This window comes from Wolbachia endosymbiont of Nilaparvata lugens, from assembly GCF_007115045.1.
Classification (GTDB): Bacteria; Pseudomonadota; Alphaproteobacteria; order Rickettsiales; family Anaplasmataceae; genus Wolbachia.
This window is the reverse complement of the sequence record NZ_MUIY01000001.1, coordinates 981,394-1,093,207: the sequence shown is the minus strand read 5'-3', so window position 1 is coordinate 1,093,207 and position 111,814 is coordinate 981,394. Positions and strand designations below refer to the sequence as shown.

Genomic DNA, 111,814 nt, shown 5'->3' with positions numbered 1-111,814 from the left:
GGAGAGTAGACCAGGAGAACTTCCCTCCTGGCCCCTTCCAGAACCCTACGTGAAACTCGCGCTTCATAAGGCTCCCACTAGTCATTGCCCTAACCCTATACTCAATTTCCAGTGCACAAACAGACTTGGTCTGCTCTTTGCAGTTCTTTCTAGTACCTTAGCTGCTTTGGTTTTGTGTCCTCTCAGCTTTTTGTACTTTGTCTGGAACCACTTTCTGAGTTTCCTATTAAACATTCTTATTATGCTATCTAGTGCAGTTATATGATGCTTCCCGTAATAGTTAAACCATCCTCTCAGGATTGGATTACATATTCGTGATATATCTTCTATTTCCAAGTTTGTTCTTCTAGCAAATTTCCAGCTTCTAATTTCTTTCTTCATCTTGTTCAGACTTTCTTTACTTACAGTTGGAGTAAAGCTTACAAACAGACTACTATCTTTTCTATTTCGTACAAGTCTTTTTCGAAATTCATATCCAAGAAATGTAAATGATACATTCTCATGATTATCCCTTCGTTTTCCATCTTGACAATAGATAATTTTGGTCTTCGTATGTTTTATTTCCAATTTGCAAATCTTCAGTCTCTGTTCAAGTTGACCAAGAATTAGTTGTGCTTGACTCTTGCTTACACAATGTATAACACCATCATCAGCATATCTTGCACACTTTACACTTGGATATTCTCTTCTCATCCACATATCAAAGCTGTAGTGCATAAATAGGTTGCTTAAGATAGGACTTACTACACCCCCTTGCGGCACCCCACTGAGACGCTTTATTTTTGTCCCATCTTTTTGCTGTATCTCTGCACTTAGCCATCTTTGTATATATAAGAGAACCCACTTATTTGTGGTATGCTTTCTGACTGCTTTCATCAGTAGATTGTGGTCTATGTTGTCAAACATTCCCTTGATGTCGAACTCTATTAACCAATCTTGGTCGAAGCATCGCCTTCTCGTTTTTCCTATGGCATCTAATGCTGACTTATTTGGCCTATAACCATATGAATCCTCATCAAATACCTTCTCAAGTTCTGGTTCTAAAACACTTCTCACCACTTCCTGTGCTATACGATCGGCAACAGTTGGTATCCCAAGTGTCCTTGTTCCTCCTTCTGTCTTAATTATATCACAAGCCTTGACTGCTGGTGGAAAATAACTACCAGAAGATAGCCTATTCCATAGCTTGTAAAGGTTCTTGCTTAAGTCTTGATCAAACTTTTCAATTGTTAGATCATCAATACCTGCTCCTCCTCTGTTTTCTTTAACTTTTTTATAAGCCGAAAACACTAGAGATTTCGGTATATCAAAAGGCTTTGTTCGTTCAATCATTTTCATCCTCCTTCAAGTTGAATGATTTACTAAAGTCGACTAGCTCAACCCCTTCGCTCCATAGTCATTACAACCACTTCTTCACTACTACAAGTTGATCCGCCCCAGTGATTTGCATTGCTACTCTAAAGCTTGAGGATTAGCCTCTTGCTTATCTCGCTTTTCATCAAATCGACTGGTTCCTGCAGTTCCTTATTAAAGCCCAGATCAGACTCGCGCCACCTTTATGCCGAACACCACCTACACAGTAATCAGGTTTCTTGTAAGCTCATTAAGAGGAGAACGACTCACTCCTCCTTTCGATGTTCACTTCCCTTTTCGACACGTTCATCAGTGGTTCACTTACGTTCGCCTTTCTGATCCACACCTTCCAGCTCTTACGCTGATTTTTCCTTAACGCTTATGACCCTATCTCTTAAATAGAGCCACTTAAGGTGGTTTGAAACCTGCTCCTGAAAACCGACTTCGAAGGACCTTCCTTCATCTTCAATAAAGCTTCTCACAAACATTACTTTGTTTGTTACTGCAGCACACAGCCGCTCTCGGGATATGGTAAGAAAAAATCCATATGCAGCAAATATAATTGATACGATAGTAAGTAACTCTATTGGAACAGGAATAAAACCACAATCAAAAGCAAGAGATGGAGAATTTCGAAAGAAGGTGCAAGAATTATGGCTAAAATGGACAGATGAAGCAGATAGCTGTGGAATAAGTGATTTTTATGGATTACAAGCTCTAGTATGCAGAAGTATGATAGAGGGAGGAGAATGTTTTGTACGTTTAAGAACGAGAAAGCTGGAAGATAGATTTTCTGTGCCATTACAACTGCAAGTACTTGAGTCTGAACATTTAGATAATAAAACAAATCAAACTTTAGGAAATGGTAATGTAATAAGAAACGGGATTGAGTTTAACAGGCTTGGGCAAAGAGAAGCATATTACCTATTTAAAGAACACCCTGGTGAAGGCTCGTTTGGTGAATCAGTGAGAGTGCCAGCAAATGATGTTTTACATATTTATAGACCATTAAGACCTGGGCAAATCAGAGGGGAGCCTTGGCTTTCTAATATACTGCTGAAGCTTTATGAGCTTGATCAATATGATGATGCAGAGCTGGTGAGAAAGAAAACTGCAGCAATGTTTGCAGGGTTTATTACAAGACTTGATCCTGAAGCAAATATTTTAGGAGAAAGTGAAAGTAATGAGCAAGGAGTAGCACTATCTGGTTTAGAGCCTGGAACAATGCAGCTTTTAGACCCAGGAGAAGATATAAAATTTTCAGAACCATCGGATGTTGGAGGAAGTTATGAAGCATTCATGAGACAGCAGCTGAGAGCAATAGCAATAGGTACAGGAATAACATATGAGCAACTAACTGGGGATCTAAGTGGCGTTAATTATTCATCAATCAGAGCAGGATTAATAGAGTTTCGTAGGAGATGTACAATGTTACAGCATAACATAATGGTATTTCAGTTTTGCCGTCCTGTATGGGATAGGTGGTTAGAGTTAGCACTACTTTCTGGAGAGCTAGACATAGGTGAAGAATGGACAAAGGGAAAAGAAGGAGCAAAAAAAGAAGTAAAATGGATACCACAGGGATTTGATTGGGTGGATCCGCTAAAAGATCAGCAAGCACAGCAAATGGCAGTAAGAAATGGATTCAAGAGTCGAGCGGAAGTAGTATCAGAAATGGGTTATGATGTAGAAGAAATTGACCAAGAAATAGCAGAAGATCAAAAGCGTGCAAATAGTCTCAACTTAATGTTTGACTCTGATTGTAAAGGATTATGATGCTCTTAGGAAAACCATTAATGCTTGAACCAAGGAGTTTTGAGCTGCTATCGTTATACAAAGAAAAACAGCCAATTTTCAAAAATCACTCCATCAAAAGTAACGTAGAAAGAACTGCAATTATACCAATTCATGGAATTTTAACTAAAAAACCGGGTGCGTTTGATGAAATGCTCGGGATGACATCATATGAGCAAATAGAAGTACAAGTAAAGCAAGCATTAGAAGATAGTAGTATAGAGACTATTTTACTGGACATAGATAGTCCCGGAGGAGAAGTAAACGGTATTTTCGACTTAGCTGATTTTATCTACAGTGCAAGAGCAAAAAAGAGAATTGTGGCAATAGCAAACGATGATGCGTACTCTGCTGCATATGCTATAGCTTCTAGCGCTGAAAAGATTTTTCTCACCCGCACTTCAGGAATTGGGAGTATAGGAGTAATAGCAAGTCATATAGATCAAAGTAGGTTTGATGAAAAACAAGGTATTAAGTACACCACAATCTTTGCTGGTAGTCGAAAGAATGATTTAAACCCACATGAGCAAATGACGTCTGAAAGTCTGGAAAGCTTACAAAAAGAAGTAGACCGACTATATGAAATGTTCGTCCAGCTAATAGCACGTAATCGCAATCTTTCTATACAAGCAATCAAATCAACGGAAGCAGGGCTATATTTTGGCGAGAAAGCAGTAGAAATAGGTCTTGCAGATGGAGTTACAACATTTTTTGAATTTATCAACAATCATAGGAGTGTTAGTATGACAACTATTGAGGAGAACTATCGTAGAGAAATTTTAGAGATAATAAGATTATGTAATGTATCAAAGATGCCAGAAAAGATAGGAGAATTTATAGAGCAAGGAGTAAGTATTGAGAAAGCACGGGAAGTTTTAATGGAGTTACTTGCAGAGCGAACGAAAAAGACAGAGATACTGAGTGCAATACCACAGAATTCAGGAGAAGAGTTGATGATGCAGGTAGCTAAAGCTAGAGCACAATCAAGTATTTAAGTTTTTTTATAACCGCCGCATACAATAACTACAAACATGGCGGTAAAACTAAAGGAAAAAAGGAGAAAAGAAAATATGACATGTATAACCGAACAAAATAATCTAGGTGACCTATTAAAGTATGAGGCATCAAGTTTATATTCAAGAGACCAAATAACGGTAGCAAAGGGACAAAATCTGAAGCTAGGAACAGTAGTTGGTTATGATACTAAAGATAATTTAATTAAAGCTTTAAATCCAACTGCCACAGATGGTACACAAACAGCGATAGGTGTAATAGCAAGCGATGTAAACGCAAAGGAAAATAGTAAAGGAGTAATTATTGCTCGTGGTGCAATGCTAGCTGATCATGCAGTTGTATGGCCAGCAAATATCACTGAAGAGCAGAAAGCTGCAGCAATAAAGCAACTTGAAGCACGAGGGATCATTATCCGCAAGGGAGCTTAAAAAGCTATTAAAAACACAAAAGGGGGAAAATAAAAAATGCAAAATCCATTTATAAATACAGCATTTAGCATGACGGCACTAACAAATGCGATGAATATATTGCCGATAAATTATGGACGAGTTGAAAATTTAAATTTATTTCCAAGTAGGTCAGTAAGATTTAGACATATTACCATAGAAGAACACAACGGAGTATTAAGTTTACTACCAACGCAAGTTCCAGGAGCACCAGCAACAGTAGGAAAAAGAGGAAAAAGAAAGGTAAGAACGTTTACGATTCCACATATTCCACATGATGATGTAGTGTTACCAGAGGAAGTACAGGGAATAAGGGCATTTGGATCAGAAAGTGAACTGAAAGCGCTGGCAGATGTAATAACTGACCATTTGCAGCTAATGAGAAATAAACATGCAATAACGTTGGAGCATTTGCGAATGGGAGCGCTGAAAGGAATAATTTTAGATGCTGATGGGTCAGAATTATTAAATCTGTACAACGAATTTGAAATAACACCAAAAGTAGTAAATTTTGCCCTTGGAACAGCAACAACTGACGTAAAACGTAAGTGTCTGGAAGTACTCCGGTACATAGAAGATAATCTCAGTGGTGAATATATGACAGGAATTCATGCCTTGGTAAGCCCTGAGTTTTTTGATACACTAACTTCTCATGCTAAAGTAAAAGAAGCATATGAGAGATGGCAAGAAGGAGCAGCACTTCGAAATGATATGAGATCAGGATTTACGTTCTGTGGCATAACGTTTGAGGAATATAGAGGACAAGCAACTGACCCTGAAGGGACGGTAAGAAGATTTATTGAGAAAGATACAGGGCACTGTTTTCCAGTAGGAACAGCAAGCACATTTACAACATATTTTGCACCAGCAGATTTTAATGAGACAGTGAATACTCTTGGACAGCCACTATATGCAAAACAAGAACCAAGGAGATTTGATAGAGGAACTGATTTGCATACGCAGTCAAATCCTCTACCAATGTGCCACAGACCTGGAGTATTAATCAAAATTACTGCAAGTTGACGATTATAGAGAGGTTATTGAAGGATTGTTTTGATCATCTAGGAGTGGAAGCCATATATTGTAATAAAAATAAGGAGGCGATTCGAAAAATAAAAGTGCTAATTAAACGTCCTGAGACTACGTACTCTCTAGGTGCAGATGGAGCATTAACTCAGCAAATTGCTTCTATAGAAATACGTGATCAGGACGTTACTTCCTTTAGCATAGGTGATTATATCAAGATTGAAAAAAGGTTCTACAAGATTTTTGAACCACCATTGAAAGATTCTTCAGGTAAAATATTGAAAATTGAGGCAATAGAAAGTGTTTGATATTAAAATTAGTAATAATATTAATGAAATAATCTCCAATATTGAAAGAAAAGAGCAGAAAATAAAACTAGCAGCTATAAAAGCACTAAATAGAACAGCACTATGGTTAAAAGCGCAAGCAGCTAAGGAAATCAGTGAGGAAAAGAAAAGTTTGATAAGAAAGAGATTAAGAATTTTTAAGGCGAAAACTAGCAGATTAGAAGTGTTAATTAGAGCAAATCTCTATGACATTAGAGCATCGGCAATTGGCAAAATACAAAAAACAAAAAGAGGATCGAAAGTAGGAAAGCATGAGTTTATAGGAGGATTTGCAGCAGTTATGCCAAAAGGAAATAGCGGTATGTTTAAACGTGAAGGAAGAGCAGCATTGCCAATAAAGGAAGTTAAATTGTCACTGAAACCAGAGGCTTCAAGGATAATAGGGAATCTTGTTAATTATGAAGTTGAAGAAGTCTTTACAAAGTTTTTTGAACGTGAATTGAGCTATAAAGGATGAATTTGAAAGATTTACATGATAAAATTTGTACCACGCTGAAGAGAGAAATACCAGCAATTCAAACATGCGAAGTATATCCAGCAATAAGGAAAGAATTAGTAGCACCGGCAGTATTTATAGAATTATCAAGTCTAGAGCAAGGAAAAGATCCAGGAACAGAGGAATTAGCGCTGAAAGCAAGATTTGAAGCTAGAATAGTAGTTGATAGCACAATCGAAAATGCTCCTCTTATTGTCAGAACATTAGCTGCTGAGGTGGCAAAAGTTGTAAACAAAAATACATGGAATATAAAAAATGTTTCACCAGGAGAATTTATCTCTGCAGAAATTGACGGATTTAGACCCGAATTAGATGCATATTTGGTGTGGATGGTTGATTGGAGTCATCAGCTTCATTTAGGTAAATCGATATGGACAGAAAATAAGATTAAGCCACATACGATTATAATAGGAGAAAATGTTAGAGAGTAATTTTGCTATTTCAGAGCTGCAAAGAAAGTTAGCAAACATTGTACGAATAGGGCTTGTAAAAGAAGTAGATTATGAAAAAGCAAAAGTAAGAGTGAAAATAGGAGATATTGTAACAGATTATCTGCCATGGACAACAAGCAAAGCAGGAAAAGATAGAGATTGGTCTCCACCAGATATCGATGAACAGGTATTAGTATTGTCACCATTGGGAGAGTTATCATTAGGAATAGTATTACCAGGAATATATCAGGAAAAGTACCCTGCACCAGAGAATAAAAAAGAAATAAATAGTATAAAATTTCAAGATGGGACGAAGTTTACATATGATAAAGGTAAGCATCATTTAGAGATTGAAGTAGCAGACAAAATAACACTGAAAGCTGGGGAATCGAGAATAGAAATAACAAAAAGTGGAATAAAACTGAAAGGAAGTATAATAGATTTAAATTTACATGAGAAGAGCTATAGTTTGTACAGGCGATAATTGTACAGGAATACCGGTTCATGTTTGTATGAGTGGAAGTGAAGACGTATTTGTAAATAGTAGATCTGTGTGTCGTAGGGGTGATATCTTGACTATAGGGGAGACACTAACGCAAGGGTCAAACAGCGTATTTGTGAACGGTATGGGAGTAACAAGAACAGGAGACTTGGTATCGTGTAGTTTTAAAGTGATAGGTGTTAGCAAAAATGTATTTGCAGAATGAGAGGCATGAATGCTAGCACGGGAAAGGAATTGGAAGGAATAGAACATTTAAAACAATCAATTACTGATATTTTAACCACTCCTATTGGATCACGTATTATGAGAAGAGAGTATGGTTCTCGATTATTTGAATTGGTGGATAAGCCAATAAATAGAGATTTAACACTTGAGATATATGCAGCAACTGCAGAAGCACTGGGGAAATTTGAGAAGAGATTTAAGTTAGAAAAAGTAAAGATTGCTGAAGCTAAAGAAGGAAAAATGACTCTTGTACTCGAAGGTCTTTATCTTCCAGAAGGTAAGTTCATAAATATTAATGGAGTAGTTGTTTAAAAATGCAGCAGCCAAATATTATCGAACCACTGAACTTTGAAGAGATTTTTTCTCGGATGAAGGAAGAGTTAATGAAAAGTTTTACAGCATTAGTAGAAAGTGACCCAGCGATGAAGGTATTAGAAGTAGCAGCATGGAGGGAATTGTTACTAAGACAAAGAATAAATGAATCAGTAAAGAGCAATTTACTAAAATTTGCAACGGGAGAAGATCTTGATAATTTAGCTGAGTTTTATGGAGTGGAGAGGCAGAAAGAAGAAGAGGATGAACGATTTAGAAAAAGAATTAAAGCAAAGATAGTAGGCTCAAGCACGTGTGGAAGCAAGGAGTATTATAGGTATCATGCACTGTCGGCAGATAGTAGAGTAAAAGATGCATTAGTAGAATCACCTATACCAGGAAAAGTACAAATTTCAATTTTATCAACAAAGTTATCCACACTGCCAGAAGAGCTACTTGAAATTGTAAGAAAGCAAGTTACTAGAGATGATATAAGGGTTTTAACCGATACAGTAAAAGTGATAGGTTGCAATATTATGGAAATAGATATTCACAGCAGAATGAGCATAAGTCCTATAATATCAGAGGAAGAAATCAAGAAGCAGTTTATTAAGAAGTTTGAAGCAAGCAAAAGGTTGGGATGGAACGTAACAAGATCATGGATAATAGCAAATTTGTTTGTAGAGGGTATAGAAAACGTAGAATTAATCGAGCCAAGAGAGGATGTTGTGGTTCTGGGGAATGAGTGTGCAGTGCTTGGCTACGTCAAGTTAGATAGGATTTAAAACGTATTTTTTTTGTTTTGTGCCAGTGAGGGGATTGCGTGCAATAAGTGGTTTACTGGATCCAATGTTAGGGAGACGAAAGTATTGATTTTCTTCCAGAAGTTGTAACTTGTTTTTTAAAGTATGGATAATATGGTCAAATTAACCCTCTGACATTAACATCTATTATGGAAAGTGTTTTCGATATTAAGAACATCTTTATTTTTCTGCAACGATCTCTTGGTTACTCATAAGCTACCTAAATAAAGGAAATTAAAGCAACTTGAAAGAAAAGACAAATGAAAAATTTATTACCGCCAAACGCAACAAAGCAAGAGCAAGTACTGGTTGATGCAATAGATTATAAGGTAGATCCAAGCTGTATAAGAGGGTTTAAATTTAGATTAGAAGAAAGAATATTACCTTGGCTAATTGAGGAATATGAATTGGGGGAAATTCTACGTTGGATAAGGGATAAAAGAAAAGCCGTAGTAGAAGGAGTAAAATTTCAAAGACTGAGAGGAACACCAGCATCACTCAAAATAGCACTCAAATGGGCAAATATAGAAGATATTACAATTATCGAAGAACCACCTGGCAAGCACTTTTTTGAATTACAGATAGGAATAAAAGATGTTCCAAATAACTTTTTTGTAGATGCAGTAGTAGAGCTTGCAAAACTATCATTACCAGCAAGATCAAGGCTAATGAGGATTTTCAATGATCACTACAACGTTGATAGGTTTATTTTAGATGAAAGTTTTTTTGGAAATTTGTTATCGGATTACTCAGGTATAAAGGTTGAAAAGGATGGACCAGTGTTATCATTTGGAAGAGTAAATTTTTTCAGGTCTAGTGGTCCAGTTATTAGGATTATAGAAAACTATCTACGCGATCATTATGAACGGGCTTTAAACAATGATATATATCGCCTAGATGTAGCAATCCTTGGAGAAACAGAGCCTCACACAAAGGATTACAAAGGCATTTATGAAAGAAGTCATCAGTGGTATAACTTAAAAGCCCTGTATCCTCTAACTCAAAGCTTATTACCGTCGATTAAATTTGCAAAAGCGCAAGTTATATTATCGGACAGTTGGAACTTAGGAGAAACAAATGCGTGCTTTCCAGTAAGTAGCGTAGAAGAAAAAGGAAATAAATTTGTATTGGGAAACGATAAACTTTCAGGGCAACGTTGGAATTTAAAACACAAGCCAATTTTAGAAAGGTTTAGCGTTACTCACCACTACAAAATAGAAAATTATACAGATCAGAAGGTCAGAAAATATGTTTTAGCAGAACACAACGTTTACTATAAAAACGACTTATATTCAGAGCAAAAAGACTCAATACACGAATTAGAAAAGCACATTTTAGTGTTTTACCCGGGAGTACTGAAATGGCACGAACATCGACATTTGCACAGAAGTTGGAAAAATAGTCAAGCAATATGTGTAATAAGTTAAATACTTATATTTAGATCCTCATATATTATATTAATAATAGTTTAAAGTGTATGAAATAAAAAGAAAAGGACTTGCTTTCTTATGCTAAAACGGACATGACTTGAATAGCAGCAGGTAAATATAAGAAATTTATCTAACGCTAGAAAAGCTAATTTTGTGAGGTATGAAATGAGTTTTAGTAAGTTTTTTAAAGAAGTATCAAGTAAGGATATTAATAAAAGAAATGAAGAAGGAGAGACGATCTTGCACCAAGCAGCGGAAATCTCCGATTACAAAACAGTGAGATTATTAATAAAAAAGGGGGCAGAGGTAAATGCAAGAGATAAAAAGGGTTATACACCACTACACTGTGCAGTATTTGCGAAAAGCTTAGAAAATGTAAAAGTGCTGCTAAGGTCGGGAGCAGAAGTAAATGCCACTCAATATGTCAGTGGATGTACGCCACTCCACTCTGCGTGCAAAGGAGCAGGAGTTGAAATAATAAAAGAGCTAGTAAAGGCAGGGGCTGAGGTTAATCAACTGAATAAGTATGGTGCAACACCAATGTATTACATCTGGGAAAGTGAAAAGTATCGTCTATGTGATAGCAAAGAGAGTGAAAAGGCAAGTAAATTTTTGAGAGAAAAAGGAGGAATAACAAAAAGTAGAGAACTGACATGCTATGGAATAGAGAGGCTAGTGGGAGAAATAGCAGACATGTTGAATGGAAGCTACATGCCGGAGCTAAAAATAATAGAGATAGGAGAAATAAGGAAGAGAGACAAATCACTAATAAAGGAAGAATGTGAAAATTTAGCAAGCAAAATAATAAGCCAAGTAAGTGAAATGATAGATGAGGTGGTGAAAAGGAGGGCTTAAAATTCAAAAAAAGGTGAGGTCGGTTATGAGTAAAAAAGGAAAAGAGGAGTCACTATTAGAGAACTCGTTTAAAAATATTTATGCAAGAGATGAGAATGGAAGAACAGCTCTGCATTATGCGGTAGACGCAAAAACAGTGAAGTTATTAGTCGAAAAAGGAGCGAATGTGAATGCAGCAGATGTAGAAGGACACACAGCACTGCACCTAGCAGTAACGGAGAAACGTCTAGAAATCGTGAGAGAATTGATAAAATCAGGAGCAGAAGTAAATGCTGAGGAATATGGAAATAAATGCATACCTCTACACCTTGCGTGCATGGTAGGAGAAAAAGAAATAGTGGAGGAGCTGGTAAAAGCTGGAGGAGAAATAGAACAAGAGGATACATTTGGAATGACAGCAATGGATTATGCGAAAAATAGCAAAGAGATAACTGAAATATTGAAGAAAGAAACAGAAAGAATTGAAAAGTTATTTGAACAGCAAAGTGGGAAACCTTCTATGAGAGGCTAAAGATATGGAGAAAGAAATAGAAAAGAAAGTAATGAATTTAGAGAAAAAACCTTTGGGTGAAATGAGAAAAATATGGAAGAAGGTATATGGGGAAGAGGCGCCTAGATACTCAAAGAAATATCTGATACCAAGATTAGCTTATAGAATGCAGGAAAAAGCATATGGAGAAATGTCAAGAAAAGGAGCAAAAAGACTAGAGTATCTGGCAGATCGGTTAGAGAAGGGAAAAAGAATAAGTAGCGATAAATTACCAGTAGCAGGAACAGAGCTAATATTAGAGAGAGGGGAAGAAACGCATGCGGTAATGGTAACAGACAAGTGTTTAATCTACAAAGAAGAGTTTTATACATCATTGTCAGCAGTGGCAGGAAAAATAATGGGAATGAGCTACAACGGACCTTTATTATTTGGGATGCGTGATAAAAATGAAAATTGAAGAGAATAAAATGCTAAAAGAAGTAAGGTGTGCGATATATACAAGAAAATCAAATGAGGATGGACTAGAACAAAAGTTTAATAGTCTTGATGCGCAACGAATAGCATGTGAAAAGTACATAAAGAGCAGAGAGGGTTGGGTAATATTGGCAAAAAGGTACGATGATGGAGGTTTCTCAGGAAAAAACTTAGAAAGACCAGCGATAAAGGAATTATTTGAAGATGTAAAGGCAGGAGAAGTAGATTGTGTAGTGGTATATACTCTGGATAGGCTATCAAGGGAAACAAAAGATAGTATAGAAGTGACATCATTTTTTAGAAGGCATAGAGTAAATTTTATAGCAGTAACGCAGATATTTGATAATAATACGCCAATGGGANATTTACATACGCAGTCAAATCCTCTGCCAATGTGCCATAGACCTGGAGTGTTAGTCAAAGTTGCTGCAACATAACAATACCGGTAGAATGATTGTAGTGAGGTATTCTACCAGTATGTTCCTTCTTAGCATACTCATAAACCTTAATACATAAAATGGAGAAATGCAAAAAAATATTCAGAGACTACTAAAAGATTGTTTTGCCCATTTGGGAAAAGTAGCTTTGTATGAATCAAAGGATAAGTCATATATGGTACAAGTACTAAAACAACAGCCAGATAAATTATACGAGATTGGTGAAGGACAATTTGTGGGAGAGATGCTTTTTCTTGAGGTAAGCGTTTTTGATGTACTCAGGCCAATGGTGGGAGATATTTTTGTTATTGATGGTTGTAAATATAAAGTATATTCTCCGCCACTGCGAGGTAATTCAGGAATAGTTTGGAATATAAACTGTACAGTACTTGGAGAGAAGGATGTTTAACATTGAGGTTAATGAAAATATTGAGAGGATTATTCACAACATTGATGCTAACAAAGCCAAAATAGAATTGGCAGCGGTAAGAGCACTAAACAAAACGGCACTATGGTTAAAAGCGCAAGCAGCTAGGGAAATCAGTGAGGAAAAGAAAAGTTTGATAAGAAAGAGATTAAGAATTTTTAAGGCGAAAACTAGCAGATTAGACGTGTTAATTAGAGCAAATCTCTATGACATTAGAGCATCGACAATTGGCAAAATACAAAAAACAAGAAGAGGATCGAAAGTAGGAAAGCATGAGTTTATAGGAGGATTTGCAGCAGTTATGCCAAAAGGAAATAGCGGTATTTTTAAACGTGAAGGAAGAGCAGCATTGCCAATAAAGGAAGTTAAATTGCCATTGGAACCAGAAGCATCAAAAGTAATAAGAGATCTTGTTAATTATGAGGTTGAGAAAGTGTTTGAAAAGTTCTTTGAGCGTGATATTACAGAAAATGTATGAATTTTAAAGATTTACATCAAGCAATTTGCACTAAGTTAAAAGAAGAAATATCAGCAATACAGGCGTGCGAAATTTATCCATCAATAAGAAAAGAATTATTAGCGCCAGCGGTGTTTGTAGAACTAGCAAGTTTAGAACCAGGTAAAGATGCAGGTACTGAGGAATTAGCATTGAAAGCCAGGTTTGAAGCAAGAATTGTGATTGATAGCACAATAGAAAATGCTCCTATTATTGTCAGAACATTAGCTGCTGAGATTGCGAAAGTAGTAAATAAAAATACTTGGAAGGTGAAAAATGTTTCGCCAGGAGAATTTATCTCTGCGGAAATTGACGGATTTAGACCAGAATTAGATGCGTATCTGGTGTGGTTGGTTGAGTGGAGTCATCAGCTTCATTTAGGTAAATCGATATGGACAGAAAATAAGATTAAGCCACATACGATTATAATAGGAGAAAATGTTAGAGAGTAATTTTGCTATTTCAGAGCTGCAAAGAAAGTTAGCAAACATTGTACGAATAGGGCTTGTAAAAGAAGTAGATTATGAAAAAGCAAAAGTAAGAGTGAAAATAGGAGATATTGTAACAGATTATCTGCCATGGACAACAAGCAAAGCAGGAAAAGATAGAGATTGGTCTCCACCAGATATCGATGAACAGGTATTAGTATTGTCACCATTGGGAGAGTTATCATTAGGAATAGTATTACCAGGAATATATCAGGAAAAGTACCCTGCACCAGAGAATAAAAAAGAAATAAATAGTATAAAATTTCAAGATGGGACGAAGTTTACATATGATAAAGGTAAGCATCATTTAGAGATTGAAGTAGCAGACAAAATAACACTGAAGGCTGGGAAATCGAGTATAGAAATGACAAAAGGTAGTATTAAATTAAAAGCAAGAAGAATAGACTTGAATTAATATATATGAGTAAAGCAGTTGTTTGCATAGGAGATCATTGTACAGGTATGCCGATTCATGTCTGTGTGAGTGGGAGTGAAGATGTATTTGTTAATGGTAGACCTGCTTGTCGTAAGGGTGACATCTTGACTATTGGGGAAATAGTAACGCAAGGATCAAACAGCGTATTTGTGAATGGTATTGGTATTGCACGAGTAGGAGATACAGTTTCCTGTGGATTTAAGGTAATAGGAGGAAGTAGCAGCGTTTTTTCTGGATAAAGATATGAAGGGAATGAATGCTAAAACAGGAAAAGCATTAGAAGGAATAGAGCACTTAAAGCAGTCGATAATTGATATATTAACCACTCCTATTAAAAGTAGAATAATGAGGAGAGATTATGGCTCAAGATTATTTGAATTAGTAGATAAGCCAATAAATAGAGATTTAACACTTGAGATATATGCAGCAACAGCAGAAGCACTGGGGAAATTTGAGAAGAGATTTAAGTTAGAAAAAGTAAAAGTTGAAGGAGTAAAAGAAGGGAGAGTAACATTGAATTTAGAAGGTGTCTATCTTCCAGAAGGCAAGTTCATAAATATTAATGGAGTAGTTGTTTAAAAATGCAGCAGCCAAATATTATCGAACCACTGAACTTTGAAGAGATTTTTTCTCGGATGAAGGAAGAGTTAGTAAAAAGTTTTACAGCATTAGTAGAAAGTGACCCAGCGATAAAGGTATTAGAAGTAGCAGCATGGAGGGAATTGTTACTAAGACAAAGAATAAATGAATCAGTAAAGAGCAATTTACTAAAATTTGCAACGGGAGAAGATCTTGATAATTTAGCTGAGTTTTATGGAGTAGAGAGGCAGAAAGAAGAAGAGGATGAACGATTTAGAAGAAGAATTAAAGCAAAGATAGTAGGCTCAAGCAAGGGAGGAAGCAAAGAGTATTATCGTTATCATGCACTTTCGGCAGATAGAAGAGTAAAAGATGCATTAGTAGAATCACCTATACCAGGGAAAGTACAGATCTCGATTTTATCAACACAATTATCCACAACTGACATAGCTTCAGAAGAGCTACTTGAAATTGTAAAAAAGCAGGTTACTAGAGATGATATAAGGGTTTTAACCGATACAGTAACAGTAATTGGTTGCAATATTACGGAAATAGATATTCACAGCAGAATGAGCATAAGTCCTGTAATATCAGAGGAAGAAATCAAGAAGCAGTTTATTAAGAAGTTTGAACTAGCAAAAAGATTAGGGTGGAGTGTGACAAGATCGTGGATAATAGCAAACCTATTTGTAGATGGTGTAGAAAATGTGGAATTAATCGAGCCAAAAGAGGATGTTGTGGTGCTAGGTAACGAGTGTGCAAATTTGCGAAATTTAAAGATTGAGTAATGCTGTTACCCCCAAACGCAACAAAGCAAGAGCAAGCATTAGTAAAGGCTATTGATTATAAAGTTGATCCAAACTGTATCAGAGGGTTTAAATTTAGTCCAGGGGAAAAAGTATTACCATGGATAATAGAAGAATATGGTTTAGAAGAGATACTGCGTTGGGCAAAAGAGAAAAGAAGAGCGATAAAAGAAGGGGTAGAATTTCAAAGACTGAGAGGAACTCCAGCATCACTCAAAATAGCACTAAAGTGGGCAAATATAGAAGATATTACAATTATCGAAGAACCACCTGGTAAGCACTTTTTTGAATTGCAGATAGGGATAAGGGATGTTCCAAATGACTTTTTTGTAGATGCAGTAGTAGAGCTAGCAAAGCTATCATTGCCCGTAAGATCTCGACTAATGAGGATTTTCAATGATCACTATAATATTAGCAGATTTATTTTAGATGAAAGTTTATTTGGAAGTTTGCTATCGGATTACTCAGGGATAAAAATTGAAAAAGACGGACCAGTATTATCGTTTGGAAGAGTAAATTTTTTCAGGTTTAGTGGTAAATCAATTAAGGTTATAGAGAGTTATCTACGTAACCATTATGAACAAGCATTTAGTAATGATATATATCGGTTAGATGTAGCAGTACTTGGGGAAACAGAGCCTCACACGAAGGATTACAAAGGCATCTATGAAAGAAATCATCAGTGGTATAACTCAAAAGCACTACATCCACTACCAAAGAGCTTATTGCCAGAAATAAAGTTTGCAAAAGCACAGATAGTATTATCGGATAGTTGGAGATTAGGAGAAATAAATGCGTGCTTTCCAGTTGGTAGTGTAGAGGAAAGAGGGAATAAATTTGTATTGGGAAACGATAAACTTTCAGGGCAACGTTGGAATTTAAAACACAAACCAATTTTAGAAAGATTTGGCGTTACTCATTTTTATCAAACAAAGAACTTCATTGACCAAAAAATAGTAGGATACGTTATAGCAGAACACAATATTAGGTATGAGAACGATTTAGATTCAGAGCAGAAAGACTCAATACACGAATTAGAAAATTACATTTTAGTGTTTTACCCAGGAGTACTGAAATGGCACGAACATCGACATTTGCACAGAAGTTGGAAAAATAGTCAAGTAATATGTGTAATAAGTTAAGTACTTATACTTAGATCCTCATATATTATATTAATATAAGGTTAAAGTATATGAAATAAAAAGAAAAGGACTTGCTTTTTTATGCTAAAACAGACATGACTTGAATAGCAGCAGGTAAATATAAGAAATTTATCTAACGCTAGAAAAGCTAGTTTTGTGAGGTAAGTATGAAGTTTAGCAAAGAAAAGAGAGAATCTTTTAGTAAGTTTTTTAAAGAAGTATCAAGTAAAAACATTAATAAAAGAAATGAAGAAGGAGAGACGATATTACATCAAGCAGTAGAAATCTCCGATTACAAAACAGTGAGGTTATTAATAAAAAGAGGAGCAGAGGTTAATGCAAGAGATAAAAATGGTTATACACCTCTGCACTGTGCAGTATTCGCAAAAAGCTTAGAAAATGTAAAAGTGCTGCTAAGGGAAGGAGCAGAAGTAAATGCCACTCAATACATCACCGGATGTACGCCATTGCACTCTGCGTGTAAAATGGGAGGAGCAGGAGTTGAAATAATAAAAGAGCTGGTAAAGGCAGGGGCTGAGGTTAATCAACTGAATAAATATGGCGCAACACCAATGTATTACATCTGGGAAAGTGAAAAGTATTGTTCATGGAATAGCGAAGAGAATGAAAAGGCGAGTAAGTTTCTGAGAGAACAAGGAGGAATAACAAAAAGTAGAGAACTGACGTGTTATGGAATAGAGGGGCTAGTGGGAGAAATAGCAGACATGTTGAATGGAAGCTACATGCCGGAGCTAAAAATAATAGAGATAGGAGAAATAAGGAAGAGAGACAAATCGCTAATAAAGAAAGAATGTCAAAATTTAGCAAGCAAAATAATGAACCAAGTGAACGAAATGATAGATGAGGTAGCGAAAAGAGGGATTTAAATTTAAAGAAAAGGTGAGGTGGATTATGTTAAAGCTTGGCAAATTTAATAAATCAGCAAAAGAATTATTAGAGAACTCATATAAAAATATTTATGCAAGAGACGAGAATGGAAGAACAGCTCTGCATTATGCAATAAACGCAAAAACAGTGAGGTTATTAGTTGAAAAAGGAGTGAATGTAAATGCAGCAGATGTAGGAGGATATACAGCACTGCACCTAGCGGTAACGGAGAAACGTCTAGAAATCGTGAGAGAATTGATAAAATCAGGAGCAGAAGTAAATGCTGAGGAATATGGAAATAAATGCATACCTCTACACCTTGCGTGTATGGTAGGTGAAAAAGAAATAGTCGAGGAGCTAGTGAAAGCTGGAGGAGAAATAGAGCAAGAGGATGAATGTGGGATGACAGCAATAGATTATGCGAAAAATAGTAAAGAAGTAACTGAAGTATTGAAGAAAGAAACAGAGAAAATGGAAAGTTTGTTAAAAAAATAAGAGTCGTATCAGAAAGCGCAACAGCAGTTGGCAAAGGAAGGGCTAGACCAAATTTGAAGGCTGTAGCTGATAAAAGCTGGTCTTTTTCATAAGAGTAAATGGATTGATGGAAAAAAGGAGTGGTAAGGCTCCTTGCACTACAAAAACATTTGCAGGAGAAACTATGAGAAAAAGAACATTAACTTGCCGATACGAGCCAGATGAATTAGCGGAACAACATCTAGCAGACGCCTATGAGCTGTTATTAAGGTATGCGGTAAAAAAAAACAATGAAAAGGAGATAAAGAAAAATGATAACAGTGGCCTTATATGCAAGAGTTTCATCGAAGAGTCAAGCGCAGAACAATACAATAGAGAGTCAAATTGCCGAGCTCAAGCATAGAATTGCTGCAGATAAGCATGAGTTATTGAATGAGTATGAATTTAAGGATGATGGGCTTAGTGGGTGGAGTTTAGAACGTGAAGGTTTAGATGCATTACGTGATAAAGTAGGAGAAGATCAAATTGATAAAATTTATATTCATTCACCTGACCGACTATCAAGAAAATCTGCACATCAAATGATATTACTTGATGAATTTGAAAAAGCAGGAGTAGAAGTAATATTCTTAAATCATAAGACTGAAAATAATCCAGAGTCTAAATTGTTATTAGGAATGCAAGGATTAGTGGCAGAATATGAGTGTACAAAGATTATGGAACGTAGTCGTAGGGGAAAACTCCATAGAGCAAAAAAAGGCTGTGTAAGTGTAATTGGCATTGCACCTTTTGGTTATAATCGTATAAAGCATGTAGATAGAGAAAAGACAAAGTTTGAAATAAATGAAGAGGAAGCAAAAATAGTAAAGCAGATGTTCATGTGGGTAGGGCAAGAGAGAATAAGTATAAGGGAAGTGGTACGTAGACTAAGAGATAAGTCAATTAGAACAAGAACTGGAAAGAAGGTGTGGTGTCCAATAATAATTTGGAAGTTATTAAGAAATCCAGCATATAAAGGACAAGCAGCGTTTGGTAAATTAAAGAGGGTTGAAAGAAGAGAAAGAAATAAACAAAAGGTTTCTATCTGTCGCACAGATGAGGACAGCTGGATTTATATACCAGTACCAAAAATAGTTGATGAAGGGTTATTTAATAAAGTACAAAAGCAACTGGATGAAAATAGAAAAAGAGCAAGGATACAGAGAGAGGGAGGAAAAAAGAAATATCTATTACAAGGTCTAGTTGTGTGTCAAAACTGTGGATATGCGTATAGTGGTGCACAATGTGGAGTTGAGGGAAAGAAGTTTAGCTATTATCGCTGTAGTAGTACTATACGTATTACTGATGGTAGGGAGAAGTGTACTAATAAATTGGTCCGTACAGATATGTTAGAAACAGCTATATGGGAAAAGGTGAAAAATTTACTAAAAAACCCAGAGATAATAAAAAATGAGTATCACCGTAGAATTGCAGAAAATAAAAATGATGAATCATCAGATAAGAAGTTTGCAAGAAGGGAAAATCAAATAAAACAAGGCATCGAAAAGTTAATGGAAGACTATTATAGTCAAGAAAATGTAGGAGATAAAGGATATATAAGTAAGGAAGAATTTAAACAGACGATGAAAAGAATGAGGGAACGCTTAAGAGGGATAGAAGAAGAGAAGAAAAAGGTAGCTGATCAAAAAGCAATAGAGAAGGGAATGAACCTTATCATCAACAGTATAAAGAGTCTTTATTCCAGTGTAAAATCTAATTTGGAACAGCTAGATTGGCAAACTAAGCGTGGCATCATTAAAGCATTAGTAGAACGAATTCAAATTGGTTATGACCAGGTAGAAGTGGCGTTTAGAATCGAAGAACCAGCACAGGGTGGAGAGATTTTTAATTTGCAACATTGTACTGGACGTCATGATAAGAAAGCTGGTGAAATGTTTCGAGTAACTTTTTCGTTTCTATGATCCACTTGGCGGCAAGAATAAAGTTTTAATCGTTCCATGGTTTCTGTATAATTTTCAAAACTTAATTGGTATATATGAAGGTAATAATAGGTAGCGCTAGTAAACGATTAGGAGATTCAATAGCAAGTGGGCTAAATGCTCAGCTATTCCCCAATCAGGTGTCAAGATTTGCCGATGGTGAGGTAAATGTAGAAGTAGCAAATGATCTACGTAATCAAGAAGTATATATAGTACAATCTCTTTCTTCCCCTGTAAATGATAACCTTATGGAGCTTCTGCTTACAATTGATGCAGCAAAGAGATCTGGAGCCAAGAGAATAACAGCTATTATTCCTTATTACGGATACAGTAGGCAGGATAGGGTTATTAAAAACAATAATATGCAATCTGCTTTAAGTGCTAAATTAACTGCAAATCTTATTCAAATAGCTGGTGCAAACAGTGTTGCTGCTATTGATTTGCATTCAAGTCAAATTGAAGGTTTTTTTGATATACCAGTTACTAATCTAAGCTGTTTTGAAGTATTTGTTAACTCTATATACAAGGAAAACTTGGCAATAGTTGCGCCTGATGTTGGAGCAATTGGCAGAGCTCGTGCTTTTGCAAAGATTTTAGAGGAAAAACACAAGTTGGATAATGATATTGTTGTAGTAGATAAATATAGAGAAAAAGCAGGTACATCTGAGGTAATGAATGTAATCGGAGAAGTTGCAAACAAAAATTGCGTCATTGTTGATGATATAGTTGACTCTGGCGGAACATTATGTAATGCAGCTCTTGCTTTAAAAAATCGAGGAGCAAAGTCTGTAGTTTCGTGCATTACACATGGAATACTTTCAGGAAATGCAGTTGAGAAAATCTCTTCCTCTTCTCTGGATAAATTAGTAATTACGGACACCGTATTTCACAAATTTGAAAAAAATGATAAGATAGAGGTTGTTTCAATTGCAAATATTTTAATTTGCTTTATGCAAGGAGGTAAAAGTGCCAGCTAGATCAACAGAAGATGTTATCACTTCGTTAATAGAATTTGCAAATAAGAGAAAAATAACAATTACTAAGGAAGAAATGCTTAAAACTGCACAGCTTGTGAGGATTAAGTTATCCGATGATGAGATTCAATACTACTCAAAAGAACTGACAATGCTGGATTGGATACATGATACTTTGTTGAAAGTTAATACTGAAGGTGTTTCTCCTATGCGTTATGGAACTATAGATAAGGATATTCATGTACGCGATGATATTATAAATTCTCAAAACATTAAAGAAGAAATATTATCCAATACAAAATCAGAGCATGGGTATTTCGTAGTACCGAAGGTTATAAACGATTAAGATAAAGCAAGATTTATACCGATTTTATAGATCTACTTTCAAAAATAAGACCAATCTGGTAAAGAAGCATTCGTTGGAGTAAAAACCATTTTTTGATTTTTCTTTACTAAATCTACTAAATATAATTTAGAGTTGCTTGGTGATTCTGCGTTAGTAAAGATAATTTCTCTGCCATTTGGTAGCCATGCCGGAGATTCAATTTTATGTCCCTCTGAAAGCAAGCGCTCTTCTTTGCCATCTGGCTTCATAACTCCTATGTAAAATTTTCCTGACTGAATTTTTGTAAAAGCTATCAGATCTCCTTTTGGCGACCAAACAGGTGTAGCATATCTTCCATTTCCAAAACTAATTCTCTTGGGTTTTTTGCTTTTTTTAGTGAAATCTATGATATATAGTTGCTGACTTCCACTTATATCAGAACTAAAAACCATGTACTTTTGATCTGGAGACAAAGAGGGAGAAGTACTTATAGCTGAACCTTTAGTAATTTTTTTTGTTCGTTTACTGCTTAAGTCTAGAGATAATATATTTGTTTCACCACTCAATGAGTGGGAAATAAAAAGAGATTTACCATCAGGAGAAAATCTTGGTGCAGAAATAACTCCTTCAAATGCGCTGATTATTGATTCAGTGTTATCTTTTAAATTTTTTAATATTATATAACTTTTACCATTTGTGTATGATATATAAACAATACCCTTTCCATTTGGTGAAAATCTTGGTGTTGACACAAATTTCTCACCATTTGTTAAGTACTTTATATTACTTCCATCTTGATTCATCACAGCAATTTTACGGACGGATTTGTAATTGCTATCTTTTTCTTCAGCGATATATGTAATTTTTGTATTGAAATGCCCTTTCTCACCAATCAATCTATCATGTATCAGATCTGAAACAAGATGACTAATTTTCCTCCAGTCTTTTGCTAGAAAAACAACCGACTGAGTAAGCAATTCTCTGTTTGTAAAGCTGTCAAATAAACGAAAAGATAGCTCTAAATTTCTGTTTGATACTTCACTTAAACTTATTGTGACTACAGTATCGCTTTTCCAAGACTCAACTTTCGCGTCACGTTTCACATTAAATAAGCCACAATTAGATAGATTTGTTTCAATTACTTTTGTGATGCTTTCACTTAGCTCACTTTCCACTTCTGTCTTGCATGCACATTTAGATACAACAAGATCAATATTACCAATATTGCTTTTTTTTATATCAACATATAAAACAGCTTTTGTGGAATAAGGAATAAATAACGAAATAAATAACACCAGTTGAACGAATAGCTTCATTAGATTTCTTACATTACCTCCTTTCATCTCAGCAAATAGCTTACTTTTGAAGTTAAACTGCATGACAGTAGAGTAAATCAATTTCTGCAGTACTTGACACTGGAATCCAGAAATTTGACTGCAAGTAAGTGCACTGAGGTGGCAAGCATAAAAGTAGCTGTTTTATTCTAAAATAAACGTCTTTGACAAGGTTGCATGAAAAACTGGATTCCAGTTTCAGAGCACTGGGATGACACCCTACTGGTGGAGATTGCTCTAAAACTACAATGTTTGCATGGGCTTTGAGATGGCACCCTTCTGGTAGATTCAAATCACAATGTTTGTATAGTTGTGTGATCTGACACTGATTTTTTTTTACGGATTCCAGTATTGCATGCTGAAATAACATCAAAGAATACATTGTTAACTTCTTACTCAAATAATGGTTAATAAAAAAAGGTGTATTTCTATACCTGCTCTATCTGGACTTCAATTATAGGTCTTTTTAGTAAATATTCTTTTAAGATACTAAATATTGAGCTCTCAATTTTATTTCTTATTTTTTTTATCGGCTGTGAGTCAAATGCTGACTCAACCTTCTTTATGATCTTTTGCATAATGGCTGCATCTTTTTGCGCTTCGAAAACACCAGGTGCAAATACTTTTGGCTTAGCAAGCAGTTTATTTTTCTTGTTTACAACTGCTGTCACTACGATAGCTCCGGCATCTCTCATTCTCTCACGCATTTTTATAACGCTGCATTCTGGATGACGGAGTAACATACCATCAATACCAAAGTAGTCGACATCAATGGAGCTAACTTTTTCCCCATTTTCCAAATTAACAATATCACCTGGTGCAATCATTATTGCTTTTTTCACACCGCACTCTTTAGCAAACTTTACATGTGCATCCGTATGAATATACTCACCATGAACCGGAATAGACATCTTAGGTTTTATCAAAGAATACATTTCCCTTAGCTCTGCTTTTACTGGATGCCCGGAAGCATGAACATTCTCTGTTTTTTCAGTAATAACTTCCACTCCCATCCCAATAAAGGCATTGAGCGTGTTATGTGCACGAGTTTCATTGCCAGGAATGATTTTTGATGAAAAGATCATGGTATCACCTTGCTGCATTTTAAATGCTTGATGACTCTTAGAGGCAAGTCTTGCGGTAGCTGCCAGTGGCTCACCTTGACAACCTGTGCAAAGTAGCACCAGCTTTTCCCTTGGAAAATTTACTGCCTCCTTTGCTTCTAGAAACTCAGGAGAATTAGTTAAATAACCACTATCCTGAGCAACTTTCACTATTCTCCATAAAGATCTGCCAAGCAAAACCACTTTTCTATTTAGTGCTTTTGCAGCTTGGCTTATTGTTTCAATTCGTGCCACATTCGAGGCAAATAGCGAGACAGCAACCAATTTTTTAGACCGCTTTATTATATTGTAAATATTATCATAAATTTCACTTTCTGATTCAGGGTCGTGTTTGCTCAGTATGTTTGTTGAATCACAAATTGCTGCAAGTAGATCACCTTTATCGCCAATTTCTTTTAAACGCTCTATATTAGAAATTAATCCAACAACAGGTTTTGGATCAAATTTCCAGTCCCCAGTATGAAGTGCACTACCTGCTTCAGTGCTAATTAATATTGAATTTGCCTCAGGAATTGAGTGAGTTACATTTATAAACTCAACGGTAAAAGGACCCAAATTTATGCTGCCATTTATGTCTACCTCTTTCACAGGTACCACACCTTCCAATCGAAACTCCTTTAGTTTCTCCTTGAGAAAATTAACTGTAAACTTTGTTGTATATATGGGACATTGCAAATCTTCCCACAGATGAGGCACTGCACCACAGTGATCTTCATGTGCATGTGTAATTATTATTCCAAGCAAATCTTTTTTTCTTTGAGCAATAAAATCTACATCAGCAATGAGTAGCTCAACACCTGGCATAGTTTCATCTGCAAAACCGATACCAAGGTCGATCATAATCCACTTGCCTTGATAATGATATAGGCTAACGTTCATCCCAATCCTTCCTACTCCTCCAAGAGGAAGAAATAAAAACTCATTTTTGTTTATGTTCATTAATTTTAAATTATTAAAATGCGAGGATAGCAAAACTTCGACCTTAAATAAAGGAATTTATCACTTTTGCATAACTTAAAAAAAATCTTTTCACTAAAAGAGAACGCTTTCAAATTGGTAAGAAGAATTAAGTGTAGACAGCTACCTCTTTATATCATTTAGCAAATTTCTCATTTTTTTTTTACTTTTCCAAAGAATCCTTCAGATTTCTGCTCTACACTTTCATGTTCCTCTTCCTCAAGCGCTTTTAATAGCTCAATCTGCTTTTGGGTTAAATTCTTTGGATTTAAAGTCTCAACTATTACCTGTACGTATAAATCACCACGAGCATGTGAGTTCATATATGGCATACCCTTTTCCCTACAACGTAGTTTGGTACCAGTTTGAGTGCCTTCAGGGACCTTTACTTTTATTTTAGCTCCATCAATTGATTGAATATCGATTTCACCACCAAGTACTGCTAGTGTCATTCTTATAGGCACTTTACAGTGTAAATCTGCTCTATTGCGAGTGAAGATCTGATGAGTAGCTATTTTCACACATACGTATAAATCTCCGCTTTTTCCACCTCTTGCTCCAGCTTCTCCTTTACCACTGACCCTTACCTTAGCTCCTTCTTCTATGCCTTTTGGAATTGAAACGGAGATATTTACTTCATCTCTTTTACGCCCACTTCCACCGCATTTCTTACATTTATTTTGTATTATTTCTCCTTCCCCATAGCATGTAGTACACGTTCTTTCAATGGTAAAAAAGCCCTGTTTAGTTCTAATTCTACCGCTTCCCTGGCATGTGTTGCACTGAACTGGTTTGATTGCTCCTTCGCTACCTGTGCCTTGGCATGTATTACATTTTATATTTGTCACATAATGTATAGGTGCTTGTATTCCTTTAAATGCATCTTCTAAGGTAATTTTAAGGTCGTAGCGCAGATCTGCTCCAGATACTACTGTTGTACTTCTTTTTGTTCTTGACCTACTTGTACTGCCGCCGAATCCTCCACCAAAAAAATCGTTAAATATATCGCTAAAATCCCCTCCAGCTTGGCTGAAATCAAATCCACCGGAAGCACCATCGTGACCATAACGATCATAACCTGCTCTTTTTTCAGAGTCAGATAGAACTTCATATGCAGCTGTTACTTCTTTAAATTTTTCCTCTGCTTCCTTATTACCAGGATTTCTGTCAGGATGATATTTTAATGCTAGTTTTTTATATGCTTTTTTTATCTCGTCAGTACTAGCATTTCTGCTCACTTCTAGCAGATCATAATAGTCTTTTTTGTTCATATATAATAGCTCAGTATTTTACCTTTAAAGATAGGTATTACACATATCAATTTCAAGCATGACCTCTATTTCCTATAAAATATGGTGCACCCTGAGCGACTTGAACGCCCGACCTTTTGATCCGTAGTCAAATGCTCTAATCCAACTGAGCTAAGGGTGCTTGCACAAAGTTGACTTTAACAGATTTTATAGCTTATTTCAATTGGTTTAGCTAAAAATAAAACTCTTATCATGTATGAAACCTGTAAGAAATTGTACTAGCTCTCTTAAAGGATAACTTAAGTTAACAGTTTCCAATTACTTTGATTTTAGAACCGCTATCCGAATAAGAGCTTTTCACATTATACTACCAAGCTGCTAACAAATAGCGGAATGACGGTTATAGTTAAATCTAAACTATTTTGGCTATATAAGAAGACGGGTTATGCAGAGACCTTAAAATACTTCTTGCTTGCCAAGGAGAATAAATACATTCCTACAAACAAGCAGATACTCAATATCGATGCATAGGAAAACTTGAAAATTAAATCTTTAATATATCTTGATAAGCATTTACCTGCAGAAATTTTGTATAGTAGTCCAACACAAACAATCGTACTATCAATGACTGATGCTATAATTAAAGTGATGAAATTTGCCATATGAAAATTCAATTTGGACTTTAATTTTTTTAAAATAACTATGCTTGAGAGAAGAGAGACTAGAATTGCAGTATATGAAACCAATATTACCAAACTAAAATTTTGCAATTTAAAAAGACAGCATATCACCGTACACACTATTAAGCTGTAAGTAGCTTTGCTTCTACCATGAAACTCAACCATTGAGTTTACAACTAAAGTAGCTCCTACAAATAAGGTAGCACATATCATTAATTTATTTGAAGTGTTAAGTAAAGAAAGACTGATAAGCAAGAGTATTGATAAAATGGACATAATCACCTACCCAAATTTAATAACATGCATTTATTTTAATCAGACATTACACATAATGAAAAATTTGTCTAGCGTAATCAAAAGTTATTTAAACTAGTACCTAAGTCTTTCAAATCTATTCTTATAATATCCTTTATATTGAGAGCTTTCTCCTCTGTCACTTTTCCAATACATGAAAAAACTATACCTTTAAACAATTCTTCAAACTTCCGCTGATTTTGCGGGGCAATGGTTACTAATATTCTACTTTGCGATTCAGAAAACATTATTATCTTGTTTATTATGTCTGTATTTTGTGTTTTTCCTATTGGTACTAGTGAAAGATCAATTTCAGCACCAAGGTCTCCTGCAATTAGCGATTTTGCCAGAGCAATAATTAAGCCTCCTAAGTTTGGTGCAATTGCAGAGACAATTATGCCATCTTTTATTGCCTGGTTGTAACGTTCATACAACTTCCTAGCGCTCTTTGCATTAACTTTTGGCACGTTGTTATTATCTATTCCACTATATAATTGATATTCAGATCTACCAAGCTCATCGTGGGTTGTACCAAGCACATATATCAAGTCCCCTGGCATTTTCACATCAAGCGATACCGCATTTTCAATATTTTCTATAATTCCAATTGCTGAGATGAGTAATGAAGGTGGTGCAGAGATTATCACTTTCTCGCCATTTTCATCATATCCCTTGAAGTCATTGAACATACTGTCTTTTCCGGATATGAATGGTGTTTTAAATGCAGTTGCAAAGTTGTAACAAGCCTCTGCAGCTCTCTTTAGTTGCCACAATCTTTCTGGATTATAAGCATCACACCAGCAAAAATTATCGAGCAACGCTAGATGATTTATATTTCCTCCTGCAGCTACGTAGTTGCGTATGGCAGTGTCAATCGCACATGCTGCCATGTGATAAGTGTCAATTTCTCCATAACTTGAGCCAAATCCCTGCGATTTTACAACACCTTTGTTTGAAGAAAGGACTGGCCTCGAGACAACAGCTTCGCTGCACACTCTCCCCTTGCCTTGCAGTGGTTTCAGTATTGACGATCCTTGAACCTCATGGTCATATTGCACCACTATAAACTCTTTGCTGCGTATGTTTGGTCTGCTTAGCATTTCTTTTAGTTCAAAGGTGTCATGCAAGTAGCTGAGACTGGAATCCATTTCACGCTCAGCTCCACCATCGTATGGGTTTTGGCGTAAAATGTTTGCAGGCTTTACCTGCTGGATCCCAGTGTCAAGCACTGGGATGACAGGAAAGGATACAGCAGACTCCTTAGGCCACGGTTTCGTCTGTAAATGCACTTTGGGATTACCGTCATGCAGAAATTCAGTTTCGATGTCCATTATTACTTCTCCTGGGGGACATTTAACAACGGCTTTGCCACTTTTGTTGAATTCTCCAATTACACAGACCTCCACATCATGTGTTTTCATGATTTGCTTAAACGCAGGAAGATTTTCTTCTGGCACTGCTAAGGTCATTCTCTCTTGTGATTCTGATATCCATATTTCCCACGGAGCCATACCATCGTTTTTAAGGAGAACCTTGCTCAAATCAACTTCAAATCCGTCTTTTCCCATTTCACCAATGGACGATGATAGACCTCCTGCTCCATTATCCGTTATTGCATTATAAAGACCAAGATCTCTTACTTCTACGACGGCGTTGGATAATTTTTTTTGTGTTATAGGGTCACCAATTTGCACAATTGTTGAAGGACTGTTTCCCGACAGTGCCTCTGAAGAAAAAGTTGCACCGTGAATTCCGTCCCTTCCAACTCTTCCACCAATAATTACGATTTTATCACCGTTTTTGGGTTCTTTTATGTGTGAAGGTGCATTATTTATATTCCGTGGAATAATTCCGATGCTTCCAACAAAAACTAATGGCTTTCCACAGAATCTATCGTCAAAGTATACTGATCCAAGTTGCGTTGGAATACCGGAGCAATTACCAGCAACATTAACACCGTGAATCACTTCTTTCATTATATATTTTGGTGGTAAGATTTTATTAGTACGCTCTTTATCTCTATAAAGTTTGCCTTTTGCTTCTTTGGCAAAGCAAAAGTAATAAGTATTCATGATAGGTTCTGCACCTTTGCCAAAACCGACTATATCTCGGTTAACTCCAAGCACTCCAGTCATTGCTCCACCGAACGGATCGAGAGCTGAAGGACTATTGTGAGTTTCAACTTTATCTACAATCAAGTAATCGTCATCAAAAATTATTCCTCCTGCGTTGTCGGAGAAAACTGACACGCATATGTTAGAATTTATCTCACGCGTTGCACGCTTAATATAATGAGCATATAGACCGTCTTTTATTTCATCAATAGGGGAGCAAAAAATATTGTGTTTACAATGTTCAGACCAAGTCTGTGCCAGAGACTCAAGTTCAATATCATATGGATTTCTACCGAGTTTTTTAAAGTAATCCTTTATAGCTTTCATTGCTGCCAGCGAGAGCCCTAAAGTGCCATTACCATCGATTCCATCTCTGCTGATTTTTTCAAGCTCTTGGTCACTCACATTGAGTTTGACAGATTTTGCTCCATTATTACCTGGCGTCATCCCAGTGCTTGACACTGGGATCCATTCTTTTTTTTCCTGGTCATGCGATGTAATGACACCAGGTGTGATATTGGATTTACCATAACATTTCCAGCTATAGTTCTTACAGATAAGTGTGCAATATTCAGTGATAGGGTTGAATTCTTGTTTTATGTCATCTTCGGTTGAAAAACCTCCTTGACTTAGAAGTAATTTTGAACTTCTTGCCTTGATAGAAACACTTTCATCAATGTGGCCTTTACTCATTAGATATTCTCTAACAATCTGTTTTGCCGTATTGCCAACATTATCGGTCATGCCAGGTAGAAAGCTTATTTCCAAGCCCCACTTTGCTTGTGATTCTATGAAATCATATTGAACTTCTTCGAGATTTTTGTTGTAAGAATAATAACAACAATCTTGTATGACTTTATTATAAAATAATTCACAAATTTCTTCGTATAATTTTAATGGTAGTTCTTTGCTTATGTAAATCGAGTAAATGTTGACTAGCCACCTGTGGCTAACTTGCTTACATTTATTTAAAACTTCTATTCTGATGTTCGTCATGCAATATTATTAAAAAATTTGATATATAATAACATAAGAAAGTGAGAGCACATTTATATTTTGCTGTACAATAATGCATCATACTAATTGTTATTTTTCATGAGAAAAGTTTTTACCATTAACGTAGATGCATCCTTTTTCGATGTTCTAGTTCAGCATATATTTTCTGAATATGAAAGAAACGAAATTCCTCAAATAAAGATCATACTTCCATGCAAGAGGGATGTGATAGCATTGCTGGGTGCATTCAAGAGTTGCAGCGCTATAATTTTGCCAGAGATAGTTTCACTAGAGAATATTGATGAAGAAGATTTAATATTAAATCTTGATAGAGTTAAAGTTATCAACCCAACAAAAAGAACACTGCTACTCATTCAATTTATATTGGAGTGGAATAAAAAAAACAATGATAATTTTCCAATCGATCTGGTTTGCAGTTTGCCGTCATTGCTTCAATATACCCAAATAGAGGGTGATTATCAACTTGATGAGCACTTAAAAAAAGTAGCGAATTTCATAAATTTACTTATCAAAACTTGGAGTAAAACTTTAAAAGGTTTGGGAGTAATAGATATACTAAAGTATAAGAATGACTACATAAACAATATGATAAACTTCCTGCAGAAAGATCAGCATATGATCTTTATTGGAATTGGAAAGGGTGAAATTTACAAGTTATTGATTAAGGCTATATATGACCTGCCATTTGGAAAGATAATTCTACCTAACCTGAATTTGAAAATGAACGAAAAAGATTGGAAATCACTTGATAAAAAACACTATCAACATTGCCTGAAAGATTTACTCGATTATTTAAAAGTGGATAGAAGGGATGTTAGTTTTCTGTCAGAAGCGTGTTCTGGTGTCATCCCAGTGTCAAGCACTGGGATGACAGAAGAAAGGGCTGGGATAACAGGAAGTCCTGAGGAATATCTTGATTATATCTTCGATACAACTGCTGATCTAAGTGAAGTTGGTGGCGGATCAATTGAAAATATTGAAGTCATCACTTGTGATTCAAGGGAGGAAGAAGCACAAGTGACGTCACTAATTATAAATAATGAAGGTTATGAAAACGTTTCTTTGTTTGTCTTTGATAAATTACTTGCAGATCGTATGGCGTGTACCATATCGGAAAACTATTCTTATATAACGCTCCTATTTTACAGCATTGAAGTTTTGACCTCAAATTGGAACAGTGTGGCACTGCTTTCGCTACTCAAACATAGTCTAGTGACTTTTGGTTACACTCAAGAAGAATACACTCGTATTTTATCTGAGTTTGAGATAGAAGTATTGCGTAGCTTTAATACAAATGGTCTTAAGGATATTATTAACGCTATTAATACTTGTAAAAAGCTAAGACATAAAGAAGATATATTAATTATTATCAGTAAGTTAAAGATTATATTTAATCCTTTACTGTATCTTGTAAATTATCCCATTTTTGATGTGGCATCAGCTCATTTGCAGTGTGTTAATGTCCTTTCTAATATCAATTTTTTAGAGCTAAATGGTGAAATAGGTAATTTTACTCGTGATTTCTTAAATGCATGTGAAGATGTAGCAATAAAATGCTCCTTAGAGTCATATAGTCAAATCCTGATATTGTTTTTAAAAAGGCAGTTTTTTTCTCCAGAAAATAACTTTGATAAATTTAGCTTATATCAAAATAAAGTTGTAATACTTGCTGGATTTAATGATATACCAAATTTTCAGAATCCGTTTTTGAGTGCACTGAATAGAGAAAAATTTAACCTTCCTTCTGTGCAAGAAGAGCAAGGGTACTTTTTGTATACTTTGCGCAATTTATTTGGTACCGGCAAGGTTTATATTACGAGGCTAGTGAGTGATAGAAAATCAATTCTATTGCGCCGTTTGGAAGTTCTGTTACAAGAACCAAAATATCCTTATCGCAATTGGCTAAGAATATTAAATACACCTGAGTGCATTGTTCCATGTACTCAGCCTATGCCAAAACCTCAAGCCAAAGTCAGAGAAGAAAAAATGCAAGTGATGTCTTGCAGTGCGGTAGAAAAACTGATTCGTAACCCTTATTCATTTTATGTTGAATACATACTGAACCTTAGACAGTTGAAAGACTTAAATTTTAAGCCATCGATATTGGAGTTTGGCACTATGGTACACAATATTCTTGTAAGATATTTACGCAACGAAAAGTCGCTGATGAGTATTGCACGAGAAATATTCTCGTCTAATCGATTCCACTTTTCAAATATGTGGTGGGTAAGGTTGCAGAGGATAATTCAATCTTTTGTTGAGTTTGATAGGACTGGAAACAATCATGTCGAATTAGAGAGGGAATTTTCTTATCCAATATTTCATGATCAGTGTCAAGCTACTCGAATGACAGAAGAAATTTCACTGGCGGCAAGATGCGATAGAGTGGAATATTTGTCAAATGAGCAAGTAACAATTATAGACTATAAACTTGGTTCACCACCTTCCAATGAAGAAGTTATGTCAGGATTTTTTCCGCAATTAATTTTACAAGCTTTAGCAGTGGAATACACAACAAAAAAAGAAGTCTCGGAGCTTGCTTATTGGAAACTTGATTATGATAAAATAAAGGTTATTGCTTTGAAAAATTATAGACAAAAAATGCATGAATTTCAGAATATTCTACCAGATTTCTTATCTCATTATTTAAGAGATACTACTCCCTTTATTGCCTCTCCTTATTTTGATAAATTCCTGAGATTTAATAGCTACAAACAACTAGAAAGGATAGGGGAGTGGTTATAAATTATATCTCCTCTCATCCAGATCAAAATAGCTGGTTGTACAGCTGGTTTACTAAGTGCAGTAGGAGAATTACTGGATTGTGATATAGACTCATCTTTGCTAGACTCAAACAACCATAAAAAAACACTAAAAAGTGATTCAATCAATTTTAGCCATTAAAACTTGAATAGTGGCTAAAATAGCTTTAAATTGTATATTTACTTTAGGAGGGGTATATGCCATCACAAAAACAGCTAAGTGCGCAGCTAATTGATGCTGCTAAAAAAGGACAGCTAGAGATATTACAATACTTGATAGAAGAGGGAGCAAATGTTAATGCAGAATCTCCGCGAAACATAACTGCTCTAATTCATGCTGCTGCCCATGGTCATCTTGAGGTAGTACAACTTCTAATAGCAAATGGAGCTGATTTAAATGTGAAACGTAAAGGTCAATTCTCTTCCCTAACATATGCTATTGTAAATGGCCATACGGAGATAGCAAAGCTTCTAACTAGATATCATTTAATAGCTAATCTTGATATGTCAATACCTCGCTTGCCTCTTCCTACTTGTATACCAGAGTTATCATCTTATTGGTATGACTGTAAGGATGAGCTCAAAAAAATGAAGGAAGAAGATAGTGAATTATATAATTTTCTTGTAAGTAAGAGAATTAATGAACAGGTAAGAATTTGGACAGAGAGTGAGAGAATACGAAATATTTCACAAGATAGATTAAATATAGAATACTCAATCTATGCTAAAGATTTAACAGGTAAAATAGAATTAGTGATATTTTTTCTTAACAACAGGGAAATAATCAATTCTTTATCGCGGTATTATAAGGTAAGAATTCAAACAATTGATCAAGTAAAAAGGCTACTTGATCGTTTCACAAGAGAACATGTAGAGCTTGAAGTAGAAATTGTTCCAGCGCAATTAAACTTTAATACTCAAGAATTACAACCCTCTAAACTAAAAACATTATCATTTGCACAAATGATGAACAATCATGCAGGATTATTTTCAGCTGCTAAAAGTGGTCAATTAGAAACAGTAAGATACCTGATAGAAAAACAGAAAGAAGATATTAATGCAACAGATCACTATGGAAGAACTGCTCTAATGTGGGCTGCTGGAAGTGGCTATTTAGAGGTAGTAAAGTACCTGATAGAAACAGCAAAAGCAAATGTTAACGTGAAAGATGAATATGAGGACACTGCTCTGAATTATGCTACTAGAAACGGGCATTTAGATGTAAAAGAATATCTGAAAGGTCATATACAAAAAGAGCTACGGAAGAAATACGTCTGCATTGGTGTGAGTGGTACAATAGGTTATGTTGCAGGTATGACAATATCATGTTCTGCGGGAGCAGCGATTGTAGTTTGTGCAGCATCAGCGACCGTTAGTCTAGCATTGGCTGCAATGTTTGGTTATGTGATTGTAGAAGTAAAAAAAGAGAAAGCAAACAAAGGTATAGCTTCTGCGCTTAAAGATGTTTTCACTATTCAAGCTCTAAGTAGAATAGCCTTATAGAGAGTGAAAGTAGGTTTATTGCTTAAGGTTGCATGATTGCCTTAATAACAATAAAAAAATAATAGAAGCAAAAGATATGGCTTGAAAATTTTCTAAGGTCTTCACTAAAAATGTCTCAACTTGACACTGAAATACAATTTGATTTAACTAATTCATATATGTAGGTAATGTCAAACACTAGAATGAGGAAATATGGATAAAAAAGTTAGGATAGAATCAGATAGCTTAGGAGAAGTAAAAGTACCAAGTGAACGTTACTGGGGAGCTCAGACTCAGCGTTCTTTGGAAAATTTCAAAATTGGTACAGAGAAAATGCCAGAGCCCCTGATTAAAGCGCTAGCAATAGTAAAACTTGCAGCAGCACGTGTTAACATGAAACAGGGTAGCATAGATAATAGAGTAGGGAATGCAATCTGCACAGCGGCACAGGAGGTAATAGACGGTAAATTTAATAATCAATTTCCGCTTGTTGTTTGGCAAACCGGGTCTGGAACGCAGACCAATATGAATGTGAATGAAGTGGTCAGCAATCGTGCAATAGAAATTTTGGGCGGTGATTTAGGTAGTAAGTCTCCAGTGCATCCAAATGATCATGTAAACTGTGGTCAGTCATCAAATGACACTTTTCCAACAGCAATGCATATAGCAGTAGTAGAACAAATAGACCGCTTGCTTATTCCCAATCTTGAAGAATTATATAAAGTGCTAAATAATAAGGTTCATGAATTTAAAGATATAATAAAAGTAGGGCGTACTCATCTGCAAGATGCAACTCCTCTAACACTTGGGCAGGAATTTTCTGGCTATGCAGTTCAGATTAAAAAGGGAATAGAGAGAGTAAAGTCAACTCTGATCAATGTATATGAACTTGCACAAGGTGGCACCGCGGTTGGCACGGGAATCAATACTAAAAAGGGTTTTGCTGAGAATTTTGCTAAAGAAGTGGCAGAAATCACTAATCTTCCATTTATTTCAGCAAAAAATAAGTTTGAAGCACTAGCAGCAAATGATGCTTTAGTTGAGCTCAGTGGAGCACTCAATACAGTAGCAGTTAGTTTAATGAAAATTGCAAATGATATAAGGTTACTTGGTTCTGGTCCAAGATGCGGAATTGGAGAAATAATATTACCAGAAAATGAGCCTGGCTCTTCAATCATGCCAGGTAAGGTGAATCCAACTCAATGCGAAGCGGTGACTATGGTATGTGCTCAGGTTATGGGAAATCATGTTGCCGTGACAATTGGTGGCTCAAATGGTCACTTTGAATTGAATGTGTTTAAGCCAATGATAATTCACAATATTTTGCAGTCTATAAGACTTTTAGCTGATGCAAGTTTAAATTTTATGGAAAAGTGTGTAATCGGTATTAAAGCAAATGAAGAAAGAATAAAGGATTTACTGAATCAGTCGTTAATGTTGGTCACTATATTAAATACGCATATAGGGTATGACAATGCAGCAAAAATAGCGAAGCTTGCTTATAAGGATAACATCACTCTAAAAGAAGCAGCAGCAAAACTTCAACTGCTCACTGAGGAGGAGTTTGAAAGGATAGTGAAACCAGAGGAGATGGTAGGTTAAACTACCACCTTTTTTTGTCCCTAGTTATTGTGGCAATATGTATGGAATTTTACTGGTTGCTCTACATATACCTCTTCTAAATCACTTAGAGCGTGGTCATTGTGATTAAAGCCATATCTCTTAACCATCTCATCTAGAGTAACAGAGCTTAGAGAGAAACTGAACTCTGGCAATGGATTCACATTTGAGGATTGCAGACTCGTTGATGGCTCTCCGCAATTTATTTGAGAGTCTAGGAAAGTTAGCTCACCTTCCAGGCTAGTATGTTCTTCTTGCACTGAACTATCATTAACTATTGAATCTTCTGGTACTATATTGCAGAATTGATTATGGAATTCAGCAAAACCCTCAAATGGAGGTACTGATATGCATTGGCGCTTTGCTGGTGGCTCCACTGTACATATTTCTTCTAATTCACATTCTGTAAGACTATTATACGCTGTAAAACATAAGTCTTGTGATCGCTGTTTTCCAGTTATTGAACGAATTATTTGGCTATATAATTGATTCTCTTCAGCTCTTTTTCTTTTGTTTACTAACGGTTCATTTTCATAAGAAAAGTCTGGTCTACTATCAAATGTATGTTCAACAACTGTTTCCTCGAATGCAGGAGATATAGGAGATAAATTTAACTCTGGCAAATCATCCACAATTGAGGATTGCAGACTAGTTACTCCATTTATCAAATAGTTATAATAAGACTCTGGGGATAATTGCTCACCTTCTAGGCTATCTGATATATTCTCATTCGACGTTAAACTGCTACTAACTGTCGAATTTTCTGTTACAGTATTGCAGAATTGATTATCGAATTCAGCAAAACCTGGAAATGGAATTACTGTTTGGCTACATGATTGATCCTCTTTGTCAGAAGAAAGTTCTAGTCTAGTATCAAATTGATGTTCAACAACTGTTTCCTCGAATGCATGTGGTATAGGAGAGAAATGTGCTGCTGGCAAATCATTTCTGTTTTGTATTAACGGTTTATTGGAGTTTTCAGTACTTAAGTTGCTTGAACTCTCTTTATTGCTTAAGTAAAAATTCTTTAGGACAAGCTTAGCTTTGACAGTTGATTTTGTCTTCAAATGTACTCTATAATCTTCTTTTTGCTGAGGATTCAGTTGATTAAATAGGGTTGTAAATAAAGTATATTGGGGCTGAATACAATCAAGTGTATTGAAAGCAAACTCTTGAGGTAACTTATTAAAGATAGAAAGTGCTTCTTGCTGCTTTAGAGCATTTAGTATGCCGGACATAGCTGAAGAGCCTTTAGGCTTTGCTTTAACATGCTCTATATATTCATTTTTGTATCGATCTAATTCACTAAATAGAGTTTTAAATAAAGTATATTGGGGCTGAATACAATCAAGTGTATTGAAAGCAAACTCTTGAGGTAACTTATTAAAGATAGAAAGTGCTTCTTAATATGCCGGACATAGCTAAAGAGCCTTGAGGCTTTGCTTTAACATGCTCTATATATTGATTTTTATGGTTAGTGGTAAGGTTATTAGATGCCTTTCTCAATTTATTTGTTTAGCGAGAGGAAACTAACTTGTCTAAATTTTTTACCACTTCGTTGCTTATACTACCATGCATTTCTTTACCACCATTAAAGTTAATATATTAATATTGTATGAGATTTGATGATAAAATCAATATAAGATATTTTAAAATTAATTATTTTTATTATAAAAACAGGAATTCTATTAATTATTTTCCTAATTTGTGTCTGTTTTGCTTTCTATAGCTAATCCAAATTAGGTTTACCGAAACAAATTTTATAAATAATTTAAGTTAGCGCGTGACTAGATTTTTAGATTGGATCCTATCATAGGATGACAAATTGGACCCCAGACTATGCAAGAAATCTAAGGCGAATTATCTTTCATGGTCTGTCTTTGTTTTTTCTACTTTTGTGACAGGAGTTACCAATGGATTATCAATTTGCTTTAAACCTTCACTTGCGCTTTGGTCTTGATTTGAAAGGAGCTTATTTTGTTGTTGCCCTTCATCGTTTGAAGTGCTTTTTTGAGTAGTGCCTTTTCTATCCTCTACACTCTTTTTATCTTCACCAAAAAGTTTTTTGAATATTTTCTTCAGAAACCGTACCAAAAAGCCTTCTTCTTTTTGATTTTCTTTCGGTTGAGCTATATTTTTCTTTTCACTCAACTGAGATTTTTTATTATTAGATTTTTTTTCTGTAGTATTCCTATCCACTGAGACTTGTTTTAATGAAATTTCAGGCTTTTTGTTGCTCGGTTTATCTTTTATAGGATCTTTGCTTACTGAAGGTTGTACTGTATCTGTTTGAACAGAAATCTTTTCTTGTTGAAAGTTTCTATCTTCTGAAACGGATCTTCCAGAAGTATTTGTTTCGCTAACTGAGTCACGAATTTTGTCTGTTTGTACAGAGGTCTTTTCTTGTTCAAAGTTTTTATTTTCTGAAATAGCTCTTCCAGGAGTATCTATTTTGCTAACTGAGTCACGAATTTTGTCTGTTTGAGCAGAGGTCTTTTCTTGTTGAAAGTTTCTATCTTCTGAAACAGATCTTCCAGAAGTATTTGTTTCGCTAACTGAGTCATGAATTTTGTCTGTTTGAACAGAGGTCTTTTCTTGTTTATTTTGATCAGAAATTTTGCCTTCTAATGTAGTTTGAGATTTTTTATTACTTTCAAACTCTGCAACTTTTTTACTTGTAAAAACGTCTTTTCCTTCGAATTTCTGTTTAAATCCAGCAATCTTTTCAAAATCTTCAGCTATTCTTTTGGCTGCACGATCCATTCGACCTTCAAGACTATGAATCAATTTTGCAATAATCTTCACTTCATCTTTACGCCCTTTTTGAGCTTTAAGCTCTCGGTGCAATTCAACAATAATTTTTACTTTATCTTCCAATGAAGAATTTTCTGGAAAAACATCTTTAAGTTCCCGATTCAATTTGACGATCTTTTCAAAATCTTTAGCTACTTTTTTAGCTGCACGGTTCATTCGATCTCTAAGACTACGATTTAATTTTGCAATAGTCTTAATTTTATCTTCCAGTGAAGAATTATCTGCTATAGAAACATCTTTTAACTTTTTCTCGAGACTTTGTTTAGTTACTTGCCTTTTGTAAGCTTTAAGTTCCTGGCGCAACTTATTGATATTCTTCACTTTATCTTCTAGTGACAAGGTGCCCGCAAAAGCATCTTGAAATTTCTTCTCAATATTTGATATATCTTGAAGTTGTAACATACCTACTATATAAAAGCTTATACTAAAATAAGTATACTAGATAATTATGTAAAAATGGTTAAGACACAAGGAGCACCTCATTTATGCTTTTTTCATCAAAATATCATTTACTTATTAACTTAAAATACGTCACAATATAAAAATGAAAAATAGCCCGTTAGCAGTAGTATTCGATTGGGATAATACCTTAGTTGACACTCAAGATAATATTTCTAATGCCATTCAGCATACCTTGAGTTCAATGGGGTGCAGCAACAAAGTTGCTGATAGAAATTCTCATGAATCAAGAAAGAGCTACATGGTCAATTTGTTTGGTGATCAGTGGAAAAAAGCGAATCAGATATATCAAAAATACCTAGATGATGCACTGTTACAAAATATTACTCTGAACGAAGGAGTAGAGAAAATGCTGCAGACACTCAAAAGCCACAATATTTACCTAGCAATAGTGAGCAATAAGAAAAATACTAATTTACGTCAAGAAGTTGCCTATTTTAAACTAGATTCTTACTTTGAAAGAATAGTTGGATCATGTGATACTGCAGAAGATAAGCCATCTGCAACTCCACTGCTATTTGCACTAGAGGAGAGTACGCTACCTGTAAATAGAGAAAATGTGTTTTTTGTTGGTGACAGCATCACAGACATTCTATGTGCACAAAATGCAAATTGCTTACCTATTGTATACGGACAATCAATAAGAGGTTATGAAGATTTGTTATATTTTCAACATTTTAATAAACTTACAGAATTCATAGTAAAGTATTTGAAAGATAGGTGGTAATGACAGAGATCGCTAGTGTACACAGGCGCTTTTGCGCATATTTAATAGATGTAGCAATTTTATTAATTCCAACCTTAATAATTGTGTTGTCATTAGGGGATTTTCCATTAATTTTACACCTGTCATACATGTGTATAAATTGTGGCTACTTTACATATTTTATATCTTCAACAGCTCAAGCAACTCCTGGTCAACAGTTAATGAATATATATACTATCACTTTAGATAGTTCTAAAATAGGTTTGAGCTTAGCATTTGATCGCACTATCTCTCAGTTTTTTCTTCCTATGCTAAATAATTCAATTATCACGTTTATCAAACTTTTTCAAACATCAGTAAATGCTTTAAGTACACTAGAAGTGATTATAGTAATGCTTACCTTCAGTTGGTATTTAGTTGCTTGCTTCTCTCAGAGGAAACAGGCATTTCATGATGTGCTATTTGATACGATTGTTGTGAGAAAAATGAATTGATGTTGCCTTGATTGTTATGTAGATTACATTGGTATATTAGCTAAAGAAAGGTTATGAATAAAGAAATAGTAGAACATTTAAATAAATTACTTACAAATGAGCTGACTTCTGTACGCCAGTATCTTTTGCATTCTGCGATTCTTAAAAATAGCGGAATCAATAAACTTGCAGAAAAGATGAGAAAGGAGCTTAATGAAGAACTTGAGCATGCAAATAGGCTGGCAGAAAGAATTTTACTGCTTAAGGGCATGCCAAATTTTCAAGATACAAATAAAATCTCAAAGTATGAAGGAAAGTTCACAAAAGATACAATGCAGAAAATCTTAGAAGATAATTCTAACTTAGAAGAAGAAGGTATCAAGGGCATCAAAGAGGCAATTTCCGTTGCTGAAAAAGAAAAGGATTTCGTGAGTGTAATGTTATTAGAAGGACTACTGAAAAATGAGGAAGAGCACTTACATTGGATCAAAGAACAGATTGACCTTATTGAGCTTATGGGTATTGAAAATTACTTGAGAACACAAATATAGAGTGTTAAGAAAAACAGTATTTATTTTCATTATACCTTTTTTACTTCTTTTTTCACTCGGGTTATGGCAGTTATTTAGATTGAGCTGGAAGAATAATATTATCAAAAATATGGATCTTCCAGTTATTCATCTACTGCCTAGTGATAATCTTTCAAAGTTTAACTACAGAAACGTTAAAATCGACGGAATTTTAAGTGATATAGAACTATATGTTTTCGCAGGTCAACGTGGCTATCATGTGCTGTCTCCTATGTTGCTTATCAATGGACATTACATGTTAATAAATAAAGGAATAGTCAGAGAAAAAAAAGAAGAAAAAGCAAAAATTGAAAAAGTAGCTGCTGATGGCGTTTTGTATTGTGATGGTAGCAAAAATTGGTTTATCAAAAATGATATTGCTTCAAATACGTGGTTTACCTTAAGTACAGAAGAAATCTCCAATGATCTAGGTATTAAGCTAGAGAAATGTATATTGTGGCAAGATAATTTTGGTGGCAAATTGACTATACAGCCAATAAAGCATCTTGAATACGCAATTACTTGGTTTGCACTTTCCTTGATTTGGCTCATTATGTGCGTATTTTACTATAGGCAAAATATATATAAGTCGTAGAGATACAGTGTGGAAAAAGAAAAGCTACAAATAGAAAAAATGCAACAAAGTGGAAGAAAATACTTATTACAAGGGTTAGTGATATGTCAGTGTTGCAAATCCGTTTATTATGGAATGAGTAATGCTAAGGGAGGAAGAAGTTACTCTCGTTGTCCTGGAAAACGTTTTGGTGAATGTAACAGCAAATCAATACGCGCGGATATACTAGAAGAGGTAGTATGGGAAGAAGTTAAGATGGTAAGAGAGCACATAACGAAGGAAAAGTGTGATTTATCAGAGGCAGATTGGGAGACTAAACTTAATATAATTAGAAAATTAGTTCAACGCATTGAAATTGATGATGATAATGTACATATAGTGTTTCGATTAAAAGAACTCGCTCTCGAAAGACAAAAAGAAGATATTCAACCTTGTACCAGAATTATAAAGAATGTAGTGCTATCAAATGCAATAGGAATGCATAAAGTTAGCAATGCCCTGGCTGCAATATCAGTTGCAGTGAAACTTGGAATTAGTGATGAAGAGATTAAAAAAGGTCTTTTGGAATTTAAAGGAGTAGCAAGGAGATTTTCTTTAATTGCCGATATTAAAGGTGTTAAGTTAATTGAGGACTATGCTCATCATCCAAATGAAATACAAGCAACCCTGGCAGCAGCACGTTTGACCACTAAAGGAAAGGTAACAGGAATTATCGAGCCGCTTCGTTTTGCTCGTGTTCGTAATTTTTTTGATGAGTTCGTACGAATTTTCATGATGTTTGATTATGTAATTCTCACTCCTGTCCATCCTCCAGAAGATAAGCCTATTTCTGGCTGTGGAATTGATGATATACAAAAAGCCTTGATCAGTAATGGGTTTAATGATGTGAAGATTATGAATGATGCTTTACTCATTTCACATTTTATTAGTAATTCGACAAGTTCAGGAGATGTAGTATTATTTATTGGTGCTGGTAGTAATATAGCTAAACTAGCAAGAGAAGCTGCAAAGCTGCTGCTAGTAAAATAAACTTAAGCATTGGTGATTTATATGATAAAATTGTGTAGTAAAACTGGATCCCAGTGTCTAGGCAAACAACTGTACAGACATTGCGATATGGGGATAGCTTCCATTAAGAATGGTGTCATCCCAGTGCCCAGACACTGGGATCCAGAAGACTTAACTTTAAATAAGTGGCTGTATAATAAAAACTGGATTCCAGTGTCAAGCACTGACCATCCGCTACTCAAATTACCTGTATATTGCAATGTTCGTACACTGAAATGTTACAGCGTTGGGGTGACATTTCCCGAACGTGAACACAATTGTGAATCTAGTGGAGGTTTAGCATGATGAAAAAGACGATCAGCAGTGTATTTGCAAGAGAAATTTTAGATAGCAGGGGTTACCCAACAATTGAGGTAGAAATAGAACTATGTGATGGAGCAACAGGTAGAGCCGCTGTCCCTTCTGGGGCTTCGACCGGTAAACTAGAAGCATTGGAGCTGAGAGATCAAGATGAAAAAAGGTATTGTGGTAAAGGAGTGCTGAAAGCTGTTCAAGCTGTAAATGGAGTAATAGCGAATGAAATCATCGGCATGGATGCAACAGATCAAAATGCGATTGATAAAGCATTAATTGAACTGGATGGAACAAAAAATAAATCTAAGCTTGGAGCAAATGCAGTTTTAGGTATATCTCTTGCTGTTGCAAAAGCAGCAGCAAACAGCTTTAAAATGCCGTTATATAAGTATTTGGGAGTGGGGGAAGAGCAGATGCCAGTTCCACTCATTAACGTAATTAATGGCGGAGTACATGCGGATAATAAACTCGACTTTCAGGAGTTCATGATTCTTCCGGTCGGTGCTGAGACTTTCAGTGAAGCAATCAGAATATCTGCAGAGGTATTTCATAACTTACGCAGCATTCTTAAGGAAAAAGGTTATAGTACAAATGTAGGAGATGAAGGTGGTTTTGCACCAAACATTGGAAGCACTGAAGAAGCTCTTAATCTGATAATTCAGGCTGTGGAATCTGCTGGTTATTCAATGCAAAATCACTTTGCACTTGGTCTTGATGTTGCTGCATCTACTTTTTATGAAGATGGAGTTTATAAATTTGAAAACAGAGAACTCACTTCAGAGGAATTGGTTCAGTATTATTTTGACCTTGTAGGCAAATATCCAATAATTTCTATAGAAGATGCAATGAATGAAGACGACTATGAAGGTTGGAAATTACTTACTGTAAAACTTGGGAATAAAGTTCAATTGGTTGGAGATGATTTATTTGTTACAAATTGTGAACTAATAAGTAAAGGAATAGAGGAGAAAATGGCAAATGCTGTACTAATCAAGCCAAACCAGATAGGAACACTTACGGAAACTTTTGCTGCTATTGAAATGGCAAAATTAAATGGCTACAGGGCTATTCTTTCACATCGCTCAGGTGAAACAGAAGACACAACGATATCCCACATATCAGTTGCGTCGAATTGTGGGCAAATAAAGACTGGCTCGCTGTCGCGTTCTGATAGGCTTGCGAAGTATAATGAGTTGATGAGAATAGAAAGTTCATTAGGAGAAAATGCTAAATATTATCGCGGGTTAGCATGGACTTTATAGACGAAGTTAAATTATATTTAAAAGCAGGTGATGGTGGTGACGGTTGCGCAAGTTTTCGTCGAGAAAAATTCGTTGAATTTGGTGGCCCAAACGGTGGTAATGGGGGCAGGGGAGGAGACATAATTTTCATCAGTGATGCAAATCTCAACACTTTGCTTAATTTTCGTTGTCGAAGACACATTAAAGCGAGTAGTGGAAAAAGTGGTACGAGTAGAGATAGATCTGGCACAGCAGGAAAAGATATTATACTTAAAGTTCCAGTTGGTACACAAATAATCGATGAAGAAAGTGAGGAAATAATAGTAGATCTTGATAAACCTGACATGGAATTTCAAGTAGTGAAAGGTGGAAAAGGTGGGCTTGGAAATACTAACTTTAAATCTGCTACTAATAGGGCACCAAGACATTTTACTCATGGTCAGCCCGGCGAAGAAAGAAATATAATATTGAAGCTAAAAGTTTTATCTGATGTTGGCATTATTGGTATGCCAAATGCGGGTAAATCTAAATTTTTAACCCGCTGCTCAAATTCTGATACGAAAGTAGGCGATTATGAATTTACTACTATAAGACCACATTTAGGTGTAGCAAAAGTGGATTATAGCGAAATTGTAATAGCAGATATTCCTGGAATAATCGCTGATGCTCATCTTGGAGTTGGGCTCGGACACAAGTTTTTAAAGCACATAGAAAGGTGCAAAATTCTACTGCATTTAATTGATGTAACTCACGATGACATTATTTCAGCTTATAATTGTACACATAATGAACTGAAGCTTTACAATAGCGATCTTGTTGAAAAAGAGGAAATTGTAGTGTTAAATAAATGTGACTTATTGGAAGAAACAGAAATCCTTGAGAAAAGGAATCACCTAGCCGGTTTTCTTGATAGAGAAGTACTGTGTTTATCAATCGACAATGATTTACAGCCCATTCTGAGATTATTAAACGAGAAAGTGAAAACTAAAGAAATTGATGTGTATGATCCTTTTAAGGCATGAATTTTTTATTTAACAGTTGGTCACTTAAGGTAAATCCGATTCTTTCAGTATATTAAACACTGCAATTGACCTTGATCCCATCTTTAGCTATATTCACATTTGTAGGTGTCAATTCTTCGCTTGGGTAGCTTTGAATTTTCTTTAAGAACTTCGTATTGTCAATAAAAGCAGCATCATTATGAGACCACATTTTTTTATGATCGAACATTTTTTTATTTAGAACTGCTACTAATTCACTTAGTGTAAGGTTAAATCTAATACCATCATTAGGGTCAAAAAATGTAAAATCATTGTTTCCATTCTTTCTTATTAACATAGAATGACCGTGAAATTGAGTTGTTGTTCTTTTAAAAGTGCAGAACTTGATATAATTTCCGGAACCAATACTATTAATATCTTTTTCAAGTATTTCTTTTTTTATACAATAAGATCCACTACTACTATTATAATTGATTATTTTTAGTTGATTAGGGTATGTTAATATATTACAAGGATAAATTCCAAATAAAAATGCCAATGTTTTTTCGGTTAAAGATGAGGTTTTTAATATGTGTGAATGTACTGTGTGTGTTTCTAGCTCACTGAGAATGTTTTCATATCTACTTTTTTCTGTAAGTTCTTGTGATGAGCCTATATCAAGTAGTAAATCGTGTTCAGTAACATAATTGCAAAGTATATCACATAACCCATCGAACTCTTTTTGAATTTTTGCAGTTAGGGGATATTTATAGTTAGAGGTTACATTTATTATGTCACCTTGTGAGAATTTTATATCTACTTTCTTTGCATAGAGATTGTTTATATCAAGCACATTTCCCAATCTGTTAATGTTGTTTCTAATAGCATAATACATTGAAAAAATACCAACCACAGCAGATAATAGAGCAACAACACATAGAATAATGATTGTAGGTAACGTTAAACTTAAGGCAATCATGGGCATTACTGATGCTATGAAAGCTACACCAGCTATTGTTGAAATAACCAGAAGATTAGTATTACTTTTGTTAAAGATCTCTCTACTTTTCTTCATAATAATAAGATTTTAATACTAAGAACTAATTTATTATACTATATGTAGCAGTAAATATCAATAGATATATTATTGATAAATTAAATTCTTTTATATAAGAAATAGTACTAGACGCTTAAAAAGCTTTTATCAAAAGCATTTGTGCTATAGAAACCTTATTTCTATTTTACTGTTAATTAAAATATATACAGTTGCAAAAAGAGCCAAATTTACTCTCATCGTAGAAAAGATTCAGAAAAAATGTAACGCACATACGACAGAGATTAAGCATATGTGTGCACCCATTTGCGCTGAAGAAGATACGCTACATTCTTCACTGAGTTTGATTATTTGATAAAAAAGTCTGCAGACGAAGATAGATTTTGAGCTCTAAAAATACCTCTACTTTGATTATACTAAGATTGGATAAATAGGCGAAGTAATTTTTATATTAGTTTTTTAGCTAAGAGCCGATTTGGTGTTTAGCAACTTGACATTTATTCAATACTACTGTATAATAAACATGTGTATTTTTTATACACTATGGCAATAAAATTACCTTATAATAGGTGTATTGGACCCGAGGGCAGTACTCGGCGCCTCCACCATATTTTTTGATTGATACGGGGGCGAGTAAGGATCGACATGCATAGTAAAGATGGTAGCTTTGCTCGGTTAGATACCACCGCTAAGAGTTCACAATTTAGATGCAAACGATAACTTTGCTGCTGAAGACAATGTTGCATTAGCTGCTTAATTTAGGCACTATAACTTCATTGCTATAAGCACGGTTTAGGGAACGCCGGGTAACAGAAGTTCCCCCAAACATGTAAGGGTTATATGGATAAAACAGATTATCAGAAGTCGCTTAGTTATGCTAAATTTCAAGTTATCAAAAAGGCTCTAGATACTATATTAGATAATGTTTTTACTCCTCACTTAGAGATACTGTTTTTTACGCGATTTAATGGTGTTGTCATACCAGACTACTTGAAAGAATCATATCCTACTCAAATGCTTATTATATTACAGCACCAATTTTATAGTCTAAAAGTTTTTGAGGATAAGTTTAGCGTCAGTTTGAGCTTTCGTGGAAAACAAGAACAAGTCACTGTACCGTTTTTTGCTATTAGTGAGTTTCATGATAAAATTTCAGGAGATACTTTAGTATTTAGCGTTGATTCTGATAAAGAATATGAAAGTGAGAAATGTGCTGAAAAGTCATCAAATGGTAGTATTATATCTATAGATCAACTTTACGATAAGTAGTTACTTCATTTTATAAATAAAAAATATTGTATCTGTTCAGGATATCGACAAGGCCATAGAGTAAAAGTGAGTTTATAACAAATGGTATCATTTGAGTAGCTGACATTAGCTTTCACATAAAAAACGTTATAAAGCGCTTTCATGTTTACCAACTTAGTGCCAATCTGGATCCCAGTGTCTGGGCACTGGGATGACAACAAAGGGGCTACTTGAACAGAGGCTATTTAGGTAACAAGAGGTGACAAGAAAAGAAGCGCTGCGTACCTGAACACTTATCCTGCATGTAATAAACATGATCAAAAAGCTATTCATACAGTACACATCTCTCCGTTAATTTATCAATAAGTTTTTTATCCACGTGGAATCAAAGGGTATAATATCTTATAGCTTATTGTTTAAACCTATTTCAGCATAAAAATTATTGCGGGGCTTGATTTTATACATATCACTACACATAATAGGTTTTAGTGTAAATTAGTAATATGCATCCAATCATATACTTACTTAACCTGTTACTTGATCTTTACAGCTTCGTTCTAATATGCTCAATTGCTCTCGATTTGTTGATTAAATTGAATGTAGTTAACATGTATAATGAGATTGTAAGCAGCATAATGCAAACTTTAAACAGACTCACTTATCCTCCACTAAAGGTTATCAGAAGGTATATACAACCATTCAATGGATTAGATTTATCCGTGATGATATTGATAATAGCAATTCACTTTGTAAAATATACAATTACTTATTACTTGAAGTAGATGTTAAAAAAACAGCTAAAATCAGCGATATACTTGTCACTATTAATGTATATATATATATCGGTTTTTAGCTATAATTATAAAGATCCATCCTTAAATACAGCTACAAATCAGGAAGTAACAAATTTGGGCGGAGTAGTAGGTTCATATTTAGCTGATATATTGGTTCAATTTCTTGGACTCGCTAGTATTACAATAGCTACAACCATAGTTTACTTTTTAATTTTCAGAGCATCATTGCTGAAAATTATCTACCTAACGTTAATCAATGTAGCAATATATGCTATATTGTCGCAACTTTCGCTTGGCATTACTGCTAGATACATGCACGGTGGAATAGTCGGTAATGCTCTAATTGACCACTGCCCATTTTACATATTCACAGTAGTAGCATCAATAGGTGTTGTAGGGTTGGTTGGTTGGAAGAGCACAGTTTATTCTTTACTTTTCCTATGCAAAAAAATAGCTTCCTTTTTTGCAAAGTTTCTGTTTTTCAGGTTACGTAAAACTACTGATTATTCAATAGCACCATTAGTAATAGAGGGAAAATATAGAACCACTAGACAACAACCAAAAGAAAGACAGAAGAAAGCTACCGAAGAGATTTTTAAACCACCTTCTAGCGAGTTTGAGTTTCCAAGCATTCACTTACTTTCTAAAGTAGAAGAATCTATGCAGAGAAAACAGTTGAATGCATTAGAGAGCAATAAGAATTTATCTCTGCTCGAACAGGTGCTGAGTGATTTTGGCGTGCAAGGAAAAATTATAAGTGTATGTTATGGACCGGTTGTGACTTTATACAAACTTGAACCACAAGCAGGTACAAAATCTGCAAGAGTGATTGGTCTTGCAGATGATATTGCACGTTCAATGAGTGCACTCTCTGCACGTATTTCAATAATTCGTGGACAAAATGCCATGGGGATAGAATTGCCGAATAAAGAGCGAGAGATTGTGATGCTACGTGATTTACTTGAATCGCCAGAATACCAAAATGCAAACTTAAATCTTCCAATTGCGCTTGGCAAGGAAATAAGCGGAAAACCTGTTATTGCAGATCTGACTAAAATGCCCCACTTGCTTGTTGCCGGGACTACGGGGTCAGGAAAATCAGTTGCGATTAACACGATGATTCTATCGCTCGTTTATCGACTAAGTCCTGATGAATGCAAGATGATAATGATCGATCCAAAAATGCTTGAGCTTTCAATATATGATGCAATACCGCATCTAATAACACCAGTGGTAACAGAGCCAAAAAAAGCTGTTATTGCTCTTAAGTGGATCGTGAAAGAGATGGAAAATCGCTATCGTATGATGTCATATTTAAATGTGCGGAATGTAATAAACTATAATCAAAAAATTACAGAAGCGATGAATAGCGGAATAGAGTTGGAGCGCGTTGTACAGATTGGCTTTAACTCAACAACGGGTAAACCTTTATTTGAAAAAATACCACTTAAAATGGAGACATTTCCGTATATTGTGGTGATCGTAGATGAAATGGCAGATTTAATGCTTGTTGCTGGCAAAGATATAGAATGCTCTATTCAACGTTTAGCTCAGATGGCTCGTGCTGCAGGAATACACATCATAATGGCAACGCAACGCCCGTCTGTAGATGTGATAACAGGTGTGATAAAAGCAAACTTTCCAACGAGAATTAGTTTTGCTGTTACTTCTAAGATAGATAGCCGTACAATACTTGGTGAACAAGGAGCTGAACAATTGCTTGGTATGGGTGATATGCTTTATATGGCTTCTGGTGGCAAGATTATTCGAGTTCACGGTCCATTTGTAAGTGATGATGAGGTGCAAAATATAGTTGATCATCTAAAAATGCAAGGTGAGCCAAACTACATGGAGGAAATCACTCAAGAAGATGAAAATTCTTTCGCGGAATCAGAAGGTGAAACAGAAGATGAAGAGAACGATCTATACAAGCAAGCAGTGGCCATCATTCAGAGAGATCAAAAGGTTTCAACTAGTTACATTCAAAGGCAACTTAGAATAGGCTATAACAGAGCTGCAAATATTGTTGAAAGAATGGAGAAAGAAGGTATTGTCAGTGCTCCGAGTTACTCAGGAAAGAGAGAGATATTGGTAGAATAACCCTTAACTTAAACCAAAGAAAGTTATTTTAAGATCAATAGATCTCTTGCATAACTGGAATTCAAAAGTTCCAGCGCATGACCAGATATTTCTTATTGGATCCCAGTTGTATAGTGTTTAATACTAAATTAACTACTAAAAACGTACAATAGTAATATATTAATTAGCTAGGGGGTTAAAAATGGGTATAACCAAATTTGTATTCGGTTTTGATAAATCGGATGTAACAGCATTGCAGGAAAGTCAAAATATTGATGCTAAAAAGTTTCAAGAAGTATTTAGCGCATTAAAAGAATGGCAAGAAGCTCAAAAGATAGATGCTAAACAGTTTGAAGAGGTATTTAGTGCATTAAAAGAGTGGCAAGAAGCTCAAAAGATAGATGTTGAGCAGTTTGGAAAAGTTTTTAGTGCATTAAAAGACAAGGTTGGTACTAAGCAGTTTGAAGATGTACGAAAAATCGTACTAGGGGACGAGGAAAACCCAGGACTATCTAAAACAGTATCTGATCACACGGGACAAATTGCAGATTTGACAGAAACAGTAGCAGATCAAGAAAAAACACTACTAATTTGTGCCATAGTCAGTGCTGTTGCTGTAATAGCGGTAACTAGTTTTGTTGCATTCTGTATCTATCAGGGAGTTAAACTTGATAAAGAGAAGAAAAACGATTTGTCTCAAGATACACCAAATGGGAAGTTTAGTAATGTAGGTGATACCGAAAAACTGAATAATAATTTACAACAAGGAAGAGCACACGCATAATGCTCTTCTTGTAAAGGTGTTACGTAAAATTTGTAACACCTTCCACTTCTTTTAGATTTTGCAGGTTTTGGTAGTAAATTTTTTAGAAAGATGTTTGTATTATAAAGTTAGTAGAGATTCTGATTTACTTGAAGTTTATTAATTGGTATCTTTTAAGGCACAATATTGACTATAGTATGCTTAAGATCTTTTCTAAAGTTTTATTTATATTAATACTTTTGGTTTCTAGTTTCTTTACTGTACATAATGTTGAAGCTAAGTCTAAAGTGAAGCTTAGTAAAAGGTACATACCTCCTGGTAATCCTGGTGGTACAAATTTTCATGCAGATGAGGAATTTGCTGATTCATATAAACTATATGAAAAGCGTAGGGAGATTCTCAAGAAAAGAAAGTTACAAGATCTAGCTATAAATAAAGAAGATCTAATTAAAAAATTAAAAGAAAAAAAAATTGCTAGCCTTGATAACGAGCCAAACAACGTGGGAGCTTGCATAGTTGAAGATGGGGAGGATGCTATGATCAATCAGCATGGTATTAATCTTGCACGTTTAAAGGGTGCTGTATTTATAGATCAAGAGCCAGTTTCTCAGTATGAAAGTAAGCAGCATAAAAGTGAACAACAAAAAGGGAAAAAAGTTACTTCAACACGAGAAAAAAAAGTTTCCCCTATAAATGTTACTATAAAAGAAAGTCCATCAAGAAGAACGTGCTCTCATGATTCTATTACTGATCTAAATAGAACACCACAAAATAGTTTAAATGGTTCAAGTTCATTTGGCAGTGTAGTTGACACAGTAAAATAGTGTCACGATTAATAATATGCTAGATAGAGACCTGACATTGAGTGATGATGCATATGAGTCATCGCCGGTTTCCAGGCATAAAACTTATACTGTAAAAGTTGGACAAGTGAAGATAGGTGGAAATAATCCTATAGTTGTTCAATCCATGGCACTTGGTGCACATATAGATTCTGACAACATAAAAAGCAGTGCTCAGAAATATGCAAAAGAAGTAATAGAACTAGCGCATGCAGGTTCAGAGTTGGTGCGAATTGCTTTGAACTCAGAGGAAGTAGCAAAAGCAATACCTTATATAGTAGAGGAAATAAATAAAGAAGGCTTTGATGGTAAGATATTAGTAGGCTGTGGACAATATGAGCTCTACAGGCTGATTCAGGATTATCCAGACAACATTAAAATTCTGGGTAAAATTAGGATAAATCCAGGTAATATAGGCTTTGGTGATAAACGTGATGAAAAATTTGAAAAAATTATAGAGTATGCAATAACGCATGATCTTCCCGTCAGAATTGGAGTAAATTGGGGTAGTCTTGATAAGTACCTTTCACAAAAATTAATGGATGAAAACTCCTTGTCTAGTAATCCAAAAACTTCTGATGTTATATTACGTAAGACGCTTGTAATGTCTGCTCTTGGTAGTGCAAAAAAAGCTGAAGAGATTGGCCTGAGTGCAGAAAAAATAATCATTTCATGTAAAGTCAGTAGAGTGCAAGATTTAATTTTAGTTTATACGGCACTTGCACAATCTTCCAATTATGCGCTGCATTTGGGTTTAACCGAAGCTGGTATGGGTAACAAAGGCGTAGTAAATACCACAGCAGGGCTTACTTATTTATTGCAAAATGGTATTGGAGACACTATCCGGGCTTCTTTAACTCAGCGCCCTGGTGAATCACGCACTAATGAGGTGGTAGTATGTCAGGAAATACTGCAGTCTATAGGTTTGCGCTACTTTAACCCTCAGGTGAGTTCATGTCCTGGTTGTGGACGCACAAGTAGCGATCGTTTTCGTATATTAACTAAGGAAGTAAATGGCTACATAAAAACTCATATGCCGGTATGGAAGAAAAAGAATCCTGGTGTAGAGTATATGAACGTTGCTGTTATGGGATGCATAGTAAATGGTCCTGGAGAGAGCAAACATGCAAATCTGGGGATCAGCCTGCCTGGATACGGAGAAAAACCTGTTTCAGCAGTCTACAAAGACGGCAAATATTTCAAAACTTTACAAGGTGATAATATTTTTGAAGAATTTAAGGCAATTATTAGTGATTATGTGGAGAAGCATTACACATAAGCCTTTCACAAGTTTGTACTTAGACTACATTCTGTTTAGTGAACGTCAAATGAGACAATAAAGAACGTAAATTTAAAAAATAGATAATAGCTAATAGGGTTTCTTTTGCCTTTTTTTATATGGTAAATTTCTTAATATTTAGATTGGCCCGGAGTAGTATAGAGATGTTATTCCAGTATCAAGGACTGAAGTTTCCTGATCTACAATATTTGTACAGTTATGAAATAGATGCAATTTTGACATAAAAGCTTTACTTTTTGAAATTTTGGGTTACGTTTAATTTAACATATTTCAGTGGGGAATTTATTGTAAGTAGAAAGAAAGCTTTAAAAATATTAGGTTTTCAATCAAGCGATGCGCCCAGTGAACAAGAAATTAAATCAGCGTATAGAAAATTAGCCTTAAAATATCATCCTGATAAACATTCAGAAGCTGCAAAGAAACAAAATGAGGAGAAATTTAAAAAGCTAGGTAATGCATATGAATTTCTCACTAAGGAAAATATAGAAGGGGTTAAAAATCTAACTGACGAAAATTTAAATGAAATTAATTCGCCTGGAGATTTGAGGTTTTACTTAAGTAGGGCTCTATATAATCAGGATATAAAGTTTCTTGAAAAGCTTTTTTCCAAATTCAAAAGCAGTAAAGATGGAAGATTTGGTGATTACATCAATGAAGAACTTATTTGTATTTACTTTCCATTATCTATTGCTTTAATGCAAGCTAAAGATTCAAGAAATTATAGTATTTTGAAACTTCTTTTAGAAAATGGTGCTGATCCTAATATAAAGTTATTACATAATGAAGCTTCGTTATACTATTATATGGTTCTCGACGACAGCAGAATTGTAGAGTTATTGTTACAATATGGTGCTGATCCTAATATGTTAGATAGAAATGGTAAAAATCCTTTGTTTGAAGCGTTTTTGTGTGATGATGATCATACTATGGGAATACTTTTGAAATATGGTGCTAATCCTAATATGTTAGATAAAGATGGTCGAGGTCCATTATATCAAGCAATCAATTGTGACAACGATAAACGCGAAAAATATGTAGAGTTGCTTCTAAAGTATGGTGCAGATCCTAATCAGAAGGTTTATGGCTCCAGAGTTATAGAGTGTGCTCCATATTTCACTAATAATGGTGTAATGAATTTGATTAAAACGCTTACTCTGCCATACGGTAGCAATGATAAAGTTAAAGGGTTGATGGCTGAATACGGTGGAGTTGATAGACGTTATCTACGTGATCAAACGATACTGACTTGTTGTTGCTTAATCGTTGCTTCTGCTACTTTTTTTAGTATAGCTTTTCCTTTGCGCTATGTACCGACAGCAATATTTGCACTTGCTGCATGTTTTTTTATTAAAAATGCTGTACATGCTGCATTTTTTGCAAAAGAACCTTCTACTGAGTTTACCGAAGCTAGAGCTTGTCCAGAGATTAGTAAAAGAGGCTATAATATCTAAAGTTTTAGTACTGGGTAAAGATGAGAAAAAAGCATCCAGCAGACCTAAGTCAAAGGGAATGGACAGGAATAGAAAGCTATTCCAGAGTATCATACAGGAAAGTAAGAAAAAAATATACTATAGTTAAAAAAATGTGATGGGATACCAAGGAGAAAATTTAAAAATCATATAAAGGAAGAATATGGTATGGATATTGAGATTGTCAAAAGGCCTTCATGTAGGTTATAAGTCAACAGAGACACACCGCCTTAGCTACTACCAATGAGGGGTTTAAAGTACAGCCAAGAAGGTGGGTTGTAGAAAGGACTTTTGCTTTAGGAATAGAAGACTATCGAAAGAATAAGATTTACTTACTGAAAATTTCATATATCTGGCTATGAGTAGAGTTATGTTAAGGAAAGAAATATGCTTGAATTCCCGGACAAGTTCTAATCATTAATGTTATAAACGTTCTTTTCTTTTTCTATTCTCTCTTGTTCTTCAATACAATACATAGCAAGCGGATTAGCTTTAAGTCTTTCGACTCCTATTTCTTCTCCCGTTCCATCGCAGTAACCATAAATGCCTAATTTTATTTTTTCCAACGCCTCCTTAATTTTTTCTTTTCTATCTTTTCGGCGCTTAATTAATTCTCCATTTTCACTATCTCTATCAGAATAAATACTACTATCTTCTAGATCTTGTTTCTCCAGTTCAGAGAGTATTGATTGTAACTTTAAGCTAAAGTATTCCAGTTGTTTTACGTTCATATATTCTTCATTTTCTGAAGGAACGTAATCTTCTGGTAACTTTATTTTTATTAATTTTTCCATAGCATTATCAATAAAATATATTAAAACTTATATAACTTGTAAACACAAAAAATTATACTACCCTCAAAGTAAACACTATAATTTATAATAAACATTTAAAATCCTGGTATGATTAGTTCGGTAAAAAAATTAGTAATAAATAATAATAATCTTACTTATATAGTATGTATTTTTATTATAATGTTAAGTTTATCTTCATATACACTTGAAAACAACAGTAAACAAGAAGTCATATTAACATTAACATGGATATGTGCTACATTTGTTTTGCAGATCTCTACAAATAATTTATTTACATCTGATTATCATGATGGAATATTAGAGCAAATCTTTGTACAGCCACTCTCTTCTAGGCTGATAGTTGCTTATAAAATCTTCGCTCACTGGTTGTTATTTGGGTTACCGATTTCAGTGATTTCTTTCATGTTCAGCTTTGCAATTCTAGGCAATAATATTGAACATTCAATAGCAGTTGGAGTGTCTTTATTATTTAATACGCTGATAATCATTAATATTTCAGCTACTGGAAATGCATTAATGATTGGTAGAAATAACTTAGCATCAGGAGTGTCGCAAATTCTTGTTTTGCCAATGATAATGCCAACTTTTGTATATTTCAAATTGCTAACTCAATTTGAAAATTTATCCTTGAATATTTATACACTACTAATCACCATCTTAATTTTTGTCATTTTAATTGTTAACAGCACTATAACTACTCACATAGCATTAAAATTTGCTGTGGAGCAGGATTGAAAAAACTTACTAGTTATTTACTTGTATCTGCTTAGTTAAGGGTGTTAATTTAAGTAGAGATGGAGACATTAGACTTCTTGCATGAATTACAGCGTATGAAACCATTATTGGATTTCAGACTGGCTGGTTATGCAAGAAATTTAATATCTATCGAAGAGTCAGAAACTTTTATAACTTACCTTTAATCAACCTAACCCATGCGTGCCAGTCTCTCTCACCAAGATTGCTTTCGAAAGACAGAAGATCCTTTACGGCTTTTGAGCAAATTTCTTCACTTGGAATTGACAACTCCCTATTCATTGCTAGCGTCAGGCATTGAGTTTTACAAGCTTGCTCTAAGTGATACGTATAAAACATTGCTTCTTGTATAGTCTGACCACATGTTATAGATCCATGATTGCGCATTAACATTACAAAATTTTCTTTCAAATCAGCTATTAATCTTTTTCCTTCTGTATCATCAAGTGCCAGGGAATTATAATCATGGTAAGATACCTTATTATAAAAGTGCAGCGCCCACTGACTTATTGGGATTAATCCATCCTTGAGAGAAGAAACTGCTACAATAGAAGGTGTATGTAGATGAAAAATTGCTTGAATATCTTTCCTTGCTTGATAAATGAAGCCATGGATTACATAGCCAGTTTTATTATATTGATATTCTTTGCCTTCAATTATATTCCTATCAAACGATACTTTCATCAATGAACTTTCATCTACTTCATAAAAACGTATACCAAACGGATAAACATAAAATGACTTTTTATCTTCAGAACGTACAGAGAGATGAGTATACGTATGATCATCTAATTTAAGATAAGATAAAATTTGATAGGCGTTAACTAGGTCTCTTTTCAACTCACTATTTGTTAATAACATAGCTCTTGACTAAAATTTTCTAAAGATTTATACGTGAAAAAAAGTTTATTACAAACTAAAAGGTGAACCTACATTAAAATACTAAGCACTTTTATTTGCCTTAGGTGATTAGAGGTTACATTTCTAGATTACATAGTATTTTTACTATAAAAGCGACTTTTTATTTAATATTTCATATGTTTTAAAGCCTTGTTTTTATGTTATTATAATTGTAGGTTTTAATATTAAAAATAATATGATAAACGTTGACATAAAAAAACAGCTAACAAAATTTTTCATATATATCACTGGTCTTCCAGGAAGTGGTAAACTTTCTACAGCAATAGTATTATCTAGTATGATAAATGCAGTAATTGTAAGTGGACTTGAATATAATCAAACTTCCAAAGAAGCTCGAGATAGAATATATAACACTACACATGTTATGTTTCAGGCAATAGAAGCCTATCCTATTGACTCAAAAAATTATATATTTGTTGATGAATTAATTAAAAATAATGATTACAACATAAGAATATATAACTCAGTAGTAGAACTTAGTAAAAAAATGAGCACAAAAATCCTCCCTATAGTACTTAGGTGCAATCCATTGATATTAAAAGAGCGTACTATATCAAAAAAGCAAAGAAAAAATAGGAAGGTTACTAATATAAATAGTATTAAATTTAGAGAGGAAGATTTATTTATGCCACCAAATGCTATGGAGATAGAAAATTCAAATATGAGTATAAAAGAAGTAGCAGAGGAAATAGTAAGTCAGATGTACAAATTTGGCCAAATTGATAGTGTTTACACGATAGGCAACAATTTCATATACTGAGGCTCATTTAAGTATAGAGCCTCAACTTCATTTAATTTTTGTTTATTTTTTAGTCTATAACGGACTAATAGCCCTGCATGGCTAGCATCCAACTTTGGTAAACTGCAATCCATATATGTAATGCAGTGCGTTTCAGGCTGGAGTTCACTTACTACAGCAGGATTTGATAGCGGTAACAAATTGAAATCAAATAACTGCGTATAAAACTTTTGATCATCTTCGATTATAGCTTTAATATTTTTTTTGCTATTTGCACAAAGTAGCGATATTGCATATGCTTGAGCTTCCAGCGCACTAACCCCATATAACGGCTTATTTGTAGCAAGATTTATACCTTGTGCAGTTGATATACCAACTCTGATTCCAGTAAAACTTCCTGGTCCAACTATCACTGCTAAATGGTCTATTTTATCGTAGCTGTAATTATGCTTATCAAACAAAGTATTCAGTATTTGAAAAAATGATTCTGCATGACTATTGTTTGCAGAATTGCGTTCTACAAAACAATTACCATCGTAATCAATTACTGCTATTGAACTACCAGCACCTACAGTATTAATTGCTAGAATGGACATCACTTAAGCTTATCATAGAGCTTTGTAAACATTATAGTAAAAGCACCGTTACCCATAACATTTGCTGAAGTTATTATTGGGTCAAACACTATATACAATGCTGTAATTAATGAAAGCATCTCTGGAGAGAATTTAAGATACTTCTCAAGAACAGGCAACATTACCATAATCCCTCCCGCTGGAACTGCAACAATAGCAAATTTAAATAACAGAAAGTAGAGAAGGAAAGTCACATAGTCTGTTGCAGACAATCCACCACCAAAAGTCATTATCATTGATAATATTATAATAAAAAAGCAATCACCTACTAAATGAAAGCTAGCAGTTATTGGCACAACAGACGATGCTATATCAGGCTGCTTTACATTTTTTTTGCTTCCTTCAATAGTAAGAGGCATAGCTGCATTACTAGACATTGTGCTCATTGCAGTAATAAATGCAGGTATCATATTGCCTATACTAGCTATCCAGCTTATGATCTTGAATGAATTTGCTGCTCCATATAAGAGAAAAACATAAAGGTAGGTTACAGATGCTATAATAATAAAAATTATTGAGTAATTCATAAATATTGTAGATAGAACCTGGTCATGCTGCATTTTAAAAGCAAATCCAAGTACAAACATTGGAATAACTGGTGTCAAGAATGTCTTCAAAACAAACAAAATTAAATCTGACATTTTCTGAGAAAGTTCTTTGCTTTTTTCAGGCAGCAAAGCAGACATTATTAAGCTGGACGCAAACCCATAAGCAAGAGCACGAAAGTTGGAAAGCATTATCGGTAGCTCAAACGACCATAAAGGTACAATTGTTTCTTCATGCTGTATTACGTTCTGTATTGAATAAGTATTTTGTAAGATAAAGTGCCAAGCAGAATAAGCTATTAGACTTGAGGTAAGGTTCGACAAGAAAATCGTTATAATAATTAACAATATAAACTTTATAGCCGACTGCTTAAGATTGTTAACACTACTAAAGATTAATGCAAAAACAATAAAAGGCATTATAAATAGTAAGATCTCTTTTATACTAAGGCTTATTGAATACAAGAAGGTTTTCACTTCCATTGGAACTAGATGACCAAAAAATACAACCGAAGTGATAACAGCAAGTAAGGTTAGTAATTGTAACATATTCTAATATAGCGATATCCTATGGAAATACATATGATAAATTAGCTGCTAAGTAAAGCAAAACTACCTGAAATATTTGCATTACCTTCTAGTACTTGAATGAGATTTCAAATTACAACGTTTCCACAAAGTATATAATTAACATCCACACCTTTGGTCAAGTTCCATTCACGCTTTATTACATTATATTCCATACCAGTCATATCTTGTAGTGTTACATTGTTCTCTCTTAGATGATTTGCAATTTCTGATGGCTTGAGAAATTTATTCCAATTATGTGTGCCTTTTGGCAGCCAGTTTAATATGTACTCTGCGCCGACTATTGCAAGACAGAAGGATTTAATAGTTCTATTTATCGTCGATATAAAAATTAGCCCTTCTGGCTTCAACAGCTCTATTGCTTTTTTCATGAAAAACTCTAAATTATCGACATGTTCAACCACTTCCATCAACAAAACCACGTCATACTTCTTGTCATTGCTTAGCTCTTCAATGCTAGTGTGTGTGTATTCTATATTTAACCCTACTTTCTTCGCATGCGACTGTGCCACTTTTATGTTTTCCTCACATACATCTATTCCTGCAACGCTAATACCAATACGCGCCATTGACTCTGACAAAATGCCACCACCACAACCAACATCGAGCAATGATAGTTCTTTTAAATCGCATTTTTTTAATTCTTTTATTTTCTCAACGATGTATAATACTCTCACACGATTCATCATGTGCAATGGCTTGAACTTGCCATTCTCATCCCACCATTCACCTGCTATTTTAGCGAATTTTGATATTTCATCTTCATTATAAGTTTTTGTGGTTTTTTTCTTGCTAATATTGCTAAGTTTATCAAGGCGTTCTTTATGTCTACTTTCTTTTGAAAATTCTGTTTCGAGGAATTGTTTGACTATGTCTTTTGCTAATCCACTCTCAGTAAACCCTGCACCAAGACACAGTATATTCGCGTTGCCATGCTCGCGAGCTAATTTTGCGATCTCAACACTATTACATAAAGCAGCGTAGATTCCTTCAAAACGATTTGCCACAGTACTCATGCCCAAGCCTGTACCGCAGATTAATATCCCATAATTTGCTTTTTTATTTGTTATATCTTCTACAACTTCAACAGCATAGTCAGGGTAGTCTACACTCTTTTGCTCGGCAGTGCAGCCACGATCTGTCACTGTATAACCTAAAGTTTCCAAGTAAGGCTTTATTTCTGATTTTAATTCATAACCGGCATGGTCCGAGGCAATCGATATTACATCTGACATATGAGAAATCGTAACTCAAGGATATTTATATGGGTAATTTATTTTGAGCTTTTTGTCAAGCTCTCCTGATCTTTCTGAATAAATTTCGAGTCAGATATGCATAAATTCTATATAATTTTTATCCTACCACTACTAATTCGGTAAAATGGATCATATAGATATTATAAAGTCAAAATTATTGTTGTCTGACATAGTAGGAAAAAAAGTCAGGCTAATAAAAAGAGGAGATAGTTTTGTTGGACTCTGCCCATTTCATAACGAAAAAACTCCATCTTTTTCGGTCAGCAATATTAAGGGCTTATATTACTGTTTCGGCTGCTCAGCTCATGGTGATGCGTTTGAATTTATTTCACAAACTGAGGGCTTAAGTTTTAAGGAAGCGTTGGAAAAATTGGCATCTGTTGCAGGTGTTGAGTTACCTAAAAACCTCAGCGTTGCTAAAGAGAACGACAAACTGTTTTCAGCACTGAATTTAACTGCAAACTGGTTTACACAAAAAAATCAAGGAGTTGTAGATTATTTAAAGCAGCGCAAGATTTCACTCAAAATCATAGATAAATTTAAGATAGGTTATGCACCAAGCTCTGGTTTGAGAGAATATTTGAACTCTTCCGGTATTGAAGACAAAATTTTGGCTAATGTTGGGTTGATAAATAGAAATTCTCGTGATTATTTCTATGATCGACTCATGTTTCCTATACAGAACATTGCAGGAAAAGTTATTGGCTTTGGTGGACGTGCGTTGAGTCCTGATCAACAACCAAAATATTTAAATAGCCCAGAGAGTCAGCTCTTTAAGAAAAGAGAAAATTTATATGGATTAAACTTTGCTTTGAGTGAAATACGCAAAAAACAACATCTATTTGTTGTTGAAGGATATATGGATGTAATAGCACTACATCAAGCGGGAATTAGCAATACAGTTGCTCCGCTTGGTACCGCAATTTCTACAGAGCAGATAAAAAATCTATGGAAATTTGCTAAAGAAATTTCCATCTGTATGGATGGCGATAGTGCAGGACGTCATGCTGCTATTCGAATTGCAGAATTTGTTTTGCCGATACTGGAGCCTGGATACACATTGAAGTTTGTGACTTTGCCAAGCAATAAGGACCCATATGATATATGCGATGAGCTCAAGTATAAGAAAGAGAGTGTACTGACTGCTCTTGACTGTTCAACGAAACTTCATTCTGAATATTTATGGCATCACATAATCGATAGCAATTTGCAAAATTATGAAAAATTTGCCCCGGAAAAATATTCAATTCTTGAATACAAGTTCATGGAATATGTAAACGCTATCAGTAATAGCAGTATTAGAAGGTATTATAGAGACTATTTTTACAATAAAGCTAACGAACTGAGAAGTAGCTTTAAAAAGCAAATTTTTAAAAGTAGGCTTAGAGAGACAAAAGAGGAGTATCTCTACAACAAATCTCCAGAATTAATTGAAGCAGAGCAAAATCAAGCTATAATCCTGCGTATAGTAATAGAGTTCCCTGAACTTTTAAACCACCCTATATTTTTCGAGCAATTTTCCCATTTTGAGTTTACTCATATGGAGATGAAAAAATTACAACAGTGCGTAATTAATATGGTAACTAGTGAGAGCAATTTTAATAAAGAAATTCTGTTACGGGAGTCTAGCATTATAAAGTTTATATTTGAAAAAACTAGCATACTAAACAATCAATTAAATGAGAAAAAGTCCGCAGAAAATGTCTGGAATAACATAATATTACGAAAAGAATTAAATGTATTACAAGAGGAAAAAATTAAAGCAAGGCTGGGCGGTAATTTTGACTTAGAGGAAAGGCTAATAGAGCAAATAAAGCAAATAGAGGATAGCATACAAGAAATGCAAATGGAATTTATTCAAAAGTAGATGGCTTAAGATGTTCAAAATTATTAGAAAAACACTGTATTGGTAGTTGCTTAAAATAGCTTGTTCTAGTATATTTTCAATTTATTTAATTACGACAAGTGTTTGCATTTCTTCCTCTCATTATTTTTTTAGCCTTATATCTTGGTAGTGGTATTTATTTTTCTTTTTTTGGGTTTGACAATCCTCTTCATCAAATTTCACCGTTAGTTTGCTTATTACCAGCATTATTTTTTGCTATCCTATTCAATAAAAACAAAATTCAGCATAGCGTTGATACTCTTATAAAAGGTATGGGGAATAAAACTACTCTTACCGTGTGTTTGATTTTTCTCCTTGCTGGGGCATTTTCTACTGTTACTCAATCGCTTGGTAGTATAAATGTGATTGCTAGCTTAACTATTTGCTTTCTTCCAGCACAATTATTACTTCCTGGAATGTTTGTGGTTTCTGCGTTTATTGCAAGTGCAATAGGCACATCAATCGGAGTTATTGCACTTATAACACCAATAGCTGTGAATCTAGCACAAAATGGAGCTTTTGATTGTGCAGTGGGTGTTGGAGCTGTGATAGGTGGGTCTATGTTTGGCAGCAACCTTTCAATGATATCTGACACTACTATTGCTGCTACTTCTTCACAAGGAGCTTCAGTAAAGGATAAACTAAAACTAACCCTAAAGACAGGATCTGTTACAGGTCTTATAATACTTACTTATCTAGTAATGATTTCAAATAGCACAGAAGTTGTTTCTCTCTCAAGTCTGGATTATTTATCCATAGTCAAAATTATCCCTTATATATCTTTAATAATTATGGGTTTATTTGAAATAAACACACTGGTAACATTAGCTGTTAATATGGTTGTTGCTGGAATATTAGGAATAGCTTTTTTTGATTATTCGATTATTGATTATTCTCATGACATATGTAGGGGGTTCAATAAGATGAATGAGGTAATGATATTTATTCTTTTCAGTAGTGGATTAAGCCACTTAATGTACGAATACAGTCAGAAAAAGATAGATAAATTCACTGATGAGGTGAATCTCACAAGAAGTCAAGCTGAACTTATGATTGCAGGAATATCATCTATGTTTACTATTTTGGTTTCCAGCAATATTGTTGCTATTTTATTAACTAGTAATATTGCGAAAAGACTTGCACAAAGATATAACATTGCACCACACCGTAGTGCGTATTTATTAGAAATATTTACTGCGATCACAAAAAGTATCTTACCTTATGGTTCTCAAATATTGCTAGCAAGCAGCATTGCCTCTCTTTCACCTATTGCTGTACTAACAAAAGTATATTATTGTTTTGTTTTTGCAGCAGTTGCAATAAGTGAAATAGTTATTAATGGCAGACGTCATGCGGTTGTAGCTCCTCAATTACCATAAACAACTCTTTCTGTAGCTTTGTGGAAATTATGCTAACTGATTATGCTGTAAAGGTGAGCCATATTCATATATAAATTAATCTGTTGTTGCTAAACTTTCATTTTCACAACTCATTTTTCTACACATTTTCACTCAATTTGTTAATAAATTGACAATTATTACAATATTTGCTAAAATGTTTATATGTCAGTACCGTGCTTTCATAAAGATGTGGTATTAGTGGTATAATCAAAAATGTATAAAAATAGTGGAGAAACAAATGCCTGATTATTATGAAATATTAGGAGTAAAAAGAGATGCTACTCACGATGAGATAAAAAAAGCATATCACAAATTGGCACTTAAGCTTCATCCAGATAAATTGCATAAGGAAGCGCAAGAGTTAGATAGGTTAGAGAAAAAAAAGAAGGACGGAGAGCTACTATCACAGTCGGAAGAAGGTCAAATGGCTGAGCTTAAAGAGAAATTGGGAAAATTCAAGCAAATATCAGTAGCATACGAAATTTTATCTGATCAAACAAACAAAGCTCAGTACGATAGGGGAGAGGATGTTAGTCAACAAGCTTATAAGAGGGAGTCGTCATGGGAAAAAAAAATGAGAAAGTTTTTTGAAAAAGCAGATGAAATAGCAAAAGGAATACATAAGTTAAACAAAAGGAAACTTAAATTCATTGCAGAAATGAATCGAATAAAAAGTTTTTACGATATACATAATATATTTTTTTATAAATGTGAAGAATTAAGAAAAGAGCGAAAAGAAAAAGTAGACAAGATCATTGAACTAAACAGCGAGGTAGGCAAAGATGAATGGATTGAAGAATTAACCAAAAGTGTAACAAAACTAAAAAACGACAAGGGTAACTATATATCCACTATTATGAACTTGTTGGAAAAGATCAAATCAGATGAACTTGAAGAGTGCTTTTCTATAATAAGGAAAGTTGAAATTGCTGATGATGACATTACATCTCTAGTGCAAATTGCTATTGCGTACGATCGTGTGGAAATTTTCAAGTTCTTTGAAGGAAGGATAGAAATATCACCAAATGACATCTTAAACTATGCTTATGAATACCAATCTGAAAAGTTTTTGGATTATTTTTTTAATAAGTACTTAGATAGATTAGATATCAACTATAAAGATGAAGAAGGAAATACAGCTTTACATCATACATTAAAATGGTTGGATTTGAATGAATCGAAATACCAAGGTTTTGTCGAGTCACTTCTTAGTAAAGGCGCAAAGCTTAATACTAAAAATCACGAAGATAAAACTCCATTTGATCTCTTGGTTAATTATGCTAAACAATTTTCTTCTAAGGAAGAAGCAATAGAAAGATTGAATAATGTTTTGGTGGTGCTCGGTTGTTGTAAAGCCGATGAACTGAAAAAACTAGAAGGTACTCCTGCGTTAAATAAACTGGTAGAATTTGCTGCCAAGTATCGTTTCGAAGGAATTTTCGACCTCTTGGCCAAAAATAACATACAGATTTCAAATTTAAGTGATGAAGACGTTAACACAGCTTTACATTATGCCTTAAAAGAGGTTAGTTATAACGATTATGAATATGAAAGTTTTGCTAGGTTCCTTCTGAGTAAAGGTGCAAGGCTTGATGTTAAAAATAGAAAAGATAAAACTCCATTTGATCTCTTAGTTGATTATGTTAATGAGTGTTCTGAGTACGATAATGCTTTTGAGTTTTTTCTAAGGAAGGACAAACGTAAAACTATGCGAAGCTTAGATTTAGTTGTGAGGTTACTTGGCAAACATAAAGTTATACCAGAAGGTCTAAATGGTACTCCTGAGTTGAATAGATTAGTAGATACTATTGTTGAATGTAACCATAAAGAAGCTCTAGATCTCCTAGTTGAAAATAACATAAAAATTTCAAGTATTACTTTAAAAAATATCGTTACAAGCGATTGCAATAAAAAGATTTTTGGTTACTTTTTATATAGAAATAAAGTTGACTATCAAGATGAAGGTGGGAATACAGCTCTACATCATGCTTTAAGAAACTTGCACTCCGATAAGTCAATGCTTTGCAAAGTTGAATCACTTACGAGTGTAGGTGCAAGATTTGACGTTAAAAATAACCAAGGTGAAACTTCGTTTGATCTCTTGGTTGAATATGTTGAGAAGGGGTTTTATGGTCAAGCGTCAAGGTTAAGTTATGCTTGGAAGTTGCTTAACAAATGTGAAAATATAAGAGAGCTAAAATATAAAGATGGTATTCCTGCATTAGATAAACTAAATGAGCTTCGTATTAAGTGTCGTAATACTTCTATCATAGTTGCTTCTACGTTAGCAGTAGTTGGAGTTGCTTTAGGTGTAGCTATTGCAGCTCATTCAGGAATGTTAGCGGTAGGGATAGGAATTGGAGTTTGTTGTCTTGTTGTTGCTGCAATCACATACCATTGTAATAGTCCTGCAAATTTATTGAAAGATAGCAATGCTGAAGTTGTAGTTGATCAAACGCTAGCGGTAAAATGATAACTTAAGATCAGGAGAAATGGCAGATCAAGTTTGATGATATTAATTCAGTAATATATTTAGTAAAATCTAAAACTAAGGAAATTCTATACTTACAATTCTGTGAGATGCTGGTGGCACCTGTCTTACTCCCCTGATAAGTATATGATGACAAGAGGTAGATAATTGAATTGCAAAGAGTTTGCAAATACTAGTTATTATTTGTAGAATATAGAGAAATTAGTAGAGATTTTAATAGTATGCCATCCATTACTTTTATTTTACCTGATGGAAGTAAGAAAAGTTATGAAGCTGCAGAGGGAGAAACTCTTCTTAATTTAGCCCATAGAAGTGATCCAGATCTGCTTGAAGGTGCATGTGAAGGTTCTCTTGCTTGCTCTACATGCCATGTGATTGTTGATCCAAAATTTTATGATGTTGTAGAAACACATAATCCTATATCTGATGAGGAGAATGACATGCTGGATCTAGCTTTCGGTTTAACAGAGACATCGAGGCTTGGATGCCAAATAAAAATCACAAAAGATATTGACGGTTTGTGCGTAACCGTGCCCAGAGGTACAAGAAATATATCATTAGATAAGTAAGAGGATCATGCGTAAAATTTTTGTCTATATTCTCATCTCCTTACCTTTGTTTATTCCTCTAGCGTATAGTGGTTTTTGGTATTTTTCTGCATTTAAGGTAAAAAGTCTTTTAACTGATTACATTAATGACGAAAAAGTTGATATTTCACATGATTTTAAGGGATTTCCTTTTAACCTAGTTTTTCGTGTAACGAATCCAAAGTTTTCTAATGAGCAATTAACTGTTTCATCTGAAGCTTTAGTGATAAAAAACAGATTATTTGATAAGTCAGTATATATCTATATACCAAGCAATAAAGTAAACATTGCTGTCCGTAGTGATGAGAAAAAGAATATAAAGTGTCACACACACGTGAGTAGCCACTTTGTTGTTAAACTAAATGATTTACTATCTTCATTAAAATTCAGCAGAAATAGCACTGTAATAGACTATATAGATACATTTCGTTACGAAGATTATGGATTAAAATGTGATGTTTTAGAAAATCAGCAAAGTGTTATAACTGAAGTTAATGATAAAAGTAATTACATTCAATTTCACTTTGATAAAGAACTGAATGAAAATACTAAACTAGAATTTGATTTTTATACTTACCGTTATAAACATACTGCAAGTCCTGAAAATTACCTTAGTGTCGACGCTAAATTAGATTATGAATTTGTAAACCATATTTCAGCTTCTAAGATTAATTTCAACATAGAAAAATTTTTGATTGAGAGTAATAACTTTTCTATTGCTGCGAATGGTGGAGTAAGTAATTACAATTTAGTTACATCTTCATTTGAAGATAAAATTAATGTAGCCATATCAAATTATAAAGAATTAATTTCGTTTGTGACTAATGATTCAAAGACTGCAGATAAATTGGAAAAATCAATATCTTCCTTATCAGAAAAAATCACTAATAACGACATTCAATTTTCAATAAAGTACGACAATAATGTAGGTTCAGGCTTTATTGGAAAATTATCCACTACTGATTTTATCACTCAATTCACCAAAAATGAGAATAGTAATTAGCTTACTTTTTACATTGATATTTCATTTAAGCATAAATGCTTTTACTTTGGATGATAAACTAAGAGACGAAAGCATGGAAGAGCGAGCAAGTAGCTTATTTGCAGTAATAAAGTGTCCAGTATGCTCTGGTGAATTATTATCCGAATCTGAGTCTCAAGTTGCATATGGTATGCGTAAGACAATTCGCAAGAAGATCAGTGATGGATATACTAACGAGCAAATAGTTTCAGAGTTAAAAAATTCTTATGGAGATTCAATTATCATTGTACCACCTGTAAAATCTAGTACCTACATTTTATGGTTTATTCCTTTTATAATTCTTCTTATTGGATGTTTTCTAGTACGAAAATCAGTTCAGAAAATAGATAAGGTAGTAAAAAGATAACTATAGAGTAAAAGTGAGTTTACAACAAATGCAAGTAGCTACTATACGAACATTTGAGTTTAGATCAAAGATTGTAAGGTTAAATCTTCCATCCAAATAACCACGCACTCTACCTGCTTATCTGGGTAGACTTCTTGCACTAAGGTTTTATAGATCAACATTTGCTTTTTTATTTCATTTGATGAGGAAATAGAAACGTTATGGTGTGATTTATAGTCAATTATGATTGCTTTGTCTTCTGTTATGCACAGTCTGTCTAGCCGCACTAATACTGGTTTTCCGTCAATTGTTCCACTAAGTGGAATTTCTGATTTGCCCTCCAAGTCGAACAGGTAATCATATTTTTCATTAAAGGTTAATATTTTGCTGTAAATTTCATCCTTATCTTCACTAGTGTTTATGCTATCAAGATATTTCCTAACCCAATTTTTTCTCCTGTCTTTCTCTATCTTGGGCATATATTGCAATATACTGTGAATTATTAAGCCTCTTGCATAGCTGTCTGTCGTCCCAATGCTCCTTTTTGTCATTCCAGCATTCTCATCTGTCATCCCAGTGCTTGACACTGGCTTTTTTTCTCCAGGTTCCAGCGTCACGTGCTGCAATGACATTGATAGGTTTGATGGAGGTGAAATCACTGGAACATCAAAATAATCACGTTTTTTATAAATAGAAGGGTAGTTTGCATTCATGCATAGCACTTCAACTTTTTCTTTAAATATCGGCTGTAAGTATAGTTTTTTCCTCTCATATAATGCTCCATATTGAATAACTAGATCATACCAAGAGCCCTTTTGCACTGGCTCTTTGCCTAAAATGTATAATTCATCTTCAGCACGCGTAAGTGCCACGTACAGCAAACGCAAATATTCGTTATAATCCTCTAGTTTTTTCTCTCTTTTTACTTGATCACAATAAGCATTATTATTTTTGCCACACCAAAATGGTGCTTCCGTTGTATCAAACAAAATACTTTTGCTGTTTCTTGGCACTGTATTTGTGTCAACTAAAAACACTATTGGAGTTTGTAGACCTTTTGATTTATGAATTGTCATTATTCGTACAGCATTGCGTTCTGATTGCATATCATTTTTAATCTCAGGATTATTTTCTTTGATCCACTGAACAAATGCTTGAAGAGATGGGTGCTCAAATTGCAATACGAGGTTCATAAATTCGTCTAGAATCTCGAAGCACTCAAGACCTAGCCTTGCAGCAAATTTCTTTTTGCCTGTGCGCAATATATGCGTGAATAGTGTAAGAGGGGATTCTGTCTTAGATAAATTAATCAGATAGTTTAATTCATTCGAGGTAATCTCATGATAATCATGAAGTTTTTCCCACAACGACTGTTCTTTACGATAATATGCAATCTTGAATAAATCATCCTCAGTAAAGTTGAATAGCGGTGATTTTAAAACATTTGCAAGAGCCAGATCATTTGCCTGAAGGAGGAGGAATTCAGCCAAAGCTATTAAGTCCTGCACAGCTATGTAATCCATAATTCTAAAATAATCTCGGCCTATAACTGGTACATTTACTTTTTTTAGTTCACTTATTATGTAGTCAACTAGCGCATTTCGTTGCCGTACCAAAATCATAATGTCCCTTGGTTCTATATGGCGATCTTTGGCGACTAAAATACGCCCTTCGTTTAACCAATTGTGAATTCTTTGGGCTATTGCCTGAGCAAGTAATCGATCCGTTACTACATAATCTTTCCTCTGTGTTAAATGAATTTGTAAGGCTTGCTGCTCTTCCTCTTTATAACTTGGCAATAACGGCCAAATTTCAATGTATCCTTGATCATTTTCTCTATATGGAATATGTTTTATCTCGTTATCATTAAAAGATATTTCTTCACGAAAATTGTTAAATATTCTGTCTACAAGCATCAAAACTTCTGGAGTTGAGCGAAATGACTTTTCAAGTTGACATGATACCCAATCTCTGCCACCGGTTTTCGTGTGAAAATATTGCTGCATGTAATTAAATAGATGGGGATTTGCTCCTTGAAATCTGTAAATTGATTGTTTTACATCGCCAACAACAAATAAAGTTCTCTTTTCATCACCGCCGGTAAAAAATTCATCGCAGAGACTTGTTATAATTTTCCATTGACTAATACTATTGTCTTGTGCCTCATCAACAAGAATGTGGTCTATTTTTTTGTCTAGATTAAACAATATCCAATCTTTATCGCCTGGATTGCTAAGGAGATCTGTTGCTAAATTGATGATATCATCATAATCAAGCAGTGCATTCTTTGATTTTTCACTATTATATAGATCAACATATACTTTAAATACACTAAGTAAACTACTGGTTCTTGCGAATATTTGATAAGAATTTATATCCTTTACATGGGTAAACAATGCATTTTGAATGTTTTCTATCATTTGCTCTACGTCTTCAAATTTTTCCAAAGCACCCTTTGTTATAATTGATGATATGCTCTTTTTTTCGTACGATTCTGATTTGAGAAATACTTTAGCTAAGTTCTCTATCTTGTTGTCATCCAAGTAGCTGACACTGGGATCCATATTTCTTTTTTTCTGGATCCCAGTGTCAGCTACTTGGATGACAACATTTGGTACGGACGATTTTGTGCTATTACACCAATCATAAAGTATCGCACTGTAACTCTGATCTCTTTTGCTGCCCTCACTTAATATTTTAACTAATCTTTTTATCTGCTCACTCGTTTCACTCTGTAAATTGTGAATCTTATCTGGGGCACTTAGTTTATCTTTGATATACCCTAAATTATTTTCTAGAGCTGATCTCTTTATACATAAGGTATAGAGTAAATCACTCAGCTTGTTTTCATCAATTTCAGCTGCAATGATATTTATATCGTCCTGCACAGTTTCATTATGAAGCGTTTTTTCAAATACGATGGAATGCAATTCTTTACATTCGCTCAACGTACAATTTGGAGCGATACCAGCTTCTGTAGGAAAGCTGGAGATTAATTTGTAACAAAAGGCGTGTATAGTTTTAATATTAAGACCAATATTTTCCAGTTCAGAGAAGAGCCTTCTTGCTCTTGTTAAATAATCTTTATTTTCTCTAGATCCCAGTGTCAAGCACTGGAATGACAAGTAGGGGTGTTGGGGAAAGAAATCTAATTGTTCTAAATCTGCAACCAATATACTCTCTGGACATATTGCCCACTTACTAAGTGTACTGTAAATGCGATCCTCCATTTCATTTGCTGCAGCATTGGTAAATGTTAAGCAGAGAATATTTCTCTTATTCTCTAATAGAAGTCTTAATACTCTGTCTATTAAGATCTTTGTTTTACCTGTACCAGCTGATGCACTTACCCATACAGAGAAGTTAGGATTTATGGCATTTGATCTCATTAGGAGTGTATAAAGTTTGACTGAAGTGGCATTTCAAGTATAGTAAATAAGATAGTGTTAGTGAAGATATACAGATGGAAAGTTTGTGTGTAAAGGCTCCTGCAAAGATCAATCTTTTTTTACATATTATAAATAGAGAAGAAAGAGGGTATCATTTAATTGAAAGTTTGGTTGTCTTTGCTAAACTTTCTAATTTTTTAGAGATAAAAGTAGGAGAAAAAAACTTTAGATATGATAACTCTACAGTTCAATTTGTAAACTCTGAGTTTAAAATAAATTATCGATATAATACTATAACGAAAGCATTGAGTCTACTGCTTAGGTACGCTCCTATACGAACTAAAGTCACTGTAAAGGTTATAAAAAATGTACCAATTGCTGCAGGATTTGGTAGTGGTTCCTCAGATGCTGGAGCTGTGATACGCACGCTAGGAGAGCTGTGGGATATTGATAGGCAAATTTTAAGTGATATAGCCTTAAGCGTTGGTGCTGATGTGCCTGCAAGTGTAGATAGTAAGCCAGTTTTTGTTAGAGGTATTGGTGAGGAATTATGTCCCATTAAACAATGCTCTTTACCCATAAGTCTGGTACTTGTGAAACCAAAAAAAAAGTTTTTGAATACATCAGAAGTATTTTCCAAGTATAAAGAGGATTTCTCTAATCCAATTAAGTGGAGTGATAACACTGAGGAGAATTTGTTAGAGCTTCTTAAAGAGACAAAAAATGACCTTCAAGAAGCAGCAATAGGTTTTGTACCTGAAATTCAGAATGTAATATCAACACTAGAGTCACAAGAAGGCTCTATACTTTCTCGTATGTCAGGTAGTGGTGTAGCGTGTTTTGGAATGTTTGATAGTGAAGAAAGTGCAAAAGCTGCAGCGGCAAATATCAAAAAGGAATATCCAGAATGGTGGGTGTGCGACACGGAATTAATGGTTTGATTTATGCCCTTAATTTCCAAGAAGAAAAATCTTATAGATGGTTACAGGGAAGAAAGATTTTGGGTAAATAATCAAGAATATCATGGCTCAATTATAATTTTTCCTGAAAAGGTGATTAAATTGAAAGAAAGTGATATAAATAACAAGGAGTATTTTAAATCTTTTTTAACAGAGGAAATAGAGATTTTGATAATAGGTACTGGTAAGATACGCGATTGTTCAATGAAATCTTATCTTATGGAGCAAAAGAATTTAAATTTTGAATTTATGACGACGGGTTCTGCATGCAGAACCCATAACGTTTTAATATCTGAAGATAGATTTGTTGTCAGTTATCTGATAGCATGTTAGAGATATTTACACAGAGTTTTTTTATAAACAGTCTAATTGCGGTAATTATGATTAGCCTCGTAACAGGAGCTCTAGGGTCATTTATGATATGGCAAAGGTTATCGTATTTGGGTGATAGTTTGTCCCATTCTTCATTGCTTGGTATTGCACTTGCTTTGATCTTTAATATCAGCCCATCGGTAAGTATAATGCTCATTGCAATTATGTTTGCTATACTACTTTCTCTTAATTTTAATAAATTATACTCTGCTGATACGATATTGAACATAGTTACCAATGTAGTTTTATCATCGAGTTTAATACTTATGTCTTTTCTTCCATCAGGTAATAATAGTATTATTAGCTCACTTTTTGGTGACATATTAATGATTGACCAAAGTAATATAATATCAATTTTTCTAACCTCCGTAATAGTTACTTTGATATTAATATTTAGATGGCGCTATTGGCTGATGATTTCGATTAATCAAGATTTGGCAACAGTTGAGAAAGTAAATGTTAATTTTGTTAGGCTAGAATTTTTGATTATACTCGCTATCTTTATTGCAATTTCTGCTCAATTAATAGGAATATTACTCATTGCTGCATTTTTGTTAATACCTGCTGCATCAGCAAGACTCATTTCAAAAACTCCAATGCAAATGATTATTGTTGCAACAGTTTTTTCTGTGATTTCTGGAGTATCAGGTTTGATATTATCTGCAAGTTTTGACTTATTAACTGGACCTGCAATTATACTTATCGCAGCTGTGTATTTAATCATTGCTTATTTTATAAGATTGGTGTTAAGTAGATCGACTTAATTTTGGTCTCGGAAGTTCATAATTCATTAACAAATGAGTGTAACTATCTGAGCGTAAAGTAGTTTTTGCTACGTTGTTTTTATGTGCTAATTGTTAATTTGTGGAGTGAAAGATATGGCCGAAGGATTTTTTTCTAGATATATAGGACAGCCTATAAAAAATTTTTATAATTATGTTACGGGAAAGAAAGAAGTGTCTGATGATATGCAGAATACAGCAAATCAAGAAAGCTCAGAATTGTTGGAAACTGATGTGCAATCAAATGATGTACCACCAAGTAGTGATAATATAATATAGATGGCATGAGAATCACGCCATCTAAAGTTAAAAAATTCCTTGAGAAACCCGATACTTTAAGTGGTGTATTAATTCATGGGAGTGACAATAGTAAGGTCGATATTTTTGTACAGGAAATAATTGCCAACTTGAATGAGTATTCAGTTCAGGTGATGGATTTTGCAGTAGTGAATAAGTTGCCTAGCTTGTTATTTTCCGAGTTGGCAAACATTTCGATGTTTACTAAAAAAAGGTTAGTTAAGCTGATAAATGTCAGTGGAAGTATATCTAAAGAGTTAAGAAACATATTGGATCATAATATAGGCGATCATTATATAGTAATGATAGCAAATGATCTTCCATATAGTTCTACAACTAAAAGTTATATGGAAAGCTCAAAAATTTTTGGTGTCATTACCTGCTATAAGGACAACGGTAGTAATCTTTGTGATATTATATCAAGTTACTTGAAACAAAATGATATAGAGTGCACAAGTGAGATAATCTACCACTTGCAGTCTTATTTTAATCATAGCAAACTGCCTATATATTCAGAGCTTGAAAAATTAGTTTTATATCTAGGAAAAAGAAAAGATCTTAAACTCGCTGATATAGATCTATGCTTTTCAACCTCCGGCAATGATTATGTTACACTTGATAATCTGTGCTCTGCAATAGTGAGTAAAGACATGGGACAATTCATCAAAATTTCCGATGTATTGATATTACAAGAGAATTTTTCACCGATAGCATTAATCCGTATCATATCAAATTATTTTCTACGACTGGAAAGCGTTTTGCTGTTAATACAAGGTGGAATGAAAGAACAAGCTGCAATTGACCAGCTGAGTCCTCCATTGTTCTTCAAACAATTGCAGAGTTTTAAATCTCATTTAAAAAGTTTGCAACTTTCAGAACTTAAAGAGATCTTGGAAAAATTGATGAGCTTGGAAGTGACCTGTAAAAGAACTGACTTGGACCATAAAATGATCTTTCAGCATGAGATTAACTATTGGTGTTATTCGTTCAGCAGAGTAGTAAAATAAGGTAGACGAGAAAAAACAACTAAATGTTGTCATGAAAGTAGCTGACACTGGGATACAGAAATATGGGATATGTATAGAAGTTATTTTAAAATACAACGTTTTGGCGAGATTATGGATTCCAGTGTTAGCTACTTGAATGACAGGAGAGAAACTGGAATGACAAGAAATCTAATATTTTCACATTCCCTGAACAATGCTTATTGGTGTCATTCAAAATACATTCGGTGCATTTAAACCTTTTGTATAATTCTTTGGCTTTCTTCTAACCTTGCAACAATGCTCTCTCTACCGATAAAAATTAATAATTTAGAGAGTTCTGGACCTGTTTCTGTTCCTGTTAAAGCGAGGCGCAACTGCATAAATAGATCTTTTGCCTTTATATCAACTGTCTGTCGAATATTTTTAACCCACTCTGATAATGTGTTTTCATTACAATCACCTTTAGGCAATGAACTTAGCGCTATTTTTATAAACTCTTTATTAAGAACCACAGGCTCTATACCAAATTTGCATGTTTTCCACCATTTGGCCACCTCAGAAAACTTTTCTATATTACTCCTTATAAAATACCAAAACTCTGAGCCAATTTGACTTAAACGATCTTGCACCATTTCAAATGGCATTTGTTGCAGCACTTTGCTATTTAGCTTATACATTTCACTCAAGCTGAATTGTGCAGATGCTGAGCTAAATTTTTTAATATCAAATGAGTTAATTAAAGACTGCATATCAACATGAGCTTCTATCGGATCAGATGTGCCAAATTTTGCTAAATAGCTAGTTAGCGCCATTGGCTCAATCTCATCTTCTCTTATGGACTTAATATCCAACCCACCTTTCCGTTTCGATATCTTGCTATCATCAAAATATAGTAGGGGAAGGTGAGCAAATATAGGAATTTTCGCTTTTAATGCTTTAATAATTTGGATCTGAACTGCGGTATTAGTTACATGATCTTCCCCGCGTACAACATGGGTTACATTAAAGTCAACATCATCAACAACAGAAGGTAACATGTATGTATAAATTCCATCTTCTCTTTTTACCACAGGATCGCTAATGTGAATTGTTGCAATATTTATTTCACCTTTAACTTCATCATTCCATTTTACAATTTCGCTTCTATTCAATTTAAATCTGAAATGTGGTTTTCGTCCTTCTTGCTCATAACGAATTTTCTCTTGCTCAGTTAGAAGCAACGCACCTCTATCGTAAACAGGGGGAAGACCTTGTTTTAATTGCAATTTTCGTTGAGTGTCTAATTCTTCTCTTGTTTCATAACATGCATAAATATGACCTTCTTTCATTAACTGTAAGAACACCTCGTTATAGCTCTCAAAACGCTCTGATTGCTTAAAACTTGAATTCCAATTTATGCCAATCCATTTTAGGTCTTCTATGATATTATCTACATATTTGATATCTGAACGCTCAAGATCAGTATCATCAAAACGTAGTAAAAATTTTCCATTTTGATTACGTGTGTACATCCAACAAATGAGTGCAGTGCGTATGTTTCCTACATGTAGGTAGCCAGTTGGGCTTGGAGCGAATCTTGTTAGCATTTAAATGATTACTTTAGTTTATTTTAATTTTATATAAATGTACTGCTAAAGCAAGATTCTTCTTTGTCTTGGTGTTAGTTGCTACAAAGTACAGCGAACATGAAACCTTTTTGTTAGAGTTCCATGATCTGCCTAAAATACTCTGAAAGCACGGCTTTAGTTATTTACTCTAAATATATTATACGTATACTTGTTATTAAATTAAATTTGAAATGATAAGAAATGAGTGAATTTAAATCAATCCGCAATATTGCAATAATTGCACACGTTGACCACGGAAAAACTACTTTACTTGATAACATGTTAAAACAAAGTGGCACGTTTCGTGAGAATCAAGAAGTTCAAGAACGAGTGATGGATAGTGGTGATCAAGAACGTGAACGTGGGATTACAATACTTGCAAAATGTACGTCAATAATGTGGGGTGATGAGAAAATCAATATCATTGATACACCAGGACATGCGGATTTTGGTGGAGAAGTGGAAAGGGTGCTCTGCATGGCAGATGGTGTATTACTACTGGTTGATGCTGCAGAAGGTCCAATGCCACAAACAAAATTTGTGCTCTCAAAAGCACTAAAGGCAAATTTAAAACCGATTGTGATAATCAATAAGGTTGATCGACCAGACAGCAGAATTGATGAAGTACTAAATGAAATATATGAGTTATTTTTTAACCTTGATGCAACCAACGAGCAACTAGATTTTCCAGTACTCTATGCTTCAGGTAGAAATGGTTGGTGTGCTAAGGAGCTATCTGATGAGAGAAAAGATTTAAGCCCATTATTTTCAACGGTGATAGATTACATAAAACCTTCCGTTTATGATCAAAATGCACCTTTTGCTATGCTAGTTACTTTACTTGAATCTGATAAATTTCTTGGCAGAATATTGACAGGAAAGATTTACCAAGGAATCGCGCAAGTTAACTCAGATCTTAAGGTAATTGATCTTGATGGTCAAGTGGTTGAGCGAGGGAGATTAACTAAGTTACTCTCATTTTCTGGCTTAAAACGCGTTCCAGTAGAGCAAGCTGTAGCTGGTGATGTCATTGCCATTGCAGGACTTGAGAAAGCTTCAGTTTCAGACACTATAGCAGCACCAGAAGTTACAACTGCGATCAGCTCAACTCCAGTTGACCCGCCAACAATGGCGATTACTATAAGCGTGAATGACTCACCTTTTGCTGGGCAAGAGGGAACAAAACTTACCTCAACTGTTATAAAAGATCGTTTATATGCAGAAGCAGAAACAAACGTTGCAATTACTGTAACTTTGGCTCCAAGTGGTGAAGCATTTGAAGTAGGTGGACGTGGTGAGTTGCAGCTTGGGGTACTGATTGAAAATATGAGAAGGGAAGGTTTTGAACTTTCAGTTTCACGGCCTCGAGTGCTGTTTAAAGAAGAAGATGGCAAAAAACTTGAACCTATAGAGGAAGTAGTAATTGATGTAGATGATGAGTATAGTGGAATCATCATGGAAAAACTTAGCTTTCGAAAAGGTGAAGTAACTGATATGAGACCTTCTGGTAGTGGCAGAACTAGGTTGACATTTTTAGTGCCATCAAGGGGATTAATTGGCTATCAAGGAGAATTTTTAACTGATTCTCGCGGCACTGGTATAATCAACCGTTTATTTCACAGTTATGCTCCACATAAAGGTTCAATTTCCGGAAGGCGTAATGGGGTTTTAATTTCAACAGACAAAGGCGAAGCAGTAGCGTATGCAATTTTCAATCTACAAGATAGGGGAATTATGTTTGTTAAGCCACAAGATAAGGTATATTGTGGTATGATTGTCGGTCAGCATAGTCGTGACAATGATTTAGAAATAAATGTACTTAAAGGTAAGCAATTAACAAACGTAAGAGCTTCAGGTAGCGATGAAGCTATAAAGCTTACTCCACCAAAAATAATGACACTGGAGGATATGATAGCATATATAGACGATGATGAATTGGTAGAAGTAACTCCAAAATCTATACGTTTGCGTAAGAAGTTCCTCGATCCAAATGAGCGTAAACGTGCAGGAAGGGCGAAGAATAAAGAGTAATCAACGTTCCTGATAAAATCTGGATGAGCTACTCGGATAACACCATCATAAAGGGAACCAGTGTCAGTTACTTGAGCAGGTACTGGGATGACAAGAGAAGGCTACAAAGGTGTCATGCAAGTGGCTCATCCAGCTTTTTTATAATCATCGAAAACATTGTATTTTAACATTACTTTTATACTTATAAGTTTCTAGGCACTGGATTTGTTGTAGACTTACTCTATCACTTTACCCTCTTATTTTACCACTCTCCTGCCTATATATTTTTATATGAGGATTTTTGCAAAAGTTTCGCATTTTTTGTAACATGATTTTCAGTATGTGTAACCTAAATGCAAATTGATCACGAAACTAGTGTAATTATTGAGGCCATAGAGAAATTTGGTGGTGAGGCAAGGCTTGTTGGTGGATGTGTTAGAGATTCAATTTTACAGCGTGACATTCACGACATCGATCTTGCTACTAATCTGCTGCCTAATCAAGCAGTTAAAGCGTTAAAACTTCGTAATATAAAAACTATTCCAACTGGCTTAAAACATGGAACTATTACTGCGATTTTAAATAAAAGATCCTTTGAGATTACAACGCTAAGGCATGATGTAAAGTGTGACGGTAGACATGCGAAGGTAGAATTTACTAATGATTGGCAAGCTGATGCTTCAAGGCGCGACTTTACGTTTAATGCTCTTTATGCAGACAAGCATGGCCATATATACGACTACTTTGGTGGCATTCAGGACTTAAAAACACGAAAGTTAAACTTTATAGGTAACGCTGAAGATAGGATTAAGGAAGACTATCTACGTATTTTAAGAGCGTTTCGTTTTCACGCTAAAATATGCATAGGAGATTTAAGTGATGAAATATTGGATGTGTGCAAAAAGCATTCACACATGATTCAAAACCTCTCTGGAGAGAGAATAAGAGAAGAAATATTTAAGTTGTTGGAATGCAATGATCCTGCTCCAACACTTAAGAGCATGCAAAAATCTGATGTTTTACAAAAAATTATTCCAAAAGAAGTAAAATGCGAAATTTTATCTTCACCACTTCTTATCAACACTAAACCTCCTACAAAACCCTCAGCGTATGATCATACTCCTTTCCTAGATCCCAGCTTGAATCTAATCGATGCACTAACAAAATTAGCTTTGCTTCTTAGAACTGCCGAAGATAGGCTTAATCTTGGAGAATATGTAAGCAAACTTCTACGTCTTTCAAATAAGCAAAAGAAAAAAATATTATTTTTATTATCAAACAATATCAAAACAGAGCTTTCAGAAAAAGAGCAAAAGAAATACATATCTTTATTTGGTAAGGAATTATATTGTGACTTAATGAAGATTTGTGGTATTGAGTCTGGAACAAATGTTGATGAGTATATTTCATTTGCTCATATATTCAATATTCCAAAATTTCCTTTATCTGGGGATGATTTAATAATCATAGGTCATCAACCAGGAAAAAGTTTAGGTAGAAACTTAGAATTGCTACGACAACACTGGGAAGACAGCTCCTACACTTTAACAAAGGAGGAGCTAATACTTTATGCTAAGAGCCTACTCTAGTTATCTAGCTAATCCCTGAATGTTTGATGAAGTAGTGTAACTTATGGAAGAATTAGGCATATGGTTTACCTCGTTTAATTTATATTCTTTTTTAGCTTTATCTGTTAATTGATACTCGTTTACTCCTCCTTGAGTCTGATTACACATTTCCTGATCTGGGGATAAAAATTTATCTCGTATGCTTGATGCCAGTTGTGACAACTCAATATTACTTGAAAAAAATTCCATATCTTTAGTTTTTGCTTGCCCTTGTGATTTTTGAATTTCTCCATCACTATCTTCTAACCTTTTATCAACATCCTTTAACTTTTCTTCCAACTTTTGTTGTTCTTGATTATTTAACAGTTTTTGTTGAATTATTCTTAATTGTTCTTCCATGTTTTCTTTTTCTCCCTGTAGTTTTTTAATATCAGCTTTCAATTGATCTTCTACTTGCTTCTGTTTCTCTTGTAATTGCTCAATCTGTTTCTCTTTCTTTGCAAGTTCTTTTTTTAACATTTCTATCAGATTCAAATGAGTTTGCTTTAAGCTATCATCTATTCCCGCTGATTCCCACTCTTTACTTTCTTCTAATGCCTGTACTTGTTCCTTCAATTCGTTAATTTCATCTTCTAATTCTTTTCTCTTTATTTCAGCAGCATGTAGTTTACTAATTGAACCTTTTAATTGATTTGTTAGATCAGTATTTTTTTGCTCTAATTGTTGCTGAGCACTTTCCAATTTTTTTTCTAAATTTAGTATTTTTTCCTCAGCTTGTATGAATTCTGCTTGTTTCTCCTTAAGTTGATTTTCTAATTGCTTTATTTTAGTATCAGACTCGTTGTTTAACTTACTAAATTTACTCTTAAGTTCTGTGTTTTGCGCTCTTAGGCTTTCATTACCTTTCTTCACAGTTTCATTTATATCTTTATTTTCACGAAATGAATTTATCAAATCGTCTTGCTCTTTTATTCTTTTCTCTAGATCAAATATAACTTGCTTTTGTTCGTTATTTTTAGTCTCCATTTCCTTTTTCTCTTGTTCTAATACTTCATTTAATTGCGTTAAACTACCTATTTTCCCATCTTTTTCTTCTAACCTTACTGAGAGCATTTCTGTTTTTATTTGCAAATTCTTTGCTGCACTCAATTAATTCTTTCTGAAAATGTAATATCTCCTCAGACTTCTCCTTCAGCTGTGCTAAAAATTCTTCTCCTCGTTTTTGTGCAATTGCTTCTAATTCTTTATAACTCTTTTTAAGTCCTGCAAGTTTAGACTTTAACTCTTCATTTTCTAATTCTAAGTCTTCAATCTGCTGTGCTTGTGCTGCAAAAAATTTAGCAAATATTTCTTTTTCCTCTCCTAATGATTTTACTTGTTCTTTAAGCTCAGTAATTTCTTTCTCTTTTTTAGTTAATTCCTGATTTAAATTTGACTGATTTTCCTCCTTCTTACTACCTTCTTTCAACTTTTCTTTTAATCTCTCATTTTCATCCTTCAATTCCTTTTCTCTGTTAGAATTTAAAAGATCATCAGTATGAACTCCACTATCCACAATAACCTTATTGTGGTATCGAATATTCTCTGCCCATTTATTCCATCTCCCTGGCAATATTTGTCCGATTGTTTTTAGATATAGCCAAGCAAGCACAGTGGATAAGCTGTATTTTTTTCCTTTTGTTTAATACTAGATTCGTAATTAACCTTATCGTTAGCATTTAGCATAAAATTACCTCGTTTTTTAATTTTAATAGTAATTAAATTATATATATTAGTATGGATATTAAGTAAATATTAATGCAAGTGTTAAACTTTTACACACTTTAAGCAGAAATACACATGTTCGTAAGCACAGAATTTGCTTTTTCTATTGCTCTTGCTAGCATTTCTTGTCATTGTGCTGATTTTTTACGTTGATTACCTGAGCTGACAAATTTGCAGGGAAAGTGACTAAACTAACTTCCCATAGCTCCACTTGTTTTAACACTCGAGCTCCGCTTTCATGATCAACATCATACTCTATCGGTATATAGCCAATCGAAAGCCCGTTAATAGTTCCAGTTTTTAGCATTAAATATGCTTCCTCTGCTTTTTGAATACCCAAAAGCAAATGTGCAGTTATATATAGGCCAATATCATTTTCGCAAATATCCGTAATATTACCTATAGGCTCGCTCGGATTGTGCTGCCAAAGAAGTTTTATCTGACTTTTATTTAAGTTATTCTTAAATGCTCCTGGTAATATCAGATCATTTTGCTTATCAACTATATTAAAAACGCTCGCATAGCCAGAAAATACTCCGTTTTCTTCTATGCTTTTTATTGATAATGGTGAATAGAGAAATTTCTTATTCATAAGTCCTCCTTGTAAATTATGCTATTGGGTTTGCCAGCGCTCTGAGCCAGCTTAAAATGTTGTATAGATTGTTTTCCTATATCTCAGGATGAGTATAAGGCACTGCAATATAATTCTATTGTATGCAGTGCTTTGAAAATGGGGAAGTACTTTCTTAGTTATAAAATTTGTCATTTTATATATATAAGGGTAGGGGTTGTTCAACAGCAGCGTTTTCTAGATTTTTAGAAACAGCTTCGTTTGTAGAATTTTTCCTAGAAGGAAGCCAAATCCCAAAGAAACAGCGGCTATAAAACTATTCATTAATGACTCTGTCCATCTCGTATTCTTGATAGATTTTAGAATATATCATTATTGGCTTCATTCGGGTTTAAATTTCTTTCCAACTCTTCTGATGTTTTTTCCCCAGCATCTTGGGATTTTGTTGATGAACTTTTCTAATTCTTGTGCGTCCATCATTATCTCACTATTAAAGCTTAAGCATGAATGATACAGCACTATAATTGTTTAGTCAAGGTAAATATTAGTATATTAAGTAAATATTTACTATATTAATATGATTGATTAAATTCACAGCTAATTGTTTGGGGGAATAAAAAGATTGTGTTTTGTAGGTGATTTGCGTAGCGGGAGGTGTTACCCCAGTTTTACAACACCCGGGGTAACGATAAAGAAGGAAGTAGATATGTAATAGTTTCAAACTATTACAAGTTTATATGCTCTGTCCTTGAATATTTGTTTGTTCAATAGTAGTACTTTCCAAATTTTGTAAAGATTCAAATTCTTCTTGCATATCCAGTATGTTTTCTATTACTTGCTGATCTTCATCTCTTTCTTCTAATTGAAATGCTGCTGCCTCTTGAGGTGCTTCTAGCAGTTTTTTTAATATTTCTGTGCGCAGTTTCTCTGTCATTGCTTTCCATTGTATCATTATTAGCATGTCATTGTGCAATGCTGACATTTTTTGTAATGTTTTCACTTTTTCTGACAGTCCTTTATTTTCTTTTTGCAATGCTTCTATTTTTCTTTGCTGATACTGATTATCTGAATTTGTTATTGATAATCCATGCATAACCTACTCCAAGTTAAAATTTAGACATTATTAATTAAGTGATACAGTTTCTTTAGTCAATCAATATATTATAACATTAAGATTAACAACTAAAAGAATAGAATGAAATATTAGGAAATATTTCCTATAATTAAACTTTTAAGATGGAAAAATGACAATTCGTGTAGGAATTAATGGTCTTGGTAGAATAGGCAGAAGTGTATTGCGTGCTATTTTTGAAGTAGAAAACTATAGCGAGCAAATAGAAGTTGTGGCGGTAAATGGGTCGCTCAATGCTGAGCAGCATGCACATTTGATTAAATATGACTCTGTTCATGGTAAATTCAGTGGTGATATTGATTTTAACGAGTCTGAAAATTGGCTATCTATAAATGGCAGGAAATTTTCTTTATATAGAGAACGTAGCCCTGAAAATATTCCTTGGAATGTTGATGTAGTGCTTGAATGCACTGGTGCATTCAACAAGCGTGCGGAAGCAGCAAAGCATAATGCAGAGAGAGTAATTGTCTCTGCTCCAGTTTCAGATGCTGATGTAACTATAGTTTACGGCGTAAATAATGATATGCTCAAAAAGGAGCATAAAGTGATCTCAGCAGGTTCTTGTACTACAAACTGTCTGGCTCCGATTGTACACATTTTACACTCCAATTTAGGTATAAAAAGCGGTTTTATGACCACTATACATGCCTATACGAATGATCAAAATATTCTTGATGGCAACCATAGAGACTTACGCAGGGCAAGAGCTTGTGGCCTTTCTATGGTGCCAACTACAACTGGAGCAGCAAAAACAATTGGTTCTGTTATTCCTGAGTTAAAGGGTAAGCTAGATGGTACTGCTATTAGAGTTCCGGTTAGCAACGTTTCTATGGTTGATTTTAAATTTTTAGCTGATAAGAGAGCAACAACTAAGGAAATAAACGAAATATTTAAGAATTCAGCAAATCATGTGCTTTCCATATGTAACGAGCCTTTAGTTTCAATAGACTTTGTCCATAACCCTTATAGTGCAATTGTGGATTTAGCTGGTACATATGTCACAGGCGATATCTGTAGAGTTGCAGCGTGGTATGACAATGAATGGGCTTTTTCACTGAGAATGTTAGATATAGCGTTATTGTAAAGTATGAACGAAAACTCACAAAAATATGCTTCATTTTATGAGCACTTTGCGGAACTTAGAAAAAGGGTTATTTTTTGCTTTTTATTTTTTTGTGTTACCTTCGGGTTTTGTTACTACTTTAAAGAAAATATATACCGCTTTTTACTTGCACCTTTAATAGAAGTTACAAAAGATAGCAATGATTTTTCTCTAATCTATACAGACTTAACAGAAGCGTTTTTTGTATATCTCAGGGTTGCAATAATGAGTGCACTGTTGTTTTCTTTTCCTGTGTTTGCATGGCAATTCTACATATTTCTAGCACCTGGCTTATATAAAAGAGAAAGGGCAGTGTTATTGCCATACTTAGTTGCAACACCGGTTTTGTTTATAACAGGAGCTGCTGTAGTTTATTATTACATATTTCCCTTAGCTTGGAAATTTTTTATTGCTTTTGAACATAGCGGTAAATCTTTCGGTATACCAATAGAGTTTATGCCATCAGTTAGTGAATATTTAGACCTTGTTCTTCAATTCGCGTTCGCTTTTGGTACTGCATTTCAAATTCCAGTCATACTAACCTTAATGGTGAGAGTAGGGCTAATCACTGCACAAAGTTTGTCAAATAAACGGAGAATTGCGATAGTGGTAATTTTCATTATTGCTGCAATCTTAACTCCACCTGATGTACTAAGCCAAGTAGGGCTTGCAATTCCAATGTTGGTATTATATGAGCTGTCTATTCTGATATGTAGATATATTGAGAAGAAAGCAAAGGATTGAATTAAGAATATTATTTATAAACAAAGAATGAGCACCGGAGCACTTTTTCTTGTTTGAGTGTTTTTGGCACCACAGCATTTTATTAATTTATTGACTTGTTTGCTTAAATATATAATAATTAAAGTATATTATTATTTTTAATAGGAGAGTTTGATATGCCAAAGTATGAAGAGTTAAATGAAACACAACAAGGATTATATGATAAGTTAAGGGATGAAATAAAAAAAAGGAAAAGATGGTAATATTACTCCTATTCTTGAAGAAATTAAAACAGAAGGGGTATTAAAAGAAGTTCTTACTACTGCGAATATAAAGATCGATCTTTCAAATGGTAAAAATCATACTCTAACACCTCTTGCCTATGCTATGGGTTTTAGTAACCAGAAAGTTATTAAAAATATTTTAGATGTAATTAAAGATAAAGCGATATTAGAAGCAGTACTTACTACTGCAAATATAAGTTTGAAGTTCAAAAACGGTGCGGAACATGATATAACACTGCTTGCCCATGCTACAATTCTTTATAATCAGGAAGTTATTAAAAATATTCTAGATGTAGCTGAAAAGAATAATATGTTAGAAAAATTTTTCGCTAGTGTAAGAAAAGATTATCTTAACGAAACCAGTAAGATTTTAGAAATATTAAAAAATCGAGAACAAGATGAAAAGGAAAAAACTAAAATTAGTGGTTGGCTAGATATACTTAAAAAGAGCATAAGTTCTAGTGATGATGTTCTAACAACACTTAAAAGGGTCGTACCTAATTGGAAAAGTAAAGATAGTAACAGCATAATTAAAGCGATTTTATACTCAATATCAAAAAATCCACAGCACGATGCTGATGTGGTACAAATATTTAAAAGTATTATGCCCGATTGTGAAAGTAATGAACAGTCTTCGTTCCTAAAACTGAAGGAAATATAACTGATGAAAGTAGTACATCTGAAATAGAGAGTAGTAAACAAAAAGACAAAGTAAAAACTACTAATAAACCAATAATAATTGGCTGTGTTTATGGTGCTATAGCTGCATTGGCAACTGGTGGTGGATGTTTTGCTGCTGGTGTTGCATTACCGATATTGGCTTTAATTGGTATAGCTATAGCTGCTGCTCTAGTAACAGGACTTGTTGCTGGTGGTATTACATATGTAATTTCAAAGCCTAGTGAGAATCTAGATAGAGCTAACGTAGAGCAAAGAGTTAGTATAGGGTTAACAGCGTAGTTGAGTAAAAGGAAGAAGTGACTTCTTCTACAACTTTTTTTAGTATAACTTCTCCTTGGTGCTGTGTACCAACAGCAGTATTTGCACTTGCTACGTGTTTCTTTGTTAAAAATGATGTACATGCTGCATTTTCTGCAAAAGAACTTTCTCCTGAGTTTGCCGAAATTATTACTGAAAAAGTAGTAAATAATGTTGAGTTCAATGCGGAAGACAACTCTCAATCTAGAAGCTACTTGTATGAGACTGTGTCATATAGCGAAACTAGATTTCACTTTTACACACCTAGATAAGGGGTAACAGCAGATACTAGAATGACGAAATCGTTATTCTGCTACGCATTATCGCTGTATAACTATAGCTATATATGAACTAAAAAGCTAATATTTACTAGATCTTAATACTTATACCTTATATTTTAATGAAAAGCTGCAATGAGTATGCATGATCCATTTAAAAGTGAGGATTATAAAAAAAATCTTGATTCTCTGATCAAAGCTATAAAGCTAGGAAATTCAGAGAAACAATATGGTAAAACAGTAACAGATTTATCTCATGCTTTAGAGGGTTTTACAGATAAGGCAGAAGATGTAGCTAAACTTGTTATACGTGATGACTTGAATAATTGTGTAAAGAAGGCAAATAAAAAGCCATTAATTCTTAGGATATTCAATAGAATATTAGGAAGAGATGTTTCGATTAGGAATATAAGTAATTTTATAAAAGATAAATTGCCTCCTTCAACTGCTAGAACAGTAATCGAATATACAGATGTTATTCAAAAAATTTCATATTTAGAGCGAATAGAAAGAAGTCAAGATAAATATAGGTCATATGGAGTAAATTTAGAAAATAGACAGCAAAAGAAAAATCTCTTATATGAGCGAGAAGATTCAGGTTATGGAGGTTCATTAAACGAAGATCCTGAGTATGAAGAAATATCAAATTATCAAGAGGAAAAGAGCAAATCTTTAACAAAAGATTTGCGTAATCTACAATCAATTAAAGAGGAGCCGATTTATGCAACAATTCCTAAAGAACATATAGAAGCAAAAAGAGAAAATAGGAAGAAACAACAACTTCAATCTTTTGCACCACCAAAACCACCAAGAGTACCACCAGTACCAGAGAAAATGTTTAATCAAAAAATTAGACAAGAACCGAAAAAAGATAAACCTGCAGTACCACCAAAGCCTAAAGATTTAGGCGAAAAAGTAAGCACAGAGCAAAAAATAGTAGTGGAAAAATCAGCTGAGAGTAACCCTACACTACCACTAAAATCTGAAAATCAAGATGGTAAAGAATCAGCAAAAAAAGCTGATGGACCAAAAGTACTAGTAGTTGCTATGAAAAAAGAAGTGACTCTCGAGAGTAGTAAAGTAAAGGCATTAAAAGAAAGATTTGAGCAAAATCAAGTAAAGAACGTGTTGCCTGCTGAAAACAAAACTGCTTCAGTAACACAAACGGATATCAGTGTGAAGAGAAAACAATCTCGTTCATTTCCAGTAGGGAATAAAAAATCTTCGATCAACCATCTTACCAGCAAAAATTTACCTTCCACGAATGTAAGTGTAAAAGAAATGGTTAAAAAATTTGAAGGGAGAAAAGGTGAAAGATAGTAATATTTGGGTATTTCACTACTCATGAAAATTAGCTCTTATCATAACATTTTCACAGCCATAAGAGGAAGTTTTTATAAGATTGGGGCTAAAGAAAACTTGCATGTAAATGTATCAAGGTATAAAATTATAAATATTAAGAATGAATAGGTTAGTTATGAATCTTGTAACAAAATCCGCTATCGATTTTACTGCTTCGGCTGTTCTTGCTAGTGGAAAAATAGTTGATGATTTCTGTTTAAGTAAACATATAAAGGATAAGTATGCTGTCCTTTTTTTCTATCCACTTGATTTTACTTTTGTCTGTCCAACTGAGTTGATATCATTTAGCAACAAAATAGAAGATTTTTCAAAACGTGATGTTGAAGTGATAGGAATAAGTATAGATTCAAAATTTTCACACTATAAATGGCGAAACACTCCAGTTAATGATGGTGGTATTGGAGAGGTTAGCTACAATTTAGTGTCTGATATCAAAAAGTCTATATCAAGAGACTATGGGGTCTTATATGATGACTCAATTGCACTAAGAGCAACTTTTGTTATTGATGATAAATTTGTTGTACGTCATCAATCGATAAATGATTTTCCTTTGGGACGTAATGTCGATGAGTTTATTAGAATTATTGATGCAATAAAACATAATGAAGAGCATGGTGAAGTATGTCCAGCAGGGTGGAAAAAAGGCAAGCCAGCAATGCAGGCAAGCGATGAAGGAGTGGCTGATTATCTAAACTCACACAGTGCAGAATTATAGATTTAGTACAAAAGTTCTTATTATTGGATCTGGAGCAGCAGGTTATGCTGCTGCTATATATGCATCACGTGCAAACTTAGAGCCAATTGTAGTAACAGGAATGCAACCTGGTGGTCAGCTTACAATTACTACGGATGTTGAAAACTATCCAGGTTTTCTTTCTATACAAGGTCCAGAACTCATGGAACAGAAGAGGTTGCATGCAGAGAAGGTGGGGGCAAGGATAATAGATGACGAAATAAAAAGCGTTGAACAACTTGAGGATTCTAATGAATCTAGATTTAGATCTTGTGGTAATGCTAGTGACTACTATTCGAATGCAATTATAATCGCAGCTGGTGCGCAAGCGAGGTGGCTTGGCCTGGAGAGTGAAAAGAAATTTCAAGGTTACGGAGTTTCGGCATGCGCAACTTGTGATGGTGCATTTTTTAGAAATAAAGTTGTAGCTGTGGTTGGTGGTGGAAATACTGCTGTTGAAGAAGCAATATTTTTAACTAGATTTGCTAAGGAAGTTATACTGATACACAGGCGTGATAAGTTAAGAGCAGAGAAAGTAATGCAAGACAGGCTCTTTAAAAATGATAAGATAAAGGTAATATGGAATCATACCGTAGAGCAGATTCTTGGAGAAGAAAATCCTAAAAAAGTTACTGGCATTACAATTAAATCGACAGACATCAATAAAACCCAGGAATTGAAAGTAGATGGAGTGTTCATTGCAATTGGGCATGCGCCAAATACAGGTATTTTTAAGGGCTTTGTTGAAATGGACCAGCAAGGTTATATAATTACGAAACCTGGAACAACTCTAACCAGTAGGGCAGGGGTGTTTGCTGCTGGTGATGTTCAAGATAAGGTATATCGCCAGGCAGTAGTTGCAGCAGGTACAGGGTGCATGGCTGCACTTGATGCAGAAAAATTTTTGGAATCATAATTAGTTCTAAAATTTTTAACTAAATTACTTGCAATCTTCTTTGTTTTTTTATAATTATGTTAATAAATTATAGGTTGGGGAGAATTTAGTATGCTTTCGCAAAATAATGTAGATTTTGGAAGAAGGGTTGTTAGTGATGTAGGATTACGAGCTCAAAATCAAACAACTTCAGGACAATCAACAACAAAATTATTTAAAGCTATTGATGATGAAAATCTAGGAGATTTTGAGCGAGCCCTGGCAGAAGGTGCGAATGTTAATACGTTTAATGAAGAAGGCATGACACCTTTGATATCTATAATTAATAATTTATCTTCAGGCTCTGGAGCAGAAAAAGAATATCAGAGTATGATTAGGTTACTTCTATTTCACCAAAGCATAGATGTTAATATTCATGAAGAACTTAATGGCAATACAGCTTTGCATCTAGCAATGTGCTTTCAACAAAAGAAAGTGTTACAACTCTTACTGAGTCATCCGAGAATAAGTATTCATCTACCAAATAAAAATTTTCAAAATCCTGAGCAATATGCTAGAAGAAATCGTGCTGAGCATTTGATAATAGAAATACAAAAAGCACAAACAGGAAAAGAATTATTAAATGCTCTTTCTAACAGAAATATTGACCGAGCAAAAAGACTATTAAATCAAGAATTCAACCCTAATTGCTGGAAAAGAAATTTAAATGGAGAAATAGAAACACCACTTAGCCTTATTATCAAATTATGTTTACAAGGAATAACACAAGATAACAAAGAAGTATTGACTAAACTTTTAAAACATAAGGAGCTAGATTTTAGTCAAATAAAACCAATATCAGCTATAGAGCAAAATTCAAGATTGAAGGGAATCATTGAACAAGCTATGAAAGAGCGATTAATTGATGTTATTAATACAAAAGATTTGGATGATGTGAAAAAATTAGTAGAAGATAACTGCTTCATAAATCGTGAAATTGTCAACGCTGTGTTGAGTAATGTTAATAATCCAAGTGAATCTATTAAAAATTGTCTCAATGAGAAATTTCCTGCAAGTGCAGAGCAACCTGTAGCAAATACACATAATGTTCAATCAGAAATAAACGATGAGTTTATTGCTCAAGAATTGCAGCAGCTCGAAAACCTTAGAGATGAGCTTGAAAGAACAAGAACTCAACTTAGAAAAAAAGAGCAAGAGTTGGGTAGGGTTGTAAGTGAAAGAACAAGAGACACTAACAAAATTTCACAGTTAGAAAGGGATTTAAGGCAGGAAAGATCAGCTCAGCAAACAAGGATTAACACTTTCACTGATCAAGTAGCTCGACTTACTAGAGAAAAAAGTCAACTTGAAAACCTTAGAGGTGAACTTGAAAGAACAAAAATTCGACTTAGAGAAAAAGAGCAAGAGCTGAATAAGGTCGTAAGTGAAAGAGACACTGACAAAATTTTACAGTTAGAAAGGGATTTTAGGCAAGAGAGATCAGAACTTCAAGCTCAAAATCAAGACTTAAAGAACAAAAACAAAAAACTTTCAGAAGCAAATATTTACAATAGAAGGCAAAGTAACTATGCTTCTTCCTCTTTTGTGTTATCTGGAGTATTTGCTGTTGGTGCATGTTTAACAATATCTAGTTTAGCAATATGTATCCCACTTGCTGTAGCTACATTTGTCTTTCTTACAATTGGATGCTACTGTTCATATAAAGCAAGTACAGTACTGAGTGATGTGACAAGCACTGAATTTGGTAATGTTATCAGTTTAAGATAGAGTTAAGGTTTTTACTTCTTCTCTAAACTCTACTGAAAGTTTTATACATCCTGAAAATACCTTGACAATTCGAGTGAATGTGAACCTGAGTGGTTTCAAGACTTAAATAGTTGATTGTAAACTTGCTTCTATTATCTTTTAGTTCAAGAAATTAGAATTTTAACAATTAGAATTATAATTACAGACCACAATAAAAAATAGATTTTTCCATTTGATCTATTTTTAACTTGTAATTTTTTGTCAGCTATTAGGTTTAATTTTTCTATAAGGCTAAATATCCCTTGGATTGTTTTGATGGGATAAGAGCTTTTAATTTTTTCCCTATACCCTATTTTACTTTCATGTTGACTGTTTATCCATGTTTCAACTACTTTCCACATATTGATTTCTGGATAGACTTTCCTACATGTTCCTTCTAATAAAATCATAGTTTTCTGCAGCAATAACAATTGTGTTTGAACTTTCATATCAAAATCACCAGTTATTTTTAATAGCTGAGTAAGTAATCGAGCAAATGAAATCTTCTGTATAGGCTGTCCAACAATGGGTTCACCTATTGCTCTGCAAGCTGTAACAAAATTTCTATGCTGTGATGGAACATAACCGGCTCTAAAGTGCATTTTTGCAACGTGATCATAATCCCTATTTAAAAAGCCTTTGAGTATCTCTATAACGTAATAGCATGTCTCACGATCTATTCTACCCATGATTCCACAATCCAGGGCAATAATATTGTTATTACTATCGATCATTAAATTTCCAGGATGCATATCAGCATGAAAAAAACAATCCCTATATACCTGATTACAAAAAGATTCTATAAGATTGATAGCTATTTGCTTTCGGTTATTCAGCTTTTCAACTTCGTATATTGGTATAGCTTCCATCCATTCTAATGTTAAAACCTTTTTTGAAGTTCTACTCCAATCTATTTCAGGTACGTAGAAACCTCTGTCATGTTTAGTATTTTCCTTCAGTTCCGAAGAGTGGGCAGCCTCAAAGCGTAGATCTAACTCTAATCGGCAAATTTCAGCAAAAGTTTTGACTAATTCAACTGGCTTCAGCCTTTTTGATTGTTCACTAAATTTTTCTGCAATTTCTGCAAGCCAAGAAAGCATTTTTATATCCCTTGAGAAGGTTTTCTCAATATTTGGCCTTAAAACCTTTACAGCAACTTCCTTACCCGCAGTTGTAACTGCTCTATGCACTTGAGAAATTGATGCTGCTGCAATTGGCTTTTCAGAAAAACTTGAAAAAATGTCGCTTAATTTACAATTAAACTCACTTTCTATAGTTTTAACTGCTATTTTATACGAAAATGATGGCAATCTATCACATATCAATAGCAAGTTATTTGTTATGTCCTCATTTAAAATATCAGTGCGTGATGAAATGGATTGCCCAAATTTAATGAACACCGGACCTAATCTTTCAAGAGCACGCTTTAGTTTATGACCTTGTATTTTATTTATTGATTTTTTTGATGGTGGAAGTAAATAAGGTAACACATTGTAGCGTGTTAGCACTGTAGTTATTTGCAGAAGGCGTAGAATATTTTGAATCATTTCGCTGCGTAACTGCCAAATATTTCATTTATTTCCATAATTGCATCAGGTTTACCTTGATAATAGATAGTATTATTTATGCAAATTATGTAATCTGACGATGGTAGAGCAGAGTGAAGGTCATGAGAAGTCATCAGAATCGACACTGATCGTTCTTTTGCGATTTTATTTATAATATCATAAAATTTAGCTCGTGCGTTAATATCCATTGCACTGACTGGCTCATCTAAAATGATCAAATCAGATTCTGAAATTAAACAGCGTGCAAGCAGCAGTAATTGTGTTTGTCCTGCAGAGATTTCTAATACTTGATTTTTTAGAATGTTACCGATACCAACCAATTCTATTGCTTCTGTAACAATGGGTTGATTTTTCTTCAATTTCTTCGAGGAGCTATTGAAAAGGAAAGACTCAACTGTTATTGGCATCAAATTACCAATACTAAAATTTTGTGGCATATAGCTAATTTTTATATTGTCAGCGAATACAATACTGCCAATAAAACCTTTATTTATACCAGCAACTGCTTTCACTAAAGAGGTTTTACCTCCGCCATTTGGACCAAGTATTGTAACTATATCTCCTCTTTGTACTGATATGTTGATATTATCAAGAACTTTTTTATTACTGTATGAAAGAGTAAGGTTTTCTATTTTTAGAATGCAGTTATTGACACTACTTAATTTTTTGGCAAAAATTGACTTTTTCTCAACATTTATATGAGACATTTACTGTTTTTTTTTCTATTACTTTCATTTACATTATACTACAATAGTGCCTTTTCATCCAATTTAAAAATTGTAGCTACAATCAAACCTATACACTCACTTGTAGCTTCTGTTACAGATGGAATTTCAAAGCCAGAACTACTAATGTACGAAGTAGTGTCTGAACATAACTACATGCTCAGGCCTTCAGACGCAAGTAAATTAGAATCTAGTAATATTATATTTTATATCGATGATTCTTTGGAAACATTCATTAAAACTTTCGCTAAAGAAAATAAGAAGTTAATACCGCTATCAAGTGCAATCGATCTACTTCCTGCTCGACCGCATTCATTTTCTAGTCACATTCAAGATGAAAAAGATTTGCATATTTGGCTGAGTCCTGAAAATGCAAAAAGTATGATACTTTTTATCAGTGCAACATTATCTAATATAGATAAAGAAAATGCCTATCGATACAATACTAACGCAGAGGAGACTATAAGAAAGATAGACCAAGAAGTAGAAAAAATTACGAAAGAATTGGATGAGTTAAAAAATCAAAAATACATAGTTACTCACGATGCTTATCAATATTTCGAAAAATATTTTGATTTAAGTTACCCAAGCGCCATTCTTTCTATAGAAGAGGATTCTTACATAGGTATGAAGAGTTTAATGAAATTAAAAAAGGTAATGAAAGAGGAAAACGTTAAATGTATTGTTTCTCATTCACGAGAGGATAGCATAAAGCCTAATGTCTTTTCTAGTGACGTAAAAATGGTGATTCTTGATCCTATTGGATCAGATGTAGAGCCTGGAAAGGATGCATATCTAGATATAATCAGCAGCATTGCACAAAATTTCAAGTCTTGTTTCACTGAGTAATGAGTTCTTTTATCTATTCAGATAGCATTGCAAACTTAGTGCTTTCTATTCCAATCACAACTATACCGACATTATCTACCAGAAGTATATCATCCCAGCCTGGGATTCAGTTAAGTTGGTAAGCATAAAAATATTATGTTAAAGCACAACGTTCTTGATGAGATTAGGGCAAGCCAATATCAGCTACTTGAATGACACCATTTGCTATACCCTCAAAAATGAATGCTCGTACAGCTGTGTGCCAGCTACTTGCATCTGCTATTTTTACTCATAATTATCTTGCCTGAACGAACTTAAATTCAAGTAGTTAATAATAGAAATAAAAAAAAAGAAGATAACCAATATCTTCTTTTACTCTAATTAAAAAGACATTGAATTGTAATTGTCTATTTCATCTGATATAAGCGATAATTTTATGCTCTCAAAACGGAGATTACTTGCAATATCTGTTAACTGTTCACTAAGTGTTACTTTTTCTGGTGAATGGTGTTCAGGAGCTTTTAATTTTCTATTACAGTCAGCCTTACACTAAGATCTATTAATTTTTGTCAATAAATCATTACCCTCGTATTTATTTTCACACTGTCTGTGGCACAAATTAAGTAAATCAACACCATACACTGTCAATGAAGCAGAATCTTGTGTAAATTTTACCATAATATACTCCTTAATCTGATTATATCTATATTAACATATAAATGTGAATATCATACTAATATAGTTACTTTTTATGGCAAGTGGTTTTTGGTTATTTTCTAAACTTTCTTTATAAAAACCATAGGCGCCTATTGGTTTTTAGCTAAAGTAAAGATCAAGTATCTGGCATTCTGGACATAAAATCCTCCTGTGTAAAAAAGATTAGAAAAAAAAAGTGCGGCGCACATACGACAGAGATTAAGTATGTATGTGCACCCACGTACGCTGAAGAAGATACGCCACATTTTTTAATGAGTTTAATGAAAAAAGTCTGCAGATAAAGATAAATTTTGAGCTCTTAAAATATCTTTTACTATGATTATAGTCAGATTTAAAATATGCGCAAGCAATTTTTTTCTGTAAAAGTTTAACAAAAGAATTCAAAAGTTTGTGAACAACCTCTAAGTGTATGTTCCCAGAGTGTGATGGTATATAGACTATCTGGATCATTTAAAGTGTCAGATCAAGTCCCATTTAAGCAATAAAAAGACCAGATCAGGACAAAAACGCTACCATTTTCAGCCCTTATTCAGGTGGCTCAATTTCCTGTAACTTATATAAGTTACCGTAATCTTTCAAAACCTCAAACAAACTTTCTCTAATTCAAAACAGTATAACTAGTGAGCAATAAGCTACACTCCTTTTAGCTGTAAGCTTTGCATGATAATATACTTACTTTAATTTTTCTTCTTTAAATAATACGTGTCTTCTGACCACTGGGTCATACTTCCTAAACTCGAGCTTCTTGGGAAGGTTCTTAGGATTACGTTTTTTTACACAAAAATAGCCTGTTAGTTTCTCTTCTCCAGTTTTTGTTGTTTTAGTTGCAGTGCTAACTAGCTTGACAAGCAAAGAAGCATTTTTTTTCGCCATAATTGTTAGTGACATAATAAACTCTATGCAAGTTTATTACGCAAAACACTGAAAGTCAACCCAATAATGCAGATCGCAAAATTCTTGACAATCAATAATATATTAAGTAGTATAAGAACATTTCAGAATGGAAAGTAGACGGTAAATAAGTGGTGAGTGATGGCAAAAGGTTATTGTTGATAGAAAGTACTACCTGTTCTAACGAGGTAAGGGTTGCCCTACTAGTTAATGGTAGGGTTGTAGAGTTTGAACAAGAATTCAAGGAAAAAAAACAATTAAGAGGTAATATATACGTTGCTTATGTAAAGCGTATAGAGCCTGCTTTGCAGGCCGTGTTCATTGAGTATGGAAAAAATAAGCAAGGTTTTTTGTCTTTTTCTGAGATATCTCTAAATTATTTTAATATTCCAGAAAAAGAGAAAGAAATTTTCCCTGATGAAGACTATTCGAGCGGTGTGGACTGTTCAAATGATAATTGCACAGAAGAAGGCCTAGATTCTACAGCTAGTAATGAATCCAGCAGTGGTTTTGTGAGGGGGGTACCTTTACATAGAAAATATAAGTTACAAGATGTGATTTCAGTAAATCAAAAGTTATTAGTTCAATTAACTAAAGAAGAACGAGGAAATAAAGGAGCTTCATTTACAACATACGTAACTTTGGTCGGTAGATACTGTGTTTTCATGCCCAATTCCATAAGTAGGGGTGGAGTATCTCGCAGAATTGAAGATACCAACGTTAGAAAACAGTTAAAGGATATATTAAATTCAATAAATTTACCAAAAGGCTCAGGTTTGATAGTAAGAACTGTTGGTGCAGGAAAAAGTAAGAAAGAAATTGAGCAAGATTACAATAATTTGACCTTATTATGGCAAAATATCCAGCAAAACTTCTCTTCTTTAAATGTTCCATCATTAATTTACAACGAAGCAGATGTAGTTATGAGATCTGTACGTGACTTTTGTAGTAATGATACAGAAATTATAGTATCTGATAGAGAAGTTTGTGAAGCGGTAAGAAAATACACTAAAAATGTGTTACAAGGAAAATTACGTCCTAGGTTATATAGAGGCTTTGTTCCAATCTTTACTTACTATCGAGTCGAAGATCAAATTTCTGAATTATATAGCAATAGAGTAGAATTGCCATCTGGTGGGTCTTTGGTGATAACCTTAACTGAGGCATTTGTTTCAATAGACGTAAATTCAGGGAAAATGACAGGAGAAGATAACATAGAAGAAACAGCTTATAGAACTAATATGGAGGCATTATCTGAAATATCAAGGCAAGCGAATCTCAGGGGCTTATCAGGGTTAATAGTTGTTGATTTTATTGATATGTTGAAACTTGAGTATTGCAAAAATGTTGAATTTGCTATCAAGCAGGCGTTTAAAGATGATAAAGCTAAAGTTCAATTTAGCTTTATCAATGACTTTGGTTTAATGGTCTTTTCAAGACAAAGAATTAAACCAAATATACAGGAAATTAATACTACAGAGTGCTTACGCTGTAAAGGTATTGGAAGGGTGAAATCAAACGAAGTGGTTGTTGCATCGATACTAAGGGATTTGCAACATATTGCTAATAAAAATCAAAATAAGTCCTTTGATTTAATAGCACGCAGTGCAGTTATAGCGCACATTTTTAATAATAAGCGTGATATGGTTTCTACAATCGAAAAAGAGTTCAATATTACATTAAATGTTAGTATTGATAATAGTTTAGATGCAGATACATTTATTTTAAAGCAAGGAGACCATATTAATTTTAATGATTATAAGCCATTGCAGAATTCTGGATGTCAAATTGTGAATAGCAGGGATAAAGAAGCTGGTAAACTACCGGGCAACTTTTGGTTAACTAAATGGCTTTCGCGCCTTTTGGGCTCTAACAACTAAACGGGACTTGTAATTAACGAGTTTTATACTTATATATTTTACATCAGATAATATTTAAAAGGGAGTATTCATTATGGGAAGAGCAATAGGTATAGATCTTGGAACAACAAATTCTTGTGTTGCAATAATGCAAGGCAAGGATGCAAAAGTAATCGAGAATAAAGAAGGAGCAAGAACTACTCCGTCTATAGTTGCATTTACTTCGTCTGGAGAAAGGTTGATTGGTGCTCCAGCAAAAAGGCAAGCAACTACCAATGCAAATAATACTTTTTTTGCAACTAAGAGATTGATAGGTCGCCAATATAGCGATCCTGAAATGAAGAATCTAGGTGTACCGTATAAGGTATTTGCAGCAAAAAATGGTGATGCATGGGTTAAAACAACTGATAGTAAAGAATACTCTCCTAGTCAAATTGGTGCATTTATACTACAAAACCTAAAAGAAGCAGCTGAGTCTTATCTTGGGGAAGAAGTAAAGGATGCTGTGATAACAGTGCCGGCGTACTTCAATGATTCTCAACGTCAAGCAACAAAAGATGCAGGAAAAATTGCTGGATTAAATGTTCTCAGAATAATTAACGAACCAACTGCTGCAGCACTTGCTTATGGTCTTGATAAAAAGCACGGACACACAATAGTAGTGTATGACCTTGGTGGTGGTACATTTGATGTTTCAGTTCTTGAAATAGGTGACGGAGTTTTTGAAGTAAAGGCTACAAATGGTGATACTCACCTTGGAGGGGAAGACTTCGATAATGCAGTAGTAAATTATTTACTGGCTGAATTCAAGAAAAGTAATGGCATTGATTTGAAAAACGATCCAATGGCTATGCAAAGAATCAAAGAAGCTGCAGAAAAAGCAAAGGTAGAATTGTCAAGTGCAATGGAAACAGAAATAAATCTGCCGTTTGTTACAGCTGATGCAAGTGGTCCAAAGCACTTAAATATGAAGCTAACAAGAGCAAAGCTTGAAAGCTTAGTGAATGATTTGATTGAAAGGACTATAATTCCTTGCAAAAAAGCTCTTGAAGATGCTGGTTTATCTGCTAGTCAAATTGGTGAAGTAGTTCTTGTTGGTGGCATGACTCGTATGCCAAAAGTCATAGAGAAAGTTAAAGAATTCTTTGGCAAAGATCCACATAGAGGGGTTAACCCTGATGAAGTTGTAGCAATTGGAGCTGCAATACAGGCGGGGATCATTCAAGGTGATGTAAGAGATGTATTACTACTTGACGTAACACCACTTTCTCTTGGTATTGAAACTCTAGGGGGAGTATTTACTCCACTTATTGAACGTAATACTACTATTCCTACTAAAAAATCTCAGGTATTTTCAACTGCAGATGATAATCAAACAGCTGTTACAATTAAGGTGCATCAAGGTGAAAGAAAATTGGCGGTTGATAATAAACTGCTTGGTCAGTTTAGTTTAGAAGGAATACCACCTGCTCCTCGTGGGGTTCCTCAAATTGAGGTGACATTTGATATAGATGCAAATGGAATAGCGCATGTTTCTGCAAAGGATAAAGCTACTGGAAAAGAGCAAAAAATACGTATTCAGTCTTCAGGTGGTTTATCGGAGGATGAAATAAATCGCATGGTGAGAGAAGCTGAGGAAAAAGCACAAGAAGATGAAAAGCGTAAGAAATTTATTGAAGTGAAGAATCAAGCGGATAGTTTAGTTCATTCTACAGAAAAATCTCTGACAGAATATGGTGATAAAATTTCTCCAGAAGATAAATCTGCTATTGAAAATGCAGTTAATGAGCTAAAGGAAGTGAGTAAATCTGACAACATTGATGATGCTGATTCAATACAACAGAAAGTTACTAACCTCTCTCAGTTATCTATGAAACTTGGAGAAGCTATGTATAAGGAATCTCAACAACAACAAGGTGGAGAAAGCTCATCCACAACAAATAATGAGGAAGAAAAAGTAGTAGATTCTGATTATCAAGACATAGATAATAAAGAGGAAAATAAGTAATTGTGATTGCTGTATCTATCACTCTTCTTGTCATCTCAGTATTTGAAGCTGGAATAACAAGAAGAAGACTATACTGTATTGTTGCTTAAAGGAACTATTGTGGATATTATTAAGACAATAGAAGAAAAATTACGCGATTCAATAGGTGTAATTGATATTAATATTATCGATGAATCAGCAAAGCATGTAGATCATTATTTTGCTTCTTCTTCGACACTACCTTCACATATCAAATTAGTATTAATATCTAACGACTTTTCTGGAATGAGCTCTTTAAAGAGGCATAAATTGATCTATGAATTATTAAAGAGTGAAATAGAACGAGTACATGCGATTTCTCTTAACTTATATACGCAAAGTGAATATAATTTAAAAAATAAATAGTAGAAACGTGAGAGGAGAGTCTTTATTAGTTAAAGCAGGAAGGAAATTTAATGATTATAAAGGATCGATGAACCCACCAGTTTATCATTCTTCTACCATATTATTTCCTACTTACAAGGATTACTTAAGTGCAGCGAATGGGGAGAGTATATATGATGTGATCAATGATGGTGTTGCAAGGGATTACGGCTATAGTAATGTTGGTACGCCTACTGTTCATTATTTTTCAAATGCACTGGCTGAAATTGAGGGTAGGGGACAAGCACTCATCTACCCTTCTGGATTATTTGCACTTACTTTTGCTATTTTGACTTTCACTAAAGCAGGTTCACATGTCCTGATACAAGATAATAGTTATTATAGGCTAAAGAGATTTGCCGAAAATGAACTACCAAGAGGAGGAGTAGAAGTAACTTTTTATGATCCGACACAGGATATAACTGATTTAGTTCAGAGTAATACTTCACTTATCATGATTGAGACTCCTGGTTCTATAACGTTTGAGGTTTCAAACATAAAGCATATAGTAGAAGTTGCTAAAGAACGTGGAATCGTAACCGTTTGTGACAATTCATGGGCCACTCCCTTGTTGTTTAAGCCGCTTGATTATGGAATTGATGTTGCACTATATGCGGTGACAAAGTATCTAGCCGGTCACTCAGATTTAGTGATGGGAGCTATGGTTGCTGAAGGTAAAACTTTTAAATTGCTTTATGAGAGCTATAAAAATTATGGAGTAACCGTGCAGTCGCATGACTGCTATCTTGCACATCGGGGACTAAGAACACTGCAAACACGCATGAGGAAACATCAAAGTACAGCAATGCAAGTGGCAAAGTGGCTGGAAAAACATCCAAAAATCAAAAAAGTCTTATACCCCGCACTTTTTTCCTATTCTCAGCATGATTTATGGAAAAGTTATTTCAAAGGGGCAAGTAGCGTATTTAGCATAGTACTCGATAGAGGATATTCATGTGAGGAACTAAGCTGCATGGTTGATCACATGAAAGTTTTCGGCATTGGTGCTTCTTGGGGAGGATGTGACAGTTTGATATTACCAATAGACCATAGGTCTATGTCAAGATCTGTAATGAATTCAGATTATGGTGGAAGTTTTGTGCGAATATTTTGCGGACTAGAAGATCCTGAAGATTTGATTTTTGACTTGAATACTGCATTAATAAGGCTGCCATGTTCAAGTGTTAAAGATGATTGTGAGACTGAAAGAGCTACTGCATAACATTGTAAATGCTGACTTTGATATTGAAATCAAAGGCGTCACATGTAATCCTAAGAGAGTTAAAGAAGGTTACCTTTTTGTTTGTGTGTCAGAAAGGGATAGGATTTACATAGATCAGATATTATCTTGTGGAGCTAAAGCGATAATTGTAAGTGATTGCATAACAAATGATGTCATTCCAGTGCGTGACACTGGAATCTATATCTTCCACTCGAATCCTCAAGAAATATACAGTGAAATAGTCAGCAGGTTCTATCAATTCAAACAACCTAAATATGTTGCTGCTGTAACTGGTACAAATGGTAAAACTTCAGTGGTGGAATTTTGTCGCCAGATTTGGCAAGATAATGCAGCGTCTATAGGAACACTGGGAACATGTGTCAATAATAATAGAAAAGATAATAGCCTTACAACTCCAAGTGCAGATGATCTTTATTCCACATTGCGTGATATAAATGATAAGAACGTAGAGCACTTAGCATTAGAGGCTTCAAGCCATGGAATTGACCAATATAGAATCTATGGACTCAAGTTCACTGCTGCAGCTTTTACTAATTTCTCTCAAGATCATTTGGACTATCACAAAAGTATCGATGAGTATTTTGAGGCTAAGAAAAGGTTATTTTATGAGGTATTGCCAAAAGAAAAAACAGCGATTTTAAATGCAGATATAGGCGAATATGGAGAGTTGCTCAACATAGCTGAAAAGCGTGGCAACAAAGTTATAACCTATGGAAAAAAAAACTCTGACATTACTTTATTAAAGCAGATACCCACTGCCAATGGTCAATACCTGACAATTCAAATCGGTGATGAAATTTATAACGCATTTTTTCCGATTTTTGGGCAATTTCAAGCATATAATTTGTTGTGTGCAATCGGTATAGTTATTTCATCTGGTATGGACTATCAAAGAATGTGTATAGATAAACTCGCTTCTCCACCTGGAAGAATGGAAAAAGTGAACACTTTTGCATTTGTCGATTACGCTCATACTCCAAGTGCACTCAAACAAGCTCTGTTGTCTTTAAAATGGCACTTCAATAAAAAGATAGTTCTAGTGTTCGGTTGTGGCGGGAATCGTGATCAAACAAAACGTGCAGAGATGGGTAAAATAGCACAAATGCTTGCAGGTAAAGTTATAGTTACAGATGACAATTCGCGTGATGAAGATCCGGGGAAAATTCGTCACGATATTTTGCTACATTGCCCTGATGCACTGGAGATAGGAGATAGAAAAGAAGCTATAGAGAGAGGTATAAGCATAGCTCATGATGAAAATATGATTCTGCTAGTTGCAGGAAAAGGACATGAAAGATTCCAAATAATAGAAGGCCAAGCCCTTGAATTTAGTGATGTTGAAGTTATTAGAGAGGGCTAAAAATTTGCTACTGCTGTTTTGCTCTCTCCTTCATTCAACGCCTGAATGGCTTTTTTCCTTAAGTCATAACTGTACGCTGCTGGCATTTTTACCTTCTTGTTACACTATCTTATCTCGTTCCTACTATTATGAGAACAAGGATATGAAAGTGGAGATTGTGATTACAAGATTAGTGAGAGAATATAGAAAAATTGAGGATGAAATGTTGTGTGATATAGTTCATTTAGTGATAAAGGCTCTTACAGGTATAGTAGCGCTTCATAAGTGAGAATATTTTTACAAAGAATTTAATAATCACAATTTAGGCAATGATGAAAGTTCTTTAAGAAAAAAGTTTAATACTATCAAGAAAAGCTTGCATAGGCATAGAAATATAATAATTAAAATATCTCAAGTTCTGTCAATTTGTTTGCACAATCAATCACTTCAGAACTTGGAAATTGGTTTTTAAACCAAGTGTACTGGCGTTTTGCGTAATGTCTTGTATTGATTTGAGCAATCTGTATTGCCTTGTCTAAAGTAATTTCACCTTGTAAGTATTTTATAATTTCTGGCACTCCGTGTGCTTTCATAGCTGGTAAGTGTGGAGATAAGTTCATGCTCAGCAGATCTTTTACTTCATTAATTGCTCCATTTTCAATCATTTTGATAAAGCGGGAGTCTATTTTTTGGTATACATTTTCACGCTCAGGTAGAATTGTATATACCTTAAAATTATTGAATAGAGGAGGCTGCCTATTTTCTTGCCATACAAAAATCGACTTGCCAGTTTCAGTGATAATCTCAAGTGCTCTTGAGAGGCGATGTGAGTCATTAATAAATATTTTACCTTGAATCCTTGGATCTTTGCTTAGCACTAATTTGTAGAATTCCTCTTTACTTAAATTTTTCTTGAGTTCATTTACGTTTTCTCTCACTTCCTGGCTTATTTGTGGAATCGATGATAATCCCTTGATTAAGCTGCTAATGTAAAGCCCACTTCCTCCAGTGATGATGGGTATTCGTGAATTTTTCAGCGCGTTGTTAACTTCCCTCTTTAAATCCTCTAGCCATAAACCTACGGAATAATTTTCTCTTGCTGAAACATAACCGTATAGCCTATAAAATTCTTTCTGCTTTGGTGGTTGAGCAGTAATTACGGGAATCTCTTTGTATACCTGCTTTGAGTCACAGTTTATTATGCTAATGTTTTTATGCTTTTTTATCAAGTTATCGCATAATTCTGATTTACCTGAGGCTGTAATTCCTGTAATAATTACTATATTATCTTGCATTTATATTAATTTAACTAACCTATGATAGGGTGTAGTAAAAATTTGGATTCTACAATCTAAAATTTGGAGACTTTTATGGCAGAAAATGATAACGATAACTCATTTACTAAGCGTTTTACAAATAGGACTTCTAATGAGACAAGAGGAGGTTTTTCCAGTAAGTATTCATCTCAAAATACCAAAGAACATGCACTAGGAGCAAAAGGAAAAATTTCTGAATTGGCAAACAAAAAAGCTGAAGCCAAGGAAGCTTTTTCTGAAAGTGGCGGCATAAAGAGTAAAAGCAGAACTATCAATGAAAGATCCTTTGCTGATGCAACAAGAAGAAGTAGATCAGATCTCATATATCTAGTTCGTGGTAAAGATCGAGGAAGATCAGCTTGGCACTATGTATTAGTTGATAAAGATAAAAGAGAAATGTTTCTGGCAAAAAGTAGAACTGGCTCTATAGATGTTGCAGATTATGGAGAGATTTTATATTCAGGATGGGGAGATGATCCACCACAGACGATAGTCGATAAAGTTAATGAAGAGTTCGGGTTGTAGCGGATTTGTTGTAAAAATGAGCAGTTGCTGATAAAATTGACTGTAAGTATGCAACACTGGCCATTTCGGTATTTTGATTGCTATCATATAGCGAGATAATCAGGTCTATTGTAGACATAAGTTTTAGCTATATGGTATTTGAAGTAATAAATGCAATAAAAAATAATTTGTTAGCATGCTTTCCAACAGAGACAGTATATGCTCTTTCTTGTAATGCGCTAGGTAACGAATCTATAGAAAAAATATATCGAATAAAAAAGCGTTCTCAAAACAAGCCGCTTTCTGTATTTGTTAGTAATATTGATAGTTTGATAAATATAGCAAAGGTAAAGGAAGAGTATATCTATTTAATAAACTATTTTTCTCCTGGGCCAATGACCTATATTTTACCACTTCAAGATAACAGTATATTACCAAATGAGTTCTTTAAAGATAGTATAGGCATAAGAATTCCTGATCATCCTATTGCGATTTCAATATTAAATGAACTGAAAACTCCAGTAGTTGCAACCAGTATTAACATTTCAGGAGAAAAAAGTGTATGCAAAGCAAGAGATATACCTCAGTCTATTAAGCAACACTTATCTGCAGTAATTGAAGATGATGAATTAGTTTCTGGTATAGAATCTACTATTATTGACTTAACTGGAGATAAGATTAAGGTTTTAAGGAAAGGCAAAATTTCATTACAAACAATAAATAACGCATTTTTAAACTAAGATCTATAGGGGAAAGAATGAGAAAAGTGATAGGCCATACCCAAGCAAAAAAAAAGATAATGAACAACTTGTCTGTTCAATCTTGGCTGATCTGTGGTAAAAAAGGCATAGGAAAAGCAACACTTGCACAATCCTTTTCTAATTGGTTTCTTATCAAAAATTACGATGAAGTAGCATTAGACTTACACATTGTTGAAGGTGATACAATAGGAGTGGAAAAGGTGAGAGAAATGAAAAATTTTCTGTACCTAAGCCCCATTCAATCAGAATATAAGATAGCTATAATAGATAGCTTGGAGGCAATGACTAGCAATGCTAAAAATGCAATATTAAAGATATTAGAGGAGCCGCCAAAAAATTCTAAAATATTTGTAATTAGCCATAAGCCATATGATGTACAAGTCACTATTAGGTGCAGGTGTTTTCAGCTAAATTTACTTCCATTAACTTACGATGAAACAAAGCAAATTGTTTCATCTCAATGTAAATTTGACGATAAAATATTTAGTGAAATCATTACTTTATTTCCTGGAACTCCGGGAATAATAATAGATGCAATAAACAGTGGTGCTTATGAGTCACACAAACATTTTTATACACTTTTCTATAACCTAAATAATTCCGATATAATTCACAAAATAATTAATAGTGAAATTGAGTTAGAACTAGCATCGCATATAATTCAAACCTTTATTTTAGAAAGTATAAAGAAAGAAGTAAATAATGTTGAAATTCTGCTAAGTCAGTGGAAAGAAATAGATGAGCTTTTCGTTACTGCAAAGCAATTCCGCTTAGATAAGAAACATGTCTTAGTTAATGTAGTTAACATCATGACACAAAAATATAATACTTTTAACATAAATTCATGATAAAATTCTGCTAATTTAATACTTAAAGTATATAATTTGACTGATAATAAATTAACTGTATGGCAATCAATAGAAGTTTTAACAAAGACCATATTGAACATGCAGAAAGAATTGAGTTTAATCAAGAGTACAGCTTCAGACCAAAACGTCACTTTAGAAAAAGGGAAGGAGTTGTTAAGTGGCATCTATGAAGCAAATTTTAAGCTCAATAAGGCAATCAATATAGCTACTTTGCCAAAAATTGGCTATCGCATGCTCAGTGGCGAGCTAGTAGTACTTAATCATATTACGAAAGAAGAAGTGGAGATTCCTAGAGATTTTCATTATCTTAAAGTCGTTAAACTCAATCATGATGACTATAAACTAACGTTTTGTAATTCTTTAGGTAATGAATTCTTTGAATACAAAAAATATGATCCACAATATTCTCGTATCTCAGATGAATATAAATTCGTGGATTTTGGTGGTGTAAAAAAGACTTATAATTTAAAACTTAAGGAGTATGTTGGTCATGCGCCCAAGTTTTTTGCTGCAGAAGGATCTATTGAGCCTGGATCTCAAAACCATGTAATTGATCTTTTTGAGCTAGCCAGAGATGGTAAAGGTAAAAAAGTGGGAACCCTTGCTGATGAGTTTGGTTATTTCGATGATCAAAACACATTACACTATTATAATTATCACAAAAGTGCAGAAAGTAATACTTATGATCCTGAAAGCTTTAGTGTAAAAATGATAAATTTAGATGTGAGCAAAATTGATAAATTTCACCTTATTGCAGAACAAGGTGATATAATAATTCATCCTATTTTGGAAAATTTAGACATATTTTAAAGTTCTTTTAGAGTTATTATTATTATAATTAGGTTATGGAAGTTGAATCAGTAAAAAACAAAAGTTATTTCAGGAAAGCAGTAGAATGGTATTGCCATAGATACCTGTTCTGCGTTGTAGAAAGATCTTGGATGGCGTTAATAGCGTTACTTCTCTTAGTATGTTTATTTTTATCACTACTAAACATATACCTATTACTTCCTGTTAAAAAAGATTTAAATTTTGTGAAGTATATGAACCACACAGAAGATGAGTTCTCTGCAATACATAAACTTAGTTTTAGTAAAAAAGAAGATGAGTACATTTCCATAGCAAGGTATTTAATAAGTAAATATATTGAAACATATGAGTCCTCTCAGATCGTTGAATCAAAGTATCAAGAAAATTTTATAAAAAACAATTCTATATATAAAATCTATCAAGACTTTCAGGAAAAAGTAAACGATGAAGCTGTTTCATCCACAAGAAAAATTACCAACATAAACGTAACAACATTATCTATTGACCGGTTGACCAAGAACTTAGTTACATTTGCTGGAAACGCTACTGTAGTTTTTACAGCTGAGCAAAATAAGAAAATGAAAGACTATGCTGTGGAGATTAGCTTTACTTTATCAAACATGAAAGCAACTCTAACTGGTATAATACCATTTAAATTTATTGTTAATAGCTATAAATATAGATGATTATATTTATAACATTATTTGGTAGCTAAAAAAAATAACTAAAGTGCATATAGCAGTAATAACTGGGGGTAAAACTAGAAGCATTGGTGTCTTTTTAATAAAATAATTTCTAGAAGGCTTTGAGAAAAAGGCGTTGTAAATTATTGGTAAAAAGTATAGAGCGTTGAGTATAGTACTGACAATTAACACCAGAGCTACAAATACAGAAAGTGTTACATTACTAGAGTTAAAAACAGCTTGAAAAATGAAAAATTTGCTCCAAAAAGTCGGAGCAGGTGGTACCCCTATCATGGACAATCCACCTATAGTAAATGCTATCATACTAATTGGCATACTACGTCCTATACCGTGAATTCTATCTATGTATTTCTCACCTGTTTTCGTTATTATTGCTCCAGCAGTGAAAAACAAAGTGATTTTTGCAAATGCGTGGCAAACTAATTGAAAAATTGCAACCCTCATGCTGAATTCACTAAAAATTGAAGCAAACAATATAATATATGACAACTGAGAGATAGTAGAATAAGCAAGCAATTTCTTTAATTCCTTTTGCTTTAATGCAATTAACGATGCAGTAATAATAGTAAATCCAGCAGCGTACGGAAGCCATCCTCCAGCAAACCAACTTTGCTGTGCAAAACGTTGCATATTATCGATGCCAAAAGTGTATAATATAACTTTGATGATGATGAACACTCCTGATTTCACAACAGCAACAGCATGTAGTAGTGCGCTTACAGGAGTTGGTGCAACCATTGCTTTTGGCAACCAAAAATGCATTGGCATTAATGCAGCTTTTCCTATTCCATAAATCAGCATAGCAAAACACACTGCAATAAAAGTTATGAACGAAGTATCAAACTTGAATATTCCACCTCTTACAAAGTCTAAAGTATGGAATTCATTATATAAGAGGCCTATTGCAGGAAAAAATAACACTAAAGAAGAGAAAAACATCACACCAAAGTAATAGTGCCCTACAACCACTGATTCATTTGTTGAGTTGTAAGTAATCAGAGGGTATGTACTAATAGTTAGAAGCTCATAAAAAATAAATGTAGTAAGCAAATCTCCAGAAAAAGCAATAAACATTGCACAGCTAATTGATATTGAAAAAAAGCATAGAAAACTTGAGTGATTGCTATCAGCATAGTTATTCTGCATATAACATATTGCATATATACTGGTCAGCACCCACAAAAATGATATTAATAAACTGAATATTGCTCCACTAGACTCTAGCTTTAAACTAATATGCAAATTATTACCAAAGTCCATGAGAATAAATTGAGAATGATCACCATACATCAAATATAAAGTGCATAGAGATGTATACGAAAATAGAAGCATAGAAGAAACAACAGTAATGCTATTGTTCACTTTGGGCCATTTACTAGTAAAAAAAATAGCTAATGCGCTTAAAAGTGGGATCAACGCGGTAATTAACAAATAATTCTCAGTAATAAAAAGTGGCAAGGAAAGAGATGTAAAAACACAATCCATTAAGTAGTTCATCTTTCTGTTTAGGTAAAGCTAGAATTATATTCAAATTATAGAGAATTTGCTATTTTTTAGTTGTATATCGGAAGTGTTAAATAAACTATACGCATCAAATTAAGAAGAAGTGGCGTAAGGAAGAAAGGAAATAAGAAAAAGCTATTTTATATATTAATTAATAAAGTGAAATATTTAAAAAAGCATAAGGGTCAAGTTAAGGAAATAAAGGTATGAAGAAGATAGGATAAGAAGATATAAAATTCTCTCGGGTATATTTTAGTGAGAGAACTAATGATGAATAAAATAACTTGCTTATCAAATCACCTCAACAAATTTTTCAATGAAATGGCAAATAATTGAAACAGAAAAGGAAAAGAAAATTGAGTAATTGATGATTCATAAAAGCTATAATTTTGGGTAATATAGGGGTTACAAACTGAATCATAGATACAATGTGCCAATTATTAAATGAAGAATCTGTGATAATAACGAAACAGGGTTTAGATTTCAGGTTTACTAAAGAAGCAGTAGAATTTATGAAAAGAATGTACAATGGCTTTATTTAAAATACCCTGCAAATTGATTGTAGAATCTTGCAGCAATTTAAAAGCATTGGATAGTAGCTTTGCCTAACAGCATGGAAAATCTATATAAAGGTTATGGAAAAGGTTATGAGAGTAACACTAAGTGTGGAATAAAGTTAAAATTAGTTTTTGATTACCTAAATCAGACATTGGATCAACTTAACATAACGGAGGGAGTAAGAAGGTTATAGGGAGAAGTTGCTAATATCTGACCTTGGTTCAAGTTCTTTTAAACAGATCAATGGAACGGGAGCTTATTTTATAAGTCGTTGATACCAATGTATATGCTATAGAAACAAATCAAAAAATGGAATTATTGGAATGTTTAGGAGATAAGCTATTTTTAGAAATGAAGGTGTTGTTGGGAAAAGAAGCAAAGATTAGAGTAAGAATGATATGTCATAAATTAACTGAAGAGCAGTCTCTAGCCAGAAGAAGAAAAGCTAATAAATTGGCAAAATCACATGATCTTCCAAAAGGAATCAGAAATTGTTGAACTGGTCAAAACTAATATTCCAGAGGATAAAATTAGTGCTGAGCAAGTATTACAGAGTAAGGTGGCAAATTGAGTTGTTTTTAGATTGGCAAATGTTTTTGTTAGTATTAAAAATTACATAATGTACATTATGGAAAATATAAGAAACACAAGCTTTCAGCAAGAGAAAATGCAATTTTTGCTCTTCTTAAACAGCATAAAAAAGTGCCTGTTGAACCTCCAGATTAATATCTAAAAATACTCAAGTATTACTTTAAAAGTTTTACCTTGAAGTATCTAAAGCATTACTTTAAGAATGTTTAAAATTTTAATTTAAATACCATTCCTTACCTTCTTATTGTC

108 protein-coding genes, 1 tRNA gene, 1 other RNA gene and 3 pseudogenes are annotated in these 111,814 nt (G+C 34.1%); 86 read left to right on the top strand and 27 right to left on the bottom strand.

Annotation, left to right across the window (positions count from 1 at the left end; all coding sequences use genetic code 11):
• Nucleotides 1-81: 81 nt before the first annotated feature.
• The gene (gene ltrA / locus BWZ41_RS05425) at nt 82-1,338 is read right to left on the bottom strand and encodes a group II intron reverse transcriptase/maturase (RefSeq protein ID WP_177429443.1); all 1,257 of its coding nucleotides are present in this window, start codon (nt 1,336-1,338) and stop codon (nt 82-84) included.
• Between the two features lie 483 nt (nt 1,339-1,821).
• On the opposite strand from ltrA, the gene BWZ41_RS05420 reads away from it, so the two are divergent.
• The 30 genes and pseudogenes from BWZ41_RS05420 (at nt 1,822) to gatC (ending at nt 21,470) form a co-directional block, all read left to right on the top strand.
• Nucleotides 1,822-3,129: a phage portal protein gene (locus BWZ41_RS05420; protein ID WP_410543276.1), complete on the top strand. Its 1,308-nt coding sequence runs from the start codon at nt 1,822-1,824 to the stop codon at nt 3,127-3,129.
• On the top strand, nt 3,129-4,142 hold the full coding sequence (locus BWZ41_RS05415; protein WP_143689731.1) for a S49 family peptidase: 1,014 nt from the start codon (nt 3,129-3,131) through the stop codon (nt 4,140-4,142). Before BWZ41_RS05420 ends, BWZ41_RS05415 begins: the two co-directional genes overlap by 1 nt.
• A gap of 75 nt (nt 4,143-4,217) precedes the next feature.
• Nucleotides 4,218-4,589, top strand: a complete 372-nt coding sequence (locus BWZ41_RS05410) for a head decoration protein (protein WP_010405448.1) — start codon at nt 4,218-4,220, stop codon at nt 4,587-4,589.
• Nucleotides 4,590-4,625: 36 nt separating this feature from the next.
• Nucleotides 4,626-5,630: a major capsid protein gene (locus BWZ41_RS05405; RefSeq protein ID WP_143689642.1), complete on the top strand. Its 1,005-nt coding sequence runs from the start codon at nt 4,626-4,628 to the stop codon at nt 5,628-5,630.
• Nucleotides 5,627-5,941, top strand: a complete 315-nt coding sequence (locus BWZ41_RS05400; RefSeq protein WP_177429459.1) for a head-tail joining protein — start codon at nt 5,627-5,629, stop codon at nt 5,939-5,941. Before BWZ41_RS05405 ends, BWZ41_RS05400 begins: the two co-directional genes overlap by 4 nt.
• Complete coding sequence (locus BWZ41_RS05395) at nt 5,934-6,437, top strand: phage tail protein (RefSeq protein WP_410543268.1); 504 nt, start codon at nt 5,934-5,936, stop codon at nt 6,435-6,437. Before BWZ41_RS05400 ends, BWZ41_RS05395 begins: the two co-directional genes overlap by 8 nt.
• The gene (locus BWZ41_RS05390) at nt 6,434-6,907 is read left to right on the top strand and encodes a hypothetical protein (protein WP_143689641.1); all 474 of its coding nucleotides are present in this window, start codon (nt 6,434-6,436) and stop codon (nt 6,905-6,907) included. Before BWZ41_RS05395 ends, BWZ41_RS05390 begins: the two co-directional genes overlap by 4 nt.
• Entirely contained in the window at nt 6,894-7,391 is a 498-nt protein-coding gene (locus BWZ41_RS05385) for a phage baseplate assembly protein V (RefSeq protein ID WP_143689640.1), read from the top strand. The genes BWZ41_RS05390 and BWZ41_RS05385 overlap by 14 nt, the downstream gene beginning before the upstream one ends.
• 28 nt (nt 7,392-7,419) lie before the next feature.
• Nucleotides 7,420-7,614: a PAAR domain-containing protein gene (locus BWZ41_RS05380; protein WP_410543267.1), complete on the top strand. Its 195-nt coding sequence runs from the start codon at nt 7,420-7,422 to the stop codon at nt 7,612-7,614.
• Nucleotides 7,611-7,946: a GPW/gp25 family protein gene (locus BWZ41_RS05375; RefSeq protein ID WP_143689638.1), complete on the top strand. Its 336-nt coding sequence runs from the start codon at nt 7,611-7,613 to the stop codon at nt 7,944-7,946. The genes BWZ41_RS05380 and BWZ41_RS05375 overlap by 4 nt, the downstream gene beginning before the upstream one ends.
• Nucleotides 7,947-7,948: 2 nt before the next feature.
• Nucleotides 7,949-8,731 carry a baseplate assembly protein gene (locus BWZ41_RS05370; RefSeq protein WP_143689637.1) on the top strand — a complete coding sequence of 261 codons (783 nt, stop codon included), beginning with the start codon at nt 7,949-7,951 and terminating at the stop codon, nt 8,729-8,731.
• A 278-nt stretch (nt 8,732-9,009) separates the two neighbouring features.
• The gene (locus BWZ41_RS05365) at nt 9,010-10,176 is read left to right on the top strand and encodes a phage tail protein (RefSeq protein WP_143689636.1); all 1,167 of its coding nucleotides are present in this window, start codon (nt 9,010-9,012) and stop codon (nt 10,174-10,176) included.
• Nucleotides 10,177-10,344: 168 nt separating this feature from the next.
• A complete protein-coding gene (locus BWZ41_RS05360) occupies nt 10,345-11,034 on the top strand; it encodes an ankyrin repeat domain-containing protein (RefSeq protein ID WP_177429442.1) in 690 nt (229 codons plus the stop codon).
• Between the two features lie 25 nt (nt 11,035-11,059).
• Nucleotides 11,060-11,545 (top strand): ankyrin repeat domain-containing protein, encoded by a 486-nt coding sequence (locus tag BWZ41_RS05355; protein WP_143689010.1) that lies wholly within the window; start codon nt 11,060-11,062, stop codon nt 11,543-11,545.
• Between the two features lie 4 nt (nt 11,546-11,549).
• Nucleotides 11,550-11,981: a DUF2924 domain-containing protein gene (locus tag BWZ41_RS05350; protein WP_143689009.1), complete on the top strand. Its 432-nt coding sequence runs from the start codon at nt 11,550-11,552 to the stop codon at nt 11,979-11,981.
• Between the two features lie 10 nt (nt 11,982-11,991).
• A pseudogene (locus BWZ41_RS05345) lies at nt 11,992-12,360 on the top strand (recombinase family protein); the annotation flags it as partial.
• Between the two features lie 163 nt (nt 12,361-12,523).
• Nucleotides 12,524-12,844, top strand: a complete 321-nt coding sequence (locus BWZ41_RS05340) for a head-tail joining protein (RefSeq protein ID WP_143689635.1) — start codon at nt 12,524-12,526, stop codon at nt 12,842-12,844.
• The gene (locus BWZ41_RS05335) at nt 12,837-13,340 is read left to right on the top strand and encodes a phage tail protein (RefSeq protein WP_177429458.1); all 504 of its coding nucleotides are present in this window, start codon (nt 12,837-12,839) and stop codon (nt 13,338-13,340) included. The genes BWZ41_RS05340 and BWZ41_RS05335 overlap by 8 nt, the downstream gene beginning before the upstream one ends.
• Nucleotides 13,337-13,810 carry a hypothetical protein gene (locus BWZ41_RS05330; RefSeq protein ID WP_143689634.1) on the top strand — a complete coding sequence of 158 codons (474 nt, stop codon included), beginning with the start codon at nt 13,337-13,339 and terminating at the stop codon, nt 13,808-13,810. Before BWZ41_RS05335 ends, BWZ41_RS05330 begins: the two co-directional genes overlap by 4 nt.
• Nucleotides 13,797-14,261, top strand: coding sequence for a phage baseplate assembly protein V (locus tag BWZ41_RS05325; RefSeq protein WP_096641463.1), 465 nt, complete (start codon nt 13,797-13,799; stop codon nt 14,259-14,261). The genes BWZ41_RS05330 and BWZ41_RS05325 overlap by 14 nt, the downstream gene beginning before the upstream one ends.
• A 5-nt stretch (nt 14,262-14,266) precedes the next feature.
• Nucleotides 14,267-14,521 carry a PAAR domain-containing protein gene (locus BWZ41_RS05320; RefSeq protein WP_010405460.1) on the top strand — a complete coding sequence of 85 codons (255 nt, stop codon included), beginning with the start codon at nt 14,267-14,269 and terminating at the stop codon, nt 14,519-14,521.
• 4 nt (nt 14,522-14,525) lie between these two features.
• Nucleotides 14,526-14,861 carry a GPW/gp25 family protein gene (locus BWZ41_RS05315; RefSeq protein ID WP_010405462.1) on the top strand — a complete coding sequence of 112 codons (336 nt, stop codon included), beginning with the start codon at nt 14,526-14,528 and terminating at the stop codon, nt 14,859-14,861.
• 2 nt (nt 14,862-14,863) lie between these two features.
• The gene (locus BWZ41_RS05310) at nt 14,864-15,649 is read left to right on the top strand and encodes a baseplate assembly protein (RefSeq protein ID WP_077188545.1); all 786 of its coding nucleotides are present in this window, start codon (nt 14,864-14,866) and stop codon (nt 15,647-15,649) included.
• Nucleotides 15,649-16,809, top strand: a complete 1,161-nt coding sequence (locus BWZ41_RS05305) for a phage tail protein (RefSeq protein WP_096641464.1) — start codon at nt 15,649-15,651, stop codon at nt 16,807-16,809. The genes BWZ41_RS05310 and BWZ41_RS05305 overlap by 1 nt, the downstream gene beginning before the upstream one ends.
• Nucleotides 16,810-16,976: 167 nt before the next feature.
• On the top strand, nt 16,977-17,696 hold the full coding sequence (locus BWZ41_RS05300; RefSeq protein ID WP_077188547.1) for an ankyrin repeat domain-containing protein: 720 nt from the start codon (nt 16,977-16,979) through the stop codon (nt 17,694-17,696).
• 25 nt (nt 17,697-17,721) lie between these two features.
• Nucleotides 17,722-18,192, top strand: a complete 471-nt coding sequence (locus BWZ41_RS05295; protein ID WP_077188548.1) for an ankyrin repeat domain-containing protein — start codon at nt 17,722-17,724, stop codon at nt 18,190-18,192.
• Nucleotides 18,193-18,298: 106 nt separating this feature from the next.
• Nucleotides 18,299-18,574, top strand: coding sequence for a hypothetical protein (locus BWZ41_RS05290; protein WP_077188549.1), 276 nt, complete (start codon nt 18,299-18,301; stop codon nt 18,572-18,574).
• On the top strand, nt 18,483-20,132 hold the full coding sequence (locus tag BWZ41_RS05285; protein ID WP_143689633.1) for a recombinase family protein: 1,650 nt from the start codon (nt 18,483-18,485) through the stop codon (nt 20,130-20,132). The genes BWZ41_RS05290 and BWZ41_RS05285 overlap by 92 nt, the downstream gene beginning before the upstream one ends.
• Before the next feature lie 74 nt (nt 20,133-20,206).
• Entirely contained in the window at nt 20,207-21,127 is a 921-nt protein-coding gene (locus tag BWZ41_RS05280; RefSeq protein ID WP_019236386.1) for a ribose-phosphate diphosphokinase, read from the top strand.
• On the top strand, nt 21,117-21,470 hold the full coding sequence (gene gatC, locus BWZ41_RS05275) for an Asp-tRNA(Asn)/Glu-tRNA(Gln) amidotransferase subunit GatC (RefSeq protein WP_007302647.1): 354 nt from the start codon (nt 21,117-21,119) through the stop codon (nt 21,468-21,470). The genes BWZ41_RS05280 and gatC overlap by 11 nt, the downstream gene beginning before the upstream one ends.
• 38 nt (nt 21,471-21,508) lie before the next feature.
• Here the strand turns inward: gatC and BWZ41_RS05270 are convergent, their stop codons facing one another.
• From BWZ41_RS05270 to BWZ41_RS05240, 6 genes are all read right to left on the bottom strand, one after another.
• Nucleotides 21,509-22,765: a Tol-Pal system protein TolB gene (locus BWZ41_RS05270; RefSeq protein WP_143689725.1), complete on the bottom strand. Its 1,257-nt coding sequence runs from the start codon at nt 22,763-22,765 to the stop codon at nt 21,509-21,511.
• A gap of 446 nt (nt 22,766-23,211) precedes the next feature.
• A complete protein-coding gene (locus tag BWZ41_RS05260; protein WP_143689632.1) occupies nt 23,212-24,846 on the bottom strand; it encodes a ribonuclease J in 1,635 nt (544 codons plus the stop codon).
• Between the two features lie 170 nt (nt 24,847-25,016).
• The gene (gene dnaJ, locus BWZ41_RS05255) at nt 25,017-26,135 is read right to left on the bottom strand and encodes a molecular chaperone DnaJ (RefSeq protein ID WP_143689631.1); all 1,119 of its coding nucleotides are present in this window, start codon (nt 26,133-26,135) and stop codon (nt 25,017-25,019) included.
• 82 nt (nt 26,136-26,217) lie between these two features.
• Nucleotides 26,218-26,295, bottom strand: a tRNA-Arg gene (locus tag BWZ41_RS05250).
• 262 nt (nt 26,296-26,557) lie between these two features.
• Nucleotides 26,558-27,070 carry a hypothetical protein gene (locus BWZ41_RS07690; protein WP_015588585.1) on the bottom strand — a complete coding sequence of 171 codons (513 nt, stop codon included), beginning with the start codon at nt 27,068-27,070 and terminating at the stop codon, nt 26,558-26,560.
• A 77-nt stretch (nt 27,071-27,147) separates the two neighbouring features.
• Nucleotides 27,148-30,198, bottom strand: a complete 3,051-nt coding sequence (locus BWZ41_RS05240) for a phosphoribosylformylglycinamidine synthase subunit PurL (protein ID WP_143689630.1) — start codon at nt 30,196-30,198, stop codon at nt 27,148-27,150.
• A gap of 99 nt (nt 30,199-30,297) precedes the next feature.
• On the opposite strand from BWZ41_RS05240, the gene BWZ41_RS05235 reads away from it, so the two are divergent.
• The 3 genes from BWZ41_RS05235 to fumC all read left to right on the top strand — a co-directional run bounded on the left by BWZ41_RS05235 (nt 30,298) and on the right by fumC (nt 36,065).
• On the top strand, nt 30,298-32,964 hold the full coding sequence (locus tag BWZ41_RS05235) for a PD-(D/E)XK nuclease family protein (RefSeq protein ID WP_143689629.1): 2,667 nt from the start codon (nt 30,298-30,300) through the stop codon (nt 32,962-32,964).
• A 215-nt stretch (nt 32,965-33,179) separates the two neighbouring features.
• Complete coding sequence (locus tag BWZ41_RS05230) at nt 33,180-34,484, top strand: ankyrin repeat domain-containing protein (protein WP_143689628.1); 1,305 nt, start codon at nt 33,180-33,182, stop codon at nt 34,482-34,484.
• A gap of 192 nt (nt 34,485-34,676) precedes the next feature.
• Complete coding sequence (gene fumC / locus BWZ41_RS05225) at nt 34,677-36,065, top strand: class II fumarate hydratase (RefSeq protein WP_063631223.1); 1,389 nt, start codon at nt 34,677-34,679, stop codon at nt 36,063-36,065.
• 20 nt (nt 36,066-36,085) lie between these two features.
• Here the strand turns inward: fumC and BWZ41_RS05220 are convergent, their stop codons facing one another.
• Nucleotides 36,086-37,321 (bottom strand): hypothetical protein, encoded by a 1,236-nt coding sequence (locus BWZ41_RS05220; RefSeq protein ID WP_241653923.1) that lies wholly within the window; start codon nt 37,319-37,321, stop codon nt 36,086-36,088.
• Between the two features lie 622 nt (nt 37,322-37,943).
• Nucleotides 37,944-39,299: a hypothetical protein gene (locus tag BWZ41_RS05210; RefSeq protein WP_143689627.1), complete on the bottom strand. Its 1,356-nt coding sequence runs from the start codon at nt 39,297-39,299 to the stop codon at nt 37,944-37,946.
• A gap of 142 nt (nt 39,300-39,441) precedes the next feature.
• Between BWZ41_RS05210 and BWZ41_RS05205 the strand changes: the two genes are divergently transcribed.
• From BWZ41_RS05205 to cgtA, 7 genes are all read left to right on the top strand, one after another.
• Nucleotides 39,442-40,083, top strand: coding sequence for an HAD family hydrolase (locus BWZ41_RS05205; protein WP_143689626.1), 642 nt, complete (start codon nt 39,442-39,444; stop codon nt 40,081-40,083).
• Entirely contained in the window at nt 40,083-40,556 is a 474-nt protein-coding gene (locus BWZ41_RS05200) for an RDD family protein (RefSeq protein WP_143689625.1), read from the top strand. Before BWZ41_RS05205 ends, BWZ41_RS05200 begins: the two co-directional genes overlap by 1 nt.
• Nucleotides 40,557-40,609: 53 nt before the next feature.
• On the top strand, nt 40,610-41,086 hold the full coding sequence (gene bfr / locus BWZ41_RS05195) for a bacterioferritin (RefSeq protein ID WP_010406741.1): 477 nt from the start codon (nt 40,610-40,612) through the stop codon (nt 41,084-41,086).
• Between the two features lies 1 nt (nt 41,087).
• Nucleotides 41,088-41,699, top strand: coding sequence for an SURF1 family protein (locus BWZ41_RS05190; protein ID WP_052264983.1), 612 nt, complete (start codon nt 41,088-41,090; stop codon nt 41,697-41,699).
• 9 nt (nt 41,700-41,708) lie between these two features.
• The gene (locus BWZ41_RS05185; RefSeq protein ID WP_177429457.1) at nt 41,709-42,707 is read left to right on the top strand and encodes a glutamate ligase domain-containing protein; all 999 of its coding nucleotides are present in this window, start codon (nt 41,709-41,711) and stop codon (nt 42,705-42,707) included.
• Nucleotides 42,708-43,027: 320 nt separating this feature from the next.
• Nucleotides 43,028-44,302 carry a phosphopyruvate hydratase gene (gene eno / locus BWZ41_RS05175; RefSeq protein WP_143689623.1) on the top strand — a complete coding sequence of 425 codons (1,275 nt, stop codon included), beginning with the start codon at nt 43,028-43,030 and terminating at the stop codon, nt 44,300-44,302.
• Nucleotides 44,290-45,303: an Obg family GTPase CgtA gene (gene cgtA, locus BWZ41_RS05170; protein WP_143689622.1), complete on the top strand. Its 1,014-nt coding sequence runs from the start codon at nt 44,290-44,292 to the stop codon at nt 45,301-45,303. The genes eno and cgtA overlap by 13 nt, the downstream gene beginning before the upstream one ends.
• 52 nt (nt 45,304-45,355) lie before the next feature.
• Here cgtA and BWZ41_RS05165 read toward each other — a convergent pair whose 3' ends face one another.
• Nucleotides 45,356-46,336: a hypothetical protein gene (locus tag BWZ41_RS05165; RefSeq protein ID WP_143689621.1), complete on the bottom strand. Its 981-nt coding sequence runs from the start codon at nt 46,334-46,336 to the stop codon at nt 45,356-45,358.
• 465 nt (nt 46,337-46,801) lie between these two features.
• Here BWZ41_RS05165 and ssrA point away from each other — a divergent pair.
• From ssrA to BWZ41_RS08075, 9 genes and pseudogenes are all read left to right on the top strand, one after another.
• Nucleotides 46,802-47,139, top strand: a transfer-messenger RNA (tmRNA) gene (ssrA, locus tag BWZ41_RS05160).
• Nucleotides 47,140-47,155: 16 nt separating this feature from the next.
• Nucleotides 47,156-47,584: a ClpXP protease specificity-enhancing factor SspB gene (locus BWZ41_RS05155; RefSeq protein ID WP_063631128.1), complete on the top strand. Its 429-nt coding sequence runs from the start codon at nt 47,156-47,158 to the stop codon at nt 47,582-47,584.
• Nucleotides 47,585-48,066: 482 nt separating this feature from the next.
• Nucleotides 48,067-48,345 (top strand): YggT family protein, encoded by a 279-nt coding sequence (locus tag BWZ41_RS05150; RefSeq protein ID WP_143689620.1) that lies wholly within the window; start codon nt 48,067-48,069, stop codon nt 48,343-48,345.
• Nucleotides 48,346-50,457 carry a DNA translocase FtsK gene (locus tag BWZ41_RS05145; protein WP_143689619.1) on the top strand — a complete coding sequence of 704 codons (2,112 nt, stop codon included), beginning with the start codon at nt 48,346-48,348 and terminating at the stop codon, nt 50,455-50,457.
• Between the two features lie 181 nt (nt 50,458-50,638).
• Complete coding sequence (locus BWZ41_RS05140) at nt 50,639-51,220, top strand: hypothetical protein (RefSeq protein ID WP_143689618.1); 582 nt, start codon at nt 50,639-50,641, stop codon at nt 51,218-51,220.
• 176 nt (nt 51,221-51,396) lie between these two features.
• Entirely contained in the window at nt 51,397-52,023 is a 627-nt protein-coding gene (locus tag BWZ41_RS05135) for a TRP75-related protein (protein WP_143689617.1), read from the top strand.
• A gap of 16 nt (nt 52,024-52,039) precedes the next feature.
• Complete coding sequence (gene ispG, locus BWZ41_RS05130; RefSeq protein ID WP_143689616.1) at nt 52,040-53,320, top strand: flavodoxin-dependent (E)-4-hydroxy-3-methylbut-2-enyl-diphosphate synthase; 1,281 nt, start codon at nt 52,040-52,042, stop codon at nt 53,318-53,320.
• A 257-nt stretch (nt 53,321-53,577) separates the two neighbouring features.
• Nucleotides 53,578-54,792 carry an ankyrin repeat domain-containing protein gene (locus BWZ41_RS08080; RefSeq protein ID WP_143689615.1) on the top strand — a complete coding sequence of 405 codons (1,215 nt, stop codon included), beginning with the start codon at nt 53,578-53,580 and terminating at the stop codon, nt 54,790-54,792.
• A gap of 104 nt (nt 54,793-54,896) precedes the next feature.
• Nucleotides 54,897-55,231: pseudogene (locus tag BWZ41_RS08075) on the top strand (IS5-like element ISWpi1 family transposase); the annotation flags it as partial.
• Here BWZ41_RS08075 and BWZ41_RS05120 read toward each other — a convergent pair.
• A complete protein-coding gene (locus BWZ41_RS05120; RefSeq protein ID WP_143689614.1) occupies nt 55,221-55,604 on the bottom strand; it encodes a TraR/DksA family transcriptional regulator in 384 nt (127 codons plus the stop codon). The pseudogene BWZ41_RS08075 and the gene BWZ41_RS05120 overlap by 11 nt on opposite strands.
• 108 nt (nt 55,605-55,712) lie before the next feature.
• Between BWZ41_RS05120 and BWZ41_RS05115 the strand changes: the two genes are divergently transcribed.
• Nucleotides 55,713-56,360, top strand: a complete 648-nt coding sequence (locus BWZ41_RS05115; RefSeq protein ID WP_143689613.1) for a heme exporter protein CcmB — start codon at nt 55,713-55,715, stop codon at nt 56,358-56,360.
• Between the two features lie 168 nt (nt 56,361-56,528).
• On the opposite strand, the gene BWZ41_RS05110 is transcribed toward BWZ41_RS05115, so the two are convergent.
• Nucleotides 56,529-57,239 carry a class II aldolase/adducin family protein gene (locus BWZ41_RS05110; RefSeq protein WP_143689612.1) on the bottom strand — a complete coding sequence of 237 codons (711 nt, stop codon included), beginning with the start codon at nt 57,237-57,239 and terminating at the stop codon, nt 56,529-56,531.
• Nucleotides 57,240-57,474: 235 nt separating this feature from the next.
• Between BWZ41_RS05110 and BWZ41_RS05105 the strand changes: the two genes are divergently transcribed.
• Nucleotides 57,475-58,059 (top strand): AAA family ATPase, encoded by a 585-nt coding sequence (locus tag BWZ41_RS05105; RefSeq protein WP_177429456.1) that lies wholly within the window; start codon nt 57,475-57,477, stop codon nt 58,057-58,059.
• On the opposite strand, the gene tsaB is transcribed toward BWZ41_RS05105, so the two are convergent.
• From tsaB to ubiG, 3 genes are all read right to left on the bottom strand, one after another.
• Nucleotides 58,029-58,634 carry a tRNA (adenosine(37)-N6)-threonylcarbamoyltransferase complex dimerization subunit type 1 TsaB gene (gene tsaB, locus BWZ41_RS05100; RefSeq protein ID WP_143689611.1) on the bottom strand — a complete coding sequence of 202 codons (606 nt, stop codon included), beginning with the start codon at nt 58,632-58,634 and terminating at the stop codon, nt 58,029-58,031. The genes BWZ41_RS05105 and tsaB overlap by 31 nt on opposite strands.
• Nucleotides 58,634-59,767 carry a cation:dicarboxylate symporter family transporter gene (locus BWZ41_RS05095; RefSeq protein ID WP_143689610.1) on the bottom strand — a complete coding sequence of 378 codons (1,134 nt, stop codon included), beginning with the start codon at nt 59,765-59,767 and terminating at the stop codon, nt 58,634-58,636. The genes tsaB and BWZ41_RS05095 overlap by 1 nt, the downstream gene beginning before the upstream one ends.
• A gap of 107 nt (nt 59,768-59,874) precedes the next feature.
• Nucleotides 59,875-61,041, bottom strand: coding sequence for a bifunctional 2-polyprenyl-6-hydroxyphenol methylase/3-demethylubiquinol 3-O-methyltransferase UbiG (gene ubiG / locus BWZ41_RS05090; protein ID WP_143689609.1), 1,167 nt, complete (start codon nt 61,039-61,041; stop codon nt 59,875-59,877).
• A gap of 145 nt (nt 61,042-61,186) precedes the next feature.
• Here ubiG and dnaG point away from each other — a divergent pair, with 145 nt between their 5' ends.
• The 6 genes from dnaG to BWZ41_RS05060 all read left to right on the top strand — a co-directional run bounded on the left by dnaG (nt 61,187) and on the right by BWZ41_RS05060 (nt 68,813).
• Nucleotides 61,187-62,929: a DNA primase gene (gene dnaG / locus BWZ41_RS05085; protein WP_143689608.1), complete on the top strand. Its 1,743-nt coding sequence runs from the start codon at nt 61,187-61,189 to the stop codon at nt 62,927-62,929.
• A 98-nt stretch (nt 62,930-63,027) separates the two neighbouring features.
• Nucleotides 63,028-64,326: a Na+/H+ antiporter NhaC family protein gene (locus BWZ41_RS05080; protein ID WP_143689607.1), complete on the top strand. Its 1,299-nt coding sequence runs from the start codon at nt 63,028-63,030 to the stop codon at nt 64,324-64,326.
• 259 nt (nt 64,327-64,585) lie between these two features.
• Entirely contained in the window at nt 64,586-66,820 is a 2,235-nt protein-coding gene (locus tag BWZ41_RS08565; RefSeq protein ID WP_143689606.1) for a TomO hydrophobic C-terminal domain-containing protein, read from the top strand.
• Nucleotides 66,821-67,059: 239 nt separating this feature from the next.
• The gene (locus BWZ41_RS05070) at nt 67,060-67,407 is read left to right on the top strand and encodes a ferredoxin family 2Fe-2S iron-sulfur cluster binding protein (RefSeq protein WP_063631141.1); all 348 of its coding nucleotides are present in this window, start codon (nt 67,060-67,062) and stop codon (nt 67,405-67,407) included.
• A gap of 7 nt (nt 67,408-67,414) precedes the next feature.
• The gene (locus BWZ41_RS05065) at nt 67,415-68,428 is read left to right on the top strand and encodes a hypothetical protein (protein ID WP_063631142.1); all 1,014 of its coding nucleotides are present in this window, start codon (nt 67,415-67,417) and stop codon (nt 68,426-68,428) included.
• Entirely contained in the window at nt 68,412-68,813 is a 402-nt protein-coding gene (locus BWZ41_RS05060) for a cytochrome c-type biogenesis protein (RefSeq protein WP_143689605.1), read from the top strand. The genes BWZ41_RS05065 and BWZ41_RS05060 overlap by 17 nt, the downstream gene beginning before the upstream one ends.
• Before the next feature lie 59 nt (nt 68,814-68,872).
• Here BWZ41_RS05060 and BWZ41_RS05055 read toward each other — a convergent pair whose 3' ends face one another.
• A complete protein-coding gene (locus BWZ41_RS05055) occupies nt 68,873-72,181 on the bottom strand; it encodes a UvrD-helicase domain-containing protein (protein ID WP_143689604.1) in 3,309 nt (1,102 codons plus the stop codon).
• Nucleotides 72,182-72,255: 74 nt separating this feature from the next.
• Here BWZ41_RS05055 and BWZ41_RS05050 point away from each other — a divergent pair, with 74 nt between their 5' ends.
• The 5 genes from BWZ41_RS05050 (at nt 72,256) to holA (ending at nt 75,598) form a co-directional block, all read left to right on the top strand.
• Nucleotides 72,256-73,122 (top strand): 4-(cytidine 5'-diphospho)-2-C-methyl-D-erythritol kinase, encoded by an 867-nt coding sequence (locus BWZ41_RS05050; protein WP_143689603.1) that lies wholly within the window; start codon nt 72,256-72,258, stop codon nt 73,120-73,122.
• Between the two features lie 3 nt (nt 73,123-73,125).
• Nucleotides 73,126-73,473 carry an Mth938-like domain-containing protein gene (locus BWZ41_RS05045; protein ID WP_017532635.1) on the top strand — a complete coding sequence of 116 codons (348 nt, stop codon included), beginning with the start codon at nt 73,126-73,128 and terminating at the stop codon, nt 73,471-73,473.
• On the top strand, nt 73,467-74,276 hold the full coding sequence (locus BWZ41_RS05040) for a metal ABC transporter permease (protein ID WP_015588476.1): 810 nt from the start codon (nt 73,467-73,469) through the stop codon (nt 74,274-74,276). Before BWZ41_RS05045 ends, BWZ41_RS05040 begins: the two co-directional genes overlap by 7 nt.
• Before the next feature lie 114 nt (nt 74,277-74,390).
• Nucleotides 74,391-74,573 (top strand): hypothetical protein, encoded by a 183-nt coding sequence (locus tag BWZ41_RS05035; RefSeq protein WP_015588477.1) that lies wholly within the window; start codon nt 74,391-74,393, stop codon nt 74,571-74,573.
• 5 nt (nt 74,574-74,578) lie between these two features.
• Nucleotides 74,579-75,598, top strand: coding sequence for a DNA polymerase III subunit delta (gene holA / locus BWZ41_RS05030; protein ID WP_143689602.1), 1,020 nt, complete (start codon nt 74,579-74,581; stop codon nt 75,596-75,598).
• Between the two features lie 230 nt (nt 75,599-75,828).
• Here holA and gltX read toward each other — a convergent pair whose 3' ends face one another.
• A complete protein-coding gene (gltX, locus tag BWZ41_RS05025) occupies nt 75,829-77,163 on the bottom strand; it encodes a glutamate--tRNA ligase (RefSeq protein WP_143689601.1) in 1,335 nt (444 codons plus the stop codon).
• A 222-nt stretch (nt 77,164-77,385) separates the two neighbouring features.
• On the opposite strand from gltX, the gene typA reads away from it, so the two are divergent.
• Nucleotides 77,386-79,215: a translational GTPase TypA gene (typA, locus tag BWZ41_RS05020; RefSeq protein WP_143689600.1), complete on the top strand. Its 1,830-nt coding sequence runs from the start codon at nt 77,386-77,388 to the stop codon at nt 79,213-79,215.
• A 332-nt stretch (nt 79,216-79,547) separates the two neighbouring features.
• Nucleotides 79,548-80,783: a CCA tRNA nucleotidyltransferase gene (locus BWZ41_RS05015; protein WP_143689599.1), complete on the top strand. Its 1,236-nt coding sequence runs from the start codon at nt 79,548-79,550 to the stop codon at nt 80,781-80,783.
• Here the strand turns inward: BWZ41_RS05015 and BWZ41_RS05010 are convergent, their stop codons facing one another.
• The 4 genes from BWZ41_RS05010 to BWZ41_RS05000 all read right to left on the bottom strand — a co-directional run bounded on the left by BWZ41_RS05010 (nt 80,784) and on the right by BWZ41_RS05000 (nt 84,190).
• Nucleotides 80,784-81,911 (bottom strand): coiled-coil domain-containing protein, encoded by a 1,128-nt coding sequence (locus BWZ41_RS05010; protein ID WP_241653922.1) that lies wholly within the window; start codon nt 81,909-81,911, stop codon nt 80,784-80,786.
• On the bottom strand, nt 81,832-82,413 hold the full coding sequence (locus BWZ41_RS08065; RefSeq protein WP_241653921.1) for a hypothetical protein: 582 nt from the start codon (nt 82,411-82,413) through the stop codon (nt 81,832-81,834). Before BWZ41_RS08065 ends, BWZ41_RS05010 begins: the two co-directional genes overlap by 80 nt.
• Before the next feature lie 228 nt (nt 82,414-82,641).
• Nucleotides 82,642-83,118, bottom strand: coding sequence for an HK97 family phage prohead protease (locus BWZ41_RS05005; RefSeq protein ID WP_241653920.1), 477 nt, complete (start codon nt 83,116-83,118; stop codon nt 82,642-82,644).
• Nucleotides 83,119-83,830: 712 nt separating this feature from the next.
• Complete coding sequence (locus BWZ41_RS05000) at nt 83,831-84,190, bottom strand: hypothetical protein (protein ID WP_143689598.1); 360 nt, start codon at nt 84,188-84,190, stop codon at nt 83,831-83,833.
• 151 nt (nt 84,191-84,341) lie between these two features.
• Here BWZ41_RS05000 and gap point away from each other — a divergent pair, with 151 nt between their 5' ends.
• From gap to BWZ41_RS04960, 9 genes are all read left to right on the top strand, one after another.
• Nucleotides 84,342-85,313 carry a type I glyceraldehyde-3-phosphate dehydrogenase gene (gap, locus tag BWZ41_RS04995; RefSeq protein ID WP_143689597.1) on the top strand — a complete coding sequence of 324 codons (972 nt, stop codon included), beginning with the start codon at nt 84,342-84,344 and terminating at the stop codon, nt 85,311-85,313.
• 3 nt (nt 85,314-85,316) lie between these two features.
• Nucleotides 85,317-86,075, top strand: a complete 759-nt coding sequence (tatC, locus tag BWZ41_RS04990; protein ID WP_143689596.1) for a twin-arginine translocase subunit TatC — start codon at nt 85,317-85,319, stop codon at nt 86,073-86,075.
• A gap of 366 nt (nt 86,076-86,441) precedes the next feature.
• Nucleotides 86,442-86,999, top strand: a complete 558-nt coding sequence (locus BWZ41_RS08060; RefSeq protein WP_241653919.1) for a hypothetical protein — start codon at nt 86,442-86,444, stop codon at nt 86,997-86,999.
• Nucleotides 87,000-87,106: 107 nt separating this feature from the next.
• Nucleotides 87,107-87,298, top strand: a complete 192-nt coding sequence (locus tag BWZ41_RS08055) for a hypothetical protein (RefSeq protein ID WP_241653918.1) — start codon at nt 87,107-87,109, stop codon at nt 87,296-87,298.
• Nucleotides 87,299-87,315: 17 nt separating this feature from the next.
• On the top strand, nt 87,316-87,588 hold the full coding sequence (locus BWZ41_RS04980) for a hypothetical protein (protein WP_143689595.1): 273 nt from the start codon (nt 87,316-87,318) through the stop codon (nt 87,586-87,588).
• 147 nt (nt 87,589-87,735) lie between these two features.
• On the top strand, nt 87,736-88,914 hold the full coding sequence (locus BWZ41_RS04975) for a hypothetical protein (protein ID WP_143689722.1): 1,179 nt from the start codon (nt 87,736-87,738) through the stop codon (nt 88,912-88,914).
• A 157-nt stretch (nt 88,915-89,071) separates the two neighbouring features.
• Nucleotides 89,072-89,671, top strand: coding sequence for a peroxiredoxin (locus BWZ41_RS04970; RefSeq protein WP_017532618.1), 600 nt, complete (start codon nt 89,072-89,074; stop codon nt 89,669-89,671).
• Complete coding sequence (gene trxB / locus BWZ41_RS04965; protein WP_143689594.1) at nt 89,658-90,605, top strand: thioredoxin-disulfide reductase; 948 nt, start codon at nt 89,658-89,660, stop codon at nt 90,603-90,605. Before BWZ41_RS04970 ends, trxB begins: the two co-directional genes overlap by 14 nt.
• Before the next feature lie 90 nt (nt 90,606-90,695).
• Nucleotides 90,696-92,351, top strand: coding sequence for an ankyrin repeat domain-containing protein (locus tag BWZ41_RS04960; protein ID WP_143689593.1), 1,656 nt, complete (start codon nt 90,696-90,698; stop codon nt 92,349-92,351).
• Nucleotides 92,352-92,494: 143 nt separating this feature from the next.
• Here the strand turns inward: BWZ41_RS04960 and ubiB are convergent, their stop codons facing one another.
• Complete coding sequence (gene ubiB, locus BWZ41_RS04955; protein WP_143689592.1) at nt 92,495-93,916, bottom strand: 2-polyprenylphenol 6-hydroxylase; 1,422 nt, start codon at nt 93,914-93,916, stop codon at nt 92,495-92,497.
• Nucleotides 93,913-94,644, bottom strand: coding sequence for a metal ABC transporter ATP-binding protein (locus BWZ41_RS04950; protein WP_143689591.1), 732 nt, complete (start codon nt 94,642-94,644; stop codon nt 93,913-93,915). The genes ubiB and BWZ41_RS04950 overlap by 4 nt, the downstream gene beginning before the upstream one ends.
• Here BWZ41_RS04950 and BWZ41_RS04945 point away from each other — a divergent pair.
• Nucleotides 94,636-95,511 (top strand): zinc ABC transporter substrate-binding protein, encoded by an 876-nt coding sequence (locus BWZ41_RS04945; protein ID WP_063631102.1) that lies wholly within the window; start codon nt 94,636-94,638, stop codon nt 95,509-95,511. The two genes, BWZ41_RS04950 and BWZ41_RS04945, sit on opposite strands and share 9 nt — an antisense overlap.
• A gap of 528 nt (nt 95,512-96,039) precedes the next feature.
• Here BWZ41_RS04945 and BWZ41_RS08295 read toward each other — a convergent pair.
• Both BWZ41_RS08295 and rpmG read right to left on the bottom strand, forming a co-directional pair.
• On the bottom strand, nt 96,040-96,168 hold the full coding sequence (locus BWZ41_RS08295; RefSeq protein ID WP_277750553.1) for a hypothetical protein: 129 nt from the start codon (nt 96,166-96,168) through the stop codon (nt 96,040-96,042).
• A gap of 711 nt (nt 96,169-96,879) precedes the next feature.
• The gene (rpmG, locus tag BWZ41_RS04930; protein WP_012481745.1) at nt 96,880-97,080 is read right to left on the bottom strand and encodes a 50S ribosomal protein L33; all 201 of its coding nucleotides are present in this window, start codon (nt 97,078-97,080) and stop codon (nt 96,880-96,882) included.
• A 149-nt stretch (nt 97,081-97,229) separates the two neighbouring features.
• On the opposite strand from rpmG, the gene BWZ41_RS04925 reads away from it, so the two are divergent.
• The 6 genes from BWZ41_RS04925 to BWZ41_RS08290 all read left to right on the top strand — a co-directional run bounded on the left by BWZ41_RS04925 (nt 97,230) and on the right by BWZ41_RS08290 (nt 104,238).
• The gene (locus tag BWZ41_RS04925) at nt 97,230-98,978 is read left to right on the top strand and encodes an Rne/Rng family ribonuclease (RefSeq protein ID WP_143689590.1); all 1,749 of its coding nucleotides are present in this window, start codon (nt 97,230-97,232) and stop codon (nt 98,976-98,978) included.
• A 73-nt stretch (nt 98,979-99,051) separates the two neighbouring features.
• On the top strand, nt 99,052-100,965 hold the full coding sequence (dnaK, locus tag BWZ41_RS04920; protein WP_143689589.1) for a molecular chaperone DnaK: 1,914 nt from the start codon (nt 99,052-99,054) through the stop codon (nt 100,963-100,965).
• A 99-nt stretch (nt 100,966-101,064) separates the two neighbouring features.
• Nucleotides 101,065-101,349 (top strand): BolA family protein, encoded by a 285-nt coding sequence (locus BWZ41_RS04915; protein ID WP_015588431.1) that lies wholly within the window; start codon nt 101,065-101,067, stop codon nt 101,347-101,349.
• A 7-nt stretch (nt 101,350-101,356) separates the two neighbouring features.
• Nucleotides 101,357-102,589 (top strand): cystathionine beta-lyase, encoded by a 1,233-nt coding sequence (gene metC / locus BWZ41_RS04910; RefSeq protein WP_143689588.1) that lies wholly within the window; start codon nt 101,357-101,359, stop codon nt 102,587-102,589.
• On the top strand, nt 102,558-103,970 hold the full coding sequence (locus tag BWZ41_RS04905) for a UDP-N-acetylmuramoyl-L-alanyl-D-glutamate--2,6-diaminopimelate ligase (RefSeq protein WP_063631106.1): 1,413 nt from the start codon (nt 102,558-102,560) through the stop codon (nt 103,968-103,970). The genes metC and BWZ41_RS04905 overlap by 32 nt, the downstream gene beginning before the upstream one ends.
• Before the next feature lie 142 nt (nt 103,971-104,112).
• On the top strand, nt 104,113-104,238 hold the full coding sequence (locus BWZ41_RS08290; protein ID WP_255359866.1) for a hypothetical protein: 126 nt from the start codon (nt 104,113-104,115) through the stop codon (nt 104,236-104,238).
• A 112-nt stretch (nt 104,239-104,350) separates the two neighbouring features.
• Here BWZ41_RS08290 and miaA read toward each other — a convergent pair whose 3' ends face one another.
• Nucleotides 104,351-105,244, bottom strand: coding sequence for a tRNA (adenosine(37)-N6)-dimethylallyltransferase MiaA (gene miaA / locus BWZ41_RS04900; RefSeq protein WP_143689587.1), 894 nt, complete (start codon nt 105,242-105,244; stop codon nt 104,351-104,353).
• Between the two features lie 75 nt (nt 105,245-105,319).
• Here miaA and BWZ41_RS04895 point away from each other — a divergent pair, with 75 nt between their 5' ends.
• From BWZ41_RS04895 to BWZ41_RS04875, 5 genes are all read left to right on the top strand, one after another.
• Nucleotides 105,320-105,790 carry a hypothetical protein gene (locus tag BWZ41_RS04895; RefSeq protein WP_063631108.1) on the top strand — a complete coding sequence of 157 codons (471 nt, stop codon included), beginning with the start codon at nt 105,320-105,322 and terminating at the stop codon, nt 105,788-105,790.
• Nucleotides 105,791-105,921: 131 nt separating this feature from the next.
• Nucleotides 105,922-106,509: an L-threonylcarbamoyladenylate synthase gene (locus BWZ41_RS04890; RefSeq protein ID WP_143689586.1), complete on the top strand. Its 588-nt coding sequence runs from the start codon at nt 105,922-105,924 to the stop codon at nt 106,507-106,509.
• Between the two features lie 17 nt (nt 106,510-106,526).
• Nucleotides 106,527-107,378 (top strand): DNA polymerase III subunit delta', encoded by an 852-nt coding sequence (locus BWZ41_RS04885; RefSeq protein WP_143689585.1) that lies wholly within the window; start codon nt 106,527-106,529, stop codon nt 107,376-107,378.
• Nucleotides 107,379-107,414: 36 nt separating this feature from the next.
• The gene (locus BWZ41_RS04880; protein ID WP_143689584.1) at nt 107,415-108,209 is read left to right on the top strand and encodes a hypothetical protein; all 795 of its coding nucleotides are present in this window, start codon (nt 107,415-107,417) and stop codon (nt 108,207-108,209) included.
• A 35-nt stretch (nt 108,210-108,244) separates the two neighbouring features.
• Nucleotides 108,245-108,895, top strand: a complete 651-nt coding sequence (locus tag BWZ41_RS04875; RefSeq protein ID WP_143689583.1) for a VirB8/TrbF family protein — start codon at nt 108,245-108,247, stop codon at nt 108,893-108,895.
• A gap of 6 nt (nt 108,896-108,901) precedes the next feature.
• Here BWZ41_RS04875 and BWZ41_RS04870 read toward each other — a convergent pair whose 3' ends face one another.
• Nucleotides 108,902-110,398 (bottom strand): proton-conducting transporter transmembrane domain-containing protein, encoded by a 1,497-nt coding sequence (locus BWZ41_RS04870; RefSeq protein ID WP_143689721.1) that lies wholly within the window; start codon nt 110,396-110,398, stop codon nt 108,902-108,904.
• A gap of 288 nt (nt 110,399-110,686) precedes the next feature.
• Between BWZ41_RS04870 and BWZ41_RS04865 the strand changes: the two are divergent.
• Nucleotides 110,687-111,549 (top strand): annotated as a pseudogene (locus tag BWZ41_RS04865) (transposase); the annotation flags it as partial.
• Between the last annotated feature and the right edge of the window lie 265 nt (nt 111,550-111,814).

What these genes read in the sequence shown, in the direction of transcription:
- BWZ41_RS08290 (WP_255359866.1), top strand. Translation starts at nt 104,113, where the DNA reads ATGAAAGTGGAGATTGTGATTACAAGATTAGTGAGAGAATATAGAAAA.
- BWZ41_RS05050 (WP_143689603.1), top strand. Translation starts at nt 72,256, where the DNA reads ATGGAAAGTTTGTGTGTAAAGGCTCCTGCAAAGATCAATCTTTTTTTA.
- ubiG (WP_143689609.1), bottom strand. Translation starts at nt 61,041, where the DNA reads ATGTCAGATGTAATATCGATTGCCTCGGACCATGCCGGTTATGAATTA.
- miaA (WP_143689587.1), bottom strand. Translation starts at nt 105,244, where the DNA reads ATGCAAGATAATATAGTAATTATTACAGGAATTACAGCCTCAGGTAAA.
- tsaB (WP_143689611.1), bottom strand. Translation starts at nt 58,634, where the DNA reads ATGTCCATTCTAGCAATTAATACTGTAGGTGCTGGTAGTTCAATAGCA.
- ltrA (WP_177429443.1), bottom strand. Translation starts at nt 1,338, where the DNA reads ATGAAAATGATTGAACGAACAAAGCCTTTTGATATACCGAAATCTCTA.
- BWZ41_RS04970 (WP_017532618.1), top strand. Translation starts at nt 89,072, where the DNA reads ATGAATCTTGTAACAAAATCCGCTATCGATTTTACTGCTTCGGCTGTT.
- dnaG (WP_143689608.1), top strand. Translation starts at nt 61,187, where the DNA reads ATGGATCATATAGATATTATAAAGTCAAAATTATTGTTGTCTGACATA.
- BWZ41_RS05240 (WP_143689630.1), bottom strand. Translation starts at nt 30,198, where the DNA reads ATGACGAACATCAGAATAGAAGTTTTAAATAAATGTAAGCAAGTTAGC.
- gltX (WP_143689601.1), bottom strand. Translation starts at nt 77,163, where the DNA reads ATGCTAACAAGATTCGCTCCAAGCCCAACTGGCTACCTACATGTAGGA.
- BWZ41_RS05005 (WP_241653920.1), bottom strand. Translation starts at nt 83,118, where the DNA reads ATGAATAAGAAATTTCTCTATTCACCATTATCAATAAAAAGCATAGAA.
- BWZ41_RS05285 (WP_143689633.1), top strand. Translation starts at nt 18,483, where the DNA reads ATGATAACAGTGGCCTTATATGCAAGAGTTTCATCGAAGAGTCAAGCG.
- eno (WP_143689623.1), top strand. Translation starts at nt 43,028, where the DNA reads ATGATGAAAAAGACGATCAGCAGTGTATTTGCAAGAGAAATTTTAGAT.
- BWZ41_RS05335 (WP_177429458.1), top strand. Translation starts at nt 12,837, where the DNA reads ATGTTTAACATTGAGGTTAATGAAAATATTGAGAGGATTATTCACAAC.
- BWZ41_RS05365 (WP_143689636.1), top strand. Translation starts at nt 9,010, where the DNA reads ATGAAAAATTTATTACCGCCAAACGCAACAAAGCAAGAGCAAGTACTG.
- ispG (WP_143689616.1), top strand. Translation starts at nt 52,040, where the DNA reads ATGCTAGATAGAGACCTGACATTGAGTGATGATGCATATGAGTCATCG.
- BWZ41_RS05375 (WP_143689638.1), top strand. Translation starts at nt 7,611, where the DNA reads ATGAGAGGCATGAATGCTAGCACGGGAAAGGAATTGGAAGGAATAGAA.
- BWZ41_RS05295 (WP_077188548.1), top strand. Translation starts at nt 17,722, where the DNA reads ATGTTAAAGCTTGGCAAATTTAATAAATCAGCAAAAGAATTATTAGAG.
- BWZ41_RS05355 (WP_143689010.1), top strand. Translation starts at nt 11,060, where the DNA reads ATGAGTAAAAAAGGAAAAGAGGAGTCACTATTAGAGAACTCGTTTAAA.
- bfr (WP_010406741.1), top strand. Translation starts at nt 40,610, where the DNA reads ATGAATAAAGAAATAGTAGAACATTTAAATAAATTACTTACAAATGAG.
- BWZ41_RS05110 (WP_143689612.1), bottom strand. Translation starts at nt 57,239, where the DNA reads ATGTTATTAACAAATAGTGAGTTGAAAAGAGACCTAGTTAACGCCTAT.
- BWZ41_RS05150 (WP_143689620.1), top strand. Translation starts at nt 48,067, where the DNA reads ATGCATCCAATCATATACTTACTTAACCTGTTACTTGATCTTTACAGC.
- BWZ41_RS05200 (WP_143689625.1), top strand. Translation starts at nt 40,083, where the DNA reads ATGACAGAGATCGCTAGTGTACACAGGCGCTTTTGCGCATATTTAATA.
- BWZ41_RS05055 (WP_143689604.1), bottom strand. Translation starts at nt 72,181, where the DNA reads ATGAGATCAAATGCCATAAATCCTAACTTCTCTGTATGGGTAAGTGCA.
- BWZ41_RS05350 (WP_143689009.1), top strand. Translation starts at nt 11,550, where the DNA reads ATGGAGAAAGAAATAGAAAAGAAAGTAATGAATTTAGAGAAAAAACCT.
- BWZ41_RS05115 (WP_143689613.1), top strand. Translation starts at nt 55,713, where the DNA reads ATGATTAGTTCGGTAAAAAAATTAGTAATAAATAATAATAATCTTACT.
- BWZ41_RS04885 (WP_143689585.1), top strand. Translation starts at nt 106,527, where the DNA reads ATGAGAAAAGTGATAGGCCATACCCAAGCAAAAAAAAAGATAATGAAC.
- BWZ41_RS05270 (WP_143689725.1), bottom strand. Translation starts at nt 22,765, where the DNA reads ATGAAGCTATTCGTTCAACTGGTGTTATTTATTTCGTTATTTATTCCT.
- BWZ41_RS05155 (WP_063631128.1), top strand. Translation starts at nt 47,156, where the DNA reads ATGGATAAAACAGATTATCAGAAGTCGCTTAGTTATGCTAAATTTCAA.
- BWZ41_RS05410 (WP_010405448.1), top strand. Translation starts at nt 4,218, where the DNA reads ATGACATGTATAACCGAACAAAATAATCTAGGTGACCTATTAAAGTAT.
- BWZ41_RS05315 (WP_010405462.1), top strand. Translation starts at nt 14,526, where the DNA reads ATGAAGGGAATGAATGCTAAAACAGGAAAAGCATTAGAAGGAATAGAG.
- cgtA (WP_143689622.1), top strand. Translation starts at nt 44,290, where the DNA reads ATGGACTTTATAGACGAAGTTAAATTATATTTAAAAGCAGGTGATGGT.
- BWZ41_RS04905 (WP_063631106.1), top strand. Translation starts at nt 102,558, where the DNA reads ATGATTGTGAGACTGAAAGAGCTACTGCATAACATTGTAAATGCTGAC.
- BWZ41_RS08060 (WP_241653919.1), top strand. Translation starts at nt 86,442, where the DNA reads ATGGGTTTTAGTAACCAGAAAGTTATTAAAAATATTTTAGATGTAATT.
- ubiB (WP_143689592.1), bottom strand. Translation starts at nt 93,916, where the DNA reads ATGATTCAAAATATTCTACGCCTTCTGCAAATAACTACAGTGCTAACA.
- BWZ41_RS05040 (WP_015588476.1), top strand. Translation starts at nt 73,467, where the DNA reads ATGTTAGAGATATTTACACAGAGTTTTTTTATAAACAGTCTAATTGCG.
- BWZ41_RS05015 (WP_143689599.1), top strand. Translation starts at nt 79,548, where the DNA reads ATGCAAATTGATCACGAAACTAGTGTAATTATTGAGGCCATAGAGAAA.
- BWZ41_RS05305 (WP_096641464.1), top strand. Translation starts at nt 15,649, where the DNA reads ATGCTGTTACCCCCAAACGCAACAAAGCAAGAGCAAGCATTAGTAAAG.
- gap (WP_143689597.1), top strand. Translation starts at nt 84,342, where the DNA reads ATGACAATTCGTGTAGGAATTAATGGTCTTGGTAGAATAGGCAGAAGT.
- BWZ41_RS05145 (WP_143689619.1), top strand. Translation starts at nt 48,346, where the DNA reads ATGTTAAAAAAACAGCTAAAATCAGCGATATACTTGTCACTATTAATG.
- BWZ41_RS05330 (WP_143689634.1), top strand. Translation starts at nt 13,337, where the DNA reads ATGAATTTTAAAGATTTACATCAAGCAATTTGCACTAAGTTAAAAGAA.
- BWZ41_RS05135 (WP_143689617.1), top strand. Translation starts at nt 51,397, where the DNA reads ATGCTTAAGATCTTTTCTAAAGTTTTATTTATATTAATACTTTTGGTT.
- BWZ41_RS04870 (WP_143689721.1), bottom strand. Translation starts at nt 110,398, where the DNA reads ATGGATTGTGTTTTTACATCTCTTTCCTTGCCACTTTTTATTACTGAG.
- BWZ41_RS04895 (WP_063631108.1), top strand. Translation starts at nt 105,320, where the DNA reads ATGGCAGAAAATGATAACGATAACTCATTTACTAAGCGTTTTACAAAT.
- BWZ41_RS05310 (WP_077188545.1), top strand. Translation starts at nt 14,864, where the DNA reads ATGCAGCAGCCAAATATTATCGAACCACTGAACTTTGAAGAGATTTTT.
- BWZ41_RS05220 (WP_241653923.1), bottom strand. Translation starts at nt 37,321, where the DNA reads ATGTCCGGCATACTAAATGCTCTAAAGCAGCAAGAAGCACTTTCTATC.
- BWZ41_RS05390 (WP_143689641.1), top strand. Translation starts at nt 6,434, where the DNA reads ATGAATTTGAAAGATTTACATGATAAAATTTGTACCACGCTGAAGAGA.
- BWZ41_RS04945 (WP_063631102.1), top strand. Translation starts at nt 94,636, where the DNA reads ATGAGACATTTACTGTTTTTTTTTCTATTACTTTCATTTACATTATAC.
- BWZ41_RS05070 (WP_063631141.1), top strand. Translation starts at nt 67,060, where the DNA reads ATGCCATCCATTACTTTTATTTTACCTGATGGAAGTAAGAAAAGTTAT.
- BWZ41_RS05140 (WP_143689618.1), top strand. Translation starts at nt 50,639, where the DNA reads ATGGGTATAACCAAATTTGTATTCGGTTTTGATAAATCGGATGTAACA.
- BWZ41_RS05340 (WP_143689635.1), top strand. Translation starts at nt 12,524, where the DNA reads ATGCAAAAAAATATTCAGAGACTACTAAAAGATTGTTTTGCCCATTTG.
- BWZ41_RS05000 (WP_143689598.1), bottom strand. Translation starts at nt 84,190, where the DNA reads ATGCATGGATTATCAATAACAAATTCAGATAATCAGTATCAGCAAAGA.
- BWZ41_RS05385 (WP_143689640.1), top strand. Translation starts at nt 6,894, where the DNA reads ATGTTAGAGAGTAATTTTGCTATTTCAGAGCTGCAAAGAAAGTTAGCA.
- BWZ41_RS05060 (WP_143689605.1), top strand. Translation starts at nt 68,412, where the DNA reads ATGAGAATAGTAATTAGCTTACTTTTTACATTGATATTTCATTTAAGC.
- BWZ41_RS05360 (WP_177429442.1), top strand. Translation starts at nt 10,345, where the DNA reads ATGAGTTTTAGTAAGTTTTTTAAAGAAGTATCAAGTAAGGATATTAAT.
- BWZ41_RS04890 (WP_143689586.1), top strand. Translation starts at nt 105,922, where the DNA reads ATGGTATTTGAAGTAATAAATGCAATAAAAAATAATTTGTTAGCATGC.
- BWZ41_RS05320 (WP_010405460.1), top strand. Translation starts at nt 14,267, where the DNA reads ATGAGTAAAGCAGTTGTTTGCATAGGAGATCATTGTACAGGTATGCCG.
- BWZ41_RS05325 (WP_096641463.1), top strand. Translation starts at nt 13,797, where the DNA reads ATGTTAGAGAGTAATTTTGCTATTTCAGAGCTGCAAAGAAAGTTAGCA.
- BWZ41_RS05045 (WP_017532635.1), top strand. Translation starts at nt 73,126, where the DNA reads ATGCCCTTAATTTCCAAGAAGAAAAATCTTATAGATGGTTACAGGGAA.
- BWZ41_RS05260 (WP_143689632.1), bottom strand. Translation starts at nt 24,846, where the DNA reads ATGAACATAAACAAAAATGAGTTTTTATTTCTTCCTCTTGGAGGAGTA.
- BWZ41_RS04950 (WP_143689591.1), bottom strand. Translation starts at nt 94,644, where the DNA reads ATGTCTCATATAAATGTTGAGAAAAAGTCAATTTTTGCCAAAAAATTA.
- BWZ41_RS05035 (WP_015588477.1), top strand. Translation starts at nt 74,391, where the DNA reads ATGGCCGAAGGATTTTTTTCTAGATATATAGGACAGCCTATAAAAAAT.
- BWZ41_RS05290 (WP_077188549.1), top strand. Translation starts at nt 18,299, where the DNA reads ATGGAAAAAAGGAGTGGTAAGGCTCCTTGCACTACAAAAACATTTGCA.
- BWZ41_RS05235 (WP_143689629.1), top strand. Translation starts at nt 30,298, where the DNA reads ATGAGAAAAGTTTTTACCATTAACGTAGATGCATCCTTTTTCGATGTT.
- BWZ41_RS05105 (WP_177429456.1), top strand. Translation starts at nt 57,475, where the DNA reads ATGATAAACGTTGACATAAAAAAACAGCTAACAAAATTTTTCATATAT.
- dnaK (WP_143689589.1), top strand. Translation starts at nt 99,052, where the DNA reads ATGGGAAGAGCAATAGGTATAGATCTTGGAACAACAAATTCTTGTGTT.
- fumC (WP_063631223.1), top strand. Translation starts at nt 34,677, where the DNA reads ATGGATAAAAAAGTTAGGATAGAATCAGATAGCTTAGGAGAAGTAAAA.
- BWZ41_RS05230 (WP_143689628.1), top strand. Translation starts at nt 33,180, where the DNA reads ATGCCATCACAAAAACAGCTAAGTGCGCAGCTAATTGATGCTGCTAAA.
- BWZ41_RS05380 (WP_410543267.1), top strand. Translation starts at nt 7,420, where the DNA reads ATGAGTGGAAGTGAAGACGTATTTGTAAATAGTAGATCTGTGTGTCGT.
- BWZ41_RS07690 (WP_015588585.1), bottom strand. Translation starts at nt 27,070, where the DNA reads ATGTCCATTTTATCAATACTCTTGCTTATCAGTCTTTCTTTACTTAAC.
- typA (WP_143689600.1), top strand. Translation starts at nt 77,386, where the DNA reads ATGAGTGAATTTAAATCAATCCGCAATATTGCAATAATTGCACACGTT.
- BWZ41_RS05165 (WP_143689621.1), bottom strand. Translation starts at nt 46,336, where the DNA reads ATGAAGAAAAGTAGAGAGATCTTTAACAAAAGTAATACTAATCTTCTG.
- tatC (WP_143689596.1), top strand. Translation starts at nt 85,317, where the DNA reads ATGAACGAAAACTCACAAAAATATGCTTCATTTTATGAGCACTTTGCG.
- BWZ41_RS05205 (WP_143689626.1), top strand. Translation starts at nt 39,442, where the DNA reads ATGAAAAATAGCCCGTTAGCAGTAGTATTCGATTGGGATAATACCTTA.
- BWZ41_RS08295 (WP_277750553.1), bottom strand. Translation starts at nt 96,168, where the DNA reads ATGGTAAAATTTACACAAGATTCTGCTTCATTGACAGTGTATGGTGTT.
- BWZ41_RS05065 (WP_063631142.1), top strand. Translation starts at nt 67,415, where the DNA reads ATGCGTAAAATTTTTGTCTATATTCTCATCTCCTTACCTTTGTTTATT.
- BWZ41_RS05415 (WP_143689731.1), top strand. Translation starts at nt 3,129, where the DNA reads ATGCTCTTAGGAAAACCATTAATGCTTGAACCAAGGAGTTTTGAGCTG.
- BWZ41_RS05370 (WP_143689637.1), top strand. Translation starts at nt 7,949, where the DNA reads ATGCAGCAGCCAAATATTATCGAACCACTGAACTTTGAAGAGATTTTT.
- rpmG (WP_012481745.1), bottom strand. Translation starts at nt 97,080, where the DNA reads ATGGCGAAAAAAAATGCTTCTTTGCTTGTCAAGCTAGTTAGCACTGCA.
- BWZ41_RS08565 (WP_143689606.1), top strand. Translation starts at nt 64,586, where the DNA reads ATGCCTGATTATTATGAAATATTAGGAGTAAAAAGAGATGCTACTCAC.
- BWZ41_RS05300 (WP_077188547.1), top strand. Translation starts at nt 16,977, where the DNA reads ATGAAGTTTAGCAAAGAAAAGAGAGAATCTTTTAGTAAGTTTTTTAAA.
- BWZ41_RS05280 (WP_019236386.1), top strand. Translation starts at nt 20,207, where the DNA reads ATGAAGGTAATAATAGGTAGCGCTAGTAAACGATTAGGAGATTCAATA.
- BWZ41_RS05095 (WP_143689610.1), bottom strand. Translation starts at nt 59,767, where the DNA reads ATGTTACAATTACTAACCTTACTTGCTGTTATCACTTCGGTTGTATTT.
- BWZ41_RS04960 (WP_143689593.1), top strand. Translation starts at nt 90,696, where the DNA reads ATGCTTTCGCAAAATAATGTAGATTTTGGAAGAAGGGTTGTTAGTGAT.
- BWZ41_RS05405 (WP_143689642.1), top strand. Translation starts at nt 4,626, where the DNA reads ATGCAAAATCCATTTATAAATACAGCATTTAGCATGACGGCACTAACA.
- BWZ41_RS05120 (WP_143689614.1), bottom strand. Translation starts at nt 55,604, where the DNA reads ATGGAAAAATTAATAAAAATAAAGTTACCAGAAGATTACGTTCCTTCA.
- BWZ41_RS04875 (WP_143689583.1), top strand. Translation starts at nt 108,245, where the DNA reads ATGGAAGTTGAATCAGTAAAAAACAAAAGTTATTTCAGGAAAGCAGTA.
- BWZ41_RS05210 (WP_143689627.1), bottom strand. Translation starts at nt 39,299, where the DNA reads ATGTTACAACTTCAAGATATATCAAATATTGAGAAGAAATTTCAAGAT.
- dnaJ (WP_143689631.1), bottom strand. Translation starts at nt 26,135, where the DNA reads ATGAACAAAAAAGACTATTATGATCTGCTAGAAGTGAGCAGAAATGCT.
- BWZ41_RS04975 (WP_143689722.1), top strand. Translation starts at nt 87,736, where the DNA reads ATGCATGATCCATTTAAAAGTGAGGATTATAAAAAAAATCTTGATTCT.
- holA (WP_143689602.1), top strand. Translation starts at nt 74,579, where the DNA reads ATGAGAATCACGCCATCTAAAGTTAAAAAATTCCTTGAGAAACCCGAT.